Source organism: Intrasporangium zincisolvens (assembly GCF_034724055.1).
GTDB lineage: Bacteria > Actinomycetota > Actinomycetes > Actinomycetales > Dermatophilaceae > Monashia > Monashia zincisolvens.
This window is the reverse complement of record NZ_JAWIIL010000002.1, coordinates 283,473-398,815: the sequence shown is the minus strand read 5'-3', so window position 1 is coordinate 398,815 and position 115,343 is coordinate 283,473. Positions and strand designations below refer to the sequence as shown.

Annotated in this window: 93 protein-coding genes and 1 tRNA gene (1 of these 94 only partly in view); 38 read left to right on the top strand and 56 right to left on the bottom strand. The window is 73.7% G+C overall.

Annotated elements, in window-relative coordinates:
* Both RY076_RS06165 and RY076_RS06160 read right to left on the bottom strand, forming a co-directional pair.
* On the bottom strand, positions 1–1,120 hold the 5' portion of the coding sequence (locus RY076_RS06165) for a hypothetical protein (RefSeq protein WP_323096714.1). Its footprint begins 404 nt before the window's first position; only the first 1,120 of its 1,524 coding nucleotides appear in the window; the start codon lies at positions 1,118–1,120; the stop codon falls past the left edge of the window.
* Positions 1,117–1,779, bottom strand: a complete 663-nt coding sequence (locus RY076_RS06160) for a CpaB family protein (protein WP_323096713.1) — start codon at positions 1,777–1,779, stop codon at positions 1,117–1,119. The genes RY076_RS06165 and RY076_RS06160 overlap by 4 nt, the downstream gene beginning before the upstream one ends.
* Before the next feature lie 348 nt (positions 1,780–2,127).
* Between RY076_RS06160 and RY076_RS06155 the strand changes: the two genes are divergently transcribed.
* Positions 2,128–2,358, top strand: coding sequence for a helix-turn-helix domain-containing protein (locus RY076_RS06155; protein ID WP_323096712.1), 231 nt, complete (start codon positions 2,128–2,130; stop codon positions 2,356–2,358).
* A gap of 73 nt (positions 2,359–2,431) precedes the next feature.
* On the opposite strand, the gene RY076_RS06150 is transcribed toward RY076_RS06155, so the two are convergent.
* The gene (locus RY076_RS06150) at positions 2,432–2,980 is read right to left on the bottom strand and encodes a hypothetical protein (RefSeq protein ID WP_323096711.1); all 549 of its coding nucleotides are present in this window, start codon (positions 2,978–2,980) and stop codon (positions 2,432–2,434) included.
* A gap of 103 nt (positions 2,981–3,083) precedes the next feature.
* On the opposite strand from RY076_RS06150, the gene RY076_RS06145 reads away from it, so the two are divergent.
* Together RY076_RS06145 and RY076_RS06140 are read left to right on the top strand one after the other, a co-directional pair.
* Entirely contained in the window at positions 3,084–4,052 is a 969-nt protein-coding gene (locus RY076_RS06145; RefSeq protein ID WP_323096710.1) for a LysM peptidoglycan-binding domain-containing protein, read from the top strand.
* A 5-nt stretch (positions 4,053–4,057) separates the two neighbouring features.
* Positions 4,058–4,576: an Rv3235 family protein gene (locus RY076_RS06140; RefSeq protein ID WP_323096709.1), complete on the top strand. Its 519-nt coding sequence runs from the start codon at positions 4,058–4,060 to the stop codon at positions 4,574–4,576.
* A 157-nt stretch (positions 4,577–4,733) separates the two neighbouring features.
* Here RY076_RS06140 and secA read toward each other — a convergent pair whose 3' ends face one another.
* From secA to RY076_RS06095, 9 genes are all read right to left on the bottom strand, one after another.
* Positions 4,734–7,550 carry a preprotein translocase subunit SecA gene (secA, locus tag RY076_RS06135; RefSeq protein ID WP_323096708.1) on the bottom strand — a complete coding sequence of 939 codons (2,817 nt, stop codon included), beginning with the start codon at positions 7,548–7,550 and terminating at the stop codon, positions 4,734–4,736.
* Between the two features lie 156 nt (positions 7,551–7,706).
* A complete protein-coding gene (locus tag RY076_RS06130) occupies positions 7,707–8,924 on the bottom strand; it encodes a winged helix-turn-helix domain-containing protein (protein ID WP_323096707.1) in 1,218 nt (405 codons plus the stop codon).
* Between the two features lie 98 nt (positions 8,925–9,022).
* Positions 9,023–9,706 (bottom strand): response regulator transcription factor, encoded by a 684-nt coding sequence (locus RY076_RS06125; protein WP_323096706.1) that lies wholly within the window; start codon positions 9,704–9,706, stop codon positions 9,023–9,025.
* A 181-nt stretch (positions 9,707–9,887) separates the two neighbouring features.
* The gene (hpf, locus tag RY076_RS06120; protein WP_323096705.1) at positions 9,888–10,523 is read right to left on the bottom strand and encodes a ribosome hibernation-promoting factor, HPF/YfiA family; all 636 of its coding nucleotides are present in this window, start codon (positions 10,521–10,523) and stop codon (positions 9,888–9,890) included.
* A 247-nt stretch (positions 10,524–10,770) separates the two neighbouring features.
* Positions 10,771–11,592, bottom strand: coding sequence for a ComF family protein (locus RY076_RS06115; protein WP_323096704.1), 822 nt, complete (start codon positions 11,590–11,592; stop codon positions 10,771–10,773).
* A 125-nt stretch (positions 11,593–11,717) separates the two neighbouring features.
* Complete coding sequence (locus RY076_RS06110; RefSeq protein ID WP_323096703.1) at positions 11,718–13,568, bottom strand: GerMN domain-containing protein; 1,851 nt, start codon at positions 13,566–13,568, stop codon at positions 11,718–11,720.
* Complete coding sequence (mtrB, locus tag RY076_RS06105) at positions 13,565–15,325, bottom strand: MtrAB system histidine kinase MtrB (protein ID WP_323096702.1); 1,761 nt, start codon at positions 15,323–15,325, stop codon at positions 13,565–13,567. Before mtrB ends, RY076_RS06110 begins: the two co-directional genes overlap by 4 nt.
* Before the next feature lie 2 nt (positions 15,326–15,327).
* On the bottom strand, positions 15,328–16,005 hold the full coding sequence (gene mtrA / locus RY076_RS06100) for an MtrAB system response regulator MtrA (protein WP_413785740.1): 678 nt from the start codon (positions 16,003–16,005) through the stop codon (positions 15,328–15,330).
* A gap of 154 nt (positions 16,006–16,159) precedes the next feature.
* Entirely contained in the window at positions 16,160–16,705 is a 546-nt protein-coding gene (locus RY076_RS06095; protein ID WP_323096700.1) for a hypothetical protein, read from the bottom strand.
* A 136-nt stretch (positions 16,706–16,841) separates the two neighbouring features.
* On the opposite strand from RY076_RS06095, the gene RY076_RS06090 reads away from it, so the two are divergent.
* A complete protein-coding gene (locus tag RY076_RS06090) occupies positions 16,842–18,335 on the top strand; it encodes a hypothetical protein (protein WP_323096699.1) in 1,494 nt (497 codons plus the stop codon).
* A gap of 87 nt (positions 18,336–18,422) precedes the next feature.
* Here the strand turns inward: RY076_RS06090 and ahcY are convergent, their stop codons facing one another.
* From ahcY to RY076_RS06055, 7 genes are all read right to left on the bottom strand, one after another.
* The gene (gene ahcY, locus RY076_RS06085; RefSeq protein WP_323096698.1) at positions 18,423–19,859 is read right to left on the bottom strand and encodes an adenosylhomocysteinase; all 1,437 of its coding nucleotides are present in this window, start codon (positions 19,857–19,859) and stop codon (positions 18,423–18,425) included.
* A 211-nt stretch (positions 19,860–20,070) separates the two neighbouring features.
* Positions 20,071–21,000 (bottom strand): DUF808 domain-containing protein, encoded by a 930-nt coding sequence (locus RY076_RS06080; protein WP_323096697.1) that lies wholly within the window; start codon positions 20,998–21,000, stop codon positions 20,071–20,073.
* A gap of 93 nt (positions 21,001–21,093) precedes the next feature.
* The gene (locus RY076_RS06075) at positions 21,094–22,479 is read right to left on the bottom strand and encodes a mycothione reductase (RefSeq protein WP_323096696.1); all 1,386 of its coding nucleotides are present in this window, start codon (positions 22,477–22,479) and stop codon (positions 21,094–21,096) included.
* An 88-nt stretch (positions 22,480–22,567) separates the two neighbouring features.
* The gene (locus RY076_RS06070; protein WP_323096695.1) at positions 22,568–23,701 is read right to left on the bottom strand and encodes an SIS domain-containing protein; all 1,134 of its coding nucleotides are present in this window, start codon (positions 23,699–23,701) and stop codon (positions 22,568–22,570) included.
* Positions 23,702–23,714: 13 nt separating this feature from the next.
* Positions 23,715–23,918 carry a Trm112 family protein gene (locus tag RY076_RS06065; RefSeq protein ID WP_323096694.1) on the bottom strand — a complete coding sequence of 68 codons (204 nt, stop codon included), beginning with the start codon at positions 23,916–23,918 and terminating at the stop codon, positions 23,715–23,717.
* Positions 23,915–25,390, bottom strand: coding sequence for a phosphomannomutase/phosphoglucomutase (locus tag RY076_RS06060; protein WP_413785739.1), 1,476 nt, complete (start codon positions 25,388–25,390; stop codon positions 23,915–23,917). Before RY076_RS06060 ends, RY076_RS06065 begins: the two co-directional genes overlap by 4 nt.
* A 17-nt stretch (positions 25,391–25,407) precedes the next feature.
* Positions 25,408–25,800: a DUF3499 domain-containing protein gene (locus RY076_RS06055; RefSeq protein WP_323096692.1), complete on the bottom strand. Its 393-nt coding sequence runs from the start codon at positions 25,798–25,800 to the stop codon at positions 25,408–25,410.
* A 104-nt stretch (positions 25,801–25,904) separates the two neighbouring features.
* Between RY076_RS06055 and RY076_RS06050 the strand changes: the two genes are divergently transcribed.
* Positions 25,905–26,354 (top strand): metallopeptidase family protein, encoded by a 450-nt coding sequence (locus tag RY076_RS06050; protein ID WP_323096691.1) that lies wholly within the window; start codon positions 25,905–25,907, stop codon positions 26,352–26,354.
* A 67-nt stretch (positions 26,355–26,421) separates the two neighbouring features.
* Here RY076_RS06050 and RY076_RS06045 read toward each other — a convergent pair whose 3' ends face one another.
* From RY076_RS06045 to RY076_RS06035, 3 genes are read right to left on the bottom strand one after another with little or no spacing between them, the layout of a single operon-like run.
* Positions 26,422–27,882 carry a DUF5719 family protein gene (locus RY076_RS06045; protein ID WP_323096690.1) on the bottom strand — a complete coding sequence of 487 codons (1,461 nt, stop codon included), beginning with the start codon at positions 27,880–27,882 and terminating at the stop codon, positions 26,422–26,424.
* Positions 27,879–31,130: a glycosyltransferase family 2 protein gene (locus tag RY076_RS06040; RefSeq protein WP_323096689.1), complete on the bottom strand. Its 3,252-nt coding sequence runs from the start codon at positions 31,128–31,130 to the stop codon at positions 27,879–27,881. The genes RY076_RS06045 and RY076_RS06040 overlap by 4 nt, the downstream gene beginning before the upstream one ends.
* A gap of 43 nt (positions 31,131–31,173) precedes the next feature.
* On the bottom strand, positions 31,174–31,440 hold the full coding sequence (locus RY076_RS06035) for a WhiB family transcriptional regulator (protein WP_076258264.1): 267 nt from the start codon (positions 31,438–31,440) through the stop codon (positions 31,174–31,176).
* A 273-nt stretch (positions 31,441–31,713) separates the two neighbouring features.
* Between RY076_RS06035 and cofD the strand changes: the two genes are divergently transcribed.
* A complete protein-coding gene (cofD, locus tag RY076_RS06030) occupies positions 31,714–32,706 on the top strand; it encodes a 2-phospho-L-lactate transferase (RefSeq protein ID WP_323096688.1) in 993 nt (330 codons plus the stop codon).
* Entirely contained in the window at positions 32,703–33,821 is a 1,119-nt protein-coding gene (locus tag RY076_RS06025) for a coenzyme F420-0:L-glutamate ligase (protein ID WP_323096687.1), read from the top strand. Before cofD ends, RY076_RS06025 begins: the two co-directional genes overlap by 4 nt.
* 39 nt (positions 33,822–33,860) lie before the next feature.
* On the opposite strand, the gene RY076_RS06020 is transcribed toward RY076_RS06025, so the two are convergent.
* On the bottom strand, positions 33,861–34,832 hold the full coding sequence (locus RY076_RS06020) for a zinc-binding dehydrogenase (protein ID WP_323096686.1): 972 nt from the start codon (positions 34,830–34,832) through the stop codon (positions 33,861–33,863).
* A 52-nt stretch (positions 34,833–34,884) separates the two neighbouring features.
* Between RY076_RS06020 and RY076_RS06015 the strand changes: the two genes are divergently transcribed.
* Genes RY076_RS06015 through RY076_RS06005 form a run of 3 tightly spaced genes read left to right on the top strand, consistent with a single transcriptional unit; the run spans position 34,885 to position 36,952 of the window.
* Positions 34,885–35,580 carry a biotin transporter BioY gene (locus RY076_RS06015; RefSeq protein WP_323096685.1) on the top strand — a complete coding sequence of 232 codons (696 nt, stop codon included), beginning with the start codon at positions 34,885–34,887 and terminating at the stop codon, positions 35,578–35,580.
* Between the two features lie 59 nt (positions 35,581–35,639).
* A complete protein-coding gene (locus RY076_RS06010; RefSeq protein ID WP_323096683.1) occupies positions 35,640–36,314 on the top strand; it encodes an energy-coupling factor ABC transporter ATP-binding protein in 675 nt (224 codons plus the stop codon).
* Positions 36,311–36,952, top strand: a complete 642-nt coding sequence (locus tag RY076_RS06005; protein WP_323096682.1) for an energy-coupling factor transporter transmembrane component T family protein — start codon at positions 36,311–36,313, stop codon at positions 36,950–36,952. Before RY076_RS06010 ends, RY076_RS06005 begins: the two co-directional genes overlap by 4 nt.
* A 48-nt stretch (positions 36,953–37,000) precedes the next feature.
* On the opposite strand, the gene RY076_RS06000 is transcribed toward RY076_RS06005, so the two are convergent.
* The 3 genes from RY076_RS06000 to RY076_RS05990 form a co-directional block, all read right to left on the bottom strand.
* Complete coding sequence (locus RY076_RS06000) at positions 37,001–38,161, bottom strand: NAD(P)-dependent malic enzyme (RefSeq protein WP_323096681.1); 1,161 nt, start codon at positions 38,159–38,161, stop codon at positions 37,001–37,003.
* Between the two features lie 226 nt (positions 38,162–38,387).
* Entirely contained in the window at positions 38,388–39,674 is a 1,287-nt protein-coding gene (locus RY076_RS05995) for an HD-GYP domain-containing protein (RefSeq protein WP_323096680.1), read from the bottom strand.
* Positions 39,671–40,978, bottom strand: coding sequence for an HD-GYP domain-containing protein (locus tag RY076_RS05990; protein ID WP_323096679.1), 1,308 nt, complete (start codon positions 40,976–40,978; stop codon positions 39,671–39,673). Before RY076_RS05990 ends, RY076_RS05995 begins: the two co-directional genes overlap by 4 nt.
* A gap of 454 nt (positions 40,979–41,432) precedes the next feature.
* On the opposite strand from RY076_RS05990, the gene RY076_RS23635 reads away from it, so the two are divergent.
* Entirely contained in the window at positions 41,433–41,507 is a 75-nt protein-coding gene (locus tag RY076_RS23635; protein WP_369791897.1) for a 50S ribosomal protein bL37, read from the top strand.
* Between the two features lie 85 nt (positions 41,508–41,592).
* Here the strand turns inward: RY076_RS23635 and rsrA are convergent, their stop codons facing one another.
* The 4 genes from rsrA to RY076_RS05970 form a co-directional block, all read right to left on the bottom strand.
* Positions 41,593–41,880, bottom strand: a complete 288-nt coding sequence (gene rsrA / locus RY076_RS05985; RefSeq protein WP_323096677.1) for a mycothiol system anti-sigma-R factor — start codon at positions 41,878–41,880, stop codon at positions 41,593–41,595.
* Complete coding sequence (locus RY076_RS05980; protein ID WP_323096676.1) at positions 41,877–42,671, bottom strand: sigma-70 family RNA polymerase sigma factor; 795 nt, start codon at positions 42,669–42,671, stop codon at positions 41,877–41,879. The genes rsrA and RY076_RS05980 overlap by 4 nt, the downstream gene beginning before the upstream one ends.
* Positions 42,672–42,796: 125 nt before the next feature.
* A complete protein-coding gene (locus RY076_RS05975) occupies positions 42,797–43,462 on the bottom strand; it encodes an alpha/beta hydrolase family protein (protein ID WP_323096675.1) in 666 nt (221 codons plus the stop codon).
* Positions 43,459–44,307: an SOS response-associated peptidase gene (locus RY076_RS05970; RefSeq protein WP_323096674.1), complete on the bottom strand. Its 849-nt coding sequence runs from the start codon at positions 44,305–44,307 to the stop codon at positions 43,459–43,461. Before RY076_RS05970 ends, RY076_RS05975 begins: the two co-directional genes overlap by 4 nt.
* 213 nt (positions 44,308–44,520) lie before the next feature.
* Between RY076_RS05970 and RY076_RS05965 the strand changes: the two genes are divergently transcribed.
* From RY076_RS05965 to RY076_RS05945, 5 genes are all read left to right on the top strand, one after another.
* Entirely contained in the window at positions 44,521–45,060 is a 540-nt protein-coding gene (locus RY076_RS05965) for a DoxX family membrane protein (protein ID WP_323096673.1), read from the top strand.
* A gap of 109 nt (positions 45,061–45,169) precedes the next feature.
* Complete coding sequence (gene aroA, locus RY076_RS05960; protein WP_323097188.1) at positions 45,170–46,504, top strand: 3-phosphoshikimate 1-carboxyvinyltransferase; 1,335 nt, start codon at positions 45,170–45,172, stop codon at positions 46,502–46,504.
* Positions 46,501–47,532, top strand: coding sequence for a ribosome small subunit-dependent GTPase A (gene rsgA, locus RY076_RS05955; RefSeq protein ID WP_323096672.1), 1,032 nt, complete (start codon positions 46,501–46,503; stop codon positions 47,530–47,532). The genes aroA and rsgA overlap by 4 nt, the downstream gene beginning before the upstream one ends.
* Before the next feature lie 104 nt (positions 47,533–47,636).
* A complete protein-coding gene (gene hisN / locus RY076_RS05950) occupies positions 47,637–48,476 on the top strand; it encodes a histidinol-phosphatase (RefSeq protein ID WP_323096671.1) in 840 nt (279 codons plus the stop codon).
* 3 nt (positions 48,477–48,479) lie between these two features.
* Positions 48,480–49,013: a GNAT family N-acetyltransferase gene (locus RY076_RS05945; RefSeq protein ID WP_323096670.1), complete on the top strand. Its 534-nt coding sequence runs from the start codon at positions 48,480–48,482 to the stop codon at positions 49,011–49,013.
* A gap of 54 nt (positions 49,014–49,067) precedes the next feature.
* Here the strand turns inward: RY076_RS05945 and RY076_RS05940 are convergent, their stop codons facing one another.
* Both RY076_RS05940 and RY076_RS05935 read right to left on the bottom strand, forming a co-directional pair.
* Entirely contained in the window at positions 49,068–50,531 is a 1,464-nt protein-coding gene (locus RY076_RS05940) for a M16 family metallopeptidase (protein ID WP_323096669.1), read from the bottom strand.
* Positions 50,528–51,835 (bottom strand): M16 family metallopeptidase, encoded by a 1,308-nt coding sequence (locus tag RY076_RS05935; RefSeq protein ID WP_323096668.1) that lies wholly within the window; start codon positions 51,833–51,835, stop codon positions 50,528–50,530. The genes RY076_RS05940 and RY076_RS05935 overlap by 4 nt, the downstream gene beginning before the upstream one ends.
* A gap of 175 nt (positions 51,836–52,010) precedes the next feature.
* Here RY076_RS05935 and RY076_RS05930 point away from each other — a divergent pair, with 175 nt between their 5' ends.
* Both RY076_RS05930 and RY076_RS05925 read left to right on the top strand, forming a co-directional pair.
* A complete protein-coding gene (locus RY076_RS05930; RefSeq protein ID WP_323096667.1) occupies positions 52,011–52,535 on the top strand; it encodes a hypothetical protein in 525 nt (174 codons plus the stop codon).
* Between the two features lie 136 nt (positions 52,536–52,671).
* Entirely contained in the window at positions 52,672–54,390 is a 1,719-nt protein-coding gene (locus RY076_RS05925; RefSeq protein ID WP_323096666.1) for an aminotransferase class V-fold PLP-dependent enzyme, read from the top strand.
* A gap of 33 nt (positions 54,391–54,423) precedes the next feature.
* On the opposite strand, the gene RY076_RS05920 is transcribed toward RY076_RS05925, so the two are convergent.
* Both RY076_RS05920 and RY076_RS05915 read right to left on the bottom strand, forming a co-directional pair.
* Complete coding sequence (locus RY076_RS05920) at positions 54,424–55,272, bottom strand: hypothetical protein (RefSeq protein ID WP_323096665.1); 849 nt, start codon at positions 55,270–55,272, stop codon at positions 54,424–54,426.
* Positions 55,273–55,558: 286 nt separating this feature from the next.
* Positions 55,559–55,750 carry a hypothetical protein gene (locus tag RY076_RS05915; RefSeq protein ID WP_323096664.1) on the bottom strand — a complete coding sequence of 64 codons (192 nt, stop codon included), beginning with the start codon at positions 55,748–55,750 and terminating at the stop codon, positions 55,559–55,561.
* A gap of 177 nt (positions 55,751–55,927) precedes the next feature.
* Here RY076_RS05915 and RY076_RS05910 point away from each other — a divergent pair, with 177 nt between their 5' ends.
* Positions 55,928–56,356: a MarR family winged helix-turn-helix transcriptional regulator gene (locus RY076_RS05910; RefSeq protein ID WP_323097187.1), complete on the top strand. Its 429-nt coding sequence runs from the start codon at positions 55,928–55,930 to the stop codon at positions 56,354–56,356.
* 153 nt (positions 56,357–56,509) lie between these two features.
* Here RY076_RS05910 and RY076_RS05905 read toward each other — a convergent pair.
* The 6 genes from RY076_RS05905 to RY076_RS05880 all read right to left on the bottom strand — a co-directional run bounded on the left by RY076_RS05905 (position 56,510) and on the right by RY076_RS05880 (position 66,763).
* Positions 56,510–56,586: transfer RNA gene (locus RY076_RS05905), tRNA-Met, on the bottom strand.
* Positions 56,587–56,766: 180 nt separating this feature from the next.
* On the bottom strand, positions 56,767–59,580 hold the full coding sequence (locus RY076_RS05900) for an alkaline phosphatase family protein (protein ID WP_323096663.1): 2,814 nt from the start codon (positions 59,578–59,580) through the stop codon (positions 56,767–56,769).
* 7 nt (positions 59,581–59,587) lie between these two features.
* On the bottom strand, positions 59,588–60,970 hold the full coding sequence (locus RY076_RS05895) for an ABC transporter permease (RefSeq protein WP_323096662.1): 1,383 nt from the start codon (positions 60,968–60,970) through the stop codon (positions 59,588–59,590).
* A complete protein-coding gene (locus RY076_RS05890) occupies positions 60,967–62,043 on the bottom strand; it encodes an ABC transporter ATP-binding protein (protein WP_323096661.1) in 1,077 nt (358 codons plus the stop codon). The genes RY076_RS05895 and RY076_RS05890 overlap by 4 nt, the downstream gene beginning before the upstream one ends.
* A 74-nt stretch (positions 62,044–62,117) precedes the next feature.
* Entirely contained in the window at positions 62,118–63,590 is a 1,473-nt protein-coding gene (locus tag RY076_RS05885) for a helix-turn-helix transcriptional regulator (RefSeq protein WP_323096660.1), read from the bottom strand.
* A 152-nt stretch (positions 63,591–63,742) separates the two neighbouring features.
* The gene (locus tag RY076_RS05880) at positions 63,743–66,763 is read right to left on the bottom strand and encodes a UPF0182 family membrane protein (protein WP_323096659.1); all 3,021 of its coding nucleotides are present in this window, start codon (positions 66,761–66,763) and stop codon (positions 63,743–63,745) included.
* A 202-nt stretch (positions 66,764–66,965) separates the two neighbouring features.
* Between RY076_RS05880 and RY076_RS05875 the strand changes: the two genes are divergently transcribed.
* Entirely contained in the window at positions 66,966–67,514 is a 549-nt protein-coding gene (locus RY076_RS05875; protein ID WP_323096658.1) for a PPA1309 family protein, read from the top strand.
* 61 nt (positions 67,515–67,575) lie between these two features.
* Here RY076_RS05875 and RY076_RS05870 read toward each other — a convergent pair whose 3' ends face one another.
* Both RY076_RS05870 and RY076_RS05865 read right to left on the bottom strand, forming a co-directional pair.
* Positions 67,576–68,736 (bottom strand): YlbL family protein, encoded by a 1,161-nt coding sequence (locus RY076_RS05870; protein WP_323096657.1) that lies wholly within the window; start codon positions 68,734–68,736, stop codon positions 67,576–67,578.
* A complete protein-coding gene (locus tag RY076_RS05865) occupies positions 68,733–69,200 on the bottom strand; it encodes a molybdenum cofactor biosynthesis protein MoaE (protein WP_323096656.1) in 468 nt (155 codons plus the stop codon). The genes RY076_RS05870 and RY076_RS05865 overlap by 4 nt, the downstream gene beginning before the upstream one ends.
* 115 nt (positions 69,201–69,315) lie before the next feature.
* On the opposite strand from RY076_RS05865, the gene RY076_RS05860 reads away from it, so the two are divergent.
* On the top strand, positions 69,316–71,109 hold the full coding sequence (locus RY076_RS05860; RefSeq protein WP_323096655.1) for a zinc-dependent metalloprotease: 1,794 nt from the start codon (positions 69,316–69,318) through the stop codon (positions 71,107–71,109).
* Positions 71,106–71,726: an NUDIX hydrolase gene (locus tag RY076_RS05855; protein ID WP_323096653.1), complete on the top strand. Its 621-nt coding sequence runs from the start codon at positions 71,106–71,108 to the stop codon at positions 71,724–71,726. Before RY076_RS05860 ends, RY076_RS05855 begins: the two co-directional genes overlap by 4 nt.
* Positions 71,727–71,773: 47 nt before the next feature.
* On the opposite strand, the gene RY076_RS05850 is transcribed toward RY076_RS05855, so the two are convergent.
* A complete protein-coding gene (locus RY076_RS05850) occupies positions 71,774–72,325 on the bottom strand; it encodes a M48 metallopeptidase family protein (protein WP_323096652.1) in 552 nt (183 codons plus the stop codon).
* A 617-nt stretch (positions 72,326–72,942) separates the two neighbouring features.
* Between RY076_RS05850 and RY076_RS05845 the strand changes: the two genes are divergently transcribed.
* The 3 genes from RY076_RS05845 to RY076_RS05835 all read left to right on the top strand — a co-directional run bounded on the left by RY076_RS05845 (position 72,943) and on the right by RY076_RS05835 (position 75,746).
* The gene (locus tag RY076_RS05845) at positions 72,943–73,104 is read left to right on the top strand and encodes a DUF5679 domain-containing protein (protein ID WP_020143053.1); all 162 of its coding nucleotides are present in this window, start codon (positions 72,943–72,945) and stop codon (positions 73,102–73,104) included.
* A 188-nt stretch (positions 73,105–73,292) separates the two neighbouring features.
* Positions 73,293–74,279 (top strand): hypothetical protein, encoded by a 987-nt coding sequence (locus RY076_RS05840; protein WP_323096651.1) that lies wholly within the window; start codon positions 73,293–73,295, stop codon positions 74,277–74,279.
* A 102-nt stretch (positions 74,280–74,381) separates the two neighbouring features.
* Positions 74,382–75,746 (top strand): ABC1 kinase family protein, encoded by a 1,365-nt coding sequence (locus RY076_RS05835; protein ID WP_323096650.1) that lies wholly within the window; start codon positions 74,382–74,384, stop codon positions 75,744–75,746.
* Positions 75,747–75,850: 104 nt separating this feature from the next.
* On the opposite strand, the gene RY076_RS05830 is transcribed toward RY076_RS05835, so the two are convergent.
* The 5 genes from RY076_RS05830 to ppk2 form a co-directional block, all read right to left on the bottom strand.
* Positions 75,851–76,087 (bottom strand): hypothetical protein, encoded by a 237-nt coding sequence (locus RY076_RS05830; RefSeq protein WP_323096649.1) that lies wholly within the window; start codon positions 76,085–76,087, stop codon positions 75,851–75,853.
* Positions 76,088–76,337: 250 nt separating this feature from the next.
* Complete coding sequence (locus RY076_RS05825; protein WP_323096648.1) at positions 76,338–76,472, bottom strand: hypothetical protein; 135 nt, start codon at positions 76,470–76,472, stop codon at positions 76,338–76,340.
* 87 nt (positions 76,473–76,559) lie between these two features.
* Positions 76,560–76,847 carry a WhiB family transcriptional regulator gene (locus RY076_RS05820; RefSeq protein WP_076262531.1) on the bottom strand — a complete coding sequence of 96 codons (288 nt, stop codon included), beginning with the start codon at positions 76,845–76,847 and terminating at the stop codon, positions 76,560–76,562.
* 708 nt (positions 76,848–77,555) lie between these two features.
* The gene (locus tag RY076_RS05815) at positions 77,556–79,739 is read right to left on the bottom strand and encodes an ATP-dependent DNA helicase UvrD2 (protein ID WP_413785748.1); all 2,184 of its coding nucleotides are present in this window, start codon (positions 79,737–79,739) and stop codon (positions 77,556–77,558) included.
* The gene (ppk2, locus tag RY076_RS05810) at positions 79,736–80,593 is read right to left on the bottom strand and encodes a polyphosphate kinase 2 (protein WP_323096647.1); all 858 of its coding nucleotides are present in this window, start codon (positions 80,591–80,593) and stop codon (positions 79,736–79,738) included. Before ppk2 ends, RY076_RS05815 begins: the two co-directional genes overlap by 4 nt.
* Positions 80,594–80,709: 116 nt before the next feature.
* Between ppk2 and RY076_RS05805 the strand changes: the two genes are divergently transcribed.
* The gene (locus tag RY076_RS05805) at positions 80,710–80,970 is read left to right on the top strand and encodes a mycoredoxin (protein WP_323096646.1); all 261 of its coding nucleotides are present in this window, start codon (positions 80,710–80,712) and stop codon (positions 80,968–80,970) included.
* Positions 80,971–80,985: 15 nt separating this feature from the next.
* Here the strand turns inward: RY076_RS05805 and nudC are convergent, their stop codons facing one another.
* Positions 80,986–81,960 (bottom strand): NAD(+) diphosphatase, encoded by a 975-nt coding sequence (gene nudC, locus RY076_RS05800; protein ID WP_323096645.1) that lies wholly within the window; start codon positions 81,958–81,960, stop codon positions 80,986–80,988.
* Positions 81,961–82,091: 131 nt separating this feature from the next.
* Here nudC and RY076_RS05795 point away from each other — a divergent pair, with 131 nt between their 5' ends.
* Positions 82,092–83,735 carry a phosphotransferase gene (locus RY076_RS05795; protein WP_323096644.1) on the top strand — a complete coding sequence of 548 codons (1,644 nt, stop codon included), beginning with the start codon at positions 82,092–82,094 and terminating at the stop codon, positions 83,733–83,735.
* Between the two features lie 21 nt (positions 83,736–83,756).
* Here the strand turns inward: RY076_RS05795 and RY076_RS05790 are convergent, their stop codons facing one another.
* Entirely contained in the window at positions 83,757–87,239 is a 3,483-nt protein-coding gene (locus RY076_RS05790; protein WP_323096642.1) for an ATP-dependent helicase, read from the bottom strand.
* Positions 87,236–90,445 carry an ATP-dependent helicase gene (locus RY076_RS05785; protein WP_323096641.1) on the bottom strand — a complete coding sequence of 1,070 codons (3,210 nt, stop codon included), beginning with the start codon at positions 90,443–90,445 and terminating at the stop codon, positions 87,236–87,238. Before RY076_RS05785 ends, RY076_RS05790 begins: the two co-directional genes overlap by 4 nt.
* A gap of 157 nt (positions 90,446–90,602) precedes the next feature.
* Here RY076_RS05785 and RY076_RS05780 point away from each other — a divergent pair, with 157 nt between their 5' ends.
* The gene (locus tag RY076_RS05780) at positions 90,603–97,325 is read left to right on the top strand and encodes a hypothetical protein (RefSeq protein ID WP_323096640.1); all 6,723 of its coding nucleotides are present in this window, start codon (positions 90,603–90,605) and stop codon (positions 97,323–97,325) included.
* Positions 97,325–101,182: a hypothetical protein gene (locus RY076_RS05775; RefSeq protein WP_323096639.1), complete on the top strand. Its 3,858-nt coding sequence runs from the start codon at positions 97,325–97,327 to the stop codon at positions 101,180–101,182. The genes RY076_RS05780 and RY076_RS05775 overlap by 1 nt, the downstream gene beginning before the upstream one ends.
* Before the next feature lie 132 nt (positions 101,183–101,314).
* On the opposite strand, the gene katG is transcribed toward RY076_RS05775, so the two are convergent.
* Entirely contained in the window at positions 101,315–103,501 is a 2,187-nt protein-coding gene (gene katG, locus RY076_RS05770; protein ID WP_323097185.1) for a catalase/peroxidase HPI, read from the bottom strand.
* Between the two features lie 124 nt (positions 103,502–103,625).
* On the bottom strand, positions 103,626–104,051 hold the full coding sequence (locus RY076_RS05765; RefSeq protein WP_323096638.1) for a Fur family transcriptional regulator: 426 nt from the start codon (positions 104,049–104,051) through the stop codon (positions 103,626–103,628).
* A gap of 165 nt (positions 104,052–104,216) precedes the next feature.
* On the opposite strand from RY076_RS05765, the gene RY076_RS05760 reads away from it, so the two are divergent.
* The gene (locus RY076_RS05760; RefSeq protein WP_323096637.1) at positions 104,217–105,536 is read left to right on the top strand and encodes an FUSC family protein; all 1,320 of its coding nucleotides are present in this window, start codon (positions 104,217–104,219) and stop codon (positions 105,534–105,536) included.
* A gap of 7 nt (positions 105,537–105,543) precedes the next feature.
* Here RY076_RS05760 and RY076_RS05755 read toward each other — a convergent pair whose 3' ends face one another.
* Together RY076_RS05755 and moeB are read right to left on the bottom strand one after the other, a co-directional pair.
* Positions 105,544–106,272 carry an MGMT family protein gene (locus tag RY076_RS05755; RefSeq protein WP_323096636.1) on the bottom strand — a complete coding sequence of 243 codons (729 nt, stop codon included), beginning with the start codon at positions 106,270–106,272 and terminating at the stop codon, positions 105,544–105,546.
* A gap of 81 nt (positions 106,273–106,353) precedes the next feature.
* On the bottom strand, positions 106,354–107,532 hold the full coding sequence (gene moeB, locus RY076_RS05750) for a molybdopterin-synthase adenylyltransferase MoeB (RefSeq protein ID WP_323096635.1): 1,179 nt from the start codon (positions 107,530–107,532) through the stop codon (positions 106,354–106,356).
* A 92-nt stretch (positions 107,533–107,624) separates the two neighbouring features.
* On the opposite strand from moeB, the gene RY076_RS05745 reads away from it, so the two are divergent.
* From RY076_RS05745 to RY076_RS05730, 4 genes are all read left to right on the top strand, one after another.
* Positions 107,625–108,299: a TetR/AcrR family transcriptional regulator gene (locus RY076_RS05745; protein ID WP_323096634.1), complete on the top strand. Its 675-nt coding sequence runs from the start codon at positions 107,625–107,627 to the stop codon at positions 108,297–108,299.
* Positions 108,300–108,365: 66 nt separating this feature from the next.
* Positions 108,366–108,590, top strand: a complete 225-nt coding sequence (locus RY076_RS05740) for a DUF3107 domain-containing protein (protein WP_323096633.1) — start codon at positions 108,366–108,368, stop codon at positions 108,588–108,590.
* 136 nt (positions 108,591–108,726) lie between these two features.
* Positions 108,727–108,996 carry a GlsB/YeaQ/YmgE family stress response membrane protein gene (locus RY076_RS05735; protein WP_323096632.1) on the top strand — a complete coding sequence of 90 codons (270 nt, stop codon included), beginning with the start codon at positions 108,727–108,729 and terminating at the stop codon, positions 108,994–108,996.
* Between the two features lie 231 nt (positions 108,997–109,227).
* A complete protein-coding gene (locus tag RY076_RS05730; protein WP_076262557.1) occupies positions 109,228–109,491 on the top strand; it encodes a GlsB/YeaQ/YmgE family stress response membrane protein in 264 nt (87 codons plus the stop codon).
* Between the two features lie 70 nt (positions 109,492–109,561).
* Here the strand turns inward: RY076_RS05730 and RY076_RS05725 are convergent, their stop codons facing one another.
* Positions 109,562–110,254 carry a ferritin-like fold-containing protein gene (locus tag RY076_RS05725; RefSeq protein WP_323096631.1) on the bottom strand — a complete coding sequence of 231 codons (693 nt, stop codon included), beginning with the start codon at positions 110,252–110,254 and terminating at the stop codon, positions 109,562–109,564.
* A 240-nt stretch (positions 110,255–110,494) separates the two neighbouring features.
* Here RY076_RS05725 and RY076_RS05720 point away from each other — a divergent pair, with 240 nt between their 5' ends.
* From RY076_RS05720 to RY076_RS05705, 4 genes are all read left to right on the top strand, one after another.
* Complete coding sequence (locus RY076_RS05720; protein WP_323096630.1) at positions 110,495–112,255, top strand: DEAD/DEAH box helicase; 1,761 nt, start codon at positions 110,495–110,497, stop codon at positions 112,253–112,255.
* Positions 112,256–112,451: 196 nt separating this feature from the next.
* The gene (locus RY076_RS05715) at positions 112,452–112,712 is read left to right on the top strand and encodes a hypothetical protein (RefSeq protein ID WP_323096629.1); all 261 of its coding nucleotides are present in this window, start codon (positions 112,452–112,454) and stop codon (positions 112,710–112,712) included.
* An 87-nt stretch (positions 112,713–112,799) separates the two neighbouring features.
* Complete coding sequence (glmS, locus tag RY076_RS05710; protein ID WP_323096628.1) at positions 112,800–114,620, top strand: glutamine--fructose-6-phosphate transaminase (isomerizing); 1,821 nt, start codon at positions 112,800–112,802, stop codon at positions 114,618–114,620.
* A 53-nt stretch (positions 114,621–114,673) separates the two neighbouring features.
* Positions 114,674–115,231 carry a pyridoxamine 5'-phosphate oxidase family protein gene (locus RY076_RS05705; RefSeq protein ID WP_323096627.1) on the top strand — a complete coding sequence of 186 codons (558 nt, stop codon included), beginning with the start codon at positions 114,674–114,676 and terminating at the stop codon, positions 115,229–115,231.
* The last annotated feature ends 112 nt before the right edge of the window (positions 115,232–115,343 follow it).

The following is a 115,343-nucleotide window of genomic DNA, read 5'->3' as shown; positions in this document are numbered from 1 at the left end:
GGTCGGAGACGGCCAGCGTCGTCAGCGTCGCCTCGTTGCGGCGCGGGGCCGACGTGTCGTAGCTCAGCTCCTCGTCGTCCTCGAGGCAGAATCCGCAGTCGACGACGACGACGTCGACGAGCGATCGGGCGAGGTCCAGGACCCGCTCGAGCGCGCCGGCGCGCACCTCGGGCCAGCGTTCGGCCTTGGGCAGCCCGGTGAGCACCCGGAGCCCGGGAACCACCTCGGGCGCGGTGCGGGCGAGCGCAGGCAGGTCGAGCAGACCCTGGTCGGCGGCCCGGCACGCCGCGGCGACTCCCGGCGCCTCGTCGAGCAGCCCGAGCGCCTGGGCCACGCAGCCGCCGTACGTGTCGGCGTCGACGAGCAGCACCGACGCCTCGCGCGCCGCGAGCTCGGCCGCGAGGGTCGTCGCGAGGGTGGTGCGACCGGGGGCGCCGTTGGGCCCCCAGACCGCCACGACGGGAGCGCGCGTCGGGCGGGCGGGGGCGGCGCCGCCCGCGGCCGCGCCTCGAGGGCCGGACGCCGCGGTTCCGGACGCGTGGGACGCGTCGGACGCGTCGGAGGCGTCGGCCCCCTGTGGCGTCCATCCCGACGGTCTTGGCGCGAACGTCTCGTCACCGGGCCCGACGCCGTGGGCGCCGTCGACGTCCGGGCCACCGGACGCGTCGGCGCCGCCACCCTCACCCGCGTGGGCGGCGCTAGGGACCTCGGCATCGAACGCGCCGACCGGGCCGACCGGGCCGAGCGCAGCCTCGAGGGCATCGGCGGAGTCGGGGGCACGGTCGGCCAGCGCGTCGGCGAACCGCTCGGGCTCCGCGTCGACCGGCACGACCCGCCGGACCGACAGCTGACGCAGCCGCCGCTCGGCGTCCTCGTCGCCGGCCGGCACGAGGCCGACGACGACGAAGCCACCCCGGCGCAGCCGGCTCACGACGTCGAGGTCGAGGCCACGCAGGTCCCACGACACGACGGCCACGGACCCGAGGCCGGCCTCGGCCACCGACAGCAGCTCGGCGACATCGGCACAGCGCCGCGCGATGGTGACCCCGGGCAGCGCCTCGAGGGCCTCGGCGACCGGCGACTCCCACCGCGGGCTGAGGCCGGTCAGGACCTCGGTCATGCGCCGGAGCCCGACACGGCGCCGACGACCGGCACGAGGGTGAGGTGGGCGTCGCCGTCGACGGCCTCGACGAGCGCCTGCACCTTGTCGCTCGGCACGAGCAGCTGGACCGAGGTCGTGGAGTCGGAACCGAAGCCGCTCTGGCTCGTCAGCACCCCCGACACCGCGGCGGCCTCGATGAGGCGCGTCGTGCGGGCCGCGGCAGCGTCGGAGGCCGTCGCCGTGCGGGGCGTGACGAACACGTCGACGCGGATGCCGCGGGCCAGCCCCTGGGCCGAGGCGGAGTCGGCGCGAACCGTGACGCGCTGGACGTCGACCTGGTCACCGCCGCCGACGGCCGAGGAGGGCACGAGCTCGCCCGCGCGCACGTCGCGCAGCAGGTAGGACCCGACAGGAGCCGGCGCGTCGGCTCCGAGGTAGGGCGACGTGCCGTCGCCGAGCTGCACGTCGGCGCGCACGAACGAGGACGCCTCGATGCGGTCGCCCGCGACGAGGTCCGAACCGGCGACCCAGACGGGGACGCGGTCGTCGGCACTCGCGACGGCCTTGGCCCCGAGCGTCGCCGCGACGACGACGAGCAGGATGCCGACGACGAGGCGGCTGTCACGCCAGCTCGGTCGCTCGAGGCGTTTGGCGGCGGGACGCGCCAGCTCGGACATGGGACCCCCTGTGGTCACGTGCTGATGGACGATCCGGGACGCACCCGGCACAGCGCACCATCTTGCACCAGGCCGGACGCCACTGCGCGCCGGCATCGACACCTGTGGACGAACGCACGCGACGGGGTGCACCGGGACCTACCATGAGGCAGTCGGACGCAGCCGCACCCGACGTCCGGCCGCTGCAGGGGATGCCGGGCGCAGGGTACGAGCGGCCGGGGACGGGTATTGGCACCACGGGTGCCGGACGCGTCCGCGACGTCCACCGACGGACCCGCCGTCGGCGTGACCCGACGCCCCCACAGCACGACGCGGTTCTCCCGATCGCCGACACGACTAGGAGCGGACGTGGCCCAGCGGTTCCTGCAGCTCGCCGAGGTCTCCGAGATCCTCAACATCTCCTCGGCCCAGGCCTACGCACTCGTCCGCTCCGGCGAGCTGCCGGCCATCAAGATCGGCGGGCGCGGCCAGTGGCGTGTCGAGGCCACCGAGCTCGAGGCCTACATCCAGCGGATGTACGCCGAGACGCGCACCTTCGTCAAGGCCCACCCCCTCGGTGGGGCCGGCGACGAGGACTGACCACCGGCCCAGCACGACCCGGCCGCGCCCGACCCGGCCCGGCCGCGTCTGACCCGGCCGCGTCTGACCCGCCTCAGGCGAGGCGTCGAACCGTGCCGAGCGCCATGAACGGCACGACGACCGAGCCGGTGACGTTGTCGCGCCGGCGGGGCTCGTCGGGAGCGTGCTCGGCCAGCTCGAGGTGGTCGGCGCCGACGACGTCGATCGTGCCGGTGGCCTGACGGCCGTCGACGTCCGCGAGCTCGACCGGTACCCGGTCCCGGCTGATGGCCCGGAGCGCGGCCCCGAGGCCGAACCGCTTCGCGACGACCGAGGGCGTGAGGGCGCCCCGGCCCAGGCCCGACACCGCACGCACCGCGCCGAGGGCGACGAGCACCTGCCGGTCGGCGCCCGGCTCGAGCAGCAGCCAGTCGGGCCCGACGTCGGCGAGGCCGCCCGTCAACGCCCGGCCGGGCAGCCGCAGGGTCAGCGCACCCGACCCGACCTGCGCGAGCAGCCGGGTGTGGAGGTCGAGCTGGGCCCGCTCGCGGCGCACCCGGTCGGCGACCTCGGCGACGCGGGCGCGCACCTCGTCGGCATCCGCCTGGGCCTCGAGGTCGTCGAAGAGCCGGTCCCATCGCATGGGGCCACTGTGGCTTGTCTTCGACCCGTGCGCCAGTCGTGCCATCCACAGCGTATGACGTCCAAGTGTTGCCAAACGCAGGCAAACGACATTCAATGGAGGCATGAACAGGGGAACGACACACTCCAGGGCCTCGGTCCGGGGGCGGCTGCGCGCCGCGGCGTGGGCCGCGACCGGCGTCCTCGTCGCCGGCGGCACGGCCCGGCTGCTCGTGCAGGTGGCCACCCAGGGCTTCGCGGCGCCCGGGGCCGCCCGTCCCGACGACCTCGTCCTCGTCGGGCTCGCCTGGCTGGGCGTGGCCCTCGCCCTCTGGCTCGCCGTCGGCTCGGCCCTGGCCCTCCTCGCCCTGGTGCCGGGCGCTGTCGGGCGGCTCGCAGGTGTCGTCGCCGACCGCGTCACACCGCTGGCGGTGCGCAAGCTGCTGACGCTCCTGCTGGGCGCCTCGGTCGGGTCGCTCGCCCTGCCGCCGGCCTCGGTCTCCTCGGCGGGCAGCTCCCCCGTGGCGGCGCGAGGCCCGGGCGTGGGAGCCGGCGGGCCGGACGCCTCCGCCTCGCGCCTGCCCGGCCCCGGGTTCCTGCCGTCGGCGACCACCGACGCCTCCGTCCCTCGTTCCGACGCCGCCGTGGCGGCCACGCTCGGCCCGGGCTTCCGGCCCACGGCCGATCCCGCCGCCCCCGCCGCGCCGGCCTTGCCCGACGCGCCCACGACCGACGCCGAGCAGCGTCCGCCGCTGTCCCCCGGCTTCCGGCCGAGCGCACCCGTGCGCGTCGCGGACGGGGAGCAGGGCCGACTGCTCGCCCCGAGCCCGCGGCCCTCCTGGGTCTCGCACTCGCTGGTCACGGTCCGTCGCGGCGACTCGCTCTGGAGCATCGCGCGCAACCACCTGGGCCCCGACGCCTCCGACGCCGACGTCGCACGGGCGTGGCCGCGCTGGTACGCCGCCAACCGGGAGGCCATCGGTGCCGATCCGGACCTGCTCGCTCCCGGCCTGCAGCTCGCCCCACCGGGACCCGCCCCTCACACCACGGGCGCCACGAGCGCCACGTCCCGCCACCTGGCCCCGAAGGAGTGATCATCGTGCCGACCTCGAAAGCAACGCTTCCCGGCGGTTTCACCGTGCGCCCCCTCCCCCAGACGGCCCCGGCCGTCATCTCCGCCGACGAGGCGTGGCAGGGCGAGCAGCCCTACGCACAGGACGCCCTCGCGCTCGACTTCTTCGGCGCCCGCGAGGACGACGACTTCGGCCGGCGCCCCACCCGCACGAGCCAGCTGCCCGACGCCGGCGCCTTCGTGGCCAAGCTGTCCCAGGCCGTCGTCGAGGTCGTCTCCGGGCAGCGCCCGGCGCCCCAGCTGATCCGCCACACGAGCCCGACGACCTACTCCGTCCTCGCCCGCCAGGCCATGGTGGCCGCACGCCGTCGCACGCCCGGCCCGCGACGGCCGGCGATCGTGCGCCGCGTCCGGGTCTTCGAGCCGCGTGACGGCGTCGTCGAGGCCTGTGCCGTGGTGCTCTCGCACGGGAGGGTGCGCGCGCTCGCGCTGCGCCTCGAGGGACTCGACGGACGATGGGTCGTCACGGCCCTCACCATCGGCTGAGCCGGCTGAGGCCGTCGCGACCTGCGCGGGCCGGCGAGACGCGTCCGACGCATCAGGACGCCGCGCAGCACGACACGACGCGGGCCCCGACCGAGGTGGTCGGGGCCCGCGTCGTCGTCTGTCGTGTGCCGTTCGTCGCGCGTGCTGCGCGTCGGGGTCAGCGGCGCTTGCGCTTGACCTTCTTGCCGCGACGGTCGGCGCGACGCTCGACCGGCTGCTGGTCGCCGGTGACGACGGCCCGGCCGTCCTCCCCCGGTGCCGAGTAGCTGAGCGCACCGGCACGCTGACCGTCGGTGTGGTCGACGCCGGACACGAGCACGCCGGAGCCGAAGGCATGGGAGCCCTCGTCCTCGGCGTCGTCCTCGGCGCCCTCCGCGGCCGCACCCGTGCGGTCGGTGGTCGCCGCGGCGACCCCGGCCACGAGGTCGGAGACGGCCATCGGGGCCGCACCCACGGTCGCCGGCTGCGGCGCCACCTGGACCTCCACGGAGAAGAGGTGGCTGACCGACTCCTCCTTGATCGCCTCCATCATCGCCTCGAAGAGCTGGAAGCCCTCGCGCTGGTACTCGATGAGCGGGTCACGCTGGGCCATGGCGCGCAGGCCGATGCCCTCCTGGAGGTAGTCCATCTCGTAGAGGTGCTCGCGCCACTTGCGGTCCAGGACCGACAGGACGACACGACGCTCGACCTCGCGCATCGTCTCGGAGCCGAGCGTCTCCTCGCGCTGGTCGTAGGCGCGGTGGGCGTCAGACAGCAGCTGCTCGCGCAGCAGGCCGGCCGAGATCGACTGGCGGCCGCCGGCGACGTCCTCGATCTCCTCGATCGACAGCGACACCGGGTACACCTGGCGCAGCGCGTCCCAGAGCTGCTCGAGGTCCCAGTCGGCGGCGAAGCCCTCGGCCGTCGCGGCGTCGACGTACCCGCCGACGACGTCGTTGACGAAGAGACGCAGCTGCTCGTGCAGGTCCTCGCCCTCGAGGACGGCGCGCCGCTCCTCGTAGATGACCTGGCGCTGGCGGTTCATGACGTCGTCGTACTTGAGGACGTTCTTGCGGATCTCGTAGTTCTGGGCCTCGACCGCGCCCTGGGCCTTCTGGATCGAGTTCGACACCATCTTGCTCTCGATCGGCACGTCGTCCTCCATGCCGGCCGTCTGCATGAAGCGGTCGACGATGCCCGCGTTGAACAGGCGCATGAGGTCGTCGTGCAGCGAGAGGTAGAAGCGGGACTCGCCCGGGTCGCCCTGGCGGCCCGAACGACCGCGGAGCTGGTTGTCGATACGGCGCGACTCGTGCCGCTCGGTGCCGAGGACGTAGAGACCACCGAGCTCGGTGACCTCTGCGTGCTCGGCGGCGACGACCTCCTCGGCCGATGCCAGCGCCTCGTCCCAGGCGGCCTCGTACTCCTCCGGGGTCTCCTCGGGGTCGAGACCACGGCGCTTGAGCTCGGCCACGGCCCGGAACTCCGAGTTGCCGCCGAGCATGATGTCGGTGCCTCGACCGGCCATGTTCGTCGCGACGGTCACGGCGCCCTTGCGCCCGGCGTCGGCGACGATCGCGGCCTCGCGCTCGTGCTGCTTCGCGTTGAGGACCTCGTGCTTGATGCCCTTCTTCTTCAGCTGCTGCGAGAGGTACTCGCTCTTCTCGACCGACGTCGTGCCGACGAGGACCGGCTGCCCCTCGCCGTGGCGTCCCACGATGTCGTCGACGACGGCGTCGAACTTGGCGACCTCCGTGCGGTAGACGAGGTCGGGCTGGTCCTTGCGGATCATCGGGCGGTTCGTCGGGATCGGGATGACGCCGAGCTTGTAGATCGAGTTGAGCTCGGCCGCCTCGGTCTGGGCGGTACCCGTCATGCCCGAGAGCTTGTCGTACATGCGGAAGTAGTTCTGCAGGGTGATCGTCGCGAGCGTCTGGTTCTCGTTCTTGATCTCGACGCCCTCCTTCGCCTCGATCGCCTGGTGCATGCCCTCGTTGTAGCGACGGCCCGGCAGCATGCGGCCCGTGTGCTCGTCGACGATGAGGATCTCGCCGTTCATGACGACGTAGTCCTTGTCCTTCTTGAACAGCTCCTTGGCCTTGATGGAGTTGTTGAGGTAGCCGATGAGGGGCGTGTTCACGGTGTCGTAGAGGTTGTCGATGCCGAGGACGTCCTCGACCTTGGCGATGCCGGACTCGAGGACGCCGACGGTGCGCTTCTTCTCGTCGACCTCGTAGTCGCCGCGCCCGTCCTCGCCGCGGTGCAGCCGCTGGGAGATGCGCGCGAACTCGACGTACCACTTCGTCGCGAGGTCGGCCGGGCCGCTGATGATGAGCGGCGTGCGCGCCTCGTCGATGAGGATGGAGTCGACCTCGTCGACGATGCAGAAGTTGTGGCCGCGCTGGACCAGCTCGGCGGGCTCCCACGCCATGTTGTCGCGCAGGTAGTCGAAGCCGAACTCGTTGTTCGTGCCGTAGGTGATGTCCTTGGCGTATTCGGCCCGCCGCTGCTCGGGCGTCATCGAGGCGAGGATGCAGCCGGTCTCCATGCCGAGGGCGCGGTGCACGCGGCCCATCAGCTCGGACTGGTACTCGGCGAGGAAGTCGTTGACCGTGATGACGTGGACGCCCTTGCCGGACAGCGCGTTGAGGTAGCTCGGCAGGGTCGCCACGAGCGTCTTGCCCTCACCGGTCTTCATCTCCGCGACGTTGCCCATGTGCAGGGCGGCGCCACCCATCAGCTGCACGTCGAAGTGGCGCTTGCCGAGGGTGCGCTTGCTCGCCTCGCGAACGGCGGCGAAGGCCTCCGGCAGCAGCTGGTCGAGGGTCTCGCCGTTGTCGAGTCGCTCGCGGAAGCCCTTGGTCTCGTCGCGCAGCTCCTCGTCGGAGAGCTTCTCGAAGTCGGCCTCGAGGGCGTTGACCTGCTTGGCGATGCCCTGGAGCTTCTTCAGGGTCCGGCCCTCGCCGGCGCGAAGCAGCTTCTCGATGACGGCCATCTGGTGATCTCACTCCCGACTGAACGTGTGGGCTCGCCCGGTGGGCGGGCTCCATCGCCCGTGATGGGTCACGGGACCCGCCTAGGCTAGCCGCCCTTCCGACTCTCCGACCAACGCACACCGGACCGGCTCGGTTCCGAACCGGTCACGGTCGCCTCACGGCGCGTCGGCCCAGCCGGTGGGCAGGTCGACCCGCCCCAGCCCCAACCACTGCGCCATCGACTCGAGGTTGCGCACCAGGGCGGCCCGGGCCTCCGCCGGCGCGCCGGGCTCCCACGTGACGCCCGGGCAACGCAGGACGCCGCCGGCCCGGTCGGCCTTGAGGTCGCACCGGGCCACGAGGGCGTCGCCGTGCAGGAACGGCAGGACGTAGTAACCGTGCACGCGCTGGTGGGCCGGTGTGTAGATCTCGATGCGGTAGTGGAAGTCCCAGAGGTCGTGGATCCGCTCGCGCTGCCACACGAGCGAGTCGAACGGGCTGACCAGCGCCTCGGCGTGGACGCGTCGGGGCAGGCGGGCCTCGGCGTGCAGCCAGGCCGGACGCCAGCCGGGAACCTCGACCGGCACGAGCTCGCCGGCGGCGACGAGGCGCGCGATGGCGGGACGGGCGTCCTCGCGTTTGATCCGGAAGTAGTCGGCCAGGCACAGCTCGGTGCCGACGCCGTGGGCGCGGGCGGCGATGCGGACGAGCTCGAGGTAGCGGTCGGGGTCGGCGTCGGGGCCGGGTCGCTGCGTCCACGCGGGCCGCTGGGCGGGCGGCGCCGTGGCGGCCAGCGAGGCGTACCGCCGCTCGAACTGCGTCGTGCGCCCGGCCGAGCTGATGCGCCCGGCCCAGAAGAGGTACTCGAGGGCCTGCTTGACCTCCGACCAGTTCCAGCCCCAGTGGTCCTTGCTGCGCGGCTGGTCGTGCTCGAGGGCGGCCTCGGCCTCACGCGCCGTCATCGGCCCGCGCGCCACGACCTCGGCCTCGACGACGTCGACGAAGTCGGGACGCTCGGCGAGGATCCGCCGCATCCCGCCCCACGCCTTCTCGGCGGCGGCGCGCATCCGCGGGTCGAGCAGCGGCCACGTGGACGGCGGGATGAGGCTCGCCTCGTGGGCCCAGTACTCGACGAGCCGGCGGGGCGCCCGGTCGCGGGCGCGGTCGAGCAGCGACGTGTCGTAGGGCCCGAGTCGGGAGAAGAGCGGCAGGTACTGGCTGCGCGCGAGCACGTTGACGCTGTCGATCTGGATGACGCCGACGCGGTCGATGACGCGCTGGACGTGGCGCATCGTCGCGGCGAACGGCTCGGGTCGCGGGTCGAGGAAGCCCTGCGCGGCGATGGCGACGCGTCGGGCCTGGGCGCGGCTGAGCCGGCGCGGGGCAGCGGTCACGGGAAGGTCCTCGTCGGTGGGGCGCTCGTGGGTCGTGCTCGTCGGGCGTGCTCGGGTCGCCGGACGGGCCCGTCAGCCGTGTTCGTCAGCAGGGGTCGTCAGTCGGGGTCGATGAGCCGCTGGCGCACGGCGTACATGGCCGCCTCCATCCGCGAGTGCATCTGCAGCTTGTCGAGGATGTTGCGGATGTGGTTGCGCACCGTGTTCTCGGAGATGAACAGGTCCTGGGCGATCTCGCGGTTGAGCTTGCCCCGCGCGACGTGCTTGAGGATGTCGAGCTCGCGCTCGGTGAGCCGGGGCGCCTCGAGGCCCGGAGTGGCGGCCGGCACGGTCTCGCGCTGGCTGATCGCGGCGAACTCGGTGAGCAGCTTGGAGGCCATGAGGGGCGACAGGAGCGACTGGCCGTCGTGCAGCCGGCGGATGCCGTCGGCCACCTCCTCGGGCGGGACGTCCTTGAGCAGGTAGCCGTTGGCCCCGGCGCGGACCGCCTCGAAGAGGTTGGCCTCCTCGTCGGAGCTGGTCAGCATGAGGATGCGGGCCGAGGGCATCCGCTGCTTGATCGCGCGGCACGCGTCGATGCCGCCGCGCTTGGGCATGCTGACGTCCATGACGATGACGTCGGGGGCCTTCTCCTCGGCGACGCTGACTGCCTCGACGCCGTCGGCGGCCTCACCGACGACCTTGATGCCGTCCTCGGTCTCGAGCACGGTCTGCAGTCCGCGCCGGTAGAGCGCGTGGTCGTCGACGATGAGGACACGGATGACGTCCGACGGCGGGTTCACCTGCTCATCCTGCCAAAACGCGCCGACAACGCACGACGCCGCGCGCACGAATCCTTCGGCTGCACGCCGACGGGCCCGGAACCGGCCCCGGAACGGGCCCGGAACGGGCCCCGGAACGGGCCGGGGCGCCGCCCGCTCGTGCGGACGGCGCCCCGGCAGGCGAAGGGATGCGACGGGGGTCTCAGCCGGCGGCCGCGACCTCCTGGTCGGTCTCGAGGTGCAGGACGCCGTAGCTCCAGCCACGGCGCCGGTAGACGACGCTGGGACGGTCGGTGTCGGCGTCGTGGAACAGGAAGAAGTCGTGGCCGACGAGCTCCATCTGGTTGACGGCGTCCTCGAGGGACATCGGGGCGGCCGTGTGGACCTTCTCGCGCACCTCGATCGGGCTGTTGCCGAGCGCGCCGAAGCGGTCGAGGTCGTCGATGCGTCCGTCGTCGGGGGCCGTGTCGAGCGCCGCGGTCTCCCCCGCCGCGTCGATGCGTGCCGTCGCCTGCGCCACCGACTCGGGGACCCGCCGTCCCCGGCTCACCTTCCGCTTGTCGTGCAGGCGCCGCAACCGATCCATGAGCTTGTCGACGGCCGCGTCGAGCGCGGCGTACTTGTCGTCGAGGCAGGCCTCGGCACGGATCACAGGGCCCTTGGCCCGGCACGTGATCTCGACCTTCTCGGACCCACGGGCGACCCGCTCGTGGGTGACGACGACATCGATGCGGTGCACCTTCGGGGCGAGCGCGGGCACCTTGGCCAGTCGCTCGTCCAGCTGCTGACGGAATCGGTCGGGGATCTGGACGTGACGCCCAGTGACGACGATCTCCACGGTTCCTCCTTGATCGCGCACGGCTTCTTCGTGCGGCGCAGACATGCGGTTCGGGCCGGGCCACGCGGGGGCCGGCCCACTGTCGGGTCGGCACCACCCCTTCCGCTCGATCACGCCTCCGGTCCGGCACCGGAGCTCTGACCAACTGGTCATACCCGGAGCCGCACCCCGGAGGACGGGGTTCCATGACCCGACACTACTTCGGGTGTGACGCCGGTGGAAGGAGTGCCCGGTGTCTCGTCGAACATCACAGTCGGGGGCCTCCGGCGCCCCTTCCCGGGCGCGTCGTCGGGGCGGGCGTGGCCGCCACGGTGGCCCCCACGACGTCTGCCGCGCCGGCGGCTCGCAGCGCCCGGGCGGCCTCGGCGAGGGTGGCCCCGGTGGTCAGGACGTCGTCGACGACGACGCATTGCCGCCCACGGATCACGTTGCGCCACAACGGTTTCACCACCATCGACCCCTCGAGGTTGCGTTGCCTCTCCGTGCGGCCGAGGCCCGCCTGGTCCCGCGTGCGACGGGTCGGGGCCAGGGCCGCCGCGAGCCTGGTGGCGACCGGCGGCACCGGATCCGTGGGGTGCCGCGACACGCCGAGCGCGCGGGTCGTGAGCTCGGTGAGCGGCGTGTCGCCGCGCCGTCGCTCGGCGCGTCGCGAGGAGGGCACCGGCACGACGAGGACCGGGCCCGAGGCCCACCCGGACCCGCGCACCGCCGCCCGGAGGGCGGCAGCCAGCAGCGGCGCGAGGACCGCCTCGACGTCGCGGCGTCCGTGGTCCTTCCACGCGGGCACGGCCCGGCGCAGCGGCCCGTCGTAGGGCCCCCACGCCCAGACCGGCGGCAGCGTCGCGGGCGCCCGCGGCGGGACGACCCGGGCGCCCGGACCTGCAGCAGGCACATCGCCGTCGGCGCCGAAGGCCAGGCCCGGGAGCGCCCGGTCGCAGCGCCGGCACCACGGGCGACCGGGCCGACCGCACCCGGCGCACTCGACCGGCAGGACGAGGTCGGCGAGCGGCAGGAGCAGCCCGGCGGCGACCGCCCGGACGCGTCCGGCCACCTCGGGCGGGACGGGCACCACCCCATGACACCGCGCAGCCGCCCTCGGCCGCGCCACGCCGCGGGGCACCTGTGGACGGACGGCGACGCGTCCGGGGAGGTGTGGACGGCGGCCCGGGGGCCCGGCGCACAGCTGCCGTTGGGTCAGCCGCCCGGGACGAGGACGTCGCTGCCGTTCTCGATCTTGCGCCACGTGGACCCGGCCCGCACCCACACGTGGTCGTCGGAGGTGACGATGGCGAGCCCGCGCGGTCCGCCCACCGTGGTGATCCGCACGGCCCCGGCCACCGCCCCGAGGGCCTGGGCCGAGTGGCGGCGCCCGTCGATGCCCGCCCCCAGCGTGCCGGTCCAGGGGCGCATGCGCCCGCTCGTGCCCTCGGTCCCGAGCACCGCGTAGGACGCCGGGCCGAGCCACGTGACGTCCTGCAGCTGGGTCAGCGACTGGGCCTCGCGCTCGGGCTTGGTCAGGGTGAGCGGCTCGCCGTTGCTCGAGCGCACGATGCCGGTCAGCCCGAGCTGCTGGTCGCGGCCGAACCGGTCGGTGCTGATGACGAGGGCCCGGGCGGCGTCGGCCGAGACGCTGACGGCGAGCACGCGACGACCGGCGAGCCACGGGGCGTTGACGGCACGCGGCTTGGCGGCGGGGTCCTTCGACACCGAGTCGAGGACGTAGACGTGCGTGGCGCCGTCGCGGCCCGTGCCACCGATCCACAGGTAGCCGCTCGCGTCGTAGCTCGGACGAGTCAGCGCCGTCGCGAAGGGCGCGAGGAAGCGGGTCTCGGTCGTCGCGCTCCAGATCGACAGCTCGGCGCGGCCGGTCGAGATCGCGGCCACCTGCTTGCCGTCGACCGACAGCGCGAGGGCCGTCCACGTGTCCGGGACGCGCGCGACGTCGCCGTCGCGGGGCTTGAGGTCGGGGCGGCGACCGCCGTTGCCCGTGTCGGGCACGAACGTCGGGTCGATCCGGACGATCGAGTCGCCGGAGCGCAGCAGCGCGGTCTCCTGGGGCGGTCGGGTGACCGTGTCGAACCCGAGGTCGACGGCGGCCCCGACGCTCGTCAGCCCACCCGGCAGCTCGAGCGGGGTCGTGGCCACGGCCAGCGACACCGCCGAGACGGCCGACACCTGGCGCAGGGTCTCGGTCAGCTGGGCCCACATCGCCGCACGGCCGTCGGGGTCGGCCGACAACGCCTGGCTGCTGAGGTTGACCTGCGCCTGCCCGTTCTCGACGGGGACGGCGTTGACGCCGAGGCGCGTGCCCGGAGGCACCGCCGTGAAGACCGCGCCGGCGAGGTAGGCCGGCACCGGCGAGAGCTGGGCGCGGGCCAGGGTCGTCGGCAGGCGGGTGCCGATGGGGAACCACCGGGAGTCCGGCACGAGGTCACGGCCGGTCTTCGTGACGTAGTAGACGAGCTGGTTGGTGTACGTGCGCTCGAACTGGTCGGTGTCGAGCCAGAGACCGAAGCCCCGGGACGGCAGCTCGATGCGCCACTCCCCACCGACCTTCGTCAGGCCGAGCACCATCTTCGCGCGGGTGCCCTGCTCCTGCTCCTCGTAGTGGCCGTCGGGCGACAACCGGGCGACCTCGTCGGTGGACACCTCGAGCGTGCTCTCGTCGATGCGGCGGAAGGACACGTCGCCGTCGTAGACGACGACGTCCTCGGTGCCCACCTGCCACAGGTCGACCGACTGCGGCGCGAGGTAGAGCTTGCCGGTCTGGTGCGTCTCGTCGCTGTCCTCACCGGCGCGCAGGAACCCGCTGATGACGGCCTCCTGGCTCGCCCCGTCGGCGGGACCGACGGCCGCGACCCTGACGGGCTCGACGGCGCTGTCGCCGAGAGCCCGTCCCTCGACGACCGGCCCGCTGCCGGGGAGGCCGCCGCAGGCCGCGAGCACCACCGTGGCCGCCAGGGCGACGACGGCGAGCGCCGCCCGTGGCCCGCGACGCAACCGGCGTCGGGAACGGCGTCGGCCCTCGCGTCCGCTCTCGGTCACGGGGAGCGCTCCACGGCGATGCGCCGCAGGCGCAGGGTGTCCTCGTCGGTGCTGCCGGTCCCGCCGGTGCCGTCGCTGCGCGCGGCCTCGCCGAGCGCCGCCCCCTCGCGGCGGGCCCGAGCCGCCTCGGCGGCGAGCGGGCTGAGGGGCAGCGGCGAGCTCGTGATCGTGGCGTCGGCCTGGCGCGGCAGGGTCAGGCGGAAGCAGGACCCCTCCCCCAGCGCGCCCCACGCCTCGAGCCGGCCGGCGTGGAGGCGAGCGTCCTCGAGGGCGATGGCCAGGCCGAGCCCGGTGCCGCCGGTGGTGCGGGCACGGGCCGGGTCGGCGCGCCAGAACCGGGTGAACACGAGGGCGGCCTCACCGGGGCGCAGCCCGACGCCGTGGTCGCGGACCGTGACGGCGACTGCCGAGTCGTTCTCGCCGATCGTCACCTCGATGGGGCGGCCCTCGCCGTGCTCGACGGCGTTGGACACGAGGTTGCGCAGGATCCGCTCGATGCGTCGGGAGTCCATGTCGGCCAGGACCGGCTGCGACGGCATCCGCAGCACCAGGTCGGTGCCGCGGCTGGCCGCGAGGGCCCGGTGGGCGTCGACGGCGCGCTCGACCGACGCCCGCAGGTCGGTGGCCTCGACCTCGAGCACCGCGGCGCCGGCGTCGAACCGGGAGATCTCGAGCAGGTCGGTGAGCAGCGACTCGAACCGGTCGAGCTCCTTGTGCAGCAGCTCGGCCGAGCGAGCGACGGTCGGGTCGAAGCCGGTGCGCGAGTCGTGGATGAGGTCGCCGGCCATGCGGATCGTCGTCAGCGGCGTGCGCAGCTCGTGCGACACGTCGGAGACGAACCGCTGCTGGACCCGGGAGAGGTTCTCCAGCTGGGCGATCTGCTGCTGGAGCGAGGCCGCCATGGCGTTGAAGGAGTTGCCGAGTCGGGCCAGGTCGTCCTCGCCCTTGGACCGCATCCGCTCGTTGAGGTTGCCCTCGGCGAACCGTTCGGCGACGAGCGCGGCCCGACGGACCGGATCGGCGACGAGGCGGGTCACGACGAAGGCGATCGCCCCGATGAGGAGCACGAGGATGGCGCCACCGACGAGGAACGTCTGGCCGATGAACGAGATGATCTCGCGCTCGCGGTGCATCGGGTAGATGAAGTAGAGGCCGTAGTCGCCGGCCACCCCGGTGGCGATGCGCTGGCCGACGATGACCGCCGAGACCGAGTCGTTGCCCTCCTCGATCGTCGCGACCTGCAGGTGCTGGCGGTCCGGCTGGGTGGCGATCTCGTGCCGCAGCTCCTCCGGGATGAAGCGAGCCCCGACCGCGCCGCTCTCGACGGGACCGAAGATGATGCGTCCGGTGGTGTTGTCGAGGCGCGAGAGCACGACGTAGCGCTTCTCGTTGCCCGCGTCACGGCGGTACTGGTTGACCAGGCTCGTGGCGAACTGGGTCAGCGCGGCGTCGGAGCCGTTCTGGTCGGTCGAGTCGAACTGCTTCTGCGCGTCGATGGCATCGCGCAGGCTGTCGTCGGCGGCGATCCGCTGCCGGCTGTCGACGAGGCCCTGCGCGATCGAGCCGTAGAGGTAGGTGCCGACGGCCGTGAGCACGAGGATGCCGAGCAGCATCGTCACCATGACGACGCGGAACCCGAGCGAGGACCGCCACAGGTGCACGAGGCGCGCGCCGGCCCGGCGCAGCGCGGAGCCTGCTCGGCCCATGCGACCGGCGACCTCGGCGGCGCGCGACGCGCTGCCCGACCGCGTGGTCATGGCTATGCCGGACCTGCCTTGTACCCGACGCCACGGACCGTGACGACGATCTCGGGGCGCTCGGGGTCGTGCTCGATCTTCGAGCGCAGCCGCTGGACGTGGACGTTCACGAGGCGGGTGTCGCCGGCGTGGCGGTAGCCCCACACCTGCTCGAGCAGGACCTCGCGGGTGAAGACCTGCCACGGCTTGCGAGCGAGCGCGACGAGCAGGTCGAACTCGAGCGGCGTCAGCGACAGGGGCTGGCCGTCGCGCTTGACCGAGTGGCCGGCGACGTCGATCTCGAGGTCGCCGATGGCGAGCTTCTCCGGGGCCGGCTCGTCGCCGCGGCGCAGACGGGCCCGGACGCGGGCGATGAGCTCCTGGGGCTTGAAGGGCTTGACGACGTAGTCGTCGGCGCCGGACTCGAGGCCGACGACGACGTCGACGGTGTCGGTGCGGGCGGTCAGCATGACGATCGGCACGCCGCTCTCGGAGCGGATGCGCCGGCACACCTCCATGCCGTCGAGCCCGGGCAGCATGACGTCGAGCAGGACGAGGTCGGGACGCGACTCACGGAACGCGGCGACCGCCTCGGAGCCGTCGGCCACGTGGGAGACCTCGAGGCCCTCGTTGCGCAGCACGATCCCGAGCATCTCGGCGAGTGCGAGGTCGTCGTCGACGACCAGTACCCGACCCTTCACGACACACTCCATTCCCGGGACGGCGGTGTCCCGTGTCCCTAGTCCTTGGCACATCATCACACAGGCAGGCAGAACGGCCGGTACCGCGCGGCGGCAGGCAGTCCCCGTTCCGCGCGTCCAGCCGGGCTGGTGGTACCCCCGAACTCCCGCGGGCTCAGCCCTGGGTGACGTACCACTTGCCGCCGATGCGCACGGCCTTGAAGTTCGAGACGACGTCGGCGGCCAGCGCCGGCTCGGTCGTGACGCTCTCGAAGGTGGCCTTGTCGCCGGCGACGGTGGCACCGGTGATCTTCAGGCCCTGGAACGCGCCGGCGAGCTCCTTGAGCTGGTCCAGCATCGGGGTGATCGTCTTGCCGCAGGCCGCAGCCGCGCCCGGGATGCTCGAGATCGTCTTGCCGCCGGTGGCCATCAGCTCGCAGACGGTCTTGCCGTCGCCGGCGACCATGGAGCCGAGCCACGAGGTCATCGCGGCCTCGGGCGTGGCCTGGTCGACCACGACCGGCTCCGCCGCGGTGGTCGAGTCGCCGGCGGCGCCCGACGTGGTGCCCGATGCCGTGTCCGACGGCATCGACGACGTGGAGGTGGACGACGCGGCAGGCGTCGTGCTCGAGGAGGTCCCCGTCGTGTCGGTGGCCTTGCTGCAGGCCGCGAGCGACACGGAGAGGGCCAGCGCGAGTGCGGCGGTCGTGAGCTTCTTCATGGAGGGTCCCTGCTGGCAGACGATGTGAGGTGCCCTCAGATCCTCGCACGCTGCTGCCCGGCCGAGCCCGCCGCGCGGGGAACCGATCGGGCCAAAACGACCCTGCCGGACGCGTCGAGCGGGGATGATCGGGGCCGTGACGAGCGACACGACCCGCGCCACCGCCCCGGAGGACATCGACGCGTCCGACGCATCGGGCGAGGACCAGGCGTCGGGCGCGTCCGCGACGCGGCGGCCACCGCTGCCCTACCGGGTGCGCCAGCTGCTGCCCGGGCTCGTCCTGCTCGCCGCCGTGGTCCAGGTGGCGCGGCCGGTGGCGGACCCCGACACGTTCTGGCACCTCGCCGCCGGCGACCGCCTCCGCCAGACGTGGGTGTTCAACGGGCCCGACCCGTGGAGCACGATGTCGACCCAGCCGTGGCGCCTGCACGAGTGGCTTCCCGAGCTGCTCATGAGCGGCTTCCAGCAGCTGCTCGCCCTGCCCGGCGTCGCCTGGCTGCTCCCGCTCGGCGTCGCCGGCATCGGCCTCGCGCTGTGGCGTGTCACCCGGCGCCGGGGCTCCCTGCTCGTCTCGGCCGCGGTCACGGCGGTGTCGCTGGCCGCGATGAGCCAGAGCCTGTCGCTGCGGCCGCACCTGGTCACCTTCGCGCTGACCGTCGTGACGACCGGGGCGTGGCTGCGCACCTGGCAGGACCGCCGCGCCCGCTGGTGGCTCGTGCCGCTGACCTGGGTGTGGGCCTGCTCCCACGGCATGTGGTTCATGGGGGTGCTCGTCGGTGTCGTGGCGCTGCTCGGCATCGCCCTCGACCGACGCGTCACGCGCCGGCAGTGGGGCCGCCTGGCCCTCGTGCCGCTCGCCTCGCTCGCCGTCGCCGCCCTGACGCCGACCGGGCCCGAGCTGCTGCTGTCGCCGTTCGCCGTGAACGAGACGACGCAGTTCATCCAGGAGTGGATGGCACCCTCGATCAAACAACCGGGTTTCGCGTTCTTCGTCGGGATGGTCGCCGTCGTCGTCCTCGTGTGGGCCCGGTCCCGCGACAAGGTGTCCTGGACCGACGTCCTGCTGCTCGTCCTCGGCACGGGCCTCGCGCTGCTCTACGCGCGCACCGTCGCCGTCGGCGCCGCGGTCGTCGCGCCGGTGGCCGCCGTGACCCTGCAGGGTCTGCTGCCCACCGATCCAGAGCCGCTCGAACGGCGCGAGGTCCGGTTCACGCTCGGGCTGACCACGCTCGGGCTCGTCGTGGCCGCGGTCGTCGTGGCGGTGCGGGCGGTCGCTCCCGGCTCGGGGGCCACGGGGCTCGACCCCGCGATCGCCAAGCTTCCGGCCGGAACCGTCGTGTGCAACGACTACGGCATCGGCGGCTGGCTCATCTGGAGCCACCCGAACGTGCGGCCCGCCATCGACGGCCGCGTCGAGGTGTACAGCCTCGCCCACGTGCGCGAGTACGTCGCCTTCTCCGCCGCGAGCCCGGGGTGGACCGCCTACCTGACCCACACCGGGTGCCGGTGGGCCCTCGTGTCCACGTCGTCCGCCGCCTCCGAGGCCCTGCAGAAGCAGACCGGCTGGAGCGTCGCGGCCAAGGACAGCGAGTTCGTCCTGCTGCAGGCCCCGGCGACGTCCGGCTCCTGACGCACGGGTGCCGCCCGCCCCCAACGGGGCGAGCGGCACCGTGGCTGACGCGTCGGGACGCGGCGAGCGCGTCGGGACGCGGCGGCGTCAGTAGCGGTAGTGCTCCGGCTTGTACGGGCCGGCCACGTCGACGCCGAGGTACTCGGCCTGGCCCTTGGTCAGCTCGGTGAGCTGGACCCCGAGGGCGTCGAGGTGCAGGCGGGCGACCTTCTCGTCGAGGTGCTTCGGCAGGGTGTAGACCTGCTTCGCGTAGTCGCCGGTCTTCGTGAAGAGCTCGATCTGGGCGATCGTCTGGTTGCTGAAGCTGTTGCTCATGACGAAGCTCGGGTGGCCGGTGGCGTTGCCGAGGTTCATGAGGCGCCCCTCGGACAGCAGGATGATCGAGCTGCCACCGTCGAAGGTCCACTCGTGCACCTGCGGCTTGATCTGCGTCTTCGTCACGCCGGGAACGCGGGCCAGGCCGGCCATGTCGATCTCGTTGTCGAAGTGGCCGATGTTGGCGACGATCGCCTTGTTCTTCATCTTCGTCATGTGCTCGGCGGTGATGACGTCGTAGCAGCCGGTCGTCGTGATGAAGATGTCGGCGGACTCGACGACGTCCTCCATGCGGGCGACCTGGAAGCCCTCCATCGCGGCCTGCAGCGCGCAGATCGGGTCGATCTCGGTGACGATGACGCGGGCGCCCTGGCCTCGGAGCGACTCGGCGCAGCCCTTGCCCACGTCGCCGTAGCCGGCGACGACGGCGACCTTGCCGCCGATGAGGACGTCGGTGGCGCGGTTGAGGCCGTCGATGAGCGAGTGGCGGCAGCCGTAGGTGTTGTCGAACTTGCTCTTGGTCACCGCGTCGTTGACGTTGATGGCCGGGAAGAGCAGCTCGCCGGCCTCGGCGAGCTGGTAGAGGCGGTGGACACCGGTCGTGGTCTCCTCGGTGACGCCCTTGATGCCGGCGGCGACCGTGGTCCACTTCTGGCCGTCGACGGCCATCGTCTGGCGCACGAGCTCCTTGAAGACGCCGAACTCCTCGGAGTCCTCGTCGGTGGTCGGCGGCACCTGGCCGGCCTTCTCCCACTCGCGGCCCTTGTGGACGAGCATCGTGGCGTCGCCGCCGTCGTCGAGGATCATGTTCGGGCCCTCGCCGCCGGGCCAGGTGAGGATCTGGTCGGTGCACCACCAGTACTCGGGGAGGGTCTCGCCCTTCCAGGCGAAGACCGGCACGCCCTGGAGGTCGTCGGCGCTGCCCTTCGGGCCGACGACGACGGCCGCGGCGGCCTCGTCCTGGGTGGAGTAGATGTTGCAGGAGGCCCAGCGGACCTCGGCGCCGAGGGCGGTGAGGGTCTCGATGAGCACGGCCGTCTGGACGGTCATGTGCAGGGACCCGGCGATGCGGGCGCCCTTGAGCGGCTGCGCGTCGGCGTACTCGGCGCGGATGGCCATGAGGCCGGGCATCTCGTGCTCGGCGAGTCGGAGCTGGTGGCGGCCCGCCTCGGCGAGGCTCAGGTCGGCAACCTTGTAGTCGAAGGACATGGGTGATCGCTTCCTCTGGTGGTCGGTGTGCAGACCCGGCGCGCCCCTCTGGGCCATCGTTCGCGGGTCATCACCCACGCCGGCGGTTGTCCAGTCTAGCGACGCGGCCGCCTGACCCCCAATGCCGCTGTCGAACCTCGCCCGCCTCCGCGTCGGTTCGAGGTGATCGACGACCGGATGCGGTCGCGGGTCACCTCGCCCCGGGCCGGGGTCAGTGGGTGGCGGGCTTGCGGCGTCGGGGCAGGACGTGGAGGACGGCCACGATGAGGGCACCGACGACGAGACCGATGAGCGCCGAGGCGAGGGTGTTGACGATCCACGCGAGGACGCCGCCGATGCCGGCCACTCCCTCGACCGCCTCCTCGAGGTGGTGCACCTGCCCGTAGAGCCAGTGCCAGCCCAGCTCGTCGACGCCGACGAGCAGGATGTGGCCGCCGACCCAGAGCATCGCCGCGATGCCGACGGTCGAGAGCACCGACAGCAGCTTCGGCATGCCGCGGACGAGGGCCCGGCCGACGCGCTGCGAGGCGCCCGACTCGCGCTGGGCGAGTGCCAGGCCGACGTCGTCCATCTTGACGATGAGCCCGACGACGCCGTACACGAGCGCCGTGATGAGCACGGCGACGATGACCAGGATGATGAGGCGCGAGAGGAACGGCTCGGTGTCGACCTCGTTCAGCGCGATGACCATGATCTCGGCCGACAGGATGAAGTCGGTGCGGATGGCGCCCGAGACGACAGCCTTCTCGTCGACCTCGCCGGCCTCGGCCTCCTCCTCGTGGTGGCCCGAGACGAGCTCCCACACCTTCTCGGCGCCCTCGTAGGCGAGGTAGGCGCCACCGACCATGAGGATCGGCGTCAGCAGCCAGGACACGTACTGGCTGAGCACCATGATGACCGGCAGGATGATGAGCAGCTTGTTGCGCAGCGAGCCCACGGCGATCTTGCGGATGATCGGCAGCTCGCGCTCGGGCTCGAGGCCCTGCACGTAGCGCGGCGTCACGGCGGTGTCGTCGACGACGACGCCCGTGGCCTTGATGCTGGCCTTCGTGGCCGCGGCGCCGACGTCGTCGACCGACGCGGCCGCGAGCTTGACGAGGGCTGCGACGTCGTCGAGGAGCGCTACGAGTCCACCTGCCATGCGCACAGCCTAGGGCCCGTCCCAGCGTTCTCTCAGGGACGGGTCCCGACGCGTCGGCGGCCGGTCGGGGAACCGCCCGGCGCGGCGTGCTCCTCAGGCGGGCGGGTCGACCTCGAGCCCCAGGAGAGCGTTCTCGACGACCTCGGCCAGGGCGGGGTGGATCCAGTACTGGCCCCGCGCGACGTCGTGGACGTGCGCGCCGGTGGCCATGGCCTGCACGAGCGGCTGCACGAGGCTCGTCGCGTGGGCCCCCAGCAGGTGGGCGCCGAGCAGCCGCCCCGAGCTCGGGTCGGCGACGAGCTTGCAGACGCTGGTCGTGTCCTCCATGGCCCAGCCGTACGCCGTGTCGCCGTAGCGCTGCACGAAGGTGACGTGCGGGACGCCGGCGTCGACGGCGGCCTGCTCGCTCAGGCCCACCGTCGCCACCTGCGGGTGGCTGAAGACGCCGGAGGGGACGTGGGCGTGCGGGAGGCGGTGGAGGTCGTCCGGGTGCACGAGGTTGTGCGCGACCGCGCGGGCCTCGGCGTTCGCGACGTGCTTGAGCTGCCACGGCGAGCTGACGTCGCCGAGCGCCCAGACGCCGGGCAGGTTGGTGCGCCCGTGCTCGTCGACGACGACCCGCCCGTCCTCGTGCAGCCGCAGGCCGACGGCCTCGGCGCCGAGGTCGTCGGTGTTGGGGCGTCGGCCCGTGGCCACGAGCAGGAGGTCGCCCTCGACGCAGCTGCCGCCGGTGAGGTGGACCCGGAACCCGCCGCCGTCGGCCGGCTCGAGGGAGGCGACCTCGACGCCCGTGCGCACGTCCCACTGCTCGCGCGCCAGATCGGTGAAGCGGTGGGAGATCTCGGTGTCGAGGTGGCGCAGCAGCTGCGAGCCGCGCGCCAGGACCGTGACGTGCACGCCGAAAGCGGAGAAGACGTGCGCCATCTCGGCCGCGATGAAGCCGCCGCCGATGACAACCATCCGCCGCGGCAGCTCGTCGATGCGCATGACCGTGTCGGAGGTGTGGAACGGCACCCCCGAGTCGGCGACGACGTCCGGGATGACCGGCCGGGCCCCCGCGGCGACGACGACCTGGTCGGCCGTGACCACCTCGGTGCCACCGCCGGCGAGCTCGACGGTCAGCTCCCGCTCGCCGGTGAAGCGTGCGTGGCCGAGCACCGCCGCCGTGTTCGGCCCGTCCTGCCGGTAGCGCAGGCCGCCCTCGGAGATCGGGTCGATCCGCCCGAAGACGCGGTCGCGCACGTCGCGCCAGCGCACGCCATCGAGCGTGGCGTCGACGCCGTAGCGCTCCGCGTCACGCACCGCGTCGGCCACCTCGGCGGCGTAGACGAACATCTTCGTCGGGATGCACCCGACGTTGGTGCACGTGCCGCCGAAGGTGCCGCCCTCGATGACGGCGACACGCTTGTCGGCGAAGTCGGGGGTGACGAGGGAGTTGCCGCTGCCGGAGCCGATGATCGCCAGGTCGTAGTGGGCCACGCCCGCAGCCTACGGACGCGTGAGGCGTCGGAGGCGGTAGCACCCCTGGACGGTGATCACCCGCGAGCGGCTCGGCGTCCGGCGGAGGTCAGCGGCCGCGGGCCCCGCGCAGCAGCTCGACGTGCGGCGAGGTCGCGGGATCGAAGCCCTGCCCGAGCGCCAGGTAGGTGGCGGCGAAGTCGGTGAGGGCGACGTGGTGGGCGAAGCGCAGCAGCGGGTCGGTCGACGGCGCGTCGACGAGCGAGACGCGGACGCCGGTGTCCTCGGCGACGGAGACGATGGTCGAGGTGAGGCGCGCGTCGGCGCCCTCGCTCGTGTCGCGCAGCATGATGAGGCGGAGCGGCGGCCGTGTGGGTCCGTCGAGGAACGGGTCGGCGAAGATGTCGTCGCCGCCCTCGGCCCCGCCCCCGGCCAGCAGGCCGTCGAAGCAGGCCACGATCTGGCTCGCGGCGTCGGGCAGCGCGCCGTGCGCCACCGGCACCCGTCCGGTGCGCCCGAACATCGACGCCGCGCGTCGGGCCGCGACGCCGCCGAACGGCCCCTCCCCCAGCACGATCGGCGCCGACTCGGCGACCTCGGTGGCCAGCACCTTGGCCGGGTTGACGAACGACTCCGACGCCGGCCGGGCCTCGGTGGCGCACCGGTCGAGGACGTCCGCGAGGGACTCGAGGGTGTCGCTGCCGACTGCCGCGATGCCGAGCGCGTCGGCCGCCAGCAGGGCCGGCGTGGCCTGGGCCCACATCGAGGTGCGCGACGACGAGCCCGACACGGGGATGGGCACGTGCACGCCCCGGGCTCGCGCGCTGACCTCCGCGAGCGGTGAGTCGGCCGCGCCGATCGTCAGCAGCGAGGCGCCCCGACGCTGGGCCTCGGCCGCCAGCGCGAGCGTTCCTGCGGCTCGGCCCGACTGGGACACCGCGATGACGAGGTCCAACGAGCCCACCCACCCCGGCAGCGGGGCTGCGGAGCAGCTCTGGACCGGCAACGAGGCGCCCGCGCAGGCGAGCGCCTCGAAGAGGTCGGCGACGGCGGCCGAACCCCCGGCGGCGGCCACGACGATGCCGCGCGGGTCGAGGCCGCGCAGCCGCTCCAGTCCGGCGTCGGACGCTGCTGCGAGCGAGCGTCGTACCTGGGCCCCGGCGGACGCGAGGGCGACCAGCGTGTCGCTGCGGTCGAGGGACGCGAGGGTCCCCTGGTCGTCGAGGCGCGTCTCGTCGAACACGGCGGGGACCGTGTCAGCCCTCGAGGTGCCGGGCGAGGTCGACGAGCAGGACGGGCACTCCGGACTCGACCGGGTAGCCGAGCGAGCAGGTGGCACAACGAAGCTCGGGGGTCTCACCCGAGCCGGAGTCGTGCGTGGCATCGGTCAGCTCGCCCTTGCACTGGGGGCAGCGGAGGATGCCGCGCAGCCACGGCTCGATGGTCTGCTGGGTGCTCACGATGCGTCTCCTGCGTCGGTCGGGTCCGTCGCGACGTCGGCGACGGCGTCGCCCGAGCGGATCAGGGCGAGCATCTCGTCGCGAACGCGCTCCATGGTCTCACGGTCGGCGGCCTCGACGTTGAGCCGCAGCAGCGGCTCGGTGTTGGAGGCGCGCACGTTGAACCACCACATCGGCTCGGTGCCCTCGGGGCACGTCACCGTCAGGCCGTCGAGCTCGTCGGTGCCGGCGCCACGGACCTGGGCCCAGGCGCGGACCTGCTCGACGACGGCGGCCTGGTCGTCCACGGTCGAGTTGATCTCGCCGGAGGCGACGTAGCGCTCGTACTCGCTGCACAGCTGCGACAGCGGGGTGTCCTGCTCCCCCAGCGCGGCGAGCACGTGCATCGCGGCGAGCATCCCGGTGTCGGCGAACCAGAAGTCGCGGAAGTAGTAGTGCGCCGAGTGCTCGCCACCGAAAACCGCTCCGGCACGGGCCATCTCGGCCTTGATGAAGGAGTGGCCGACGCGGGTGCGCACGGGGTTGGCGCCCCGCTCGGTGACGATCTCGCGGACCGCGGAGCTGGAGATGACGTTGTGCACGATCGAGACGTCGCGGTCGCCGCCGTCACGGGCCCGGGCGATCTCGCGGACCGCGACGAGGCCGGTGATGGCGCTCGGGGAGACGGGCTCGCCGTCGGCGTCGACGACGAAGCAGCGGTCGGCGTCGCCGTCGAAGGCGAGGCCGATGTCGGCGCCGTGCTCGCGCACGGCGGCCTGCAGGTCGACGAGGTTGGCCGGGTCGAGCGGGTTGGCCTCGTGGTTCGGGAACGTACCGTCGAGCTCGAAGTACATGGGCACGACCTCGAGCGGCAGCTCGGGCAGCCCGGCGCCGGTGCCGAGGACGGCGGGGACCGTGTGCCCGCCCATGCCGTTGCCGGCGTCGACGACGACCTTGAGGGGCCGTCCGCCGGAGAGGTCGACGAGCGAACGCAGGAAGCCGGCGTAGTCGCCGAGGAGGTCGCGCGTGGTGATGCTGCCCGGGCCACCGACCGGCTCGGCGAGCCCCGTGCCGCCGTCGAGGAGCCACTGCGCGAGGTCGCGGACCTCGGCGAGGCCGGAGTCCTGCCCGACCGGTCGCGCGGCGGAGCGGCACAGCTTGATGCCGTTGTACTGAGCCGGGTTGTGGCTGGCGGTGAACATCGCACCGGGCAGGTCGAGGGCGCCGCTGGCGTAGTAGAGGCCGTCGGTCGAGCACAGGCCGATGTGCACGACGTCGACGCCGCGCGAGGTGACACCGGCCGCGAAGGCCTGCGACAGCTCGGGCGAGCTGGGGCGCATGTCGTGGCCGATGACGACCGCGGGGCTGCCGTCGGGGATGGCCACGACCTCGGCGAACGCGGCGCCGATGGCGCGGGCCACGTCGGGCGAGAGCTGGTCGGGGACGATCCCCCGGACGTCGTAGGCCTTGACGAAGTCGACGAGTTGAGGCACGGGCCCCACCCTAGTGGTCAGGTGTCGCGCAGGATGCGGAGGTGTCCGCGGCGGCCGGACTCGACCACGCCTGCCTGCGCCTCGGCGGCCGCCTGGCCCCGGGGGTCGCCGCTGCGCTCGCTCGGGCGCGGCTGGCGCGGGCGTGCGGCCTCGCGGACGGCGTCGGCGAGGGCGAGCAGGTCGTCGCCCGCCAGCTGCGGCTCGGGGAACTCGCCGCCGACGCGGACGACGTCCCAGCCGCGCGGGGCCGTCATGCGCTCGGCGTGCTCGAGGCAGAGGTCGTAGGTGTGCGGCTCGGCGTACGTCGCGAGCGGGCCGACGACGACGGCCCGGTCGGCGTAGGCATAGGTCAGGGTCGCCACGGCAGGGCGCGCGCACCCCGTCTTCGAGCAACCACGTGTCAGACCCACGTCCGGGGACTTTAGTCGCCCGGTCGGACGAGGACGAATCACCACGCCGTCGACACGTCGACGTCCTGGCCTGACGGCGACGTGGCCCGATCTACAGTGGAGCCGTGAGCACCACGGGCAGCACCACGGGCAGCACCACCTCCCAGCCCGTCCCCCGTCGCCGGGACCGGCACGGGCGCGGTCGCCGCGGCCCCCTTGCGTGGCCGCCGGTGCCGGCCATGGTGTCGCGGCGCGACGAGTTCGACGACTATGTCCTCGACGCGGCGGCCCGGCTCGAGGCGACGTGCGGGCGCGCTTTCCCCGCAGTGGAGTTCGCGGTCGAGGACGTCCCGCGCGGGCCCGCCGCCTGGGACCACCGGGAGGTGCCGCTCGGTCGGCTCTTCGCGGCCACCGGCGCCCGGCCGGCACGGATCGTCGTCTACCGCCGACCCGTCGAGACGCGCGTCTCGGACCGTCGTGACGTCGCGGCGCTCGTCGCCGACATCGTCACCGAGCAAGTCGCCGGCCTCCTCGGGGTGTCCCCCGAGGAGCTCGACCCCGGCTTCGGCGACTGACACCGAGCGACCGACGGCGGGCACTCACCCCCCGGGCGCTGACGGCGGGCTCCGGTCTGCGCGCGCCTCAGTTGCGGACCTGGCGCACCGGCACGGACAGGGCCCGCACCGGCGCGGAGAGCACCGCCGCGATCGAGAAGGTCGGCACGCCACCGTCTCTGCCCACCACCGAGACGGCGCCCCGCACGTCGCCCCGGGTCGGCACGACCCAGACACTGTCGGCGTCGCCGAGGTCGGTGGCGACGGTCGAGCCGGCGGGGACGTCGACGGTGGAGGTGCGTGCGTCGGGGCCGGTGCCGATGCGCACCTGCGCCCGTGAGGGCGTCTCGCCGGAGGTGAGCAGCAGGCGCTTGGTCGTGCCGCCGAGCCCCGGCAGCAGGACCCCGCCCACCCCGGTGATCCGTGGCGCGGCGGCGGTCCAGGCGAAGTCGCCCATCTGGTCGCCGGTCGCGGCCCGTCGCTCGGTCCAGCCGGCGGCGACGAGCGCGTGGTCGGCGCGGACGCCCAGGCCGAACGCGCCGGTGGTCCGCGGGATCGCGACGTCGACGGTCGAGCCCGCGGGCACCCGCACGGCACGCAGCGCGTCGGGCTGGACGGGTCCGGCGTCGGTGAGCAGTCGCAGCTGCGCGAGGGCCTCGGTGGTGCCGGGATTGGCCAGGCGTGCCCAGACCGAGCCGGACGCGTCGATGCCGGGCACGACGAGGTCGGTGCCGGGAGTGGCCGCGCGGGTGGCGTCGTCGATGCCGCGGGCGGTGGCGCCGTCGATCCACTGCTCGTCGAGGACTGCCGACACGACGCCCCCGGTGGCCGAGACGTGCACGACGGGTCCGGGCTCGTCGGGTGCGACGGCGTCGAGCGACACGACGACGCGTGAGCGCGGGGCGACCGAGATGGTGCGGTCGTCCGTGCCAGGCACGCGACCCTGGCGGCCGAGCACCTCGGTGGTGACGGTGACGGCGTTGGCCCCCGGGTTGGTGACGACGACACGCTCTGTGCGGGAGGGCCCTGACCCTCCGCCGACGAGCCAGACGTCGGAGGAAGGCACCTGGCACGGGGTGACGGTGAGGCCGCGGTCGTCGTCGCCGGTGTGCTTCCACACCTGCGTGGCGACGAGCCCGGGCGCGAGTCCCCTGGTGCCGCGGGCGAACACGGCGTCGGCGCCCTGCGTCGCGGCGCTGACGAGCGACCCGGCGGCGTCGCCCTGGGCCAGCCCCGACGCGTCGGCGCCCCTCAGCAGCGTGAGGGACCCACCGTTCGGGGCGCCTGCGACGACGCCGGCATCCGGTGCGGCGGCAGCCACGGTGACCTCGCCCTCGACGTCACGCAGGCCCACACCGCCGAGGCGCTGCTGCCCCGGGCACACGAGGGTGGCGTCGTCGACGAGGACGCTCGAGGTCTCGGGCAGTCCGGCGCGCTCTTCGGGTGACGCGAGCTGCAGCGACCCGCTGACGTGCGTGGCCCCGACGGCCACCCCCGCCGCGACGACGGCCACCGCGGCGGCCCGGACGATGCCTGCGGCCCGGCTCATGCCCGCCTCCTCGAACGACGGTTGCCGAAGGGCAGCGCCATGAACACGACGAACGCGAGCAGCGCCGCCTGGCCGATGCGCCACCACGGCTGGGCCGCCGCGAGGTCGACGCGCAGCGCGCCGGCCTGTGCCGGAAGGTCGTAGGTGGGCTGGGTCGTGCCGGCGACCGGGCTCAGCCGGGCACCGTCGTAGGTGACGACCGCGTGGCCGGCCCACTCGGACGGCTCGGCGAGGACGAGGCGCCGGGGGCCCGACGCGGCCGGCAGCGTCGTGTCGACGGCGGCGTGCGGGCCGACGGTCGGGACGACGCCGAGCAGGCCGCCCGAGCGGTCGACCAGGCGGGCGCGTGACGGCGCCGTGGTGTCCTCGGCGCCCTGCGCGGCGGCGAGCGGCCGAACCTTCCAGAGCACGCCGTGCGCGCCGCTGCCGAGACGGCTCAGGCCCTCGGCGGCGTCGAGCCGGCGGGCGAGCGGGCTCTCGGCCCCTCCGGCCACCTGCACGAAGCCGATCCCGAGGCGGGCCAGGGACGAGGCGTCGAGGGCGTCGGCGGCCCGGCCGCCGACGATGGCGGCGACGGCGGACACGAGCGGCGCGTCGTCGGCGTCGGGGCGCCGGTCGAGGTCGCGGAGCAGCTCACCGGGTTCCTGGCCGGCGAGGACGAAGTCGACGACGTCGTCGGAGGGGCGCAGCAGCAGGATGCGGTTGCCGAGCGGCCCGGTGGCCTGGTCGACGGCCACCGCCGGCAGGGTGGCCTCCCCGACCGAGAGCGTGTCGCCGGCACCGCGGACGGCCCACAGGGCGGGCCCGGCGAGGACCGATCCGACGACGAGCACGACGGCCGCGACCGCTCCGGCCAGGCGCAGCCGCCCGACGCCACGGCGCAGGTGCGCGAGGACGGGACGGCTGCCGGCGAGCAGCCCGACGAGCAGGCCCGCGAGCCACAGCAGCAGGCCGACACCGGCCCACAGGTGGGCTGCGGCGGACGTGCCGACGCCGGTCTCGGCCGAGCCGAGCACCACGCGGGATCCCCCGACGGCCGCGGCCAGGCCGACGACGGCGAGCAGCGCCCCGACCGCGAGGCCGACCGACTGGGCCCGGCTGCGCGCCCGGACGGCGAGCCCGACGACCCCGAGGACGACGACCGGAGCCGCGAGCCACGCCGTCCACGACGACGCTCCCGGTTGGCCGAGGACGAGCGCGACGGGGCCCCACGGCCCGGCGTCCGAGCCCGTGGCCACGAGACCGGGCCCGGACAGCACCAGGCGCCAGTCGTCGACGAGGCGCACGACCCACGGGCCCAGCAGGGCGGTCGGCACGAGGAGCAGGACGAGGGCGCGAGCCCGGACGAGGCCGGGGCCGATGAGGAGCAGCAGGACGGCGGCTGCGACCGACACTGCGAGCAGCGGCGGCGCGAACGCCCCGACGACGGCGGTGGCCAGGGCGGTGGCGAAGGTCGCCGTGAAGGTGCCGTCGCGACGAGCCGCGAGGGCGAAGCCGGCGAGGACGAACGGCAGCAGGACGTGGGCGACGGCGAACGTCACCCGTCCGTGCGCCGTGGCCGCGAGCACGGCGGCCGCGGACCCCCACGCGATCGCGGCGACGCCGCGGGCCACGGGCGAGGTGGTGACGACGCGTCCGGCGAGGTAGGCCGACCACGTCGCGAGGGCCGGCGCGAGCACGAGCAGCCAGGCGATCGTCAGGCCGGCGCTCGAGCGGCCCTCGGCCACGCCGGGGACCTGCTCGGCGAGCCACGTCAGGGCCGAGAGCACCGCGAGGTGCGGGCCGGCGTCGACGCCCGTGCCCAGGCCCGAGCCGTGCCAGGCGTCGAGGAAGGCGTGCCAGAGCCCGTCGGCCCCCGTGGCGACGGGGTGCAGCTCGGCACCGGCCAGGCCGGTGTGCGACGGCGAGAGGCCGCCGGCGCGGATCGTGTCGCGCCACGCCGCGGCGCTCGCGACGAGGACGGCGGCGACCGCGAGGAAGCCCGGATGGGTCAGGACGCGACGCCCGATCGAGGCCGGCAGGCCGGCCAGCGAGTCGGTGTCGTCGGCGGTCGGGCCCGTCTCGGTGGTGGGCGCGGCCTCTCGGCGGGCGGCGCGCTCGGGGGCGACGGCGTCCTGGAAGTGGTCCAGCGTCGTGCGCGCGGCCACGGACGGCGGGACGAAGAGCGTCGCCAGGTGGTCGCGGCGCAGGCGTTTGGTGGACCGCCCGCGCCAGCGCGCGGCGGTCGTCGAGGCTGGGTGCCACAGGGCGGCGACGTCGGACAGCTCGCGCCAGGCGAGCCGCGGCCGCTTGGCCACGAGGAGCCCGAGGGCCGCGAGGACGCTCGACACGGCGAGCCAGACGGCGAGGAACGGGGCGACGAGCGGGGTGCAGCGGGCGAGCGTCACCTGGCGCGCGGCGCGGCGCGAGCGCCGCTCGACCTCACGCGGCCGTGGGCTTCCGGGGCGGGCGCCGTCGACGCCGGCCGACGCGTCACGCACGACGGCTCCGGGCACGACGACGACGCGGTGACCGGCGAGCTGCGCCCGCCAGCCGAGGTCGAGGTCGGCTCCGTACTCGGTGAAGGCGGGGTCGAACCCGCCGAGGTCGTCCCACACGGAACGGCGCACGAGCATCCCGGCCGTGCTCACGGCGAGGACGTCGGTGCGGTGGTCGTACTGGCCCTGGTCGGCCTCTCCGCGCGCCGGGCGGCCGAGCCGGCGACCCGTGCGGGTGATCTGGATGCCGAGCTCGACAAGGCGGCGCGGGTCGTCCCAGGCGACGAGCTTGGGCCCGGCGATCCCGACCGACGGCGAGCGCAGGCCCTCCTGGAGCAGGCGGGCGAGCGCAGTCGGCTCGGGGACGGTGTCGTCGTGCAGCAGCCACGCCCACTCGGGGCGGACGCCGCGGTCACCGTCGGCGCGCAGGTGCTCCATGGCGGCCTCGACGGCGAGTCCGAGCGGGACGCGCGAGGGCAGGCGCAGGACGTCGACGGGCACGACCCGGCGGACCCGCGCGTGCGCCTGCGCGATCGCCGCCGACGTGTCGCTGCTCGCGACGTCGACGACGAGAAGACGGGCGGGCGGCAGTGTCTGGGAGGCGATCCCGTCCAGACACTGCGCCAGCCACGTCGCACCGTTGTGCACGACGACGATCGCGTCGACCATCGCGCTGGGTCGGGGTCCGGTGGAGGGTGCGGACATCGACCCGGGCGCGGCGCCCCGGGGGGCGCTGTGGTCCTCGGCGAGCTCGTCTGGCACAGCGGTCACGTTCACCCGGACACCGGCTGGGGCCCGGGCCCTGCGACCACGGTCAGACCGCGCGCTTCTTCAGCTTGCGGCGCTCCCGCTCGGACAGACCGCCCCAGATCCCGAAGCGCTCGTCGTTCGCGAGGGCGTACTCCAGGCACTCGGCTCGCACCTCGCACCCGACGCAGACCTTCTTGGCCTCGCGGGTGGAGCCGCCCTTCTCGGGGAAGAACGCCTCCGGGTCGGTCTGGGCGCAGAGCGAGCGCTCCTGCCAGGAGAGCTCACCCTCCTCCGTACCGACGTCCGACATAACCACCATCAGCTCGTGCATGACCCCTCCTCGACCCTGACTCCTTGTGTGTCAGCACTCGCTGTACCCGGCGGCACCGTTCCCCTGGCACTGGACCCCACCCCACGTGGGTTCCACCTGCCGCGGTACCGACCCCGACGAGTACAACAATGAAATTACATGTGTGTCATATGCCCTACGTCAAGCCCGTTAGTGATATTCGATCGAACTCGGTGAGGCGCTTCCGTGCCTGTGGTAGACAAGCGTCCGACCCATCTTCTGAGGCGTCCGGCCGGTGCTGAGAGGATCGGTCCCATGCGCATCACTGCCCTCGCCGGAGGCGTCGGCGGCGCCCGGTTCCTCCGCGGGCTGCTCCGCCACGTCCACTCCCCCGCGTCCGTCCTCGGCGACGAGCCGGTCGAGCTGACCGTCATCGGCAACACCGGCGACGACATCACGCTCTTCGGCCTGCGGGTCTGTCCCGACCTCGACACGCTGCTCTACACGCTCGGCGGATCGGTCCACGAGGGCCAGGGCTGGGGTCGGGCCGACGAGTCGCACCACCTCGCCGAGGAGCTCGCGGCGCTCGGTGCGACGCCGCAGTGGTTCACCCTCGGCGACAAGGACTTCGCCACCCACGTGTACCGCTCGCAGCTGCTCGGCCAGGGCCTGCCCCTGTCGGCGGTCGTCGACCGACTGGCCGCCCGGTGGGGCCTGCCCGATCAGGGCGTGCGCCTCCTGCCGATGACCGACACCCCCGTCGAGACCCACGTCGTGGTCGACGAGGGCGACGGCCCGCGAGCGATCCACTTCCAGGAGTGGTGGGTGCGCCACCGGGCCGAGCTGCCCGCCGAGCGCTTCGTCGTCGCCGGCCTCGACGCCGCGGCCCCCGCCCCCGGGGTCCTCGACGCGCTGCGCGACGCCGACGTCATCCTCCTGCCGCCGAGCAACCCCGTCGTGTCGATCGGCATCGTCCTGGGCGTCCCCGGCGTGCGTGACGCCCTCCGCGGCAGCCGGGCGCCCGTCGTCGGCGTCTCGCCCCTCGTCGGCGGACGACCCGTGCGCGGCCACGCCGACGTGTGCCTGCGCACCATCGGCGTCGAGGAGTCGAGCGGCGGCGTCGCGGGCCTCTACGCCGACTTCCTCGACGGCTGGCTCGTCTCCGAGGACGACCCGATGCCGCCGCGGCGCGGCCTCGAGGTCGTCCACCGACCGCTGCTCATGAGCTCGCCCGACGCCGCGGCCGACCTCGCCGGCGCGGCCCTCGACCTCGGGCTGCGGCTGCGCGCCACGAGGACGCCCGCGTGACGACGCCGGCCTCCCCGACGACGCCCGACCCGGTCGGCATGGTCGGCATGGTCGGCACGGTCGGCGTCATCAGCGTCCTGCCCCTCACCGGTATCCCCGAGGTGCGCGAGGGCGACGACCTCGCCGACGTCGTCACGGACGGCCTCGCCCACGCCGGCCTGCGGCTCGAGGACGGCGACGTCGTCGTCGTCTCGAGCAAGATCGCGAGCAAGTCGCTCGGCCTGGTCACGCACGACCCGGACAAGGACCGCGTCGTCCACGCCGAGACCGAGTACGTCGTGGCCGAGCGGTCCCTCGGCGACCGGGTCACCCGCGTCGTGCGCGCCAAGGCCGGGCCGATCATGGCCGCGGCGGGCGTCGACGGCTCGAACACCGGCGACCGCGGTGGGTGGCTGCTGCTGCCGCACGACCCCGACGGCATCTGCGCCGAGCTGCACGACGCGCTCGTGGCAAGGCACGGCGTCCGTCTCGGAGTCGTCCTGTCCGACACCGCCGGCCGACCGTGGCGCGTCGGCCAGGTCGACTTCGCCCTGGGCGCCCACGGCGTCCGCGCGCTCGACGACCTCCGCGGCGCCGTCGACGCCGACGGCAAGCCCCTCGAGGTCACGACGCGGTGCGTGGCCGACGAGGTGGCCGCGGCCGCCGACCTCGCAAAGGGCAAGGTCAGTGCCGTGCCCGTCGCCGTGGTGCGCGGGCTCGTGGGCGCCCTAGTCGACGAGCCGCTGACGGCGCACCCGCGCGGGCGCGACCTCGTGCGCACCGGCCCCGGCGACTGGTTCGGCTACGGCCGCGTCGAGGCCGTCCGCGCGGCTCTCGGCGTCGAGCCGGGCAGCGCGGACGCCCTCTCCGTCGGGATCGCGCCCGCCGGCCCCGACACCCGCGTCGACGCCGTGTCACGGGCCGTACGAGCCGCCCTGCACGGCGTCGAGTCCGCCACGGCCGACGTCGGACCGCTCACCGTGACGCTCGGCGCCGACACCGCGTACGAGCTCGGCCGGGCCACGGCGCGGTTCGAGGTGGCGCTGTGGGCCGAGGGGCTGCGCGGCGAGGCCGACGTACCCGCGGCCGACGGCCTGTCGGTGCTCGTCCACGTGTCGGCCGCCGAGGTCCGCTGACACGAATGACCCGACCTGACCCGACGCTGAGGCGTCCCGTCAGCCGTTGGTGAAGACGACCTTGCCGAAGACGTCGCCGTCGACCATGCGGGCGAAGCCGTCGCGAGCGTCCGCGAGCGGCATGACGGAGTCGACGACCGGCTCGATGCCCGCCGTGACGACGAGCTGGGCCAGGCGCGCCAGCTCCTCGCGGGTGCCCATCGTCGACCCGACGACGCGCAGCTGCTTGAAGAAGATCTTCGTCAGCTCCGCCTTGGCCGGCGCGTCACCGGACGTCGCGCCGGAGATGACGATGGTGCCGCCGGGGTTGAGTGAGTTGACCGAGTGCGACCAGGTCGCGGCACCGACGGTCTCCATGACGGCGTCGACGCGCTCGGGCAGGCGCTCGCCGGAGGCGAAGACGCGGTCGGCACCGATGTCGAGGGCGCGCGCGCCCCGGGCCTCGTCGCGAGAGGTGACCCACATCCGGTATCCGGCGGCCGAGCCGAGCTGGACGAGCGCCGTCGCGACACCGCCGCCCGCGCCCTGCACGAGGACCGTGCCGCCGGGGCGCACGCCGGAGTTCGTGAAGAGCATCCGGTAGGCCGTGAGCCACGCCGTGGACAGGCATGCGGCCGTCTCCCACGACATGCCCTCCGGCTTCGGCACGAGGTTGGCGGTCGGCACGGCGACCTTCTCCGCCAGCGTGCCGTCGTGCAGCTCGGACAGCAGGGTGCGCCGTGGGTCGAGCGTCTCGTCGCCGCGCCAGCCCTCCGTGGGCACGACCGCGTGCACGATCACCTCGCGGCCGTCCGCGTCGACGCCGGCACCGTCGCAGCCCAGGACCATGGGCAGCCGGTCCGCGGGGAGGCCGACGCCGCGCAGCGACCACACGTCGTGGTGGTTGAGGGCGGCCGCCCGCAGGTCGACGACCGACCAGCCGGGCCGCGCCTCGGGATCGGGGCGCTCGCCGACGACGAGGCCGGAGAGCGGGTCGGACGAGGACTGACTGGCGGCGTAGGCGGCGAGCATCCCTGCACCATAGTGAGCGGGCCCCCGACGCGGCCCCGGTAGGGTGCGGGCCGTGACCGACGACACCCGGACCGAGGCCGTCCTGCCAGACGCCTCCCCCAGCACTGTCCCGAGCGCTCCGGCGGCCCCTTCGGCGGCTCTACGTGGCCCGCGTGGCCAGCGGGGCGTCGAGGCCCGCTCGGTCGCCCACGTCGCAGTCTTCGCGGCCCTGCTCGTCGCGACGGCCGTCGTGCCGGGCATCCCGGTCGGCGGCCTCGGCGTGCCGATCACGCTGCAGACGCTCGGCGTCCTGCTGACCGGTCTCGTCCTCGGCCCGGGCCGCGGGGCGCTCGCGGTGCTCGTCTACCTCGCCATCGGCTTCGTCGGCTTCCCGGTCTTCAGCAAGGGCCAGTCGGGCCTGCAGGTCCTGAGCGGCCCGACGGCCGGCTACCTCGTGTCGTTCCTCCTCGCGGCCCTCGTCGCCGGCGCCGGTGCGGCGCTCGTCGTGCGACGCACCGACCGACACTGGTGGGTGCCGCTGCTCGCCACCGTCGCCGCGGTCACCTCGGTCGCGGTCATCCACGTGCTGGGCGTCGCCGGACTCGTCGTCAACCTGCACCTGCCGCTGTCGGCCGCCGTCGCGGCAGACCTGCCCTTCCTGCCCGGCGACCTCCTCAAGGGGCTTGTCGCCGCCGTGGCGGCCGCCGCTGTGCACCGGGCCTTCCCGGACGTCCTCGTCCGCGCCCGACGCCGCCAGCGCGGGGCGTGACACCGGGATCACCGGCGGGTGGCCGCAGCCGCCTCCGCCTCCAAGGCGCCACGGTCACCGTGCCCGTCGACGGCGACTCCGCCCGTCGTGAGCGGACGATCCTCGGCCCGGTCGACCTCGAGCTGACCGAACGCCGCGTCTCCGTCGTCGGCGCCAACGGCTCGGGCAAGTCCACCCTGCTCCGGCTCCTCAACGGGCTCGTCCTGCCCACGAGCGGCTCCGTCGACGTCGACGGCCTCGACACCGCGCACGACGGCTCCCGCGTGCGCCGCCGCATCGCCTTCGCCTTCACCGACCCGCTCTCCCAGCTCGTCATGCCGACGGGGCGCGAGGACGTCGAGCTCTCGCTGCGCCGCGTGCACCGCTCGCGCGCCGAGCGCCGGTCCGCCGCCGAGGCGGTGCTCGGCCGCTTCGGCCTGACCCACCTCGCCGACCGGAGCGTGCACGAGCTGTCCGGTGGCGAGCGACAGCTCATGGCGCTCGCCGTCGTCCTCGCCACCGAGCCGGCAGTCCTCGTCCTCGACGAACCGACGACGCTGCTCGACCTGCGCAACACCGCGCTGCTGCGCCGCCTGCTCGCCGGCCTCGAACAGCTGCTCGTCGTCGCGACCCACGACCTCGACCTCGCCCTCGACGCCGACCGCACGCTCGTCGTCGACGCCGGACGCGTCGTCTTCGACGGGGCGCCGGCGCAGGCCGTCGACCACTACCGCGCGCTCGCGTCCCGACCGTGAACAGCGCCGGCCTCTTCGCCGCACACCTTCCGGGCAGCTCACCGGTGCACCGGGCGCCCTTGTGGCTCAAGGTCACCGGCGTCCTGGCCGTCGGCGTCGTGCCGTGGTTGACCCACTCCCTGGCGCCGCTGCTCGTCACCCTCGGGCTGGTCCTCGCGGTGGCGGCGCTGGCCCAGCTACCCCCGCGCCGGCTGGCGCGGTCGCTCCGCGCGATCGCCCCGGTGCTCGTCCTGCTGCTGGCGTTCCAGTGGTGGGCGCAGGGCCCCACCTACGCGGTGGGGGTCGTCCTCGGGATCGCCAACGCCTACCTCGCGGCCGGCATCCTCACCGCCACGACGCCGGTCACCGACCTGCTCGACGGCGTCGTCCGGGGCGCACGGCCGCTGCGCCGCCTCGTCGACCCGGAGGTCGTCGCCCTGACGCTCGCCGTCGTCGTGCGCTCGGTGCCGTGGGTGGCCGGGTCGTTCACCTCGGTGCGCGACGCGGCCCGGGCCCGAGGGCTCGAGCGCAGCCCACGCGCGGTCGTCGTGCCGGCGGCGCTGCGCGTCGTCGCCTACGCCCGGTCCACGGGCGAGGCCCTCGCGGCGCGTGGGCTGACCGACCCCGACGAGCCCGAACATCCCGACGACCGCGCCTGACGCGTCCGGCATCCCGGACGCGCCAGGCGCGTGAGTGATCGACCGACGCTACGGCGCGAGCGCCGCGACGGCGCGCGCCACCGCGGGGGCGACACGCTCGTCGAAGACGCTCGGCACGACGCGCTCGGCGGTGGGCTCCTCGACGAGCCCGGCGATCGCGTACGCGGCGGCCAGCTTCATGTCCTCGGTGATCTCGCGGGCACCGGAGTCGAGCGCCCCCCGGAAGATGCCGGGGAAGGCGAGGACGTTGTTGATCTGGTTCGGGAAGTCCGAGCGACCGGTGGCGACGACCTCGGCGAACCGCGTCGCGACACTCGGGTGCACCTCGGGGTCGGGGTTGGCGAGGGCGAAGATGACCGCCCGCGGCGCCATCCGCAGCAGGTCGCGCTCGGCGACCGTGCCTCCCGAGACCCCGACGAGGACGTCGGCTCCCTCGAGCGCGTCGCCGAGGGTGCCGGTGACGCCACGGCGGTTGGTCACGGCGGCGAGGTCGGCCTTGTGCGGCGCCAGGTCCTCACGGTCGGGACCGAGCACGCCACGCGAGTCGGCCACGACGACCTCACCGACGCCGGCGGCCAGCAGGATCCGGCTCACCGCCACGCCCGCGGCCCCGGCCCCGGACACGACGACGGTGACGTCGGCGAGGGCCTTGTCGACGACGCGCACCGCGTTGACGAGCGCCGCCAGGGCGACGATCGCCGTACCGTGCTGATCGTCGTGGAAGACCGGGATGTCGAGCCGCTCGCGCAGCCGTCGCTCGATCTCGAAGCAGCGCGGCGCCGAGATGTCCTCGAGGTTGATGCCGCCGTACGTGGGCGCGATGCGCGCCACGGCGTCGACGATCTCCTCGACGGTGCCGGTCTCCATGCACACCGGCACGGCGTCGACGCCGGCGAAGTGCTTGAAGAGGACGGCCTTGCCCTCCATGACGGGCATGGCGGCGAGCGGGCCGACGTCACCGAGGCCGAGCACCGCGGTGCCGTCGCTGACGACCGCCACCGTGTTGCGGCGCGTCGTGTAGACCGCCGCGAGCGTCGGGTCGGCGGCGATGGCACGCGAGACGTCGGCGACGCCGGGCGTGTACAGCAGGGCAAGGTCGGCTGCGTCACGCAGCTCGGACGTGGCGTGTACCCCGAGCTTGCCGCCCACGTGGGCCCGGAAGACCGGGTCCATCGGGTCGACGAGCTGGCTGGTGGGCAACGCACTCATGACGGAACACCTCGTTCGCGTGGGAGAGAAGAGGGCAGGGCTGCCCTCGCTGGGTGGAGCGGTGCGGGGGTCTTGCCTGCACGTCGTCGTACGCGTCCGGGGGTTGCCCGATTCCCGACAGTCTGGCACGCCCCGACGCGCCACCCAAGGGTCGGCGACGACCTGTGACGGCCGTCTCACGGCTGCCACGGCCCGTCGACCGGCGTCGGCGGGCGTCAGTCGAGTGTCAGTCCTGGTGCGTGGAGCCCAGGATGCCGAGCAGTGCGTCCACCACCCGCGGGTCGTACTCGTACCCCAGGCCGAGGTAGATGCGCTCGACCGCCGCCTCACGGGCCCGGGCGCTCCTGGCGCCGGCCGTGAGGTCCTCGTAGGCGTTGACGACCTTGAGGATGCGGCTCGTCAGCGGGATCTCCTCACCGAGCTCTCGCACCTGCCGGTACGGCGTCGTCTGGTGCTCGAGGATCCGGGCCGCCCCCTCGAAGACGCCGGTCTCGCGGACGATGGCCACCGAGTCGGCGGCGATCCGCCGCTGGTCGGCGGGCGCGGCCAGCACCGTGGCCCCGCCCGGGATCGGCTCGACGAGGGCCACCTGGCCGATGTCGTGCAGCAGGGCCGCGTACTCGAGGTCGAGCAGGTCACGCTCCGACACACCCAGCTGCCGGCCGACGCGCACCGAGAGGGCCGCCACCCGCTCCGAGTGCCCCGACGGGGTGTAGCCGGCGGCGTCGGTGAGGCGCGAGAGCGTCCGGATGCTCTGCAGGTAGGTGGCACGGATGCTGACGTAGCGACGGAACGCGAAGAGCGTCAGCACGAGCGGGAGGATGAACAGCGGCAGGGCCATGACCCCGAGCGTCGGGAGGGCGAGCGCCACCAGCACCCCAGTGACCGCGACAGCACCCGACAGCGCGAACGAGGACCGGGCCTCGTCGACGAACGTGCGCCGGAGGTCGGCCGTTGCCATGGCGCGCAGGACCGAGGTGAAGAGCGTGTCGGCGACGAGGGCCGCGACGCAGATGGCGAGCATGAGCATGGCCCGTTGCCAGGGCACGAGGGCGTCGTCGTGCGGCGGCCCGCCGGGGCTCTGGCCGAGGTGCATGTTGCGGTAGAGCAGGGCCGCGACGGCGACGGCGACGAAGCGGCCGGTGGTCTCGACGAGGCTGACCTCCCGCCCCCCCAGCACCCGCGCGCCCGCCCCGAGCGCCATCGACACCGACGTCACCGCCAGGACGTAGGGCGTCGAGAACGCCACCTCGACGTTCCCGACGTGGACGGCGAAGGCGAAGGCGAGCGCGGTTGCGGTGGAGATCGGCGCCGACCCGCGGAAGCCCGGGGCCGACAGCTGGAACCACTCCCCGAGCACGATGGTCAACGCGAAGGCCGCGGTGACGAGCAAGGCGACCTGCCCGTCGAGGCCGGGCGAGTCGCCGGTGCCCACGGTCACCGCGACGCTGAGGACCAGCCCGAGCAGGCCGACGACGAGCGCCACGGGGTCGCGGTAGAGCGCCAGCCTCACGCGGGGCTCACCGTGCCTGCACCGGTCGGCAGGCCGTGCTTGTCGAGAGCCGCCCACGCGGCGTCGACCACGGTCGGGTCGAAGCGACCGGTGTCGGTCGTGAGCATCCGGTAGAGCTCGGCCGAGGGCTGTCCACCCACGACATCCTCCGCCATGGCCGCCTCGATCGCCGTGGAGACGGCGACGACGCGCGCCGCGACGGGGATGTCGGCGCCGGTGAGCCCGTCGGGGAGCCCGTGCCCGTCGAACCGCTCACCCTGGTGGCGGACACCGGAGCGGGCGTCCTCCAGGAAGTCGATGCCCTCGATCATCCGGGCGCCCATGACGCTGTGCCGGTCGACGACGCGCCGCTCGGACTCCGTCAGGGCGCCGGGAGACCTGCGCAGCAGGCGCGTCGGCACGCCGAGGTGGCCGATCTCGTGGAGCGTTGCGGCGTAGGTGACGGTCGCGATCTGGCGCGGGCCGAGGCCAAGCTCCTCTGCGGTCCACTCCGCGAGCTGGGCCACCCGGGCGCTGCGCTCGACGGCGGGCGGCTCCTTGGTGCCGAGCGAGGTCACGAGCGTCTCGACGACCCGCTCGTGGGAACGCTGCTCCTCGCCGAACTGCACGAAGGCCCACCGGGCCGCGAGCAGCGGCGCCATGACGAGCAGGGCGCTGAAGGCCCCGAGGCCGGCGGGGTACCAGAGGACGACGAAGAGGAAGCCGATGACGCCGTAACCGATGTAGGCGACGCCCGAGCTGACGAGGATCCGGCGGACGAAGACCCAGAACGGCACCTGTTGCGACAGCGTGACGGCACCGGCCAGCAGGACGGCGTTGATGAGGCACTGGACGACGTCGGCGACCATGAGCGGCAGCCCAACCCTGGTCGCGAGGCCGGAGAACCCGGTGACCGCGTCGAGGGAGGACGCACCCCCGCAGACGATGTAGACCATCGCGCCGCCGGCGCCGATGATGCTCGTCATCGCGGCATTGAAGAGCCGCTGGAACCACCGGATCCGATGGTCGCGCTCGACGGCCTGCGATACGAGGCCGACGAACCAGGCGCCGAAGGGACCGAGGATGACGCCGGAGGCGAGCAGGATGATCGAGGCGAACGAGAAGCCGATGCGCGAGGTGACCGACGGCTCACGAACCGTGTAGCTGAGGACGCTCATCGCCGACAGCAGGAGGAGCGGCCCGACCTCAGGGCGGCGGCCGTAGACCCAGGAGAGGACCCCGACGGCGAGCGCCACGGCCACGACGAGGGCGATGTAGTACGGCAGCAGCCGGGAGGGCGGCTGCGCCTCGGGTCTCGTGGTCACGTACTAGGGGTAGACGACAACAGTTCGGTCCCGCAACCGCAAGCGGGACGGGACCGAACCGAGGATGTGGACGAGGGTGCGCTCAGCCCCAGGTCCAGACATTCGCGAAGAACGTGAGGGTCTTGGCAGTGAAGTCACTCGAGGCCAAGGAAGACAGGAGGGCAGCGAACATGGTGGGGGGCTCCTTCAGGTGGTGATGTTCCGGATGCGTGCGCCATGGAGGGACGTTGCCGCGGTAGCACAAGAACACAGAGGTTTCCCTCTGCTTCATCGTGGCACCAGCCTGAAGGCGCACGGAAGTAGGACCGGTCGGTTGCGCCCGGATCTATACCAAGATTTTACGTTTGTGCGCGCAGACCCCCTGCGGATTCGGTACCGCGTCACGCGTGTGGGAGACTTGCTGCCCCATGCCCGATGAGGGCAGCACCCCAGAAGCATCCACGAGGAGACCCCGATGAGCAAGCGCGCCCGCAAGCGTCGCTCGCGCAAGGGCAACGCCGCCAACCACGGCCGCAAGCCCAACGCCTGAGCCAGAGACGTCGAAAGGCCCACCTCCCGGACGGGAGGCGGGCCTTTGTCGTTCCCGGGCGACCCCAGGGACCGGCGGCTGCGGGCTACTTACCCCGCTCGACGGTGATGACCGTCATCGAGATGCGCGACATGATCGTCGTGCGCAGCGAGTCGGGAGCCTCCTCGCGACTGCACGAACGCTTGATGAGCGCCTTGAGCGTCGTGTCGAGGTCGTACTCCTTGAGGCAGGGTCCGCACTCGTCGAGGTGCGCCTGGATCTTGGCGCAGTCCTCCGGACCGAGCTCGCCGTCGAGGTACTCGTAGACCCGCAGCAGCGCCTCGGAGCAGTCGGTGCGCCCGCTGTCCCCACCGGTGGTGTCGTGGTGGCTCATGACCCGGTTCCTTCCGTGCCCGGGCGGCCGCTCGAGGCCGCCCCGCTCGTCGCGCTGGAGGCGCCGGCCTGGGCGAAGCCCCGCCCGGCGGCGTACTCGGAGAGCAGCTCGCGCAGCTGGCGCCGCCCGCGGTGCAGACGGCTCATCACGGTGCCGATCGGCGTCTCCATGATCTCGGCGATCTCCTTGTAGGAGTAGCCCTCGACGTCGGCGAAGTACACCGCGAGGCGGAACTCCTCCGGGATCGCCTGCAGGGCCCGCTTGACGTCGCTGTCCGGCAGGTGGTCGAGCGCCTCGGCCTCGGCCGAGCGCAGCCCGGACGACGAGTGGGACTCGGCGCGGGCCAGCTGGTAGTCCTCGATGTCGGACGCGTCGGACTCGAGCGGCTGGCGCTGCTTCTTGCGGTAGCTGTTGATGTAGGTGTTGGTGAGGATGCGGTACATCCAGGCCTTGAGGTTCGTGCCCGGGCGGTACTGGTGGAAGGCCGCGTACGCCTTGGCGAAGGTCTCCTGGACGAGGTCCTCGGCATCGCTCGGGTTCCGCGTCGTGCGCAGCGCGGCGCTGTAGAGCTGGTCGAGCAGCGGCATCGCCTCGCGCTCGAAGCGGGCGCGGCGATCCTCGGAGGACTCGGCCTTGACGTCGACGGACGCGTCCGCCCGGGCCTGGGCCTCGGCGGCGGTCTCGGCGGCGGTCTCGGTCGCGGTGTCGCTCTCATGGGGCCCGGGGGCACCCGGGCCGGGCTCCACGAGGCCCAGTGGGGCCGTCGGGTCGGTCTGCTTGTCCTTTGCCATCGCCTCCCAGCCTAGTCGCGCCGGGCGGGTCGTCACGGCTGCGCCGGTGCGGCGGCCCTGCGCGGGCAGGCCGGACGGGCGCTCAGGGGCGACGCAGGGGCTGGGAACCATGCCCCGTGCAACGGTCACGCACCGGGGAGCATTCCCGCGATCCGCGTCAGCTCGGCGACGAGCCGGGCCCGCGACCCCCGGGGAAAGCTGTGCGCGCCGGGCACCTCGACGAGCGTGGCCCCCGGCGGCAGGTGCGGGCGCACCTCCTCCGGCGTGCCGAAGGTGTCGCGGGTGCCCTGCACGACCCACGTGGGGTCGGGGGCGAGGGCGAGCTCGTCGGCGCGGAGCCGGTCGGGACGGCCGGGCAGGTGCAGCGGGAAGCTGAGCAGCAGCCCGGCGTCGGCACCGAGCGCGGCGGCCGTGCGGCACGCGACCCGGGCCCCGGCGCTGCGGCCGCCGACGACGAGAGGACGCGGCAGGCGTCCGCGCCCGGACAGCAGCGCCTCGACCACGGGCACCCACGCCTCGTCGAGCGTCGGGGGCCGCCCCGCGACCTTCCGGCCGGCGACGAGCCACGGCTGCTCGACGAGCGCCACCGCCCGGCCCGAGGCCACCAGCACCTCGCGCGCCACCGTGAGGTCGAGCGCTCCGAGCCCGCCACCGGCGCCGTGCCCGAGGACGACCGTGGCACCCGCCCCGACCGGGCGCCACACGTGGACGCGGGCAGGGCCCTGCGGCGTCGCGACCTCACGGACGCGCGGCCGCACTCCCCCGACGGCCTCGTCGAGCGCTCCGGTCACGACCCGATCACCTCGCCCGTCATCGGGTCGAGGACCCCGACGAGCTCCTCGGCGGGGGCACGGTCGAGCAGGTGCGGCCCGTTGTTCGCCGTGGCCCCCACGCCGCGACCGATCGGGTAGGCCTCGAACCGGCCGGGGCTCGCGAACTCGAGCACGCCCTGCACGTAGTCGGGGTCCTTCTCCGCCGGGTCGAGCCAGCGCTCCCACTGGTCGGGCTCGAGGACGAGCGGCTGCCGGTCGTGAATGCGGTCCATGCCCGGGTCGGCGGCGGTCGTGATGACCGTGAACGTCGTGAGCCACGCGTCGGGGTCGCCGTCGGGCCGGTCGCGGTCGCGCCAGAACTCGTAGAGGCCGGCGAACCCGACCTTCTCGCCGTCGGCGCGGTGGATGAAGAAGGGCTGCTTGCGCGGCTTGCCCTTGGCGTCGACGGCGGTCGGCGAGACCTGCCACTCGTACCAGCCGTCGGCCGGCACGATGCACCGCCGCGACAGCGCAGCCTTGGCGAACGCCCCCTTGCCGAGCACCGACTCGGCCCGCGCGTTCGTCATCCGCAGGCCCATCTTGACGTCCTTGGCCCACGACGGCACCAGGCCCCAGGTCAGCAGGCGCAGCTGACGCGTCGGGGCGGCGTCCGCGTCGGATTCGCGGTCGGCGGGGCGCGGCGCCCGGGTCAGCACCACGGGCGCCTGCTTGGAGGGGGCCATGTTCCAGTCGGGCTCGCCGGCGGGCGGGCTCTGGGGGTTCTTGAGGATGCTGCGCGCCGGCTCGCCGCTGTGGTCCTCGTCGACGTCGAAGGCCTCGACGAGCTCGTCCGGCCGGGCGCTGGCGGCGTACCTCCCACACATGCGGCCCAGCCTAGGTCCACGGGGTGTCACCCGACCCGCGTCGGGACGCGCCTGCGCGCCGGCCACCGTGGGGGGTCCAGCGGTGGGGGTCCAGCGGTGGGGGTCCAGCGGTGGGCACCGGGCGTGCCGGCTCGGGTATGTCGCTACCGTAGGTCCCACTGGTCCACGATGGCCGAGGTCCGTCACGCACGGTCCGGCCGGAGGAGGAAGGTCATGATCGTCCGCCGTCTCGCTCGTCCCCTGCTCGCGTCCGTGTTCATCGCCGCGGGGGTCGACGCCCTGCGCAACCCGTCCGCGCGCACCGACCAGGCGGCGCACCTGCTCGAGAAGGTGCCGGACCAGGTGCCGGGCGCCGACAAGGTGGCCCGCGCGGCCAAGGACCCCGACCTCGTCGTCCGGGTCAACGGTGCCGCGCTGCTCGGCGGCGGCCTCCTGCTCGCCACCGGCCGCCTCCCCCGCCTCGCCTCCACCGTGCTCGCCGCCTCGATCGTGCCGACGACGGCCATCGAGCACGCGTTCTGGGAGGAGACCGACCCCGAGCGCAAGGCCGCGAGCCGCAGCCTCTTCCTCAAGAACGTCGGCCTGCTCGGCGGCCTGCTCCTCGCGGCCGTCGACACGGAGGGTCGCCCCGGCCTCGCCTGGCGCGCCCAGCACGCCACGAAGACCACCCGCCGCGAGGCGCGTCACGCCAAGGCGACCGCCGCGCGCGAGGCCCGCCTCCTCGCCCATCGAGCCCAGGACGTCGTGAGCTGACTTGAGTCCCGCTGATCCCCTCCCCGAAGAGCACCTGCAGTCCCACCCGCACGACCTGCACGACCCCCGCGGGGCGCAGCCGGCCCACCGCGGCCCGGCGACGGGCACCCTGGAGGCCGACCCCGACGGCGACTGGGAGGCGCCGTCGGCGCACGGCCCGCTCGACGCGACGGTCGTGCTGCCCGGCAGCAAGTCGCTGACGAACCGCTACCTCGTCCTCGCGGCCCTCGCGAGCGACCGCTCCCGCCTCCGGGCGCCGCTGCGCTCGCGCGACACGCTCCTCATGGCCGACGCGCTGCGCAGCCTCGGCGTCCGCATCGACGACGTCCCCACCGAGGGCGACGCCACGCCCGGCGCCGTCGACGACTGGCTCGTCACGCCACCCGAGACGTTGCGCGGCGGCGGTCGGGTCGACTGCGGCCTCGCCGGCACGGTCATGCGCTTCCTGCCCGCCGTCGCCGTGCTCGCCGACGGCCCGGTGCTCCTCGACGGCGACCCGCAGGCCCGGGTGCGCCCGATGGGCCCGGTCGTCGACGCCCTGCGCGCGCTCGGCGCCGACATCGACGACGCCGAGGGCCACCTGCCGATCACCGTGCACGGCCGCGGTGGCCTGGCGGGCGGCGACGTCACCATGGACGCCTCGATGTCCTCGCAGTTCGTCTCGAGCCTGCTGCTCGCGGGCGCGCGCTACGACGAGGGCGTCACCGTGCACCACGAGGGCAAGCCGGTGCCGAGCGAGCCGCACATCCTCATGACCGTCGAGACCCTCCGCGACGCGGGGGCGATCGTCGACGACAGCGAGCCCAACACGTGGCGCGTCGAGCCGTCGGAGATCAACGCGCTCGACGTGTCGGTCGAGCCCGACCTGTCCAACGCCGGGCCGTTCGTCGCGGCGGCGCTCGTCGCCGGTGGCACGGTCCGCGTGCCCGGCTGGCCGCAGCACACGACCCAGGCGGGCGACATGCTCCGCGAGATCCTCGACTCGATGGGCGCCGACGTCCGCCTCGACCGCACCGGCCTCACCGTGAGCGGCGGCGACGAGCTCGCCGGCCTCGACATCGACCTGCACGACGCCGCGGAGCTGACGCCGACCGTCGCCGCGCTCGCCGCCCTCGCCTCGAGCCCGACGTGGATCCGCGGCGTCGCCCACATTCGCGGCCACGAGACCGACCGCCTCGCCGCGCTGACGTCCGAGCTGGGCGCCCTGGGCAGCCGCGTCACCGAGACCGAGGACGGCCTGCGCATCGCCCCGGCGGCCCTGCACGGGGGGCGGTTCCGCACCTACCACGACCACCGCATGGCCACGGCCGGCGCCATCATCGGCCTGCGCGTGCCCGGCGTCCGCGTCGAGGACATCGGCACGACGCGCAAGACACTGCCGGACTTCGTCGGCCTCTGGCAGGGCATGCTCGCCGGCGCGGCCTCCGTGGTGCTGCCCCGATGAGCTGGCGGGACCTCGACGAGGGCGACGTCCGCGTCCGTCCCAGCCGCAAGGGCTCGAGGCCCCGCACCAAGGAGCGTCCGGCCCACGCCGACGCCGTCGTGGCGATGGTCATCGGCGTCGACCGGGGCCGCTACACGTGCCTCGTGCCCAAGGGCGCGCTCGGCAAGAAGGAGCCCGAGCGCGTCGTCACCGCGATGAAGGCCCGCGACATCGGCCGCACCCGCGTCGTCGTGGGCGACGACGTCGCCCTCGTCGGCGACCTGGCCGGCGGCCCCGACGCCCTGGCCCGCATCGTCCGCATCGAGGAGCGACGGTCGGTGCTGCGGCGCACCGCCGACGACACCGACCCGTACGAGCGCATCATCGTGGCCAACGCCGACCAGCTCGTCATCGTCACGGCCCTCGCCGACCCGGAGCCACGGCCCCGGATGGTCGACCGGTGCCTCGTCGCCGCCTACGACGCCGACCTTGAGCCGCTCCTCGCCCTGACCAAGGCCGACCTCGTCGACCCGGCGCCGTTCCTGGCCAACTACGCGCCACTCGAGGTCGAGCACGTCGTCACGGCGCGCACCGCCGACGGCTTCACCGGGCTCGAGGAGCTGCGCGAGCGGCTGTCCGGCCGCGTCTCGGTGCTCGTCGGGCACTCAGGCGTCGGCAAGAGCACGCTCGTCAACGGGCTCGTGCCCACGGCGATGCGCGCCACCGGCGACGTCAACGACACGACCGGCCGCGGGCGGCACACGTCGACCAACGCCGTGGCGCTGCGCCTGCCCGACGACGACGGCTGGGTCATCGACACCCCGGGTGTGCGCTCCTTCGGGCTCGCGCACATCGACCCGAACCGCATCATCGACCACTTCCCCGACCTCGCCGAGGGTACGGCCGAGTGCCCCCGCGGCTGCACGCACGACGAGGAGGAGTGCGCCCTCGACGCGTGGGTGGCCGGCGGGCACGCGGGCCCGGCAGGTCCGTCGCGGCTCACCTCCCTGCGCCGCCTGCTGTCGAGCCGTTCCGGCGACGAGCGCTGAGCCGCAGTCGTGTTCGCGCCACCGGCACGCCCGTGGGACATGCCGCGGCGACCCCGGCGCGGGCTTGCCCGTCGCACGACCCCACCGCAGGCTAGGTTGAGCCGGTGACCTCCTACGACGACGACCTCCGCCTGGCCCACGTGCTCGCCGACGCCGTCGAGCGCGTGACGCTGAGCCGTTTCCGTGCCGCCGACCTCGTCGTCGAGAGCAAGCCCGACCTCACCCCCGTCACCGACGCCGACCGCACCGCCGAGGAGCTCGTCCGCTCCCAGCTCAAGCGCACCCGCCCGCGCGACGCCGTGCAGGGCGAGGAGTTCGAGACCACGGGGCACGGACCGCGGCGCTGGATCATCGACCCCATCGACGGCACCAAGAACTTCGTCCGAGGCGTCCCGGTGTGGGCCACCCTGATCGGCCTCGTCGTCGACAACGAGCCGGTCCTCGGCATCGTGTCCGCCCCTGCCCTCGGCCGCCGCTGGTGGGCCGCGGTCGGCAGCGGGGCCTGGACCGGCCGCTCCCTGTCGTCGGCCAAGCGGATCGGCGTCTCGCAGGTGGGGCGCCTCGGCGACGCGTCGCTGTCCTACTCCTCCCTGTCCGGCTGGCGGGTCCGCGGCCGGCGCGACGACTTCCTCGACCTCATGGACGACTGCTGGCGCACGCGCGCCTACGGCGACTTCTGGTCCTACATGCTCGTCGCCGAGGGCGCCGTCGACATCGCCGCCGAGCCCGAGCTCGCCGTGCACGACATGGCTGCCCTCGTCGCGATCGTGCAGGAGGCCGGCGGCCGCTTCACCGGCCTCGACGGCCGCCCCGGCTGCTGGAGCGGCAACGCCGTGGCCACCAACGGGCTGCTCCACGACACGGTGCTGGAGCGCATCGGCATGCCGTCCGACCAGCACGCGGAGCGCGATGTCCAGCGCGGCGCGGGCCACGAGAACGCCTGAGCCATGGTCCTGCTCGTGCGCCAGGCGCTGCCCGCCGATGTTCCGGCGCTCGCCGACGTCGCGGCCGAGACCTTCGGGCTCGCGTGCCCTCCGAGCATGGCGCGCGAGCGGGTGGATGCCTTCATCGCCGACGTGCTCTCGCGCGAGCGGTTCGCCGAGTACCTCGCCGACCCCGCGCGTCACCTGCTCCTCGCCGAGGACGACGGTGCGGCGGTCGGGTACGCGATGCTCGTGGCCGGCGAGCCCGCCGACGACGACGTGCGGGCGGCGGTTCGGCACCGCCCGACCGTCGAGCTGAGCAAGATCTACGTGCTGCCCTCGTCTCACGGCGGCGGCACGGCGTCACGCCTCATGGCCGAGTCGATCGGCTGGGCCCGCTCCACCGGCGCCGCCGGCGTCTGGCTCGGCGTCAACCAGCAGAACGAGCGCGCCCAGCGCTTCTACGCCAAGAGCGGTTTCGAGCGCGTCGGCACCAAGCGGTTCCTCGTCGGCGGGCAGTACGAGGACGACTACGTCCTCGAGCAGCCGCTCGCCTGACGCCGGGCGAGCGGCGCCCTGCGCGCGGCTCCCTGCGAGCGGCTCAGTGGCCCCTCAGCGGGCTGCGTCGCGCACGACGGTGACCTCGCCCAGACCGAGCCCGCGGACCGCCTCGAGGTGCGCGTCGGCGTCGCCGACGAGGACGATCGTCCATCCCGCGCCGGGCCCCTCGCCGGTGATCCCCGCCCCGGCGGCGAAGCGCCGGAACGCGGCGTCGACGCGGGCGGCGTCGACGGTGGCGAGGTCGCGGAGGTTCTCGGTCGTGAAGGCCGTGGTGCGGCCGTCGAGCGCCATGCCGACGGCCTCGTCGGCGATGGTGTCGGCGGTGGCGTACCGCCCCGGCGCGGTCTTCGAGATGAAGTCGACGCCGGAGCGGATCTCCTTGTCGCTGAAGCCGGCCGAGCCGCCCCCGAGGATCTCGAGCAGCGTGCGGACGGCGTCCTCGGTGGAGTCGGAGCGCACCGACCCGGTCGTGAGGAACAGGCCGCCACGGCGTCGCGGACGGAAGCTGGACCGGATGCCGTACGTGTAGCCCTTCTCCTCGCGGAGCACGGCGTCGACGCGCGCGTTCGGCGACCCGCCGAGGACGAACCCGAGCACCGGGAACGGCGCCCAGCCGCCCTCGACCGACCGGTCGGGCCCGGGAGCCCCGACGACGAGCTCGGTCTGCACCGAACCGGGCCGCGGCACGAAGACGACTCGGGAGCGGTCCGCGGCCAGGGTGGCCCCGGTGTCGAGGTGCCGGCCCCGCTCGCGCGGGCCGTGCTGCCAGCCGCCGAGCGCGGCCTCGACGAGGGCGGGCACGTCGAGACCCTCGAGGTCGCCGGCGACGACCATGGTGACGCCGGCAGCGACGACGTGCTCGGCGTGGAACGCCACGACGTCGTCGCGGGTGATCGCCGAGACGCTCTCGCGGGTGCCACCGGTGGGGCGGGACGCGCGGTCGTCGGCGTCGTAGAAGGTGCGGACGAACTCGAGGATCGCCCGGTGAGCCGCGACCGACCGCTCCTGCTCGATCTCCGCGAGCCGGGTGCGCACCTGGCGCGCGACCTCGGACTGCGGGAAGACCGGCTCGGTGAGGATCTGGCGCAGCAGGTCGAGGGCCGGCGCGAGGTTGCCCTTGACGACGTCGAGGTCGACGGACAGACCGGCGTCGGACAGGCCCGCGCCGAACCCGACGCCCTTGCGCTCGAGCAGGCGCGCGAACTCGTCGGCGGTGTGCTGCTCGGTGCCCTCGTCGAGGGTACGGGCCATGATCGTCGCGACGCCCTCGCGGTCGCGCGGCTCGTCGCGCAGCGACACCGGCAGGCCGAGGCGGACCGACAGGACGTACTGGCCGGGCACGTCGTAGGTGACGAGGTGCAGGCCGTTGGGCAGGTCGTGCGTCACCGGGTCGGGGAACGCCCACGGCTGGGGCGGGTCGACGGCGGGACGCGCGACGCCACTGGTGGCGTCGGTCCCGGTGGCGTCGAGGCGCGTGACGTCGGGGGTCGAGGCGTCGGGGGTCGAGGCGCTCATGCCGCCTCCTCCCCCTCGTCGCCCGCAGTGGCCCCGGGTTCGGCGAGGTAGCGCACGACGGCGCGCGACTCCGGGGCGAGCCAGGCAGCCGTCACGGCACGTACCTCGTCCGGCGTCACCGCGCGTACGTGGTCGACGAACGCGTTGACGTACCCGGGGTCGCCGGTGAGCAGGGCGTGGTGGCTGATGTGGTCGGCGCGCTCCTCGATGCTGGCGAGGGCGCTGAGCCACGAGCGCTCGGTGTCGGCGACGACCGACTCCATCTCCTCGGCGTCGGGGCCGTGCTCGGCCAGCGCGGTGATCTCCTCGCAGAGGACCTCTTCGATCCGCTCGACGTCGGCCCCCTCGGCGACGTCGATGGTGAACGCGCCGAGCCCGACGCCGTCGACGAGCCCCATCGTCCAGCCCCCGACGGCCACGGCGGTCTCGTCGCGGCGCACGAGGCGGCGGATGAGCCGCGAGCTCGCGAGGCCACCGAGCACGTCGACGGCGACCTGGCACGCGTGGTACTCGGGCGTCGTGTCGACGGGCAGCCGGAAGGCGACGTAGAGGCGGTCGTTGGGCACGTCGCCCACGCGGTCGAGGCGTACCGGCGCCGCGAGGGGGGCCAGCTGCGGCAGCCGCGGCCGCTCGTGCAGGTCGATGGCGGGCAGGTGGCCGAAGTAGCGCTCCGCCGCGGCGAACCCGTCCTCCGGCGTGACGTCGCCGACGAGCGTCAGGACGGTGTTGTTCGGGCCGTAGTGGGCGCGGAAGAAGGCGTGGACGTCGTCGACGGTCGCGGCGTCGAGGTCCTCCATCGACCCGATCGTCGGGTGGTGGTACGGGTGGTCGGCCGGGAACGCCGTCGCGTAGATGTCGAAGAGGGCCGTGCCGTAGGGGACGTTGTCGTACCGCTGGCGCTTCTCCTCCTTGACGACGTCGCGCTGGTTGTCGAGGTTCTCCTGGTTGACGGCGTCGAGGAGGTAGCCGTGGCGGTCGGCCTCGAGCCAGAGGGCGAGGTCGAGGGCGCCGGTGGGGACGGTCTCGAAGTAGTTCGTGCGGTCGAACCACGTCGTCGCGTTGAGCCGCGCCCCCTCGTCCATGAGCGCCGAGAAGTGCTCGCCCGACGCGACGTTGCGGCTGCCCTGGAACATCAGGTGCTCGAAGAGGTGGGCGAAGCCCGTACGGCCGGGCGCCTCGTGGCGGGAACCGACGCCGACCCAGAGGTTGACGGCGACGTTGGGCACGGCGTGGTCCTCGCTGACGATGACGCGCAGGCCGTTGGCCAGCGTGCGCTCCGCGAGCGGGTAGGAGATCGACGTCACGCGCTCGACCCTATGCGACAACTTTTGCGAAGTCGTTATCGGTCCTGGATGCATCCGGGCACCACGGGCCGCTCCGACCCGCCATGATCTGCTGGCCGACCGCGCACGTCGCCGTCGGGGCCCGACGAGGCCACCACCAGGGGTCACGACCTTTCTCCATGAGGAGCGATTCACCATGCCCGAGCAGCCCACCTCCGACGCCACGGCGCCCGACGCGCCCGCGACGCCCGACGCGCCCGCAGCACCCGCCGCACCCGCCGCACCCGCCGCACCCGCCGCACCCGCCGCCACGCCGGACGGGACGCAGGCCGCCGCCCAGCCCGTCCCGCCGGCGCCGCAGGCGCCCGAGGCGCCGAAGGGCTCGGACTCGGGCTCGAAGCGCAAGAAGATCCTCTCGGCGCTCGGCACGGTCGTCGTCCTGCTCGCCGTGAAGTTCGGCCTGGGCTACATGCTCGCCGACGACCCGACGCACGGCGTCGCCGTCGGCCAGTGCGTCGCCGCGGACGGCTCGGACGACTTCAAGCGGGTCGACTGCGGCTCCGCCGACTCGCTCGGCAAGGTGACGTTCGTGGCCAAGGATGCCGAGACGTCCGAGAAGGCGGCGCTGGACCTGTGCGACCAGCACGGCGCCAACAGCGCGTACACGGCGGCAGACAGCACTGGCGGCACGGGCACGGTCGTCTGCGTCAGCGGCAAGTAACGAGCAGAACGGCCCCCCACGGGCTGCACGCTGGGCGCCTCGGCTTCCGAGGCGCCCAGCCGTCTCTGCGGCACCGGATGCCAAAACGTCTAGTTATGCTTTGGCGATTTAGCATGACTCGGAGTATGGTTACGTCATGGACGGCACCCCCATCGAGTCATCCGAGTCGCTCCTCGCGACGATCCGGGCCTCCGTCATCGGCGACGACCAGGTCATGGTCGGGCCCTACGGTCCGCGCCGCGTCACGTACGCCGACTACACGGCGTCCGGTCGCGCGCTGTCGTTCATCGAGGACTTCGTCCGCGACGAGGTGCTCCCCCGCTACGCCAACACCCACACCGAGAGCTCCGGCACCGGCCTGCAGACGACGCGGCTGCGCGAGGACGCCCGACGGACCATCCGCGACGCGGTCGGCGGCGACGACGAGACCGTCGTCGTCTTCGCCGGGTCCGGCTGCACCGGCGCCATCGACAAGCTGGTCGGCATCCTCGGCATTCGGGTGCCGTCCAACTTCGAGGACCGTTGGCACGCCAGCGATCTCGTGCCCGCCGACCAGCGCCCGGTCATCTTCATCGGCCCGTACGAGCACCACTCGAACGAGGTCATGTGGCGCGAGTGCGTCGCCGACGTCGTCGTCATCCCGCAGGACCTCGACGGCCACGTCGACCTAATGGTCCTGCGCGCCCGGCTCGAGCAGTACGCCGACCGGCCGCTGCGCATCGGCTCGTTCTCCGCGGCGAGCAACGTCACCGGCATCGTCACCGACACCGACGCCATCTCGACGCTCCTGCACGAGCACGGCGCCCTCGCCTTCTGGGACTTCGCCGCCGCCGGGCCCTACGTCGACATCGAGATGTACGGACGCGGTGGCCGTGGCGTCGCGGGCGAGCTCGCCCGCAAGGACGCCATCTTCCTGAGCCCGCACAAGTTCATCGGCGGGCCGGCCACGCCTGGCGTGCTCGTCGTGCGCCGCGAGCTGCTGACCAACCGCGTCCCCGACGTGCCGGGCGGCGGCACCGTCGCCTACGTCAACCCCACCGCGCACGACTACCTGGCCGACCCCGCCCACCGCGAGGAGGGCGGCACGCCGGCCATCGTCGAGTCGATCCGCGCCGGGCTCGTCTTCGCGCTCAAGGAGGCCGTCGGGGTCGAGACCATCCGGGCCCGTGAGGACGCCTTCCTGAGGCGCGCCGTCGAGGTCTGGACGCAGGAGCCCGCCATCCAGATCCTCGGCAACCTCGACGCCGAGCGCCTGTCGATCGTCTCGTTCGTCGTGCACGCCCCGGGCGGGCCGTACCTGCACCACAACTTCGTCGTCGCCGTGCTCAACGACCTCTTCGGCATCCAGTCGCGCGGCGGCTGCTCGTGCGCCGGCCCGTACGGCCACCACCTGCTCGGCATCGACCTCGAGCGCTCCCAGGAGTTCGAGCGCGAGATCGGGCGCGGCTGCGAGGGCATCAAGCCCGGCTGGGTGCGCATCAACTTCAACTACTTCATCTCCGACGCCGTGGCCGACTACGTCATCGAGGCGGTCCGGCTCGTGGCCCGCGACGGCTGGCGCCTCCTCGGCGACTACTCCTTCGAGCCCGCGACGGGGCTCTGGCGCCACCGCAACGGCCCGGTCGAGCCGCCGCTGCGCCTGCGCGACGTCTCCTTCGGGCCCGAGGGCCTGCGCTACCCGCGGCACGCGGACCGGCTCGGCGAGGAGGCCCTCGAGCAGCACCTCGCCGACGCACGACGCGTCCTGGCCGAGGCGCAGCCGGTGACGTGCGACGCCGGCAGCGTCGACGTCGACTTCGACCACCTGCGCTGGTTCGAGCTGCCCGCGACGAGCCTGGTCACGAGCCGAACCTGAGGCCCGTCCCAGGGCCCTCGGCCGCACGACGCGTCAGGGGGCCATCGCCGACCACGCCGTGTAGTCGTGGACGGCGATCCCGGCGTACGCCGCGTAGGCGCCGGCCCCGGCGTCGACGAGCGCCAGCTGCGACTCCATCCGGGTCAGCGTCTGGCCGTAGAACGTCTGCTTGACCGAGACCGGGTCGGTGCCGAGGAACATCGTCTCCTGGCCGACGCGCACCGGCGTGCCGAGGGAGGCGCCGACCGCGAGCTCGGTGGCGGCGAGGGCGATCGTCCCGTCGGTGCCGGTCGCGGTGTTGCGGTAGGCCATGACCGTGACGCCGGCGACCCGGCGCATCACCTCCCGGTCGAGGGTCGAGCGCTTGCCGGCGGTGACGCCGTCGAACCAGAACGGGATGTCGGCCTCGACGGGTCGGGGGCTGGCAGCGGCCACGAGGGTGTCGAGGAGCGTCAGGTAGCGCGACACCGTCGTGCCCTGCTTCTTCGTCCAGGCCGAGGTCGTCCACGGCTCGACGTCGACGTGCACGCCGGAGAACAGGCCGGTCGCGAGGGTGGGGCGCAGCCAGTGGTCGAGCGCCCACGTCGGCTGGTCGACCCAGCCCGGGTCTCCGCCGAGGGCGTCGACCCGCAGCCCGCTCGCCGTTGCTGCGGCGACGAGCGCACGGACGGCGGGCAGCTGGGACGAGGTCGCGAGATCGGCGGGCACGGCCACGAAGAGGGTCCCGACGCCGCGCTGCGTGGCGACGGACACGACAGCCTGCGGGTCCTGCCACTGCCAGACGTACATGGCTCGGGGTGGCGCGGTGGCGGCTGCGGCCGGTCCGGCCGGGAGCGCCACAGCGAGGAGCGCGCCGGCGAGCGTGGTCGCGACGAGCGTCATGACGGCCGTGGCCCGGTTCCACCGGTTCGCGTGGCGCGCGCGTCGACCCCCTGTCGCACGTCGTGCGGATGCGTTTGGGTGCATCGACCACCTCCGAGGGGCGCCGGGTGAACCGGACGGACGGTCCCGAGGCGAGCACTGTGGCAGAGGACGAGCCGGCACGCCGGCGGATCGCCGATTTCTTGCGGAACCGGCATCGCGGGTGCTCGGGCGTCAGAGCCCGGCCGCAGGCGTCCCGTCCGGCGTCGCGTCCGGCGGGGCGTCCGGCGGGGCGTCAGGCGGGGCGTCAGCGCCGGGCGTCGCCGTGGGCGGCGGCGGCCGCCGCCTCGCGCGCGGCCCGCTCGCGACGCAGCCGCTCCTTGGGGTCGTTGCTCTCGCCGAGCTGCGCCGGGCCGAAGATCGACAGCCCGAGCATCCGCAGGGCGTAGCCGACGCGGTAGGCGAGCGACAGGCGCCCGGTGCGGGAGGATCGCGGCATGGAGGACCACCTCGGGAAGATCGTTAGTGCACTGATGATTAGTGCACATACTATCCTGTCGGGAGAGCCACGAGGACAGGAGACGCCGTGACGGCACCAGAGCACGACGCCACCCGGGCGGAGCACGCCGGAGGCACCGGGGCGGCAGGGGCAGCCGACACGCACTCCCCCGACGACCTGCTCCGCCTGGACCAGCAGGTGTGCTTCGCCCTCGCGGTCGCGGCCCGCAACGTCATCGGCCTCTACCGGCCGGTGCTGGAGCCGCTCGGGCTGACCCACCCGCAGTACCTCGTCATGCTGGCGCTGTGGGAGCGGGCTCCCTTGACAGCCAAGGAGATCGGCGACCTGCTCAGCCTCGAGCCGGCGACCGTGTCACCGCTCGTGCGTCGCCTCGAGGGCGCCGGGCTCGTGCGCCGCGACCCGCACCCCACCGACGACCGAGCCCTCCACGTCACCCTGACGCCGGCCGGTCGCGACCTGCGCGAGCAGGCCCTCGGCGTCCCGCCGCAGGTCATCGCCCGGCTCGGCATGGAGGTGTCGCAGCTGCAGGAGCTGCACCGCTCGCTCACGACGGTCATCGCCGCGTCGCGCGCCGCCCAGGACTGAGCGGGCGCCCTCTCCCGAGCGCTGCACGCCGGACGGTGCACGCCCGTGCGCGCCTTCGCCAGGCGCGTGGCCGACGGACATCGGGCGAGCGTCGCCGGGACATGACGAAGGCCCGGACCAGATGGTCCGGGCCTTCGTCTCGCCTGACGCGATTGGTAGCGGGGGCAGGATTTGAACCTGCGACCTCCGGGTTATGAGCCCGGCGAGCTACCGAGCTGCTCCACCCCGCGTCGGTATGTCTTAACCCTAGACGACTCCCCCGGGAAAGACCAAATCGGCCCTGCGGGCCCCCGTCCGTCACCGCTGCACGGGCCGCGCGGATGCCGTCACCCGGGGGACGCTGACCGGGGCAGCACCCGAATCGGATGCTGCCCCAGTGCGTTTCGATCCGTGTCGATCAGGGCGTCAGGTCACTCGTTCTCCGCCGGCGGCAGGTCGGCGCCCGGCACCTGCGACGGCGCGAGCACCGACGAGTCGCCCGGGTACGGCGTCTTCCACCCGTGCGCCTGGTACCAGGTGAAGCGGTTCATCTGCTCCGGGTTGGCGAAGTCGGCGACCGCACCGTTGCCGGCCAGCTTCTTCGACTGACGCCAGGCGTCCCACGCCGCGGCCACGTGCTTCTGTGCGGCCGGGACGGCGGTCTCCGCGGCCACCTGGGCGTTGACCGCATCGGCTGCGGCACCCGTGCGGCCCAGGGTGTCGACGCCGCACGTCGGCGCCGTCGCGACGCCCTCGGTGAGCGGCACCTGGTTGGGCACCGCGTCGAACGGCGTGTAGTCCGGCGTCGACCGGAAGGCGTCGAACATCGGCGAGGCCGCGGCGACCTTCTGGTTGAGCGGCTGGGCCCCGAGGATCTGCGAGATGGTGCGGATCATCGAGATCTGCGAGTAGTACGTGCTGATGACCTTGCCGTGCGCCGCGTACGGGCTGATGACCTGGATCGGGGCGCGGTGGCCGTCGACGTGGTCGGCGCCGTTCTGGCTGTCGTCCTCGACGACGAAGATCGCCGAGTCCTTCCAGTAGCGGCTGTGCGAGATCTCGTCGACGACCCGACCGACCGCGAGGTCACCGTCGGCGACCTGCGCCCTGGCGTCGGGCGCACCACCCGTGTGGTCGCTCGAGAGCCACATCATGTTGAGGTTCGCCGGGCCCTTCTTCTCGAACTCCTGCTTCCAGATCTGGAACCGGTAGATGTCGGGGATGTTCGTGTCGAACATCGGCGAGTCGTGGTTCGAGATCGCGTTGAGCGACGGGATCGGCGACTGGACGTCGAGCCGCAGCGACGGGTCGACGAGCTGCGCGGGGTCGCCACCACCGTCGACGCTCCTGGTGGCGCAGTAGTACTTCTGCCACGTCGCGCCCGCGGGCTTGTTCTCCCACATCATGAACTCACCGAAGTTGCGGGCGGTCCGGCCCGCCGCCGTGGCCGCCGTCCAGAGGAACCCGGAGCGCTGGTGGCCGAGCACGTCGTCCTCGGTGTCGTAGCTGCGCGTGTACTCGCCGGCGCTGGACTCCGTGTACTCCGGGTTGTCGCCCTGCATGAGCCAGTTGTGGCCCTCGGCCGAGTTGGTGCCGACGTCGTAGGTGTTGTCGTAGAGGCCGAACTGCTTGGCGAGGGCGTGCTGGTTCGGGGTGACGGTCGCGCCGAACTGCGCGAGCGAGGCGTCGCCGTTGCCGCGGGTGTCGTCGCCGTACACCTGGTCGTAGGTCCGGTTCTCCTTGACGAGGACGAACACGTGCTTGATCGTCGACGGGTCGCCGATGCGCTTCGGCACGGGCACGGCCTTCTGCTTGTCGCCCGTGGCCTGCTTGACGTCGGTGTCACCGGGGCCCCAGCCGTTCTGGGCGAACACGGCCCCGGTGGCGCGGGCGATCGCGTCGTCGCCCGGCAGCGTGAAGCGGGTCAGCGACGCCGTGGTGCCGTGCGTCCCGTGGCCGGTGGCCGGGTCGGTGCCGGGGCCCTGCTTGAAGGTGATGAGCGGGCCACGCGCGTCGATCCCCCGCGTGTTCGTCACGACGACCTGCCCACCGACGCCCGCGACCGCCGAGGGGTAGTAGTCGGTCGGCAGCAGGCCGATGAAGTTGACCGGCTCCTGCGGGTCGCCGTGGTAGCGGTACACGGCCACGGCGTTGGCGCGCCCGAGCGTCACGAGCAGGCGCCCGTCAGGCGTCAGCGTGACGCCGTTCGGCTGGTAGCCGACCTCCGAGCCCTTCCACGGCTGCGTGCTGATGGTCTGCACGACCTTGTCGCTGTCGGTGTTCACGACCGAGACCGTGTCGTCGGAGGTGTTGGTGACGAACAGCGCCTTGCCGGACGCGTACATCGCGGTCGGGTGCAGCCCCACCGGGATCGAACGGACCTGTGCCTCAGGGGCGCTCGTGTCGATGACGCTGAGCGTGCCGGTCGTGGAGGTGCCGAGGTTGCCGTCGGCCGGCACCTGGGTGCCGTAGGAGTTGATGGTCGTCTCCCCCGGCTCGGCGAAACGGCCACCCTCGTTGCTGACGTAGAGCTTGTCGCCGACGAACGTGAGGTGGCGAGGGGCGATGCCGGTGGCCCAGCTTCGCGTGACGGTGCCGGCGACCGGGTCGATGAGCACGACGCGGTTCTGCCCGTTGACGGCGGCGTAGAGCCGCGAGCCGTCGGGCGAGAAGACGGCCTTGCCGGTGAGCGCCTGGGCGCCGCCCACGGCGGGGATGGCGACCTTCGTACCGGCCCCGAGCGTGCCGTCGGCGTTCACCGGGTAGCGGGTCAGGCCGGTGGCCTGCGGCACCCAGAGGAACTTCCCGTCCGGGGAGTAGGTCGGGCCCTCCTGTCCCACGCTGTTGTCGGACACCTTCTGGTTGGCCGTCGCGGCGCTGCCGACGGTCCAGATGAGCTTGTAGGTGCGCAGGTCGAAGACCTGCACCGAGATCGAGCGGTCGTTGCTCGTGGCGGCGAGGTAGCGGCCGTCGGCGCTGACCGTCGAGCCCATGAACTTGCCGAGCTGGGTGACGAGGCGCTCGCCGTACGGCTTGACGACCTGGTTGGACGAGATCTGCAGCCCGGCGGCGTACTCGGTGCCGACCTGCTGGTCGCCGAACCCGACCGTGCTCGCGTAGGCCTCGACGGCGGTGCCGGCCACGACGAGGGCGGCAGTGGAGGCGAGGACGATCCGGGCCCGACGGCCTCGGGCGAAGGCGGCGCCGCGCTGGGCGTGCTCGCGTCTGTGTCTGGTGACGTGCATGGGTGGGTCATCCCTTCGGGGTGGGGTCGAGCAGGTCGACGGTGCCGTCGAGCTGCCACAGCGGGTTGGGGGCGTCGCCGCGGGAGGAGCGGACGGTGAAGCTGCCGTTGACCTCCTTGGGTCCGTCCCCGTCGGCGACGTACCGCCCATCGGCGGTGACGTCGAGCTGGTAGATGGCGGTGCCGACGGCGCTCGCGCCGGGCAGGTGCCAGGTGACGACGCAGCGCCAGTCCGCGCCGGGGCCGGTGTCCTCGTGGCGGCTGCCGCCCTTGTCGCACGAGGCCGACGTGGCCAGCTGCGCCTCGGTGACCGCTGCCCGGTGCAGCTCCTCGGCCTGGAGCCGGTAGAGGTGGGCGAAGGACGTGGCGAGCGACGCCTCGAGCTTCGGGCGCTCGATGCCGGAGCCCGTGCCGCCGCCCGGGGCGGCCACGGCGACGACCAGGCCGGTCACGACGGTCAGGCCCACGAGCGGGGCGATGGCTAGCGCCGCCCGGCGGCCCGACCCGTCGTGGGCGAGGTCGGTGAAGTCGCGCCGCAGGAAGAGCCGGAGGGCCACCGCCGTGGCGAGCGCCGCCCATGCGAGGCTGACGACGAGGCCGAGCACGAGCGGCCCGGCCTGCGGCGGCTCGGTGAACAGGCCGCGCCAGGCGACGAAGGCCTGGGTCGGCAGCGCCATGCGCACCGCGACGGGGAGCGGCAGCAGCTGGGCCAGGGCCATGACGGACGCGACCACCGCCGGCACGAGCAGCCCCATCGGCGAGCGGCCGAGCACGACCGAGCCGAGCAGGCCCAGCGCCGCGAAGGCCGCGGTCGGTACGAGCACGAGGAGCCAGGCGAGCGCGACGCAGCGCGCCGCGGCGGCCGGCTCAAGAACTGACCCGTCGAGACCGATGAGCGGGTGGTTGCCGACGCCGAGCAGGCCGCCGGCGACGCTCGAGACGGCGAGCAGCAGGACGACGAGCCAGATGACCGTCAGGCTGGCGAGCGCCTTGGCGGCGAAGATGCGCCGGGGCGACCGGACGGCCATGAGCAGGTGCCGCCACGTGCCGATGCGGTCCTCGGCCGCGAACGCGTCGCCGGCGACGAGGGAGGTGAGCAGCGGCAGCCCGTAGGAGCAGGCCGCGTCGAGGACGACGAGCGGCCCGGCCCATCCGCTCGTGCCCATCCACCGCCCGAACACGGTGTCCGCGGGCAGCGAGGTCTGGTTGCCCATGACGGCGACCAGCACGCCGGGGCCGATGAGAGCCGCGACCAGCACGAGGCGGATCCGCCACAGCGACAGGGTCTTCCGCAGCTCGAAGCGGTACGTCTCGAACAGCGCCGCCGGTCGGGGCCTCGAGGCGCCGCGGACCGCGACCTTCTCGCGGGCGACGGCCGTCGTCGCGCTCATCGTGTCTCCTCGGTGGCGTCGGTGGCGTCGGTGGCGTCGGTGGCGTCGGTGTCGTCGGAGGCGTCGGTGGCGTCGGTGGCGTCGGTGGCGTCGGTGGCGTCGGTGACGTCGGTGCCGTCGGTGCCGTCGGTGCCGTCGGTGAGCGCGAGGTAGGCGGACTCGAGTGGCGTCACGACGGGCGCCAGCTCGCGCACCGCCACCCCGGCGCCGACGAGCCGCGCGACGAGCTCGTCCATCGACGCGACGCTGCCGCGCACGACCAGCCCGCGGCTCGGCGGGCGGCCGGGCCGCTCGTCCGCCGGCGGCTTACGCAGGCCGGGCACCTCGAGGGCGAGCCGGGCGGCTTTGCCGGGGTCGGAGGTGACGACCCGGTAGTCGACGTCGCGGCTCTCGAGGGCCAGCTTGTCGACCGACCCGGTGAACACCACGCGTCCCGTGGCCAGGAGCGTCACCTCCGAGCAGAGCGCGGCGACGTCGTCCATGCGGTGGCTCGACAGCGCGACCGCCGTACCGGCGTCGGCGAGACGGGCGATGACGCCGTGCACGTGGTTCTTGCCGGCCGGGTCCAGGCCGTTGGCGGGCTCGTCGAGGACGAGCAGACGCGGCTCGGTCAGCAGGGCGGCCGCGAGCCCGAGCCGCTGGCGCATGCCGAGGGAGAACCCGCGAGCCAGGTCGTCGGCGACGGCGCCGAGGCCGACCTGCTCCAGCGCGTCGGTCACCGCCCCGGGAGCCGTCCCGCGGCCGCGGAGGCGGGTGATCGCGGCGAGGTTCTGGCGGGCGGTCAGGGTCGGGTAGAGCCCCGGGCCGTCGACGAACCCGGCCACCCCGTCGGGCACGGCCAACGCCCGCCCGACGGGCTCCCCGAGGAGCTCGAGCGTGCCGGCGTCGGGCACCGCGAGACCGAGCACGAGCCCGAGAAGCGTCGTCTTGCCCGCGCCGTTCGGCCCGACGAGCCCGTGCACCTCGCCCTCGGCGACATCGAGGTCGACCCCGTCCAGGGCGACGACCTCGCCGAAGGACTTGGTGAGCTGGCGGGCCCGGACGGCCGGCGTCGTCTGCATGTCGATCCCCATCGGTGGACGAAACGGACACCGAGGAACCTAGGGACGGGCGCCTGAATCGACGCGGCGCGGGGACGAACTCCGCGTTAACGAGCCGGGCCGTACCGGGGCGTCGTGCAACCGGCTGTTGAGGTGCAAGAGATCGTTGACTCCGGTGCAGCAGGACGTTGAACCGGACCGCCTGCGGCCCCGAGGATGGCCCGTCGCAGGTCCTCCTCGGACACCCCGACGGCGAGGCGCACGCTGGCCAGGACCCGCTCGAGCGCGGCCCGGCCCACCTCGGGGCTCACCGGCACCCAGTCGGTGACCAGCTCCCGCGCTCCCGGGTCGTGACCCATCCAGACGTCGAGCCGCCAGCCCGCTGGCAGCGAGACGGTGAGGTCGCCGTCGTCGGCGAGCCGGAGGCAGCCCAACGTCACCGGCGCCGAGCACAGCAGCACGTGGCGGAGCCGGCCGCGCCACCGCAGCGTCATCGGGCCGGGCACGGCGGCGCGCCCCACGGGACGCGCCACCACCGTGACGGGTCCGATCCAGAAGTCGGGGACGGCCGCGGCGACCGCCCCGGGGCGCAGGTCGGAGGTGCGCACGGGTTCGAAGCAGCTGGTGCCGAACGCGTCGTACGACCGGTCGAGCAGGGCCGCCAGGTGGGGCACCCGACCGCGCCGGCCGGTCTCGTAGTTGTGGATCTGCATGGCCGAGACCGCCGACGGCGCCGTCCCCGGTACGGCCGGACGCCGGTCCTCGCCCCGGAGCAGGCGCGTGGCCACCTGCGCGGCATCGGCCTGCGACAACCCCCGGGCCTCACGTAGGCGCCGGTGGAGGGCACGCCAGCCCTCGGGGGTTCGTGGCGGCGCCGGGTCGTGGACGCCGCGGGGTGGCTGGAGGTCGGTGCCCCGATGCCACTGCGCCTCGAGAGCGTCCCAGCGGGCAGCGTCCACGAGTCCCCGCAGCCGCGCCCGAAGCGCGGTCACGTCTCCCCCGGCCAGGCGCTGGACACCGTCCACGAGCAGGTCGAGCATCGGGTCGCCCGGGTGGGTCAGCACGACGTCCCGGAGCCCGACCGAGGACACCGTCGGCACACCGAGCCAGTCCGGCGGCACCCCGCGGCCGAAGTCGACCCACACGGGCTCCTCCGTCTGCACCGTGACCGCCCAGTTCGGGTCGAGGCGTGGCGCGACCATGAAGAGGCCCTCGGGCCCGACCTCGTGGTCGAGTCCGAAGGCGAACACGCGAAGGCGCGCGAGCCCCCGGACCCGCCCGGCCGACCGCGGCCTGATCCACGCCCACACCGGGCCGGTGTCGTCGTGGAACGCGTGCGCCCAGCGGGTGCGCGGCTCCAGCAGCATCGTGCCGACGGCGACGCACAGGCCGACGAGGCAGCCCCCGGCCGCGAGGACGACGTCGAGCTCCTCCAGGGCGGGCAGCGGGATGCCGCGGACCCCGGTCTCCCAGGCGCTCACGGCCGCAGACGTGACGCCCAGTCGCTCACCGAGCTCGGCCTGGGTGCGACCGTTCGCCCGGCGCCACGCTCGCAGCAGCGACCCCGGTGAGCTCAGCACGACACGTCAGGCTAGGCCCGGGACGTGAACGGCGGACGACGCGCCCGAGGCGCCCGGGAGAACGAGGCCGGGAGAACGAGGCCGGGAGAACGAGCCCGGGGCCGTACCCGGTCGGGTACGGCCCCGGTGCGTTCGCTCCGGACGACGGATCCTCAGGGGCTCTTCGTCGCGCTGCCCTGCGGAGCGGCCGCCGCGGCCCGCTGCAGGGCCTGCTCGAGACGCGCCTGCGCCTGCCCGTAGGCCGCGAAGTCGCCGCGCTTGAGCGCCGCCTCCCCCTCGGTGTAGGCCGCCTGGGCGTCCTTGATCGCCTGGGCCAGCGCCGCCGCGTCGGGCGTGCCCGTCGGGGCCGGCTGCGACGTCGTCGGGTTCGGCGTCGACGTGCCGGTGGGCGTGGGGGTCGGCGTACCGCCGGTGCCCGGCGTCGACGGCGTGTTCGTGCCCGTGTCGCCGGCCGACGCGCCCGACTGACCCTCGAAGAGGTCGTTGAGGGCGAGGTCGAGCGAGCCGGCCCAGGCGATCTTGTTGCCGAACGAGACGGCGACGGCGACCAGGCGCGGGTAGGAACCCGACTGCGCCTTGGCCTGGGAGTAGATCGGCTGGACGTAGAGCAGGCCACCGCCGACCGGCAGCGTCAGCTGGTTGCCGAAGATGACGGAGTTGCCGTTGGAGTTGGTCGTGCCGATGTACTGCGCCAGGGTGGTCGGCAGCTCCGGATCCTTGGAGGACACCGCGGAGCTGCGCATCGCGTTGTACACCTGACCGGGCCCGTTGACCGTGCCGCCGGTGGTCTCCAGCAGCCGCATCGTGCCGTACTGGGGTGACCTCTTGCCGGTCTCGGACCCCGCGTCGCCATCGACGGCGAGGAAGCCCGACAGGACGTTCCGGTCACCGGTCGGCATGAACGTGGAGGTCAGCGAGAACGCCGGGCTCGACTGGCCCGGCATCGCGAGCGACAGGTAGTACGGCGGCTGGACGAACTCCGTCTGGGACGGGTCCTCCGGCACCTGCCAGAAGTTCTGGCCGCCGTAGAAGGAGTTCGCGTCGTTGTCGTGGTACTTCTGCAGCAGCTGACGCTGGACCTTGAAGAGGTCCTCCGGGTAGCGCAGGTGCTCCATGAGCGAGCCCTTGATGTCGGACAACGGCTTGACCGTGCCCGGGAAGATCGCCATCCAGGCCTTGAGGATCGGGTCCTGCTCGTCCCACTGGTAGAGCGTGACCGAGCCGTCGTAGGCGTCGACGGTGGCCTTGACCGAGTTGCGCACGTAGTTGACCTGCCCGCCCTGCACGGCACGGACCGCGGTGCGGGTGCTCGTCACGGCGTCCTCGGTGGCGGCGTCGAGGGTCGTGGTCTGCGAGTAGGGGTAGTTGGCCGACGTCGTGTAGCCGTCGAGGATCCACTGCACCCGCCCGTCGACGACCGCCGGGTAGGCGTTGCCGTCGAGGGTGAGCCACGGGGCGACGCGCTGCACGCGCTCGCGCGGCGTGCGGTAGTCGAGGATGCGGGAATCGTTCGTCACCGCGTCGGAGAGCAGGAAGTTGATCTCGCGGTACTTGATCGCGTAGGCGAGCCGGCGCAGCCCGTCGAGCTGGACGCCGCCCGTGCCCTGGTAGGCGTACTGGATCTGCCCGGTGCCCTTGGGGTCCGGGTAGTCGAACTCCTTCTTGCCACCGCCGACGATCGAGTAGTCGGGCGAGTACTCGCCGAAGTAGATCCGCGGCTCGTACTTGCCGAGGGCGCCCTGGGTGCCGATCTGCGACTCGAAGAAGGTCGGTGCGCCGTCGTCGTCGCGGGTGTTGCCCTTGGCCGCGACGACGCCGTAGCCGTGGGTGTAGACCGTGTGGTCGTTGAGCCAGTTGCGCTGCCCCTCGGGCACACCGTTGAGGTCTAGCTCGCGGGCCGCGATGACGGTGTCCTGCGACTTCCCGTCGATCTTGTACCGGTCGACGTCGAGGACGTCGGCGAACTGGTAGTAGCCCTTGCTCGCCTCGAGCTGCTTGAACGTCGGGCTGACGATGTTCGGGTCGATGAGGCGGATGCCCGGGACGGTGGCGGCGTCGCTGCGCAGGGCGTTCGGCTGCGCCACGGTCTTGGTGTCGTAGGGCTTGACGTCGATCTTGTCGAAGCCGTACGCCGCCCTCGTCGCGTCGATGTTGCGTTTGATGTACGGCACCTCGAGGGACTTCTCCGACGGGCGCACCTTGAGCGACTGGATGAGTGCCGGGTAGATGCCGCCGACGGCCACGACGATGACGGCCAGCACCGCGACGCCGACGACCGGCAGGCGCCAGGACCGGGTCCAGATGACGGTGAGGAACATCAGGGCGCACATGACGGCAGCCAGCGCGAGGATCCCCTTGGTGGGGATGTCGGCGTGCGCCTGCGTGTACTGGATGCCGGTGACCTTCGTGCTCTGCGCCGTGGCCAGGTTGTAGCGGTCGACCCAGAAGGCGACGCCGCGCACGAGCACGAGGGCCGCGGCGATGACCGACAGGTGCACCCGGGCCGCCTGCGTCGAGCGCATCCTCTGGCTCGCGACGATGCCGCCGTAGAGGTAGTGCGTGAAGGCCGCGGTGATGAAGCCGATGACGAGGATCATCGTGAGGAACGCGATGACGAAGTTGATCCACGGCAGGTCGAAGACGAAGAAGCCGACGTCGAGATGGAACTCGGGGTCGGTGGCCCCGAACGGGCTGCCGTTGCGCCACAGGAGGAAGGTGTCCCACTGCGTCGCGGCGGACAGCCCCGCGAAGAGACCGATCGCGAGCGGGGCGGCGACGGTGGCCGTGCGGCGCATCGGCTCGACGAGCTGCCGGTAGTGCTCCATCGCCTGGGTGTCGGGCGACGGCGCGTAGATCGGACGCGTGCGGTAGGCGACGTGGATGCTCGACCACACGACGGCGGCGGTGAGCAGGCCGCCGACGACGCCGAGGACGACCTTCGTCACCAGCTGCGTGGTGAAGACGGAGGAGAACGAGACCGACTGGTACCAGAGCACCTCGGTCCAGAACTGGGCCGCGATCGCCAGGACCACGACGAGGGCCCCGGCGACGACGAGGGCGGTGACGAGCGGACGCCGTGCGGGCGTCAACGTCGGGCCGTCGGGGCGCCGCGGGGGGCCCGCGTCGCCGTCGTCGAAGTTGCGCGGAGGTGGACCGAAGTTGCTGTCGCTCACGTGGAGTTGCCTCGGGTGCTGGGGCGGGCAGGGCGGTCGGGCGGGTTCGGCTCCGCCGACGGCAGCGGCCGGGGCCGCCAGCCAAACCATAACCCGGCGACCCGTGCGCTTCGCCGAGCCGATACCGCACCGTGACGTGGGCGGGCCGTGGGCGGGTCGTGGACAGGTGGTGGGCGGGTCCGAGGACGGTGGTGGCGGCGTCATGCGGCAGCATGGACGCGTGACCTCCCAGCCCGTCATCGATCCCCTCTCCGTCGCCGCCCTCGACACCGAGCGCCACGTCGCAGCGTCCGGCTGGGACCAACCCGCCCGGCTCTTCGCGCTCGTGCGCACCGCCGACCTGCTCGAGCGCGAACCCCAGCTCCGCGCCGGCATGGGCCCCGCCGACCTCGCCGAGGGCGCGCTGACCGCCATCGAGCAGGAGGGCCTGGCGCAGACGAGCTCGCTCGAGACGCTGCTCGGCCGGATCGCCTGGCCGGCGGAGGTCGACGGCTGCGCCTTCGCCATCGAGCGGATGGTCGTGCCGCCCGAGGCCGAGCGTGACCTGCCGAACCGGCCCGACGACGCCGTCGAGGCCCTCGCCTCCCACCCCGACCGCAAGGACGTGCGCCTGCTCGTCGCGGTGCTGCGCGACGGCTCCTCGATCTGCCTGCTGCGTCAGCGCGAGCACGACTCCGACGATGCCGTGGCCACCGGACGCGACCTCGCGCCGGGCCTCGTCGAGGCGCTGCGCGCGACGCTGGCGGACTGACCGCCCATCTCGGCCGCCCGGCCGGGTCGCGACGACCCGGCGGCGCCGGGTCAGCGCCGGCTCAGCAGTGCGGCAGCGAGCCCGTCTTGTCGCTCGCGATCGCCTCGACCGCGCTCCTGGCCTGGTCGAAGGTCGACACCTTGACGACGTTCAGGCCGTCGGGCACGTGGTCGACGACCTCGTCGCAGTTGTCGGCCGGCGCAAGGAACCACGTGGCGCCGTCGGCGCGGGCACCGGCGAGCTTCTGGCGGATCCCGCCGATCGGGCCGACGTTGCCGCTGTCGTCGATGGTGCCGGTGCCGGCGATCTGGTGGTTGTTCGCGAGCGCACCGGGCGTCAGCTTGTCGTAGATGCCGAGGCTGAACATCAGGCCGGCGGACGGGCCGCCGATCGAGCCGGCGTCGATCTTGACCGTGGCCGGGAAGTCGTGCTCCAGGCTGAGGACGACGCCGAGCGCGGTGCGTCCGCCCTGGCCCTCGATCGTCGGGACGCTGACGGTGACGTCCTTGCCGTCGCGCACGACCGTCAGCTCGACGGTGTCGCCGGGGCGGCGTTGCTGCAGCGCGGTGCGGACGTCGTCGGCCGAGGTGATCTCGGTGTCGCCGACACGGACGATGCGGTCCTTGGGCTTGAGCAGGTCCTTGGCCTTGGACTGCTCGCTCAGCTGGGCGATGACGATGTGCGTCGGCACGTCCTTGCCGATCGCACGCAGAGCCACGGCGGTGGCCTCCTCCTGCGAGCCGGCCATCTGGACGGCGTTCTCCTCGGCGACCTGCTCCTCGCTGACCTTCGGGTCGAAGACGTCGTCGACCGGGTAGACATCGCGGGCCGGGTCGATCCACGCGCGCAGCACGTCCCACAGGTCGACCGGGTAGCCGGGGCCACCCTCGACGCGGACCGTCGTGAACCGCAGGGCGCCGTCGGTGGGGTACGTGGGCAGGCCCGAGACCGAGATGATCGGGGTTTTCTTGCCGTCGGCCGAGACGCCGAGAGTGTCCTGGGTCGGGCCGGGGCTCATGACGGCGTAGGGCAGGTGCACGAGCGAGCCGACGACCATCGCCACGAGGAAGGCGAAGAAGAGGCCGAGGACCACCTTGTTGCCGCGCGTCAGCCGGCCGTCGTCGACGGTGCTCGCGCCCGCGCCGCCCGGACCCGAGCCGTCGAGCGGCGCGCCGGGGAACGTGCCGGGCTGGTCGGCCGGCACCCGCTTGATGGTCCTCACGGCAGTCCGACCCATTCGTCGGCGCCGTCGGTGAACTGCTGGTGCTTCCAGATGGGGACGCTCGCCTTGAACTCGTCGATGAGGGTGCGGCACACCTCGAACGCCTCGCCCCGGTGCTCGGCGCTGACGCCGACGACGACCGCGACGTCGCCCACCTCGAGGTGGCCGACGCGGTGGACGACGGCGATCCGCACGACCCGGCCGTCGGCCGCGAGCTTCTCGGCGAGCTCGCGCGCGACGTCGGCGGCCTGCGGGTGCGCCGTGTAGTCGAGGTGGCTGACGCCCTTGGCCTCCGGGGAATCAGAGGCGTCCGGGGACGCGTCGGCCGGGCCGTCGTGGTCGCGGACGGTCCCCACGAAGAGGCACGTGCCGCCCGCGCGGGGGTCGGACACGCTCGCGAGCACCTCGTCGACCGACAGGGGTGCCTCGCGGATCTCGGCAAGGGTGACCGTCACGCGGGCCATCGTATGCTGCCCGGCCGTGGGATGCGCCCGCTGTGGGCGACGGCGGGGGAACCAACCGGACGCGTCCGTGGTTGTCTTGGATAGACAACCGACAGCGGCGATGGGGATGAGCAGGATGGCCGACGACCAGGGCCCCCGCAAGGACGACGGACAGGACGCCGGGCAGGGCGACGCGCCGGGCGAGCGACCGGGCGACGGGCAGCACGAGCAGCACGAGCAGCACGAGCAGCACGAGCAGGACGCGCAGGCCGAGGACGAGGGCCGCACCCCCGACGCCGGGGCGTCGGAGCCGAGCCAGTCCAGCGAGTCCTCGATGCCGTCGATGCCTGCGGTGCCCCCCGACCCGTCGAGCCTCTTCGGCGCCGACAGCCCGTTCGGGCTGCCGCTGCGCCGGCCGGGCGCCGGCGGCGACCTGCCCACCGGCGACCTGCCCACCGGTGACCTTGGCGCCATGCTCGAGCACGTCCTCGGCGAGGCTGCGGGCAACCCCGAGCTCGCAGAGGCGATGCGCAGCATGGGCGTCGACCTCACCGACCCCGCCACGCAGGCCGCGATGCGCGCCCAGCTCGGCAGCTTCATGGCCGCCCAGGACTCCCCCACCGGCTCGCGCGACCTCGCCACCGACGTCGCCCGCAAGCACGTGAGTGCTGCCGAGGGCAACGACGTGCACGACGACGCGGCCTCGCGGGCGGTCATGGACGCGGTGTCGGTCGCCTCGCTGTGGCTCGACGAGGAGACGACGCTGTCGACGCCGGCCTGGCGGGCCACCGGTCTGAGCCGGGCCGAGTGGGTCGAGGCGACGATGCCGCGCTGGTTCGAGCTCATCGAGCCGGTCTCCGACGGGGTCACCGCCGCGACGTCGGATGCCTTGCGCAAGCAGGTCGGCGAGCTCGGTCCCGAGGCCTTCGGCGACGCGCTCCCGCCGGGGCTGCCGGCCGGCTTCGACCCGCGTGCCATGGTCGACCAGTGGGCCCCGATGCTCGGCAACCTCAGCCGGCAGATGTTCTCGGCCCAGCTCGGCCAGGCCGTCGGCACGCTGGCCACCGAGGTCGTCGGCGGCACGGAGGTCGGGCTCCCCCTGACCGAGCCCGGCCTCGTCGCTCTGCTGCCGGGCAACGTGGCGGCTCTCGCCGACTCCCTCGAGATCGACGTCGCGCAGGTGCGCCTCTACCTCGCGGTCCGCGAGGCCGCCCGCATCCGGCTCTTCGCCGAGGTGCCGTGGCTCGGGCCGCAGCTGCTGTCGGCCGTGTCCGACTACGCCCGCAACATCACGATCGACACCGACGCCATCGAGTCGGCGCTGTCGACGATCGACCCCTCCGACCCCGAGGCGCTGCGGGCCGCCTTGCAGGGCAACCTGTTCCGCCCCCAGCCCACGACCGCCCAGCAGGCGGCCCTCGACCGGCTCGAGACGCTCCTCGCCCTCGCCGAGGGGTGGGTCGACCACGTCACCGACCGCGCCACCGCGCGGCACCTGCCACAGTCGGCCGCCCTCGCCGAGACGATCCGCCGGCGTCGGGTCGGGGGCGCGGCGCAGAAGACGTTCGCGGGGCTCGTCGGCCTCGAGCTGCGACCGCGACGGCTGCGCGACGCCGCCAACCTCTGGGCCGCGCTGGAGAGCGCCGGCGGTGCCGAGCTGCGCGACGGCCGCTGGGCCCACCCCGACCTCGCCCCCACGTCGGCCGACCTCGACGACCCGATCGGGTACGTCGAGCGTGTCCAGGGCGGCTCGGCCGCCGGCCCGGGCGAGAGTTCCGGTGCCGGCGAGCTCGGTGACCTCGACGCCGTCCTGCGCGGCATCCTCGAGGACGCCGACCGCGAGCACCGGAGTGGCACGTCGGACGCGCCTGACGAGTCGGGCGAGGAGCCCGGCAACGAGCCCCGCGACGAGCCCGGCCCGCCGCGGTGACCGCCGCCCGGCACCCGGGGCCGGCGAGTGCGCGCGAGGCTGACGGTTCGGCCGACGTCGAGCGCGCCTGGCTGCGCCTGCGGGCCGATGCCGTCGAGCGGCTCGAGGCGTGGGACGCCCCCGACGCCGGGCAGGAGCGCCTCCGCGCCGAGTTCCTGGCCCACCTCGCCGCGCACCCCGACGCGATGAGCAAGCAGGGTCCGCCCGCGCACCTGACCGGGAGCGTCGTCGTGCTCGACGCGGAGGGCACGTCGACGCTGCTCACCCACCACCGCCGGGCGCTGGCGTGGTTCCAGCTCGGCGGACACTACGAGGCCGGTGACGTGTCGGTGTGGCACGCGGCGCGTCGCGAGGCCACGGAGGAGTCGGGCATCGACGGGCTCACCGTGCTGCCCGGGATCGTCCAGCTCGACCGGCACGAGCTCGTCGGCGACTTCGGCAGATGTCGGGAGCACCTCGACGTGCGCTTCGCCGCGGTGGTGCCCCGTGACGCCCGAGCCCGCGTCAGCGAGGAGTCGCTCGACGTGCGCTGGTGGCCCGTCGACGACCTGCCCGAGGGCACCCGTGACGAGCTGCGGCCGCTCGTCGACGCGGGGCTGCGCGCCCTGCACGGCTGACGCGTCGGCCCGCACCCCCACCGGAACGAGGCCGTGGCTGCCGGCTGTCAGTCGTCGCTGAGGTCGAGCCCGGCCGCCGCGGAGACGCCCTGGAGGTAGCCACGCGCCCGCTCGAGGCGCGGGTAGCCCTGGAGCAGCACCCAGAACTGCGGGCCGTGCCCGGGCTGGAGCAGGTGGGCGAGCTCGTGGAGCAGGACGTAGTCGATCACCCACGACGGCATGCCGTGCAGCTTGTCGGACAGGCGGATCGTGCCGTCGGCCGGCGTGCACGAGCCCCAGCGGCTCGCCTGGTTGCCGACCCAGCGCACGCTCGAGGGGACGGCCCGACCGCCGAGGTGCTCGCGGGACAGCTCGAGGGCCCGGCGCTGCAGGTCGGTGTCGCTGCGCTGCCGGCGCTTCTCCGACGCCGCGACGCGGGCGACCATCGTGCGCACCCACTCCCCCTCCTCGGCGCGGCTCATCCGCGCCGGGACGAGGACGACGAGCCGCCCCTCCTGGCGGTAGGCCGAGACCGTGCGGCGACGACGCGGGCTGCGGCGGACCTCGACGGCGACACCGTCGACCACCGTGTGCACCACCTCGCGCGACGCGACTGCCATAGGGGCAGGCTAGGCCAGCCCGCCGACAGCGGGCGGGAGCACGCAGCGGACTCGCGGGAGCCGCCCGGCTGCCCGCGTCGCCTCCCCCTACCCACCGCCGCCCCGGAGATGCACCCATCGCCTCCCCCCGTCGAGTGAGCACCCCGCCCCACCCGTCACTCAGCCCCCGCCGGCACCACCTGATCAAGTGACCACCCCGCCCCACCCGTCACTCAGCCCCCGCCGGCACCACCTCGTCGAGTGAGCACCCAGCCCCACGCGTCACTTCCCTCCCGCCAGTCACTGGTACGGGAGTGACGGAGTGCTCACTCGATGGGGTTTCGGGCGCCGGGGTGCCGCAGCTCGCGGGACCCGCCCGCCCCCTGCACGCGGCCCGGCTCGGGTCGTGCTCGGGTCGTGCTCGGGTCGTGCTCACGCCGTGCTCACGCCGTGCTCACGTCGTGCTCACCGTGTCGTACCGGCGCCCGAGGCGGCGAGAGCGGTGCCGAGCACGGCTTGTACCTCATCGGCGACGCGCGCGCCCAGCGGGGGATGAGCATGATTTCGTGCTCAGCGTGCTCTAGGGTTGCAGGAGTCGAGGCGCCCGTCGGATGGGCGCCAGCTACAAGGAGACACCAATGGCTGACGAGACCTACAAGGGCGAGTTCTACTGCGTGAAGTGCAAGGAGAAGCGCGAGGCCGAGGGCAAGGTTGTCGTTTCCGACAACGGTCGCCGCATGGCCAAGGGCCAGTGCCCCGTCTGTGGCACGAACCTCAACCGCATTCTGGGCAAGGCCTGACCAGGTCGCGACGGCGTCGCTGACGCCGTACTTCGAGGGGCGGGACCCGAACGGGTCCCGCCCCTCGTGCGTGCCCGGGACCTGTGGACGACGCGCCCGCGTCCCGACGCGCCCCTGCCAGCCTGAGCGGACCCGGACACCCGCCCGACGGGCGCCGGTCCACCGCCCGAGCTGCCCTGGAGGTCCCGATGTCCCCCTCCCCGGTCCCCGACCGTCCCCGCCTGCCGGCGTGGTTGCGCCCCTACGTGCGTCGGCCCGGCGAGGTCCAGTTCGGCCTGCGGCCAGGCGCGCCCGTCGTCGAGGGCGTCACACCGCAGGAGGCGGCCCTGCTCGCCGGCCTCGACGGGTCCCTGACACGCGAGCAGACCTACGCCGTCGCGGCCGACGCGGGTGTCGCCCGCAGGCGCTGGCGCGACGTCCTCCTGCTCGCCACGTCCCTCGGCGTCCTCGTCGACGCGGCGCGGGTCGTCGGCACCGGGCCGCGCGGTCCACACGGCGTCGAGGCCCCGGGACCGGTTCCTTCCGCTTCGCCGTCCTCCACTGCCGAACGACGCCGCGTCCTCGTCGACGGCGACGCGTCCCTGGCCGCCGACGTCGCCGCCGCGCTGTGCGACGCCGGGTCCGCCCTCGTCGTCAGCGAACGGTCGGACGTCGACGTCGCCGTCGCGGACCCCGGCCGCGACGCGCCCGCCCTCGTGGTGCTCGTCGGCGCTCCCCTCGTCGACCCGCGCCGGGGCGACGTCTGGCTGCGGCACGGCGTCCCGCACCTGCCGGTGAGCGGCGCCGGGCCCGCGGCCACCGTTGGCCCGCTCGTGACGGCGGACGGCTCCGGCCCGTGCCTCTGGTGCCTGGAGCGGCACCGGACCGACCGCGACGACGCGTGGCCGACCGTCCTGACCCAGGCCATGCGCCACGACGACCCGGCGCCGGCCGGCGTCCGGGTCACCGGCACCTCGCCGTGGCGCGAGCCGCTCGCACCCGGGCTCTCCCAGCTGGTCGCGGGGGCCGTGACGCTCCTCGCCGGTCGGGTGCTGCGCGGCGACGTGCTGCCCGGCGGGGTCTCCGTGGAGGTCGGGCTGCCGTGGCCACGCATGGACCACCGGCGATGGAGCCCGCACCCGCTGTGCACGGCCCACCCGGACCGAGCCGACGCCGCGGCTCTTCGCCCCGCCTGAGGTCGGGGATCCGGGCCGTCCGTCCGAACCGTGGCCCCGAACATCTAGAGTCGGGAGCGAGCCGGAAGACCGACGCCGCGAGCCAGACCCAGGAGGTGCCCGATGACCGACCTGCCCCGCAAGGCCGTCGTGCGCTCGGCCAAGCTCGCCTCGGTGCCGCTGGGGTTCGCCGGCCGCACCGCCCTCGGCCTCGGCAAGCGCATCGGCGGCCGTCCGGCCGAGATGGTCACGGCCGAGCTGCAGGCGCGCACGGCCCAGCAGCTGTTCCAGGTGCTCGGCGAGCTCAAGGGCGGCGCCATGAAGTTCGGGCAGGCCATGTCGATCTTCGAGGCGGCCCTGCCCGAGGACCTCTCCGGGCCCTACCGGGTCATGCTGACCAAGCTGCAGGACAGCGCGCCGCCGATGCCGACGAGCTCGGTCCACGGCGTGCTGCGGGCGAGCCTCGGCGCCCGCTGGCCCACTCGGTTCATCTCGTTCGACGACCAGCCCGTGGCCTCGGCCTCGATCGGCCAGGTGCACCGGGGCGTGTGGGAGGACGGCCGGGAGGTCGCCGTCAAGATCCAGTACCCCGGTGCCGGCGCGGCCCTCATGAGCGACCTGCGCCAGATCTCGCGCGTGGCCAAGGTGGCCGCCGGCTGGGTGCCCGGCATCGAGCTCGGCCCGATCCTCGAGGAGCTGCGCGAGCGGATGGCCGAGGAGCTCGACTACCGCCTCGAGGCGCAGTCGCAGCGGGCCTTCGCCGCCGCGTTCCGCGACGACCCCGAGTTCGCGGTGCCAGACGTCGTCGAGGGCGCCGAGCACGTCATCGTCTCCGAGTGGCTCGAGGGCCTGCCGCTCTCGCGCATCATCGAGTCGGGCACGCCGGAGCAGCGCGACGCCGCGTCGCAGCTCTACCTCGAGTTCCTCCTCGCGGGGCCGGCCCGCGCCGGGCTGCTGCACGCCGACCCGCACCCCGGCAACTTCCGCATCACGCCCGACGGCCGTCTCGGCATCATCGACTTCGGCGCCGTCAACCGGCTGCCGGGCGGCATGCCCGCCGAGATCGGCCCGCTGCTGACGACGGGCCTGAGCGGCAGCGCCGAGGAGGTCCTCGAGGGCCTGCGCGAGCTGGGCTTCGTCCGCTCGGGCATCGACATCGACGCGCAACGGCTGCTCGACTACCTCGAGCCGTTCATGGCGCCGTTCCGCACCGACGAGTTCACCTTCAGCCGCGAGTGGCTGCGCGGGGTCTTCGCCCACATCAACGACCCGCGCCAGCCGAACTACGCCGTCGCCTTCAAGCTCAACCTGCCGCGGGAGTACCTGCTCATCCACCGGGTCTGGGGCGGGGGCATCGGGGTGCTGTCGCAGCTCGGCGGGACGGTGCACGGACGCGAGGCAGTCGACGCCCTCCTGCCGGGGGCCGACCTGCCCCCGATCGAGGAGCTGCCGAACACCGAGGACCCGGGCGCGCGTACCGACGCCTGAGCGCACTGCCGCGTCAGCGTGTGCGACATCGTGGGCGGAGCAGCACACCCGACGAAACGTGCTGTGCCGCAGGGCGACTCAGGGACAATCGCGAGCGCCGCGGCTCACCACCAGGCCGGGTCCAGCTTGCTCTCGATGGAGCGGACGTTCTCGCGGCTGCAGGCCACGCACGTCCACGTCGTGCGGCCGCGCTCGGTGCCTCGGCTCCACGACAGGAGCGCCTCGGCGCGGGAGGCGACGCGTCCGCACGAGCCGCACACCATGGGGGCGTCGGCGGAGTCTGCGTCGGTGGGGCTGGTGGACGCGGCGTCCTGCGCTGCGTCGGTGTGCGAGGTGACCATGGGGATCTCCCTTCTCCTCACCTCGAGTATCCGCCGCGGACGCGCGTCGTGTGGGAGCCACGCCACAACCTGCGGGCAGGCAGGCGGGCGGAGTTGCACTCCGTTCAGCGGGAGGCGGGCGGACGCGTCGGGGAGGGGACCGCGCCCGGGAACGCGGAACCGCGGGTGACGTGCGCGTCACCCGCGGCTCGCTCACTTGCGTTCAGTTGTGTGGTGCTGGTCGTGACGTCCCGGTCGGCCGGGACCGGCGTCACTTCTGGTTGTGGCGTCGACTGGCGCGGATCTCCTGCGCGATCAGCCGGGCGCTGCGACGGATGCCGCTGCGCTCCTGGCGCTGACTGCGCTGGTTGATCCGGTCGCGAGCCAGCATCTCGAGCTGGTTCATGACGGTCTCCTCGTCTGGGAAGAATGCTGGTGGTCGTGTGGTCGGTGGTCCGGTGATCCATGTGGGTCGCGTCGCGTCACAGGGGGATCAGGCGGCCACGGGGTGCTTGCGCGGACGGCCGCGGGGTCGCTTCCTCGCGACGACGGCGCCCTGGACGAGCAGCTGCCCGCCCCAGACACCCCACGGCTCCTGGCGCTCGAGGGCGCCGGCGAGGCACTGGACCCGTGCGGGGCAGAGCCCGCAGAGGGTCTTGGCGAACTCGACGTCCTCCGGTCGCTCGGCGAACCAGAGCTCGGCGTCGTAGTCGCGGCACGGGATGGTCTCGCCGACCTGCTCGGCCTCGGTCCTCATGTCGATCAGTTCGCTCAGCTGCATCGTTCTCACCTCCGTCTCCGGGGCTCCCGTGGTGAGGCGCCCCTGCTCACTCGTTGTCGTCGTGCTCTCGGTTCGGGTCCGAAGGCCGGCACCGGTGGTGCGGGTCTCGGTCCTGCTGCTCGGCATCCGAGGAGTCATCTCTGTGTCCCTGATCTGTCGTGTCTGTCGCGGCGCCCGGTCGGGGGCCGCTGCGTGGTGGCGGTTACTGCGGTGGAGCGGCAATCGGTCCTGAAACGTGTCCGGGAAACACGAAGGCCGCGGACCCGGTGATGTCGGGTTCGCGGCCTGGAGTGAGGCTGAGGTCTGGGTGTCAGACCGGTGGCCTCCCAGAGCGGGAGCGAACGACATCGGTGGTCTTGTAGGCGGGGGCGAACGTGCGGCCGAGGACCGAGACGTCTCCCGTGATCGGGGCGCGGAGAGCGGCGACACGACCGCCCTGGGCGGCGGCGGACACAGCGGTCCCCTGGCCCTCGAACGTGGAGTGCGCAAGACGGATCGGGCCGGCAACGCGCGGACGCACGGAAAGGACGCAGGAAACTGCGTTCATCGTCATCGTGGTGATGTCCATCAGGCCGACCCTCCTATCTCTGTCTCGCGAACCCCAGCTGGCCACCTGAGCCACTGGGCTTGACGTCCTAAAGGGTACGCGGGGCGTGAGTTGCCGAACAACTCATTTAACGAAGATTTCCGAAGTTTTTTCACGCGAACTCAAGGAATCGCGGATTCCTTTGCGGCAGAACGGCTTTCCAGCAGTGGTTCTGGGTCTGCACCGCCGAGGATGGCGAGCACGTCGGCGCCGTACTGCTCGATCTTGCGGGCCCCGACGCCGCTGATGGCCGCGAGCCCGGCGTCGTCGGAGGGCGCCTCCTCGGCGATTGCGGTCAGTGTGGCGTCGGTGAAGACGACGTACGCGGGCACGCTCGCCAGGCGCGCGACGGCCAGCCGCCAGGTGCGCAGCCGCTCGAAGGTGGCCTCGTCGTAGGTGGGCGGGCACGCGTCGCACCGGCCCGTCTTGCGCTGGGCGGCGGTGGTCAGCTCGGTGCCGCAGCCGCGGCAGAAGGCCAGCCGTGCCTGCTTCGGGGCGGAGCGGCGCGAGCCGCCGCCGCTGCGGGCCTCGGCCCGGGCGCCGGACCCGAGGATGTCGGTGGCCGGCGCGAGGAAGCGCGAGACGCGTCGGGTGGCGCGGGCGCCGGGGGTGCGCGCCGAGGACCACGAGATGAGCAGCCGGCGACGGGCCCGGGTCAGGCCGACGTAGAGGAGGCGACGCTCCTCCTCGACCGCGTCGGGGCCGTCAGCCATGGAGATCGGGATGAGGCCGTCGGAGGCGCCGACGAGGAAGACGGTGTCCCACTCGAGGCCCTTGGCCGCGTGCAGGCTCGCGAGCGTGACGCCCTGGACGGCCGGCGCGTGCTGCTCGGCCGCGCGCCGGTCGAGCTCGGCGACGAGCTCGGGCAGACGGGCCTCGGGCGCGGCGGCCGTCATGTCGTCGGCCAGCGTCGCGAGGGCGCTCAGCGACTCCCAGCGCTCTCGCGTCGCTCCCCCGCCCGACGGGGGCTCCGGCGACCAGCCGGCGCCGGTGATGACGTCGCGGGTGATGCTGCCGAGCGACTTCTCGCCGTCGTCGCTGCGGGCGGCCCCGCGCAGCAGCAGGATCGCGTCGCGCACCTCCTTGCGCGCGAAGAACCGCTCGCCGCCGCGCACGAGGTAGGGCACGTCGGCGTCGGTGAGCGCCGACTCGAAGGCCGCGGACTGGGCGTTGGTGCGGAACAGCACGGCGATCTCGGCCGCCTCGTGGCCGTCGTCGACGAGGGCACGGATGCGGGCGGCGACCGCTGCGGCCTCGGCCGGGTCGTCGGCGTGCGACAGCAGCTCGGGAACGGGGCCGTTCTCGCCCTGGGCCTGCAGCCGTACCGCTCCCTCGCGGGCCGCCTGGGTGCCCGAGCCGACGATGGTGTTGGCGAGCGTGACGATCTGCGGTGAGGACCGGTAGTTGCGCACGAGCCGCACGACGTGCGCCCCGCGGAAGCGCTTGGGGAAACCGACGAGGTGGCGCGGGCTGGCCCCGGTGAAGGAGTAGATGGTCTGGGCGGGGTCACCGACGACCGTGATGTCGGTGCGCTCGCCGAGCCAGAGGTCGAGCAGCCGCTGCTGGAGGTCGTTGACGTCCTGGTACTCGTCGACGACGAACTGCCGGTACTGGGAGCGGACCGTGCGAGCGATGTCGTCGCGCTCGTCGAGGATGCCGACGGTGAGCAGCAGGACGTCCTCGAAGTCGATGACGCCGCGGCGCTGCTTGACGTCCTCGTAGGCCTCGAAGAGGCGCGCCATCGCCGTGTGGTCGACGCCGGGGGGCTCGCGGCGGGCCTCACGGGCTCGCGTCGCGTAGGACTGGGGCGTCAGGAGGTTGACCTTGGCCCACTCGACCTCGGCGGCGAGGTCGCGGATCGTCGTGCGGTCGAACTGCATCCGCAGCCGCGAGGCGGCCTCGGCGACGGCCGGCGCCTTGTGGCTCATGACCTCCGGGGCCGCCCCACCGATGGCCTGCGGCCAGAAGTAGTGCAGCTGGCGCAGCGCCGCGGCGTGGAAGGTGCGGGCCTGGACCCCACCCACGCCGAGGCCGCGCAGGCGGGTGCGCATCTCCCCCGCCGCGCGGGCCGTGAAGGTCAGGGCGAGGACGCGCTGGGGCTGCTGGGCGCCGGAGTGGACCGCGTAGGCGATGCGGTGCGTGATGGCGCGCGTCTTGCCCGTGCCGGCACCGGCGAGGATGCAGAGGGGGCCGGCCGGGGCGACGGCGACCTCGCGCTGCTCGGGGTCGAGGCCGGCGAGGATGTCGTCGGCCGAGCGAGCCGGCGCGGCGGTAGGTGCGGGGCCTGCGGGGCGTGCGGGGTTCAGGAGGGATCACCCTTCGAGCGGTGGGGTTCGGCCGCGGCGGCGAGGACGTCGGCGGCGTGGTCGGGCACGTAGTTCTGGTCGCCCTGGGGCGGGCGCTCGTACCCGCGCGGGGCCGGACGCTTGGGCACCGGAGGCACGTCGGGCGTCATCGGCTCGTGCGGGATGGAGGTGAGCAGGTGGTGCATGACGTTGACCCGCGAGCGCCGCTTGTCCTCGGACTCGACGACGTGCCACGGCGCCCAGAGGGTGCTCGTCGCGGCCATCATGAGGTCCTTGGCCTGGGAGTAGTCCTCCCACCGGGTGATGGACTCGAGGTCCATCGGCGAGAGCTTCCACTGGCGCATGGGGTCCTTGGCACGCGACCGGAAGCGCCGCTCCTGCTCGACGTCGGAGACGCTGAACCAGTACTTGCGCAGGATGATGCCGTCCTCGACGAGCATCTGCTCGAAGACGGGCGCCTGGGCCAGGAAGCGGTGGTACTGCTCGTCGGTGCAGAAGCCCATGACCCGCTCGACGCCGGCGCGGTTGTACCAGGAGCGGTCGAACAGGACGATCTCGCCGGCCGCGGGCAGGTGCGAGACGTAGCGCTGGAAGTACCACTGGCTGCGCTCGCGGTCGGTGGGCGCGGGCAGGGCGGCGATGCGGGCGACGCGTGGGTTGAGGTACTCGGTGATGCGCTTGATCGACGAACCCTTGCCGGCGGCATCGCGCCCCTCGAACACGACGACGACGCGCTGCCCGGTGGCCCGGACCCACTCCTGGAAGGAAACGAGCTCGGACTGCAGGCGCCGGACCTCGGCCTCGTAGACCCCGATGTCCATCTTCCGGGGTCGTTTTGCACCGCGCGAGGCCATGGAGTCATCCTTGCATCGAGGGACGACACGTGCGACGGGTCGTCCCCAGCCGGCACGAGAAGCGTGCGGCGACGCAGTTCCGGCCGCACGCAGGCCGGACGAGGAGAAGGAACGGCATGCCGAAGGTCACCCCCGACGAGGGCTCGATCACGATGTTCACGACGACGTGGTGCGGCTACTGCACCCGGCTCAAGGGCCAGCTGACGCGTGAGGGCGTGCCGTTCACCGAGATCGACCTCGAGGCCAACCCCGAGCACGTCGACTACGTCGAGCAGGTCAACGCCGGCAACCGCACCGTCCCCACCGTCGTGTTCCCTGACGGCACGGCTGCCACGAACCCCTCTCTCGCCGAGGTCAAGCAGCGCCTCGCCAGCTGACGCGTCCGGCGCACGTCACCAGCGCGGCGACGCGCCACCGGTGACCGACTCGACGGTGGCGCCGAGCCAGCGCTCGATGATCCGCTTGGCGATGGAGATCCCGCTCGGCGTGCGGATCGTGCCGCCCACGAGCAGGTCGCGGTACTCCGCGCGCGTGACCCACCGGGCCTCGACGATCTCGGCCAGGTCGAGGACGAGGTCGGTCGTGGTCGTCGTGGCCGCGAAGCCGATCATGACCGACGAGGGGAACGGCCACGGCTGGTTGCCGAGGTAGCGGGCGCCGTCGATGCCGATGCCGACCTCCTCGCGGACCTCGCGCGCCACGGCGGCCTCGAAGGACTCCCCCGGCTCGACGAAGCCGGCGAGCACCGAGAAACGCCCCTCCGGCCACTGCGGGCCCCGGCCGAGCAGGAGCCGGTCGTCGGGGTCGACGACCGACATGATGACGGCGGGGTCGGTTCGCGGGTAGTGCTCGCTGCCGTCGGCCGTGCACCGGCGCACCCAGCCGGCCTGGACGGCCTCCGTCGGCGCACCGCAGCGGGGGCAGAACCGGTGAGATGCGTGCCAGTGGGCGAGGGCGAGCGCCGTGGTGAAGACCCCGGCGTCGCGCACGTCCATCGCCTCGGCCGCCTGCCGCAGCGTCAGCCAGCCGTCCGACGCGTCGGACGGCTGGGCCGGGTCGGTCCCGTCCGTCGCCCGGTCGGGTGCCGGCACGACGACGGCCACGTGGGCCACCCCGTCGGCGTCGCGCCCGAGGTGCAGGACGAGCCGGTCGGCGTCGCCGGGCTCGGGGGTGCGGGAGGACAGGGCGAGCGCACCACGTCCGTCGTCGACCGTGTGGAGACGATCGCCGCGGACCTCGACGACGACGGTGCGCGGGTCGGTGAGGAGTGTCTCCACGGCATCGGGACGCGCTCGCTCGTGGGAGACGCGGTCGAGGGTGCCCCGGGAGAGCGCGAGATCGTGCAGGGTGTCGTCGACCTGGGCCACGCCCCCACCCTAGGACGCGTTCCGCGACCCCGCGCAGGGGCGTCCCCGCGGCGGCAGCGACCCGGCGGCGCGACCGGGCGCGCACACCCCGCCTCCCACGATCGGGTGCACGCGCGGCCTACCGTGGGCGCGTGACGCGCAGCCCCTTGTTCCTCGCCGCCCTGGCGAGCTCTGCCGTGCCGGGCCTCGACCCGGTCTCGGTCCGGGGCGTCGCCGCGCTCGCCGACGACCGCTTCGAGATCGCCCACGTGCGCGACCGCCAGGAGCGTGAGTGGGTCGTCAAGGTGCCGCGCACGCCCGGAGCCGGAGCGCAGCTCGACGACGTCGTCGCTCTCTCGGCCCTGCTCGCCCGGCGCCTCGACCTCGCCGTGCCGGCCTACCACGGCCACGCGCCCGTCGCCGAGGGCCGTGCCGCCGTGTACCCGCGCCTGCAGGGCCGTCCGCTCGACTTCACGGCCCTGCAGCCCGGCCCGCTCGCCGAGGCCGTCGGTCGTGCGCTCGCCCACGTGCACAACGTCGAGCACCTCCTCTACGAGGAGGCCGGCCGACCCACCTACGACGCCGAGACGCACCGGCACCGGCGGCTGTCCGACCTCGACCGGGCCGCCGCCACCGGACACGTCCCGACCGGGCTGCTGACTCGCTGGGAGCGTCAGCTCGAGGACGTCTCGGTGTGGCGGTTCGCCCCCACGGCCGTGCACGGCACGTTCACCGGCCCCAACGTGCTCGCCGAGTTCGACGACGACGAGGACGCCTCGACGGGGCGCGTCGTGGGCCTGCTCGCGTGGGAGGAGTCGCGCGTCGGCGACCCTGCCGACGACTTCGCCGACCTCGTCGCATCGCTCGACCCCGACACCTTCGACACCGTCCTCGCCGCCTATGCCGAGTCGCGGGTCGAGCGGCCCGACGGCCACCTGGTGCGCCGGGCCCGCCTCGCCGCCGAGATGGCTGCGCTCACCACCCTGCTGCAGGCCTCCGCCGAGGGCCGCACCGACGCGGTCGAGCGCACCGCGGCCCTGCTCCGCGAGCTCGACGCGCACGTCGAGGAGCTCGACGCCGAGTACGAGCGGGAGGACGCCGCGCGCAGCGAGCGGAGCCGCGCCGCGCACTCGGACGCCGACACGCACCCCGACGACCTCGACCCGGACGACCCCGAGCGGCCCCACCGGAGCACCGACGCCGAGCCCGGGCCGGCCTTCCCGATGCTCGCCGAGACCCAGGCGGTGCCGATGGCCGCGCTGCTGCGCGACGGTCCCGCACCGCAGACCCAGGCGGTGCCGATGGCGCCGCTCCTGCACGACGGAGCCGGATCCGAGACCCAGGCGGTGCCGATGGCGCCGCTGCTGCACGACGGAGCCGGATCCGAGACCCAGGCCGTGCCGATGGCCCCGCTGCTGCACGACGGAGCCGGGCCCGACGAGGTGGACTCCGACACCCGGCCGTCGCAGGAGTCCGATGCGTCCGGCCCCGACGCGGCACCTGCGCCACCGTTCCGGGGCGCGGACACCGTGCTCATCGACCCCTCGGTGCACGTGCCACCGCCCGTCGACGAGGGCCCGTCCGACGCGGTTCGCGCCCCTGTCGGGGATCCGGCACAGGAACCGGCACAGGAGCCGTCGCAGGAGCCCGACACGGAGCTGCAGACGCAGGACGCCCCGGCCCCGCGCCGCTCCGAACCCGTCCCGTACGTCGACGCAGCCGACTCCTCACCCTTCGAGATCGACGAGGTCGAGGCCCTGCCCGAGTCCTCGACGGGGCCGGGCCGCGCCGGCTGAGCCGCGTGGGTCCGGCCGGCGTCAGTCGGGCAGGGTCCGCAGCAGGTCGAGCAGCTGCTGCTCCCCCGGCACCTCCGGTCGCACCGTGACGCCCTCGGCCGCGTAGTAGAAGGCCGCGTCGACCCGCTCCGCTGCCACACCCCGGAGTCGGGCGTACGCAAGGGCGTAGGCACCGAGCTGCAGGGCCCGGACGGCGGCGTCACGGCCGGTGGGACGCGCGCCGGTCTTCCAGTCGACGACGGTGAAGCCGCCGTCGGGGCGCCGGAACACGGCGTCGACGCGGCCACGCACCGCGATGCCGTCGATGACGGTCTCGATCGACAGCTCGACCTCCTCGGGCACCAGCCCGGCCCACTCGCCGGCGAGGAAGTGCTCCTTCATCGCGTCGAGGTCGGCGTCGTCGGCCGCGCCCTCGTCGGCGCTGCCGGGCAGGTCGAAGAGGTCGACGATGGCCGCGCTCGAGTAGTGCTCCTCGACCCACGCGTGGAAGGCCGTGCCCTGCCGGGCCGCGACGGCCGGCGGCTGCGGCATCGGGCGGCGCAGCGACATGGCGAAGGCCTCGACGTCGCGAGCGAGCGACACGACGGCCGACGCCGACAGGTGACGCGGCACGTCGACGACCGGCTCCTGCCCTCGGGCCCGCCGCGCCGCGCGCTCCGCGAGCAGCAGGCGCAGGTCGTCGACCCGCGGGTCGCCTTGCGGCACAGGCACACCCGAGTCCATGACCGAGGCCAGGCGCGAGGCGACGCCCTCGAGCGCGGCCCGCCGGTCGCCCATCGGGTCGTGCGGCCACATCGCGGAGACGGGAACGGCGAGGTGCGGGTTGGTCGGCGCCGCGGCCTTGCCCTTGTCGTCGACGACCGGCTCCGGGGCCGGCTCCCAGTGGGTCCGGGTGACCTCGTCGGGCATCGCCTCGCACACCTCGGTGAGGAAGCGCGAGGGCACCGAGAGGGTCTTCTTCGTCACGCCCCAGACGTGGCACGACAGGAGCATCTCCGAGCGGGCGCGGGTGAGCGCGACGTAGGCCAGGCGCCGCTCCTCGGCCACCGCGTGCCGGCCGCCGTCGAGGACGAAGGTCTCGATGGCGGTGCTGAGCCCCTTGCGGTCGGGCACGGTGCGCCAGTCGAGGAAGGGCAGGCCGTCGCGGTCGCCGCGCAGGTCGTAGGGCACGGAGTCGAGGCCGACGAGCCAGCCCTTGTCCTTGGGCTCGCCGGCGCACGCGTACTCGACGGGGTCGGCGTCGTCGACGACGGACACCGAGGTGGCGGAGTGGGCCGGGAACACGCCCTCGACGAGCGAGGGCACGGCGACGACGTCCCACTCCAGGCCCTTGGCCGCGTGGACGGTGAGGACCTGGACGGCGTCGGCGTCGGACTCGACGTGACCGGCGTCGAGGCCGCGCTCCTGGTCGCGCGCGGCGTCGAGCCAGGACAGGAACCCCGAGAGCGTCGGGCGGTCCGAGCTCGTGGCGTAGCGGGCCGCGACGTCGGCGAAGGCGTCGAGGTGGACGCGGGCGGTGGACGCCGTGTGCTCGGCGCGGGCCAGCACCTCGACGTCGAGGCCGATGGCCACCTCGGCCTCGCCGACGAGGTCGACGAGCGGCAGCGCGGTGAGGCGCCGCAGCCGGCGCACGACGTCGGCGAGGTCGTGCAGCCGGCGCAGCGCCTCGTCGCCGATGCGGGCGCCGTCGCGACCGGTCCAGCCCGGCCGGGGCAGCTCGTCGAGGGCCTCGACGAGGGTGGCGGTGTCGGCGCTGTCGGAGGCGAGGTCGGACCCGCGCCGGTCCGGCGCGTCGGCGGCGTCCCCAGCGGCGTCGGGGGTGGGCGGCTCGCCCCGTCCGGAGGGCGACGCGTCGGCGAGCGCCTCGAGGGGCAGCGCGCCCTGGGTCGTCGGTGCCGCCCCGACGCGCCACGGCCGCGAGTGCAGCTCGCGCGCCCACGACCAGAGCCCGGCGAGGTCGGCGGCGCCGAGCCGGACGACGGGCCCGGTGAGCAGGCGCATCAGCATGTCGCCGCGCGTGGGGTCCTGCACGACCCAGAGGGCCGCGACGAGGTCGCTGACCTCCGGAGTGACGAGCAGGCCACCGAGCCCGACGACCTCGACGGGGAGGTTCTGGCGGCGCAGGGCCTCGAGGACGATGGGGAAGCTGGACCGACGCCGGCACAGCACCGCCGCGGACCGGCCGGTGCGCCGCCCCGACGGGGAGCCCCAGCGGCTCGCGATCCACGCCGCGACGTGCTCGGCCTCGGCCTCGGCGGTGTCGAGGCGGGCCACCGAGATGGCGCCGCGACCGGCGTCGGGGCGCGCCCGGAGCGGCTGCACGTGCTCGGTGGCGAGCGGGCCGGCGGTGACGTTGGCGGCCTCGAGGATGGCGGCGTCGTTGCGCCAGCTCGTCGACAGCGGCAGCACCGAGGCCGCGCCCGACGCGTCGGCGAACTCGCCCGGGAAGCGCAGCAGCGTGGTGGCCGAGGCGCCGCGCCAGCCGTAGATCGACTGGTTGGGGTCGCCGACGGCGGTCAGCGCGACGTCGCGGTGGTGGAAGAGCGAGCGCAGCAGGGCCAGCTGCGCCTCGGAGGTGTCCTGGAACTCGTCGAGCAGCACCGCGCGGAACCGCTCGCGCTCGGTGGCTCCGACGGCCGGGACCGAGCCGGACAGCCTTGCGGCGACGGCCATCTGGTCGGCGAAGTCGAGCGACTCGCGCTCGCGCTTGAGGTCGAGGAACGCCTGGACGATGGGCAGCACGGTGCGCCGCTCGCGCAGGACGGCCAAGGCGTCGCGGGCCGGGGTGGTGCTGCCGCGGCCCTCGCCGTCGGGCAGCGACTCGAGCCGCGCGATGACGGCGTCGAGGTGCTCGATGACCTCGGACGGCGTGCGCACGTGCTCGGCCATCTCGCCGGCGAGCGCCATGACGGCCGAGATGACGGTGGACTCGCTCTTGACGACGTCCTCCATGGGGCCGTCCCACCGTGCGACAGCCTCGGCCGCGAGCTGCCACGCGCCGGCCTCGGTGAGGACGCGGTACTCGGGCTCGATGCCGACGCGGAGGGCGTGCTCGCGCACGAGCCGCCCGGCGTAGGCGTGGTACGTGGAGACGGTCGGCGTGCCGCCGAGCACCTCGGCGCCGGTGCCGTCGTCGGCGGGCGGCTCCCAGAGCCCCGCCCGCACGAGGCCGCGCAGGCGCTTGCCGATGCGCTGGCTCAGCTCGGCGGCGGCCTTGCGGGTGAAGGTGAGGCCGAGCACCTGGTCGGGCGCGACGAGGTCGTTGGCGACGAGCCAGACGACGCGTGCAGCCATCGTCTCGGTCTTGCCCGAGCCGGCTCCGGCGACGACGAGCAGCGGGCGCGGGCCCGCCTCGATGACGGCGCCCTGTTCGGCGGTCGGTGGCGGCATGCCGAGGGCGTGCGCGATGTCGAGCGCCGAGTGCCGCGGCGCGGCCTCCTCGACCGACCCGCCCCCGTCGCGCACCGACGCCCCGTCGATGATGGTGCCTGCCGTGGTCGTCACAGTGCGTCCCCCTCCGGCTGGACCGGGCACGACGAGCGCACCGGGCACGTCTCACACGCCTTGCCCTGGGCCGCGACGAACTCCGCCGCACCCATCCCCTCGGCCGTCGACTCGACGAGGGCCCGCGCCCACGCGGGGTCGGGGCTCGCGTCGAGGGCCGGCTGGTCGAGCACGCTCGGCTTCAGGCCGGACAGGCCGGCCTTGCCGATGAAGGCGAGGGCGGCACCGGCGCTGTCGGTGCCGAGCTCGGGAAAGCCGTTCTCCTGCACGGCCACCTGGTAGGCGCCGAGCTGGCCGTGCGCGGCGAGCTCGGCGCGTGACGGCTTCGACGACCCGGTCTTGAGGTCGACGATCCGGATGCCGCCGGCGGCGTTGCGTTCGATGCGGTCGACCCGGCCGCCGAGCAGGGCGCGCCCCACCGGCACGCGGAAGTCCTTCTCGATGCCGACCCGCTGCCACGCCCCTTCCGTGCCGTCACGGTAGGAGACGAAGCGGGCCACCATGTCGTGGGCCTCGCGGCGGGTGCGCTCGGTGGTCCAGCCCGGGCGCAGGCCGAGCCGCCCCCAGCGCGCGTCGACCTCGGCGCGCAGTTCGGCGAGCGAGGCGTCGGGCAGCTCGGCGACGACGTCGTGGACGAACGTGCCGACCGACGCGGCACCGAGCTGGGTGCCCTCACCGCCGACCGCCGTGAGGAACCAGCGCAGGCCGCAGTCGGAGAAGTAGGTGACCTTCGAGGGCGACACCGGCACCGGCTCGTCGGGTCGGCGCACGGGGCGGTCGTCGGTGAGCGAGCGCAGCGCCCACCACGACGCCGGGTCGGCGCCGCGCACGCCGGCCTGGGCGGCGGCCGCGAGGACGGCGAGCGCCGGCTCGGCCACGCCCGGGTCGGGGTTGACGGCCTCGCGGCGCAGCTCGCCGACGAGGCCCGACAGGGTCATGGTGCGAGCGACCTCGGAGTGCGGGCGCACCTCTGCCGCAACGCCTTCGCCCTCCGGGGGGTCGACGAGGTCGAGGTAGACGGAGGGCTGCTCGTCCTCGTTGCCGACGGCGGTGACGAGGAGGCGCTCGGTGGCGCGGGTGACGGCGACGTGGAAGAGGCGGGTCTCGTCGTAGCGCACCTGGGCCTGGGCGGCGCGGAAGCCGAGCGGCCGGTCGGCGACGACGGCGACGAGGTCCTCCGAGCCGAGCACCGAGCCGCGCAGCCGCAGGTCGGGCCACACGCCCTCCTGCACCCCGGCGACGACGACGATGCGCCACTGCCGCCCGGCGGCCGACTGGGGCGTCAGCAGGGCGACGCTCCCGCCGGCCTGCCCGCGGGCCGCGAGGGTGTCGCCGGGGACGTCCTGCCCGAGCACGTGGTCGAGGAACTTGTCGGGACCCGCCGTCGGCAGCCGGTCGACGTAGGCGCCGGCGGCGTCGAAGAGGGCGAGGACGGCGTCGAGGTCGCGGTCGGCGCGCTCACCGGGCGGGCCGCCCGCGAGGGCCGTGCGCCGCCACGCCTCGGCCACGCCGGCGCCCTGCCACACGGCCCAGAGGACGGTCTCGGCGGTGACGCCGGAGCCCCAGCGACCCTCGGGCGTCACGCGGGCCGCGGCGGCCCCGGAGGCGATGGCGTCGGCGACGCGCGCGGCGGCGCGCCCGACCGAGCCGAGCAGGTGCGCGCGCTGTGGTTCGAGGAGGAGGTCGGCGAGCAGCTCGTCGCTGGATCGGCCTCCGCCCGAGGCGAGCTCGTCCTGACGCAGGACGCGCCGCAACCGCCTCAGGCCCACGGCGTCGGAACCGCCGACGGCCGACAGCACGAGGTCGGCGGCGATGGTGGGGTCGATGGCGTGGCGCCCGCCGCCGACCTCGGCGCGGGCCACCGCAAGGCTCTCCTGCAGGATCGCGAGCAACGGCCGCACGGCGCTCTCGTCGCGGACGGGGGTCTCGGCGGTGCCCGCGGTGACGGGCACGCCGGCCTGGGCCAGGGTGCGGCGCATCGTGTCGGCCCGGCCCGAGCCACGGACGATGACGGCCATGTCGGTCCACGGCACGCCCTCGACGAGGTGGGCCCGGCGCAGGAGGCTGCCGACGTGGCTCGCCTCCTGGGCGGCCGAGCGCAGCAGGGCCACGGCGACGCGCTGGTCGTCGTCCGACGCGTCGGGCTCGTGGCGCGGCTCGTGGCGCCGCTGGTCGCCACCGCCGAGAGCACCGATGCGCCGCGAGACCCGCTCAGCGACGGCGTCGAGGGCCGGCCCGAGCCGGTGGCCGTGCTCGAGCACGACGGTGTCGGTGGACGCCGGTGACGCGGCCGGGCGCCGCGGGGCGTCGGCGAGCGCCTCCCACCCGTGGGCGAGGAAGCGCGGGTCGGCACCACGGAAGCTCTGCACGGCGACGTCGGGGTCGCCGAGGAGCACGACGCGCGGGCCGGAGGGCGCGACCACGGCCAGCAGGCGTGCGGCCGCGGCCGTGACCTCCTGCGCCTCGTCGACGACGACGAGGTCGAGGCGCGCGTGGAGCCGGTCGAGCGCGTCGGGGTCGTCCTCGAGGCGCTCGGCGACGGCGGTGAGCACCCACGCCGGGTCGTAGGAGCCGTGCCGGCTGAAGGAGGTGACCTGGTCGTACTCGCGAAGGACGTGCGCGGCGGCCACCCACTCGGGGCGGTCGTGCTCGACGCCGAGGCGGTGCAGGTCGTCGGGGCCCCGGCCGTGCTCGACGGCACGCATGAGCAGGTCGCGCAGCTCGTTGCGGAAGCCGCGCGTGGTCAGGGCCTCGCGCAGGGCGTCCGGCCAGTCCGGGCCGGGCACCTCGCCCGACGCGTGCCCGGCGAGCAGGTCGCGCAGGATGACGTCCTGCTCGGGACCGTTGAGAAGGCGGGGGCTGGGATCGCCGCGCAGCGCGGCCTCGGCGCGCAGGACACCGAAGCCGAACGCCTGCCACGTGCGGGCCAGCGGCTCGGTGGTGGTGCCGGAGAGGCGGGCGGTGACCCGCTGGCGCAGCTCGGCCGCCGCCGAGCGGCTCGAGGTGAGCAGGAGACAGTGGTCGGCGCGGAGGCCGCGGCGGCGGACGGCGTCGGCGACGATCTCGACGGCGAGGGTGCTCTTGCCGGTGCCGGGCGCGCCGAGCACCCGGAGGACGCGCGCGTCGGAGTCGAGCGCCGCCTGCTGGGAGGCGTCGAGGCGCACCTGCCGCGCGACCGGGACCGGGGCGCGACGCAGGATGACCACCGGAGGATTCCATCACGCCCCGCCGACACCCCGACGCCACCCTGCGATGGGCGAGTCGGGTGGTTTCTCCGTTTTCGGTGTGGCCCCGTGCGGCCGGGCGTACCGTCGAAGGCGTTTCATCGCCCTGTGTGCTCACCCGTTCGGGGACGTGACGCCGATGTCGATGTGGGACGACCTGCCGCAACCGGTCCAGAACTCCGGAGCGTTGGACGGGCTGCGCCCGTTGCTCCAGGACCTCAACACCTCGGGGCCGACGGAGGTGAGCGACGCCGACGGCACGTGGGACGTCTGGACCTTCGACCAGGACCTCACCCGCACCCTCGCCCTCGACCCGCGCACCGGCGGTTTCGGCGCGAGCCAGGGCTCGACGGGCACGCCGGTGGAGTTCACCGACCCGCACGTCGACGGCGACTTCTCGCTGCACAAGAGCGGCCCGAGCGGCACCCGCGACGGCGGCTGGCGGCTGCGGATCACCTCTCCCGGCTTCCTGTTCCACGTGCCGTTCCTGCGCGGCGCGATGCTCGACGGCCAGGGCCAGCTGCGCGCCGACCCGGCCAAGCCCCAGGTCGGGTTCGTCGTGCCGCGGGTGCGCTTCCGGGTGCAGCAGCTCTCGGGCGGCTCGGTCGGCGTCGACATCCTCTCGGCGACGACGTCCGGCACCCCGGTCGACCAGATCTACGAGTTCATCCGGATGGACCCGCCGTACGCCCTCGTCGGGCCGAGCGACTGCGTCGGGTTCGCCTTCCGCACCGCGGTGCTCGACCTGTCGGGCACCGCCGGACCGGGCGTCCCGGCGGGCGCCCGCGCCATGCCGGGCGACTGGCAGGGCTTCTACCTGCCCGAGGCGCGCCTCTTCGTGGCGCCGAACGGCATGGAGGGAATCGCCGTCAGCGCAGGCGTGCGCAACCTGTGGGTCGGCATCGGCGTGCACGAGGGCGTCACCGGCGTCTTCGAGGCCGAGGTCGTCAACCGCGGCACCAACCCGAACGTCCGCGTCCACTTCCGCACGGCCACCGGCGAGCTCGTCGACGACCCGGGCACCGGGACGGCGATGCTGCCCGAGCAGTCGACGCTGTTCGTCGACGCCGACGGCGGGCTCGCTCCCCTGTCGAGCACGATCGTCGTCGGCGGGGTCACCGCTACCCCCGCGAACACCGACCGCACCGCGGTGACGACGCCGGCCACCGGCACCGTCGCGGTCACCGTGACCGTCACCGACGCCGGGGCGCACACGACGGTGCGCACCTTCAGCGTCGGGCGGCGGACCGAACCGGTGACCCCGGGCGCGACGGGCATGCCGGTCACCGTCACCGACACCTCGCACGAGGCGACGCGGGTCGTCATCGTCTCGCAGACCGGCACGAGCGCCCGCGTCGCGCTCGCGAGCGGCGTGGCCGCCGACTGGTCGTGGACCGGCGGCAGCCCGGGCAGCCAGTCGGCCGCCACCGAGGCCGAGATCGACGTCGGCTCGGGCGCGACCGTCAGCGTCACCGCCACGACGACGAGCGCGGCGCAGCAGCAGCTCGACGCCTACTTCCTCTTCGACCACCCGAGCCCGAGCGAGGGGCACGACTACGCCGTCAACCCCGCCAACCTCAGCGTCTCCCCCGCGACCGACCGGACCCACCCCTCAGCAGGTCCGTCGTTCATGACCGACGCGACCGCGCGCCGGTCGGTCGTGGGGGCCGGGACCGCGCTGACCGTCGACGGGTTCGCCTCGTACGAGGGCCCGGAGCAGCAGCCCGGCCACAACCAGGCGCTGAGCGAGCGCCGGATCACCGCGATGCTCGACGCGCTCGCCGCCGCGGGCTACACCAACGCCACGCGGGGCACCGCCCACGGGCACGGCCCGGCCCAGGTGAGCAGCGACCCCGCGGCGCCGCGCTGGTGGCACGCCACCGCGACCTCCGCCGCGGGACCCGCGCCGGTCACCGTGACCGCCGACCTGCACCGCGACCCGCCACCGCCCACCCGCGACGACGACCCGGCCCCGCACCAGCCCGGCCGACCCGACTGCTTCCACCTGCTCGGCGCCCGCGTCGAGCTGGTCCGCAGCACCTTCGTGCGGTGCGAGGTCTACGGCGAGTTCGACATCGAGACCGCCACCGAGCGACGGCTCGCCGCCCACGGCGCCGAGCCGCTGCGGGCCGGCGACCGGCCCAACCCGAACGACGGCATCTGCACCTTCCTCGTGCGGCTGCGCATCGCCGAGGACCAGGGCTCGTGGGACATCACCGGCGAGTTCCGCGCCAAGGAGGGCGACCTCGACGGGCTGGCCGAGATGCGGGACTCGCAGGCGCACCCGGTCACCCTCAACATCCTCGGGGCCCTCAGCGTCCTCGCCCCGCTGACGTCGGCGGCCACCGAGCTGTCACCCGCTGCCGGGGCCGTGGTCGCGCTCGGCTCGGTCGCGCTCGGGGCGAGCGACCTGCTGCACACCAAGCGGCTGACGCTGCGCGGCGCCGAGGTCATCGTGTCGCAGGGCGTCCTCGGCGCCGACGGCATCACGACGGTCAGCGACCGCGGCACGGCGGTCAGCGTGCTGCTCGACGTCGAGGTGGCGTTCTGGTTCGACCTCACCCTGGTGCGGATCGACCCGAACATGCCGGTGACGACGCGGTACAAGGCGATCGGCGTCCGGTCGCAGTGGGGCACCGGCTCGGGCGGGTCGCTCGACTACGTGCCGCTGCCCGTCTTCGACCCGAGCAAGGGCTACTCGCTCGACATCCCCGCCGGGTCGATGCACGCGGTGCCGCCGCTCGACAGCGTGCTGCGGATCATGGGTGTGCGGGTCAGCCGCGACAACCCGACCTACCTCGAGGTCGAGGTGGGCCTCGGGCTCGACCTCGGCATCATCACCATCGAGACGATCCGCGTGCGGGCCCGCGTCGACGGGCCCCCGCTCGACCTGCAGATCACCAAGCTCGCCGCGTCGATCGACATCCCCAACGTCATCACCGGGCGTGGCGAGGTGTCGATCGAGCCGGGCGGCTTCTCCGGTGCACTCGACGTGCAGATCGTGCCGGTCAAGATCCGCGGCAGCCTGACCTTCACCTTCCGCCAGGCCGGCGGCGTCAGCGGCGTGCTGCTCGGGGCCGAGATCGAGTTCCCCGTGCCGCTCGTGCTCGGGAACTCCGGCCTCGGCATCTACGGCTTCCTCGTCGGCGTCGGCATCAACCACAAGCGCATCGAGGGCACCGGCCAGGTGCCCGCCCTCGACTGGTTGCGCGACCAGCTGGGCCGGCCCGGCGGCGTCATGAACGGCGCCGGCTGGGAGCTGCACCAGGGCGGGTTCGCCTTCGCCGCAGGCGTTCTCGTGGGCACGCTCGAGGGCGGCTACGTCATCCACCTCAAGGGCCTGGTCATCGTCGAGGTGCCGGGGCCGCGCCTGCTGTTCGTCATGAAGGCCGACGTCATCAAGATGCCGCCGGCCCTCAACGACGCCAACCAGAGCGCGACGTTCCTCGCCGTCCTCGACCTCGACTTCGGCCGCGGCACCATCACCATCGGCATCGTCGCCGAGTACCAGATCGAGAAGATCCTCAAGGTGCGCGTGCCGGTCACGGCGTTCTTCGACACGAACGACGTCGAGTCGTGGCTCGTCGAGCTCGGCAACTACCAGGACCGCGTCACCGTCGAGGTGCTCGAGGTCATCACCGGCAGCGGCTACCTCATGATCCACGGCAACGGGATCACCCACGCGCAGCTGCCCGTCGACGGCCTGCCCGCGGCGCCGAACGGCCTCGCCATCGCCACCGGGTTCCACATCAGCGCCGTCCTCATGGGCAGCAAGTCGGTCGGCCTCTACCTCGAGGTGGCAGCGGGCTTCGACGCCATCGTCGGGTTCGACCCGTTCTTCATCGCCGGCAAGATCTACGCCCGGGGCGAGCTGCGGCTCTTCGTCATCAGCATCGGGGCGTCGGCCGAGCTGACCGTCATGGTCGGCAAGCGGACCGTGGGCGGCGTGGTCCGCGACGACCCGTACGTGCACGGCGAGGTGTGCGGCGAGATCGACCTGTTCTTCTTCTCGATCAAGGGCTGCGTCTCGCTGACGATCGGTGCCGAGCCGGAGGACAACCCCAAGGCCAAGCCCCTGGTTGCCGGGCTCGCCCTCGTGTCGCGCTCCCCGGCGCTCGTCGAGGGCACCGCCACCGAGCGGGCCGTCGACGCCAAGATCGGCGACGGCGTCGACGTCGACGCCACCACGCCTCCGCCGATGCCGGTGGTGCCGATCGACGCCGTTCCCGTGCTGACGTTCTCGACGCCGCCACGCGTCGCCGTGAACTGCGTCATGGGCGGAAACCCCTTGGGGCAGAACGGCGCCGCTGCCAACCCGTGGAGCCGCATCGGCGATCGCTGGTGGCGCTACGACGTCTCGTCGGTGACCCTGACCGGCGGGGCGCTCATCCCCCCGCCGCCGACGGGCAAGACGCCGAGCGTCTGGTGGACCGGCGCCCCGGCGGGCACGGCGGTGCCGACGACGGCGCTGGCCCTGCTCGACTGGCTGCCGACGCCCTTCTCCCGCGCGATCCCCTACGGCGAACAGCTCACGACGAGCGTCACCGAGCGCTGGGGCACCGTCTGCCACCCGGCCGCGCCCGCGGCGCCGGTGCTGTGGACCTTCGACGGCAAGCCGGCCGGGCCGAGCGTCCCGGGCTGGCGCCTCGACGGTGTGGCGTGGCCCGACCCTCCGGGCACGACGCGCTCGGCGCCGGTGCAGGCGCTGATGCGGGTCACCGAGCCGTGGCGCACCGGCGACCCCGACGTCGACCTGCTCCAGGGCACCGACCCCGCCGTCGTGCTCGCCGACGCCGTGCCGTGCAGGGGCGGGAAGGTGCGCCGCTCCGACGCCCGCCTGCCCGTCTCCCTCGCGGCCGGCACCGCGCTCACCGCCAGCGCGTCCGCGTCCGCGTGGACCACCGGCGACGCGGCGACCCTCGACCTCATCGACGCCGGCACCCCTCTGCCCGACGTCATGGCCGCCCGTGCGACGACCGCGTGGAGCCCCGAAGCCGGCGAGGCGGGAGTCGGGTGCCGGGGCGCGATCCTGCGCAGCCCGCGTCGCGACTCCCTCGACCCGGCGCCGCTCGGCACCGACGAGGACCGCGAAGAGGTCAAGGAGGCTTGGGCCAGAACGAAGTTCGTTCCCGAGGAGCTGCGCGACGCCGTCCGGTTCTCCCCGGACGGCGGCCTGCGCGGGGCGACGTTCCTGCTCCTCGTGCCCGAACGGGCCGTCGGCGGTGGGCTCGTGCTGCGCGCCGAGGCGGCCGACCGCTCGGTGCTGCTCGACCGCCCCGTCAGCGGGGGCGACCTCGTGGGCGCGGGCCACCCGCTGCCGGCGCCGTGGCTCGACGCGTCGGGGCCGTGGGTCGACCCGGTGCTGCGGGCCGGGCTCTACGCCGCGCGGCTGCGCGCCACGTCGGGCTCAGGGCTCATGTTCGTGCTCGTGGACCTGGACAAGCTGCCCGAGGAGACGGCGAGCGTCGTCGTCGGCTGGCGCCCCGAGGTGGCGGCCAAGCTCGACGAGCCCTTCTACGTCGTCGCCGCCACGGGTCTCGTCGGCTCCGAGGCGTGGCGCGAGGACTGGGACAGCTCGACGTCCTCGGCCGACCAGGACGCCCTCCAGACCGCCCTGACCCAGGACCCCGACGACCGCGCCCTCCTCGAGCCGGGCCAGACGTGGACCGTGGCCGTCACGTGGACCGCTGCCTGGCTGAAGCAGGACGCGCAGCCGGCGCCGACCGACACCGGCACCGTGCAGCCCGCCGTGACCCAGTCGTTCCGGTTCCGCACCGACGCCGCCTCGGCCTACCCGAAGGTCCTCTCGCCATGGCTCGTCGCGACCGCGCCGGGCATGGACGACGTCGGCGTGTTCTGCCGCGAGCCGGTGCGGATCGCCTTCGCGACGCAGAAGGTCGCCGCCCTCTACGACGCGCACGGCCGCACCCTCAAGGCCGTCGTGCGGTCGGCGTCGGGCGCCCACCCGCCGGCCCCCGGCTCGGCCGACCCCGGCTCGGCCTACGACATCACCCTCGACCCGGAGGCACTGCTGACCCCGGCGACCGGCCTGCAGGTGCTGACGCCGTGGGAGGACGCGGTGCGCGACGTCGTGGCCGCCGGCGGTGACGGGATCCGCTGCATCGACGCGAGCGGAGAGCGGACCCTGCAGGAGGTGCTCACGCTCCCCTACGACTTCGAGCCGCTCACCGACTACCTCGTCGACGTGCACGCCGTCGCCTCGGGCGAGGGCACCACGACCGACAACCGCATCCACCGCATCGGGTTCACGACGTCGCGGTTCCTCGGTCTCGACGACCTCGTCGCCTACGTGGCGCCGGCGACGGTGCGGGGGCGGCTCGTGCCGACCGGCGCCGCGCTGTCCACGCTGGCGCTGCGACCGAGCGGCGACGATGTCGACACCGCCTACCAGGCCGCGGGGCTCTCGGTGCCGGAGGTGCCCTCGTTCCCGGCCGTCGAGGTGCTGTGGTCGGGCGACGCGGTGCCGCAGCCCGTGGCCCTCGTCGTCGAGTGCAGCGAGCCGTTGTGGCGCTCGCGCATCATGCCTGAGGTGGTCACCGGCCCGATCGACGCGAGCGACCCGACCCACAAGTGGTGGAAGGGCGTTCGCGACGACTGGCTCTCACTCCAGGGGAGCACGGCGCCCGTGGCGGGTGGGGACCTGCCACGGGCGACCGTGACCCGGATCGTCCGCTGCCCGGGCGACACCAGGGCCATCGCCGTGCTCGCGCCCGGCTCGCGCGGGCAGGAGGTGCGCCTCGACCTCGTCGTGTCCGCCGACCCGCTCGCGGGCGCGGCCGAGCAACGTCGGACCTGCGTACGGATGGGCCTGCTCCGGGCCCCGTGGGAGGTGGAGGACTGATGGCACTCCTCGCGAGCAGCCGGCTCTTCCGCGCCGAGGCGATGCGCGTCGACTGGGGGCGCGTCGTCGAGGCCCAGGTGGAGCAGGTGCACCGGTCGCAGTCGCCCCTCGCCGACAAGCTCATGCCCTCCGGCCGCCAGCTCGAGGAGGCGAAACGACGCTCACGCGACCTGCACGTGTGGTGGGCGTGCAGCCCGCGCCTGGGGGTGCCCCGCGCCCCGTTCACCGTGTGGGCGCGCATCCCCAAGGACCCGCTGGCCAAGGTCGCCACGGTCACCACGCCGGGCGGCTCCGGCGAGGCGCCGATCACGGCATGGCACGTCGAGGCCGCCGTCGTCGAGCTGTCGGTGACCCCGTCCGACGCGACCCGGCCCGTGCGCGTCACGCTGCACCGCCTCACCGGCAGCCTCGCCGACGTCGTGGCCGCAGCCGTCGTACCGGTCGGCAGCGGCCCCACGAAGGTCGGGCTGCGCTGCTCCGGGGCGACGTTCGCCCGCGTCGACAACGCGTCGGTCACCGGCGTCCGCATCCGCAGCCTCGTCGACGTCGTCAACGACCCGGGCTGGCAACGCCTCGAGGTGGTCGGGGTCCCGGCTGAGCAGCCTTGGCCCGCAACGGACTACGACACCACCGACCAGGGGCTCGTCAGCGACCTCAAGCCGCCGCGCGACGCGGCCGTGGACCGTCTCGTGCGCGGGGCACCGCCGCTCGGGTGGTCGCCGATGACCCAGTCCGGACGGGCCGCGCCGCCGTGGGTCTCCGCCGACCCCGACGGCCTCGTCAAGGAGGTGCAGGTCGAGCTGCTGCCCGAGCTCGAGCCGCTCTACCGCGCGAGCGTGCAGGAGTGGACCCAGCGCACCCTCGAGGAGACGCGTGCGGTCGCCGGGCCGAGCAACGGGCCGCGCACGTCGAGCCTCGACACGTCGGCCGTCATCCGGCCGCTGTCGCTGCTGACGCTGCCGGCCCAGACCGACCCGCTGCTCAACCTCGCGACCGGCTTCGGCACGACGTACACGGTCGACACGAAGCTGCCGTTCGACGGCTGGCCCGACATCGCGGAGCGCCTCGACTTCATGGTGACGGCCGACTACTCGCGCACGCCCCCGCCCCGACGCCGCAAGGGCACCTTCGCGGCGTACGCCCCGGTCGTCGGGCCACACACGGCGACGGCGCCGCCCACGGGCCTCACCGCCGGGCGGGCCGGACTCGTCGGACCGCAGCACCCGGACGACCCCTGGCGCGAGAGCGTTCGCGTCTCCTGGGACGCCCTGCCGACGACTGTCAGCTTCGGACGCGTGTCGGCCGGCGTGCTCGCCCGCTGGGACGCGTCGTCGCTGACGAGCGAGTGCCTCGCGCCGCCCCGCGACTCCGGTGGTGTGCGGCCGTTGACCCTGAGCCCGGACGGGCCGGAGGGCGATCCGGGGCACGACCGCATCGCCTTCGTCGACGGCGCCGCCGACATCCCCATCGGCAGCGGGGGCCGCGACGTCGGCTACGCGGCGACGCTCGTCGACATCCACGGCCTGTGGTCGGCGTGGCGCGACGTGCCCTACGCCGGCGACGAGCCCGGCCCGCAGGCGCCCCGGGTCATCTCGCTCGCCCTCGACAGCACCTTCACCGGCAACGCCGCCGCCTGCCCGTCGAGCGTGCGGCTCGAGACCGCCGTCGACTGGAGCGAGCGCACCCCGGCCCAGGTGGTCGGCGCGGCGCTCTTCTACCCGATGGCGAGCGCCTCGTCGCCCCCGCCGGCGGGCCTCGACCCCGACCTCGCGACGCCGGCCGGCTGCTTCCGGCGCGACTTCGCCCTGGCCTTCCCGACCGACACCCCGGCGCCGTCGGGGTGCAGCGTCGTGTGCCTGTCGGCCGACGGCACCGAGGAGGTGCTCGCCGGACCCGGCCAGGGCGACGGCGGGCGACGCTACGCCCTCGAGGTGCCGATCCCCTCGCTCGACTGGACGCCGACGCAGCGGTGGGGCGTGCAGGTGTGGCTGCGCAGCCACCTGACCGTGGGGGCCTCCCCGACGCCGTGGGTGCCGGGCGCACCGAACCCGGCTCGTGCCGTGGCCGCAAGCCCGGTGCCCGTGACCCCGCTCCCGCCGCCCGCGCCGCCCGGCGTGCCGCTCGGCAGCACCCTCGACGCGCAGGGCTGCTCGCACGTGCGGGTGCGGTGGTCGCTGCCCGCCGGCGCGCCGGTGCGCTCCTCGATCGTGTGGGAGGTGTCCGAGACCGCGCTGGTCAAGGCGGCCGGCGGGCTCTACACGCCGCCACCGGTCCCGGTGGGCTCGGCCGGGTCGCCGTCCCCCGGGCTGCGCCTCGCGGCCCTCTGGGACGCCTACGACCGGATGAGCGACACCGCCCGTCGCGCAGCGTTCCGACGGCTCGCGGAGGTCGACGCGTCGGTGACGGCGCACGACGTGCAGCTGCCGAAGGGCTCGACCGACATCCACCTGTTCACCGTGACGACCCAGACGATGACCGGCATCGAGCCGCCGTGGCCGGGCACCGGCACGGTCGACGCGCACCTGCACCTGCAGGCCGCGATCGCCCCGCGCCTGCGCCGCCCGGCACCGCCGCTGGTGCGCGCGAACCCGAACGACGACGGCACCGTGACGCTCGCGCTCTTCTCGGCCAGCCGCATCCCGGTCGACCGGTTCCTCGTCTTCGCCACGCGTTCCGAGGCCGCGGCGCGCGACCGCGAGTCGATGGGGCCGCCGGTCGCGGTGGTCACCGCGACGGTCGGCGGCCCCGACCCGGTCACGGGTTCGCCCGTGTACCAAGGCAGCTGGACCGGAAGCCTCGGCGTGGCTGCGTGGGACCCGTGGCTCGTGCGCGCGGTGGCGCGGCCCGTCGACACCCTGCCCGTCGAGGGTGTGCGCGGCCAGACGTCCGACGCCTCCGACGTCGTCTCGGTGCTCGTGCCACCCGCCGAACCACCCGACCTCGACGTGCCGACGGCAGAGATCTGGGGCTCGAACCACCGCGGCGTCGTGGTCCGGTCGTCCACGAGCGCCCCCGCCCGGGCCACCGCGAGCGGGTCGCACCGCCTCGGCGCGACCACCGGCCCGGGAGCCACCGACGTCGTCGCGCCCGTGCCGCTCGAGTCGCTCGACGAGACCGCCCTGACGACGCCGCCCGCCGCGGCCTCGAGCTCGACGGTGCTCGAGCGCGGCGCCCGCGCCTCGGGCCGCTCACCGCTCGCCGTGTGGTTCACCCGGCCCGTGGCCACCGATCCCGTCGACGTGACGCTGCGGCTCATCGACCCGTTCGGGCGCACGACGGAACGCACCGTCACGGTCCCGGCCTGGGTGCCGCCGCCACCGTTCACGGTGACGATCACGGGGCTCGTCGCCCGGCCGACGGGGGTGCTCGCGGCCGTCGAGACCGACGCGCCGACCGCCGCGGCGGAAGGCGTCGTCCTGCACGTGCGCGCGCTCAAGCGTCGGTTCGGGCCGATCGTCGGGCCCGTCCTCGGGCCGGTTCAGCCGGTGCCCGACCGGCCGCTGCCACCCATGGGCCCTGTCGTCGGGCCGCTGCCGCCGGTGGGCCCGCTGCGCCCGCCGGTCGTCCGTCCACCTGTCGGACCGCTGACCCCGGCCGGGCCGCTGGGTCCTTTCCGGCCGCCGATCGGACCGCTGTTCCCGCTCGTCGTCGTCGCGAGCGCCGACTTCGTGCTCGCCGACATCCCGGTCGGCCTGCCGCTGTTCCCGGCCGACGGGCAGGTGCACGCGGTCCGGGTCAAGGGGCTGGCTGGGGCGCGTCGGTACGCCGTGTGGTTCCCGGCGGTGGCGCCGCTCACCGTCGAGGTGGTCGTCGAGTCGCCGGACGGCCGCACGGCACGCGCCTCGAGCAGCGTCTGAGCAGCGTCCGATCAGCGTCCGATCAGCGTCCGATCAGCGTCCGAGCTGTCCGGGCAGGCCGGAGGGCCCGGCACCGAGGTGGTGCCGGGCCCTCCCATGCAGCGTGACGCGTCGTGACGCGTCAGGCGGGCGTCACTTCACGTCGAAGCGGTCCGCCTCCATGACCTGCGACCACGCGGCGACGAAGTCGCGGACGAACTTCTCCTTCGCGTCGTCGCTGGCGTAGACCTCGGCGAGGGCGCGCAGCTCGGAGTTGCTGCCGAAGACGAGGTCGACGCGGCTGCCGGTCCACGTCTGGGCGCCGGCGGCGTTGGTCGCGGTGAACTGGTCGGCCGCCTCGGAGGTCGGCGTCCACGTCGTGCCGAGCTCGAGCAGGTTGACGAAGAAGTCGTTGCTCAGCGTGCCGGGGCGGTCGGTGAGGACGCCGACGGTCGAGCCGCCGGTGTTCGCGCCGAGGACGCGCAGGCCGCCGACGAGCACCGTCATCTGCGGGGCCGAGAGGCCGAGCAGGTTGGCCTTGTCGAGGAGCAGGTACTCGGCGGGCACGCGGCCGGTCTTGCCGAGGTAGTTGCGGAAGCCGTCGTACTTCGGCTCGAGGTAGCCGAACGAGTCGACGTCGGTCTGCTCCTGCGAGGCGTCGACGCGGCCGGCGCGGAACGGCACCTCGACGGTGACGCCACCCGCGGCGGCGGCCTGCTCGACCGCGACGTTGCCGCCGAGGACGATGAGGTCGGCGAGCGAGACCTTTCGGTCGGACGAGCCGTTGAAGTCGGCCTGGACGCCCTCGAGGGCGCGCAGGACCGTGGCGAGCTCGGCCGGGTCGTTGGCGTCCCAGCCGGTCTGCGGCTCGAGGCGCACGCGGGCACCGTTGGCGCCGCCGCGCTTGTCGCTGCTGCGGAAGGTCGACGCCGAGGCCCAGGCGGCCTTGACGAGCTGGGCCGTCGTGAGGCCGGCGTCGGCGATCTTCGCCTTGAGCGCGGCGACGTCCTCGGCGGTGACGGGCTCGCCCTCGGCCTTGGGCAGCGGGTCCTGCCAGAGCAGCTCCTCCTGCGGCACCTCGGGGCCGAGGTAGCGCTCGATCGGGCCCATGTCGCGGTGGGTCAGCTTGAACCAGGCGCGGGCGAAGGCGTCGGCGAACTCGGCGGGGTTCTCGTGGAAGCGGCGCGAGATCTTCTCGTAGGCCGGGTCGACGCGCAGCGACAGGTCGGTCGTCAGCATCGTCGGCAGACGCTTCGCGCCGCCCTCGTCGGGAGCAGGGATCGTCGCCTCGGCGTCCTTGGCGACCCACTGCGAGGCACCGGCGGGGCTCTTGGACAGCTCGTACTCGTAGCCGAAGAGGTTGTCGAAGAAGCCGTTGCCCCACTGGGTCGGGGTCGTGGTCCACGTGACCTCGAGGCCGGAGGTGATGGCGTCCTTGCCCTTGCCGGACGCGTAGGCGTTCTTCCAGCCGAGGCCCTGCTCCTCGAGCGGGGCGCCCTCGGGCTCGGGGCCGACGTTCTCCAGCGGGTCGGCCGCGCCGTGCGTCTTGCCGAACGTGTGGCCGCCGGCGATGAGGGCGACGGTCTCCTCGTCGTTCATCGCCATCCGGGCAAACGTCTCGCGGATGTCGCGGGCGGCGCTCAGCGGGTCAGGGTTGCCGTTGGGGCCCTCGGGGTTGACGTAGATGAGGCCCATCTGGACGGCGGCGAGCGGGTTCTCGAGGTCGCGCTCGCCGGTGTAGCGCGCGTCGCCGAGCCACTCGGTCTCGGGGCCCCAGTAGACGTCCTCGTCGGGCTCCCACACGTCGGGGCGGCCGCCGGCGAAGCCGAACGTCTGGAAGCCCATCGACTCGAGGGCGACGTTGCCGGTGAGGACCATGAGGTCGGCCCAGGACAGGCTCTGGCCGTACTTCTTCTTGACCGGCCAGAGCAGGCGGCGGGCCTTGTCGAGGTTGCCGTTGTCGGGCCAGGAGTTGAGCGGGGCGAAGCGCTGCTGGCCGGCGCCCGCGCCGCCGCGGCCGTCCTGTACGCGGTACGTGCCGGCGCTGTGCCAGGCCATGCGGATCATGAACGGGCCGTAGTGGCCGAAGTCGGCGGGCCACCAGTCCTGCGAGTCGGTGAGCACCGCGGCGATGTCGGCCTTGACGGCGGCGAGGTCGAGGCGGTTGAAGGCCTCGGCGTAGTCGAAGTCCTCGCCGAGCGGGTTGGCGACGGCGGGGTTCTTGGCGAGGATCTTGAGGTTGAGCTGGTTGGGCCACCACTGGCGGTTGGTGCCGCCCGCGGCCGGGACCGGCTCCTTGCCGTGGCCGAACGGGCAGGACTGTGCCTGCGGCTCGTTCATCTCCCCGACTTCGGCGTTCTGGGGAACGGTCTGCTCTTCGGGCTTCACGTCAGACACTGGTGGTCCTTCACTTTCGGTTGCGGGCACTTCAGGTGGTCAGGTGGCTGGGGGCTCTGTGGCGGCCTCAGGAGGCGGCGGCGACGCAGTCGGGGCAGGTGCCCCAGTACGTCACCTCCGCCTGCTCGATGACGAAGCCGTGGTCCTCCGACGCCGTGAGGCACGGGGCATGACCGACGGCGCAGTCGACGTCGGCGATGACACCGCACGAGCGGCAGACGACGTGGTGGTGGTTGTCACCGACGCGCACCTCGTAGCGCGCGACGGAGCCGGCGGGCTGGATGCGCCGGAGCAGGCCGGCGTCGGTGAGGGCACGCAGGACGTCGTACACGGCCTGGTGGGAGACGTCGCCGGCGACCTCGCGCACGCGGCGGATCACCGAGTCGGTGTCGGCGTGGGGGTGGTCGCGCAGGACCTCGAGCACGGCGACGCGCTGGCGGGTGACGCGCAGGCTCGACCCGCGCAGCAGCTCCTCGACGTCGGTGCCGGACATGATCCGAGTCTTTCGGTTCTTCTTGAACAAATCAAGTCTTGACAGACGGTCCCGCCGCACGTGGCACGACTGGGCGCCGGGCTGCATCTCGTACGATGCGCGTGGGGCAGACGGCAGGACGCTCCGCCCAGCCGCGGCACCACATCGCACCTCCGGGGGCAGCCCATGTCACCAGACACCAGCAGCGCGGACTCCCTGCGAAGCCGTCTGGCCGCCCGCGCCTGGCCGAGCCACCCCGCGACGTGGCGCGAGGTGCCGGCCCGGTTGCGACCCACGCTCGGAACGGTCTTCCGTCTCACGGCGGCAGCCGTGGGTGCCTACGTGCTCTCGCAGGCGATCACCCCGGGCACCCCCGACCTCACCGGGCCGCTCACGGCACTCCTCGTCGTGCAGGCCTCGGCCTTCTCGACGATCAGGATGGGCGCGGTCCGGGTCGGCGCCGTGCTGTCCGGCATCCTCGTGGCCACCCTCCTGTCGACGTGGAGCGGCCTGACCTGGTGGAGCCTCGCCGCGGCGATCGCCGCGTCCCTGCTGCTGGCCAAGGTGCTGCGCCTCGGCGAGCAGGCGCTCGAGACCCCGATCAGCGCCATGCTGATCCTCGGGGTCAGCAACCACGACATCGCCTCCGAGACCCGGATCGTCAACACCCTCATCGGCGCCGCGGTCGGGGTGGCCTTCAACCTCGCCTACCCGCCGGCCATGCCCATCGGCCCGGCGCGGCAGGCGCTGCTGCGCGTGGTCGAGGCCGGCGCCTCCGCCCTGGACCACGCCGCGGAGGCCCTCGAGAAGGGTCCGGTGAGCCGCGACCAGGTCGAGGCGTGGGTCGACCGGGTCCGCTCGGCCAACCGCGAGGTGGCCCGCGCCACGGAGACGATCGGGCACCTGAGGGAGAGCCGGCGCCTCAACCCGAGGGCCCTGGGCACCGTCGACGTCGAGCCCGTCCTCGCCTCGGCCCTCGACACCTTCGAGCAGTGCCTCCTGGCCATCCGCGCCCTGTTCACCCTCCTGCTCGCGGAGCTGCCCCCACGAGACGCCCCCGAGGACCCGTACGGTGACGAGCTGCGCGGGGCGTTCGCCGTGGTGCTGCACGACTGCGCCGACTGCCTCCGCGCGTTCGGGGGCTTCGTCATCGCCGAGTCGGAAGGGCGCGAGACGGACACCGAGAAGGCCCTCGCGGAGAGTCTCGACATCCTGCGCGAGACGCAGGCCATCCTCGCCGAGCTCATCCTGGTGCGAGCCAGGGAGGACACGTCGTCCTGGCTGCTGCGCGGCTCGATCCTCGCTGCGGTCGGGCAGGTGCTGGCACGGCTCGACCTCGAGGACCGGGCCCGGATGCACGAGCAGTGGAAGCAGGAGCAGGAGCGCCGCCCGCTGGCGCAGCTGCCCCGGATCGTGCACGACGCCCTCCCCCACCCGGACCGCCCCTATCCCCGGGGGATCCGACCGGGCCGCGTGCGTCGGCGCGAACAGCCCGACCGCCGCTGACCGCACCTCAGTCGGCGACGAGCTCGACCTCGAACCCCTCGCCGCTCTCGAGGTAGGCCGCGTAGTGCTGCGGCCCTCCGGCGAACGGGTGCCGGTCGGCGAACATCAGCGACCACCCGCCCTCGGCGCACGCGTCGACGACCGCATCGACCTCGGCTCGCGAACCGCCATGGAAGGCAAGGTGGTTCAGCCCGGCGCGCTTGCGCTCGTGCCGGCCCTTCTCGACGTCGGGACCGCTCTCGACGACGACGTAGAGCGACCCGAGCTCCCACGCCTGGCCGTGGCCCCAGTCGTCGCCGAGGTGGTAGCCGAGCCGGCCGAGCAGCCAGCCCCACTCGCGCCCGGCCGCCGCGATGTCCTCGACCCAGATCTCGACGTGGTGGAGTCCGCCGCGCGCACCGGCGCCGCCGCCACCCGCCGCGGACGCGCCCCCGAAGTCCCAGCGGGCCGCGCCCATGTCGGCCCGGCCGCCCTCGACGAGCCCGCGCACCATCGGCGTGCCCTCGGCTCGCCAGTGCTCGAGCGCCTCGTCCTCGAGCCCTTGCGGAGGGCGTCCGTCGGAGCGGATGACCCGCCACCACGGCGCGTCGGAGCCGTACCGGCTCATCACCGAGCCGACGGTGCGCGGCCCCATGCCGCCGAGGCGCTTCGCGACGTCGCCGTAGGCGAGCACGCGGCCGGACGGGATCGACGCGACGAGCGAGAGCACGCGGTCGGCGTGGTCCTCCAGAGCCACCGGGGTCCTTTCGGGAGTGGGACGTTCAGGGCACAGCGTGCCCGACGCGTCGGCCGGGCCGGACGAGCGGGAACGCGCGCCTCAGTATTCCGGCTGCGACGGGTCGATCTCGCGCACGTACGCCACGACGCCACCGGAGACGTTCGCGACGTCGGAGAACCCGGCCCGCAGCGCGAGGCGGGTCGCCTCCGCGGACCGGCCGCCGACCTTGCAGTGGATGAGGACGCGTCGGTCTCGGGGCAGCTGCTCGAACGCCTCGCCCGAGCGGAAGAGGTCGAGGTGGATCGCCACGGCCCCGGGGATCACGGCGATCGCCCGCTCCTCCTCCCCGCGCACGTCGACGAGCAGCGGCGGCGCCTCGCCGCGCAGCTCGTCGGCCATCTCCTGCACCGTGACGGCCGGCAGGGCGTCCTCGTCGTCGTGGGCCGCGCCGGGCACGCCGCAGAACTGCACGTAGTCGATGAGCTCCGTGACCGTCGGCTCGTCACCGCACACCGGGCACTCGGGGTCGCGGCGCACCGTCAGGGTGTCCCACGTCTGGCGCAGCGCGTCGTGCACGATCATCCGCCCCGTGAGCGGCTCGCCGATGCCGAGGAGCAGCTTGATCGCCTCGGTCGACTGCACCGACCCGACGGCCGCGCACAGCACGCCGAGCACGCCGCCCTCGGCGCAGCTCGGCACCGAGCCGGGCGGCGGCGGGTCGGGGAACACGCAGCGGTAGCAGGGGCCGTGGCCGGCCCACCACACCGACACCTGGCCGTCGAAGCGCAGGATCGAGCCCCACACGTGTGGCTTGCCGAGCATGACGCAGGCGTCGTTGACGAGGTAGCGCGTCGGGAAGTTGTCGGTGCCGTCGACGACGAGGTCGTAGCCCCCGATGATCTCGAGGGCGTTGGAGGAGTCGAGGGCGACGTCGTGGCGCACCACGGTGACGTGCGGGTTGACCCGGTGCACCGCCGCCTCGGCCGACTCGGTCTTGGGCCGGCCGATGTCGGCGTCGGAGTGGATGACCTGCCGGTGCAGGTTGGTGAGGTCGACGACGTCGGCGTCGACGACGCCGATGGTGCCGACGCCGGCCGCCGCGAGGTACAGCAGCGCGGGCGACCCGAGACCCCCGGCACCGACGACGAGGACCCGCGCGGCAGCGAGCCGCTCCTGCCCCTCGAGGCGCACGTCGGGCAGCAGGACGTGACGGGCGTACCGCGTCGTCTCGGCCTTCGACAGCGGGCGACCCGTCTTGACCAGCGGATCCGTCGGCATGCCATCACCGTACTGCTCGGTATGGTGAGAAACGACACGGTCGTCTGCGCCCGCGGACGACGAGCACCACACAGAGAGTGCCCCCAGGACGCATGGCAGACGAGACCATCACGCCGGGCCGCGGACAGCGGCTCCCCCGCTCCGAGCGACGCGCGCAGCTGCTCGAGGCGGCGCTCGCCGTCTTCGTCGAGAACGGCTACCACGCCGCGGCGATGGACGACATCGCCGCGCGGGCCGGGGTGTCCAAGCCCGTTCTCTACCAGCACTTCCCGGGCAAGCTCGAGCTCTACCTCGCACTCATCGACCAGCACGCCGGCGAGCTCGAGCAGCTCGTCCGCGACGCGCTCGCCCTGTCCGACAACAAGGCCCGCATCAACACGATGACCCGGGCCTACTTCGACTTCGTCGGCAAGGAGGGTGCGGCCTTCCGCCTCATCTTCGAGTCCGACCTCGCCAACGAGCCGGCCGTGCGGGCGCGCCTCGACCAGATCGACCTCACCTGCGCCGAGGCGATGGCCGAGATCATCAGCAGCGAGACCTCGATGACGCGCGAGGAGGCCGTCCTCGTCGGCGTCGCCTTCGTCGGGCTCGCCCAGACGTCGGCGCGACACTGGCTCACCCACGAGGCGAGCCTGTCCAAGGAGACGGCGGTGCGCATCACCGGCTCCCTGATCCGCCGCGGCTTCGGCGCCTTCCCCCGGTCCGGGGCGGCTTCCGACGACGCGTCCGGCACGTCGCGGGAATCCGTCGGCAGCACCGCTGGTTAAGGTGGCCACAGGCGCGGGCCACGGTCCGCGCACCACCGAAGGACGAACCGAGAAAGCAGGTTTGACGTGGAGGTCCGCATCGGCGTGCAGAACGTGGCACGCGAGATCACCTTCGAGACGACGCTGAGCTCCGACGAGCTCCTGGCTGCCGTCAAGGCCGCCCGCACCAACGGCGACGTCCTCGAGCTGACCGACGACAAGGGCGGGCGCATCCTCGTCCCCGTCTCGTCGCTCGGCTACGTGACGACCGGTGCCGAGCGCCGCAGCGGCGTCGGCTTCGGCGCCTCCTGACCCGGAGCCCGATCGAGCCGGTCCAGCCGGTCACCGGCCGGGTGGCGCCGACAGGCGCCGTCCGGCTGGTGACGGACACTGACCGGGTACGTACCGGCTAGCGGGCTCGAGGTCCCCGCCCGGAGGAGGAGCCAGCATGACCGCAACGCTCGTCGCGGCCCTCGTCGCAGGAGCCCTCATCGGTCCCCTCGCGCGCGCCGCGCTGCCCGGACGCCACGACACCAGCGTCACGACGACCGTCGTGCTCGGCGCGTTCGGCGCCCTCGTGGGCGCCTGGATCTACAAGGCGGCCTCGGGCTCGCAGACGTCCGGCATCGACTGGACCTCGTTCCTCATCGGCGCCGTCGTCGCCGCAGCGCTCATCGTCGGCTACGGCATGGTCGCGAGCGACAGCCGGCGCCGCTGACGCCCCGCCACCTCGCCTCTGCCACAGCGCAGCTCGCGACCGGAACGTCCACCTTCGTCGCCCTGGAGCGGTGCTGATCGACGAACCCCTGATGGGGGTACGTGCCAGTTACGAACAATTCACCGTCACATCCACCACATCAGACTCATCTGGTGGGAGATTGACGATGTTGGATCTATGTCTGCCACACGCAGACTGAGTGGTCGCTAGGGCGATCAGAAGGAGCACAACATGTTGTGGACCATCATCGTGGCCATCGTCGTCGGTGCGATCATCGGCGCACTGGGCCGGCTCCTCGTTCCCGGCAAGCAGAACATCTCGCTGCTCGTCACCATCCTCATCGGCATCGTTGCCAACGTCATCGTCACGTTCATCGTTCGCCAGTTCGGCTACTCGAACGCAAGTGGCATCGCGTGGATCCCCCTGATCCTCGGGGCAGTCGTCGCAGCGATCATCATCGTGATCTACGGACGAGTCACCCACAAGACGGTCTGACCAGCAGCACAATCGAAGGGCCCGACCGTGCGGTCGGGCCCTTCCGTCATGTCGGGACCATGCCGGCACCTCACGCCGACAGGCCGAGCCGCTCCATCCGACGCGTGTGCTCGTCGGTGAGGCGGGCGAACATCCGTCCCAGCTCGGCGAGGTCCGCGCCCGGGCGCCCGGGTGCCCCGACGAGGATGCCGGCGAGCGAGTCGCGCTCGACCCCGACGCGCTGCGCCTGGGTGATCGCCTCCCCCACGAGCCGGCGGCCCCACAGCGCGAGGCGTCCGCCGACCCGCGGGTCGGCCGCGATGGCCTCGCGCACGACGGTGACGGCGAAGTCGGCCTGCCCGGTGTCCTCGAGGACCCCGAGCACGAGGGCCTGGGTGTCGGGGTCGACGTACTGGGCGATCTCCCGGTAGAAGTCCTGGGCGATGCCGTCGCCGACGTACGCCTTGACGACACCCTCGAGCCAGTCCGAGGGCTTGGTGCGCTCGTGGAAGAAGTCGACGGCCGGGACGAACGGCTCCATCGCGTCCTCGGGTGTCACCCCGAGCGTCCCGAGGCGGTCGGCCAGCACCTCGTAGTTGCGCAGCTCGTGCGCCGCCAGCCGCGCGAGCGCCGCACTCTGGCGCAGCGTCGGGGCCTGCTCGGCGTCGCGCGCGAGCTGGCTGAAGGCGCGCAGCTCGCCATAGGCGAGGACTCCGAGCAGGTCGGTGACCGCCGCGAGGTAGCCGGGGTCGTCGGTGGGCGTCGTCGGGGCCGCATCGCTCATGGGCCCAACCTACCGGCGTGGATTCGGGCGCTCAGGCGTGCTGCCGGTAGACTGTGCCGGACAACTCGGTGCCCGGTCGGCCCGATGGATCGCCCAGATGGTGCTCGCGGACACTCTCCCGCGCACCGGCGGAGCCCGCCACGACGCGGGGATCTGCCCGTCAAGACACTTCCCGATCGGCCCGTCCCGCCACTGAGCTCCCGCGTCCTGCGGGGTGCTCGTGCCGATCGAGAGATGCACATGACCCAGACCAACGAGACCCCGGCCGCCCCCGAGACACCGGCCGAGGTCACCACCGACGCTGCCACGGAAGCTACGACTGACGCTGCCACGGAGGCCGCGCAGACCGCGGCCGAGGTGGCACCCGAGCTGACCTTCGCCGACTTCGACGTCCACCCCGACATCGTCGCCTCGCTCGCCGACGCCGGCATCACCCACCCGTTCCCCATCCAGGCGATGACGCTGCCGGTGGCCCTCTCGGGCCACGACATCATCGGCCAGGCCAAGACCGGCACGGGCAAGACCCTCGGCTTCGGCGTGCCGATCCTCAACCGCGTCGTCGCCCCCGGCGACGAGGGTTTCGCGGCGCTGACGCGTCCGGGCAAGCCCCAGGCCCTCGCCGTCGCCCCGACGCGTGAGCTCGCGGTCCAGGTGGCCGGCGACCTCGAGCGCGCCGGCAAGCGCCGCGGCATCCGCGTGCTCACCGTGTACGGCGGTCGCGCGTACGAGCCGCAGATCGAGGCGCTCAAGACCGGCGTCGAGGTCGTCGTCGGCACCCCGGGTCGCCTCATCGACCTGGCCAAGCAGGGCCACCTCGACCTGTCACAGGCCCGCACCGTCGTGCTCGACGAGGCCGACGAGATGCTCGACCTCGGCTTCCTGCCCGATGTCGAGACCCTCATGGCGCTGACGCCCGCCTCGCGCCAGACGATGCTCTTCTCCGCGACGATGCCGGGTGCCATCGTGGCGCTCGCGCGCCGCTACATGTCCCAGCCGACGCACATCCGCGCGATGGGCGACGACAACGAGAACGCCCACACGGTCAAGGCCGTCGAGCAGTTCGTCTACCGCGCGCACGCCCTCGACAAGGTCGAGATGCTCTCGCGGATGCTGCAGGCCAACGGCCGCGGCCTGACGATCATCTTCAGCCGCACCAAGCGCACCGCCGCCAAGGTCGCCGACGAGCTCGTAGAGCGCGGCTTCGCCGCCGCCGCGATCCACGGCGACCTCGGCCAGGGCGCCCGCGAGCAGGCGCTGCGCGCCTTCCGCAACGGCAAGGTCGACATCCTCGTGGCCACCGACGTCGCGGCCCGCGGCATCGACGTCGAGAACGTCACCCACGTCATCAACTACCAGTGCCCCGAGGACGAGAAGACCTACCTGCACCGCATCGGTCGCACGGCACGCGCCGGCAACACCGGCGTGGCGGTGACGTTCGTCGACTGGGACGACCTGCACCGCTGGGCGCTCATCAACAAGACGCTCGACCTCGGCATCCCCGAGCCGCAGGAGACCTACTCCAGCTCGGACCACCTCTTCTCCGACCTCGACATCCCCACCAGCGCCAAGGGCTACCTGCGCAAGTCCGAGCAGACCCGCGCCGGCCTGGCCGCCGAGGAGCTCGAGGACCTCGGCGAGACCGGCAAGCGCCACGGCAAGGGTGCCGGCCAGGGCCGGGGCGGCCAGGGCCAGGGCTCCTCGCAGGGTGGCTCCCGTGGTGGACGCGCCGGCGGCCGTGACGCCTCGGGCGAGGCGCGTGAGGACGGCGAGAGCCGCCCGCCCCGCCAGCGCAACCGACGCCGCACGCGCGGTGGCGGCGCGGCCGCCGCCGGTGCGGCCCCGTCGGCCGAGGGCGAGTCCTCGACCGCGTCGTCGGGTGAGCGGTCCGCCGGGTCCTCCGAGGAGGGCTCGTCGCGCCCGCGTCGCCGACGTCGCCGCGGCGGTTCGGGCCGGTCCGGCCAGCAGGCCGACACCGCGCCCGCCACGACCGGCGGCGAGTGACCCGCTCGCCCCTGCCGACCACGGTGGGCGGCGTCGGGCATCCGATGCACTGAGCAGCAGCCGAGAGGCCGCGTCCCGTTCCGGGGCGCGGCCTCTCGGCATGTCCGGCGCCCGATCGGCGCCCGGACTCCCTGGATCCTGCCCGATTCCGGGCAGATTCTTGGCACTCAGGGCTTCGGTCGTGCACAGTCGACTCGTGCTCGATCCGGAACTCGTGGCGAGGGTCGCCGACTCGTCCGGCCTGACCCACGGGGAGGCCGCCCGCGTCATCGGCGACGTCCTGGCCCACTACGCCGAGCCCGTCGACGCCTACGTGCGCCGGCGCCACCGCGAGCTGCAGACCTACGGCGTCCGCAACGACGAGGCGTTCCGGAGCATCGCGGCCGAGCTGCGGGCCCGCCTCGTCGCGGCCCCCGAGCTGTCCGAGCGGCAGCTGCGCCGCATCGTCTACGGCTGACCGCCGGGTCGCCCCACCTCGTCACCCACCGTCGTCACCCACCGTCGTCACCCACCGTGACCCACCGCCACCCCCAAGGAGAAACCCATGTGCGGAATCGTCGGCTACGTCGGCCGCCAGCCGGCCGCCCCGGTCCTCGTCGAGGGCCTAACCCGACTGGAGTACCGCGGCTACGACTCCGCCGGTCTCAGCGTCGCCGGCCCGAACGGCCAGACCGTCGTGCGACGCGTCGGGCGGGTCCGGGAGCTCGAGGCCGCGCTGCCGCGACGCCTGCCCGGCACCGTCGGCATCGGCCACACCCGGTGGGCGACGCACGGGCCCGCCACCGAGGACAACGCCCACCCGCACACGAGCGAGGACGGCCGCGTCAGCGTCGTGCACAACGGCATCATCGACAACGCCGCAGCCCTGCGCGAGCGGCTCGAGCGCGAAGGCGTCACCTTCACCTCCGACACCGACACCGAGGTGCTGGCCCACCTCGTCGCGCGCTCCCCCGCCGGAGACCTCGAGGACCGCGTGCTCGAGGCGCTCGAGCACGTCGTCGGCACCTACGCCGTCGCGGTCCTCGACACCGACGCACCCGACCGCCTCGTCGTGGCCCGCAACGGCTCGCCGCTCATCCTCGGTGTCGGCGACAAGGAGATGTTTGTCGCCTCCGACGTCGCCGCGCTCGTGCGGCACACGTCCTCGGTCGTGCACCTCGAGGACGGCGAGCTCGCCGTCGTCACGGCGCGGGACTACCGCACCTTCACCCGGGAGACCCACGACACGGGCCGGGTGCCCACGACGATCGAGGTCGCCGACGAGGACGTCGAGCTCGGCGACCACGGCCACTACATGGCCAAGGAGATCGCCGAACAGCCCGAGACCGTCGCCCGGATGCTCCGTGGCCGCCTCGACGCCCGGTTCGGCACGGCCCGCCTCGACGGGCTCAACCTCCCCCCGCGCGAGCTGCGGGCGTTCCGACGCGTCAAGATCCTCGGCTGCGGGTCGGCCTACTACGTCGGCGAGCTCGGCGCCCTGCTCATCGAGGAGCTGGCGCGCATCCCCGCGCACGCCGAGGCGGCGAGCGAGTTCCGCTACCGCAACCCGATCATCGAGCCGGACACGCTCTACGTCGCCGTCAGCCAGTCGGGCGAGACCGCCGACACGGCCTTCGCGGTGCGCGAGATCAAGCGCAAGGGTGGCCAGGTCGTCGGCCTCGTCAACGTCGTCGGCTCGACGATCGCCCGCGAGTGCGACGGCGGGATCTACCTGCACGCGGGCCCCGAGATCGCGGTCGCCTCGACCAAGGCCCTGACCCACATGGGTGTCGGGTTCGCCCTGCTCGCGCTGCTGCTCGGCCGGGTGCGCGATCTGTCGGTGGCCGACGGGCAGCGCATCATCGCGGGCCTCGAGCGGCTCCCCGCCGACATCGCGGCGGTTCTCGAGCAGGAGGAGGACATCGCGGGGATCGCGCGCGAGCTGGCTGGCGCCGAGAGCCTCTTCTTCATCGGCCGGGTCCGCGGGTTCCCGGTCGCGCGCGAGGGCGCCCAGAAGTTCAAGGAGGTCTCCTACCGGCACGCCGAGGCCTACCAGACGAGCGAGCTCAAGCACGGCCCGCTCGCGCTCATCGAGGCGGCGCGCCCGACCGTCGCGGTCATCCCCGACGACGAGCTGACCGACCGCAACCTCGCGGCGGCCGAGCAGGTCATGGCGCGCGGTGGCCGGGTCGTCGCCGTGACCCACCCCGGGGTCCGGCTCGGCGCGGTGGACGCGCAGCGGATCGACGTGCCGCGCAACGAGACCGAGCTCGACCCGATCCTGCTCATGGTCCCGATGCAGCTGCTTGCCCTCCACGCCGCGAGATCCCTGGGCCTCGACATCGACAAGCCTCGTAACCTTGCCAAGTCGGTGACCGTCGAGTGACGGTCGTGGAGACGCTCGGGTGACGACCGGCAACGGTCGGTGAGGAGGCCGCGATGAAGCTGCACGCGTCGATCGACGGGAGGCTGCGCGCGTTCATCGAGGCGCAGCGGATGTTCTTCGTCGCGACGGCACCCCTCGCCGCCGACGGGCACGTCAACGTCTCGCCGAAGGGCCTCGACGGCACCTTCCTCGTCGTCGACGAGCACACGGTCGCCTACCTCGACCTCACCGGCAGCGGCGCCGAGACGGCCGCCCACCTGCGCGAGAACGGGCGGATCACGCTGATGTTCTGCGCCTTCGAGGGACCGCCGAACATCGTGCGCCTGCACGGGAGGGGCCGGCACGTGCGCCCGGGCGACGACGGCTTCGACGCGTGGGCCGCACGCTTCGGCGTCGAGCTGCCGGGTGTGCGCGGCGTGGTCGTCGTCGACGTCGACCGGGTCTCGGACTCCTGCGGGTTCGCCGTGCCGCTCTACGAGTTCACCGAGCAGCGCGACCTGCTCACCTCGTGGGCCGGCCGCCGCGGGCCCGAGAGCCTGACCACCTACCGGGCCGAGAAGAACGCGACGTCGATCGACGGGCTGCCCGCCCTCGACCCCGAGACGACCTGACGCGTCCAGCCCGCCTGACGCGTCCGCGCCTGGACGCGTCGGTGCCCGGACGCGTCAGCCCACGTGGCGCGTCGACACGCCGGACGCGTCGGCGCCCGGACACGACGAAGGG

Excerpts from the sequence above, each read along its gene's own strand:
- RY076_RS06160 (WP_323096713.1), bottom strand. The coding sequence starts at position 1,779 with ATGTCCGAGCTGGCGCGTCCCGCCGCCAAACGCCTCGAGCGACCGAGC.
- RY076_RS06150 (WP_323096711.1), bottom strand. The coding sequence starts at position 2,980 with ATGCGATGGGACCGGCTCTTCGACGACCTCGAGGCCCAGGCGGATGCC.
- RY076_RS06145 (WP_323096710.1), top strand. The coding sequence starts at position 3,084 with ATGAACAGGGGAACGACACACTCCAGGGCCTCGGTCCGGGGGCGGCTG.
- secA (WP_323096708.1), bottom strand. The coding sequence starts at position 7,550 with ATGGCCGTCATCGAGAAGCTGCTTCGCGCCGGCGAGGGCCGGACCCTG.
- mtrB (WP_323096702.1), bottom strand. The coding sequence starts at position 15,325 with ATGACCACGCGGTCGGGCAGCGCGTCGCGCGCCGCCGAGGTCGCCGGT.
- RY076_RS06095 (WP_323096700.1), bottom strand. The coding sequence starts at position 16,705 with ATGAAGAAGCTCACGACCGCCGCACTCGCGCTGGCCCTCTCCGTGTCG.
- ahcY (WP_323096698.1), bottom strand. The coding sequence starts at position 19,859 with ATGTCCTTCGACTACAAGGTTGCCGACCTGAGCCTCGCCGAGGCGGGC.
- RY076_RS06080 (WP_323096697.1), bottom strand. The coding sequence starts at position 21,000 with ATGGCAGGTGGACTCGTAGCGCTCCTCGACGACGTCGCAGCCCTCGTC.
- RY076_RS06045 (WP_323096690.1), bottom strand. The coding sequence starts at position 27,882 with ATGAGCCGGGCCGCAGGCATCGTCCGGGCCGCCGCGGTGGCCGTCGTC.
- RY076_RS06035 (WP_076258264.1), bottom strand. The coding sequence starts at position 31,440 with ATGCACGAGCTGATGGTGGTTATGTCGGACGTCGGTACGGAGGAGGGT.
- cofD (WP_323096688.1), top strand. The coding sequence starts at position 31,714 with ATGCGCATCACTGCCCTCGCCGGAGGCGTCGGCGGCGCCCGGTTCCTC.
- RY076_RS06020 (WP_323096686.1), bottom strand. The coding sequence starts at position 34,832 with ATGCTCGCCGCCTACGCCGCCAGTCAGTCCTCGTCCGACCCGCTCTCC.
- RY076_RS06000 (WP_323096681.1), bottom strand. The coding sequence starts at position 38,161 with ATGAGTGCGTTGCCCACCAGCCAGCTCGTCGACCCGATGGACCCGGTC.
- rsrA (WP_323096677.1), bottom strand. The coding sequence starts at position 41,880 with ATGAGCCACCACGACACCACCGGTGGGGACAGCGGGCGCACCGACTGC.
- RY076_RS05980 (WP_323096676.1), bottom strand. The coding sequence starts at position 42,671 with ATGGCAAAGGACAAGCAGACCGACCCGACGGCCCCACTGGGCCTCGTG.
- RY076_RS05970 (WP_323096674.1), bottom strand. The coding sequence starts at position 44,307 with ATGTGTGGGAGGTACGCCGCCAGCGCCCGGCCGGACGAGCTCGTCGAG.
- RY076_RS05965 (WP_323096673.1), top strand. The coding sequence starts at position 44,521 with ATGATCGTCCGCCGTCTCGCTCGTCCCCTGCTCGCGTCCGTGTTCATC.
- rsgA (WP_323096672.1), top strand. The coding sequence starts at position 46,501 with ATGAGCTGGCGGGACCTCGACGAGGGCGACGTCCGCGTCCGTCCCAGC.
- RY076_RS05945 (WP_323096670.1), top strand. The coding sequence starts at position 48,480 with ATGGTCCTGCTCGTGCGCCAGGCGCTGCCCGCCGATGTTCCGGCGCTC.
- RY076_RS05940 (WP_323096669.1), bottom strand. The coding sequence starts at position 50,531 with ATGAGCGCCTCGACCCCCGACGCCTCGACCCCCGACGTCACGCGCCTC.
- RY076_RS05930 (WP_323096667.1), top strand. The coding sequence starts at position 52,011 with ATGCCCGAGCAGCCCACCTCCGACGCCACGGCGCCCGACGCGCCCGCG.
- RY076_RS05925 (WP_323096666.1), top strand. The coding sequence starts at position 52,672 with ATGGACGGCACCCCCATCGAGTCATCCGAGTCGCTCCTCGCGACGATC.
- RY076_RS05920 (WP_323096665.1), bottom strand. The coding sequence starts at position 55,272 with ATGACGCTCGTCGCGACCACGCTCGCCGGCGCGCTCCTCGCTGTGGCG.
- RY076_RS05915 (WP_323096664.1), bottom strand. The coding sequence starts at position 55,750 with ATGCCGCGATCCTCCCGCACCGGGCGCCTGTCGCTCGCCTACCGCGTC.
- RY076_RS05900 (WP_323096663.1), bottom strand. The coding sequence starts at position 59,580 with ATGCACGTCACCAGACACAGACGCGAGCACGCCCAGCGCGGCGCCGCC.
- RY076_RS05895 (WP_323096662.1), bottom strand. The coding sequence starts at position 60,970 with ATGAGCGCGACGACGGCCGTCGCCCGCGAGAAGGTCGCGGTCCGCGGC.
- RY076_RS05890 (WP_323096661.1), bottom strand. The coding sequence starts at position 62,043 with ATGGGGATCGACATGCAGACGACGCCGGCCGTCCGGGCCCGCCAGCTC.
- RY076_RS05875 (WP_323096658.1), top strand. The coding sequence starts at position 66,966 with ATGCGGCAGCATGGACGCGTGACCTCCCAGCCCGTCATCGATCCCCTC.
- RY076_RS05865 (WP_323096656.1), bottom strand. The coding sequence starts at position 69,200 with ATGGCCCGCGTGACGGTCACCCTTGCCGAGATCCGCGAGGCACCCCTG.
- RY076_RS05860 (WP_323096655.1), top strand. The coding sequence starts at position 69,316 with ATGGCCGACGACCAGGGCCCCCGCAAGGACGACGGACAGGACGCCGGG.
- RY076_RS05850 (WP_323096652.1), bottom strand. The coding sequence starts at position 72,325 with ATGGCAGTCGCGTCGCGCGAGGTGGTGCACACGGTGGTCGACGGTGTC.
- RY076_RS05845 (WP_020143053.1), top strand. The coding sequence starts at position 72,943 with ATGGCTGACGAGACCTACAAGGGCGAGTTCTACTGCGTGAAGTGCAAG.
- RY076_RS05840 (WP_323096651.1), top strand. The coding sequence starts at position 73,293 with ATGTCCCCCTCCCCGGTCCCCGACCGTCCCCGCCTGCCGGCGTGGTTG.
- RY076_RS05835 (WP_323096650.1), top strand. The coding sequence starts at position 74,382 with ATGACCGACCTGCCCCGCAAGGCCGTCGTGCGCTCGGCCAAGCTCGCC.
- RY076_RS05830 (WP_323096649.1), bottom strand. The coding sequence starts at position 76,087 with ATGGTCACCTCGCACACCGACGCAGCGCAGGACGCCGCGTCCACCAGC.
- RY076_RS05825 (WP_323096648.1), bottom strand. The coding sequence starts at position 76,472 with ATGAACCAGCTCGAGATGCTGGCTCGCGACCGGATCAACCAGCGCAGT.
- RY076_RS05820 (WP_076262531.1), bottom strand. The coding sequence starts at position 76,847 with ATGCAGCTGAGCGAACTGATCGACATGAGGACCGAGGCCGAGCAGGTC.
- ppk2 (WP_323096647.1), bottom strand. The coding sequence starts at position 80,593 with ATGGCCTCGCGCGGTGCAAAACGACCCCGGAAGATGGACATCGGGGTC.
- RY076_RS05805 (WP_323096646.1), top strand. The coding sequence starts at position 80,710 with ATGCCGAAGGTCACCCCCGACGAGGGCTCGATCACGATGTTCACGACG.
- RY076_RS05780 (WP_323096640.1), top strand. The coding sequence starts at position 90,603 with ATGTCGATGTGGGACGACCTGCCGCAACCGGTCCAGAACTCCGGAGCG.
- RY076_RS05775 (WP_323096639.1), top strand. The coding sequence starts at position 97,325 with ATGGCACTCCTCGCGAGCAGCCGGCTCTTCCGCGCCGAGGCGATGCGC.
- katG (WP_323097185.1), bottom strand. The coding sequence starts at position 103,501 with ATGAACGAGCCGCAGGCACAGTCCTGCCCGTTCGGCCACGGCAAGGAG.
- RY076_RS05765 (WP_323096638.1), bottom strand. The coding sequence starts at position 104,051 with ATGTCCGGCACCGACGTCGAGGAGCTGCTGCGCGGGTCGAGCCTGCGC.
- RY076_RS05760 (WP_323096637.1), top strand. The coding sequence starts at position 104,217 with ATGTCACCAGACACCAGCAGCGCGGACTCCCTGCGAAGCCGTCTGGCC.
- moeB (WP_323096635.1), bottom strand. The coding sequence starts at position 107,532 with ATGCCGACGGATCCGCTGGTCAAGACGGGTCGCCCGCTGTCGAAGGCC.
- RY076_RS05745 (WP_323096634.1), top strand. The coding sequence starts at position 107,625 with ATGGCAGACGAGACCATCACGCCGGGCCGCGGACAGCGGCTCCCCCGC.
- RY076_RS05735 (WP_323096632.1), top strand. The coding sequence starts at position 108,727 with ATGACCGCAACGCTCGTCGCGGCCCTCGTCGCAGGAGCCCTCATCGGT.
- RY076_RS05730 (WP_076262557.1), top strand. The coding sequence starts at position 109,228 with ATGTTGTGGACCATCATCGTGGCCATCGTCGTCGGTGCGATCATCGGC.
- RY076_RS05725 (WP_323096631.1), bottom strand. The coding sequence starts at position 110,254 with ATGAGCGATGCGGCCCCGACGACGCCCACCGACGACCCCGGCTACCTC.
- RY076_RS05720 (WP_323096630.1), top strand. The coding sequence starts at position 110,495 with ATGACCCAGACCAACGAGACCCCGGCCGCCCCCGAGACACCGGCCGAG.
- glmS (WP_323096628.1), top strand. The coding sequence starts at position 112,800 with ATGTGCGGAATCGTCGGCTACGTCGGCCGCCAGCCGGCCGCCCCGGTC.
- RY076_RS05705 (WP_323096627.1), top strand. The coding sequence starts at position 114,674 with ATGAAGCTGCACGCGTCGATCGACGGGAGGCTGCGCGCGTTCATCGAG.